The organism is Krasilnikoviella flava (assembly GCF_900167525.1).
GTDB lineage: Bacteria > Actinomycetota > Actinomycetes > Actinomycetales > Cellulomonadaceae > Isoptericola > Isoptericola flavus.
Genome location: NZ_FUZQ01000002.1, coordinates 393789 through 509131 on the forward strand (window position 1 = coordinate 393789; position 115343 = coordinate 509131).

General features: G+C 73.5%; 99 protein-coding genes and 2 riboswitches (2 of these 101 cut by a window edge). Of the genes, 62 read left to right on the plus strand and 37 right to left on the minus strand.

From position 1 onward, the window contains the following. Window positions 1-796: the 5' portion of a PspC domain-containing protein gene (locus tag B5Y66_RS06490; RefSeq protein WP_079572625.1), read on the minus strand. Its footprint begins 713 nt before the window's first position; only the first 796 of its 1509 coding nucleotides appear in the window; its start codon is at window positions 794-796; its stop codon lies off the left edge, out of view. 137 nt (window positions 797-933) lie between these two features. Here B5Y66_RS06490 and B5Y66_RS06495 point away from each other — a divergent pair, with 137 nt between their 5' ends. Then, the gene (locus tag B5Y66_RS06495; protein WP_079572627.1) at window positions 934-2268 is read left to right on the plus strand and encodes an ATP-binding protein; all 1335 of its coding nucleotides are present in this window, start codon (window positions 934-936) and stop codon (window positions 2266-2268) included. Window positions 2269-2336: 68 nt separating this feature from the next. After that, on the plus strand, window positions 2337-2951 hold the full coding sequence (locus B5Y66_RS06500; protein WP_245806986.1) for a LuxR C-terminal-related transcriptional regulator: 615 nt from the start codon (window positions 2337-2339) through the stop codon (window positions 2949-2951). Here B5Y66_RS06500 and B5Y66_RS06505 read toward each other — a convergent pair. From B5Y66_RS06505 to B5Y66_RS06520, 4 genes are read right to left on the minus strand one after another with little or no spacing between them, the layout of a single operon-like run. Next, window positions 2917-3687 carry a sirohydrochlorin chelatase gene (locus B5Y66_RS06505; RefSeq protein WP_079572631.1) on the minus strand — a complete coding sequence of 257 codons (771 nt, stop codon included), beginning with the start codon at window positions 3685-3687 and terminating at the stop codon, window positions 2917-2919. The genes B5Y66_RS06500 and B5Y66_RS06505 overlap by 35 nt on opposite strands. Window positions 3688-3743: 56 nt before the next feature. Next, window positions 3744-5114 carry a uroporphyrinogen-III C-methyltransferase gene (gene cobA / locus B5Y66_RS06510; protein WP_079572633.1) on the minus strand — a complete coding sequence of 457 codons (1371 nt, stop codon included), beginning with the start codon at window positions 5112-5114 and terminating at the stop codon, window positions 3744-3746. After that, complete coding sequence (locus B5Y66_RS06515; RefSeq protein ID WP_079572635.1) at window positions 5111-5959, minus strand: phosphoadenylyl-sulfate reductase; 849 nt, start codon at window positions 5957-5959, stop codon at window positions 5111-5113. The genes cobA and B5Y66_RS06515 overlap by 4 nt, the downstream gene beginning before the upstream one ends. Beyond that, the gene (locus B5Y66_RS06520) at window positions 5956-7695 is read right to left on the minus strand and encodes a nitrite/sulfite reductase (protein WP_079572637.1); all 1740 of its coding nucleotides are present in this window, start codon (window positions 7693-7695) and stop codon (window positions 5956-5958) included. Before B5Y66_RS06520 ends, B5Y66_RS06515 begins: the two co-directional genes overlap by 4 nt. A 406-nt stretch (window positions 7696-8101) precedes the next feature. Between B5Y66_RS06520 and B5Y66_RS06525 the strand changes: the two genes are divergently transcribed. Further along, a complete protein-coding gene (locus B5Y66_RS06525; protein ID WP_079572639.1) occupies window positions 8102-8476 on the plus strand; it encodes a hypothetical protein in 375 nt (124 codons plus the stop codon). A 28-nt stretch (window positions 8477-8504) separates the two neighbouring features. Continuing rightward, window positions 8505-8987, plus strand: coding sequence for a DUF456 domain-containing protein (locus tag B5Y66_RS06530; RefSeq protein ID WP_079572641.1), 483 nt, complete (start codon window positions 8505-8507; stop codon window positions 8985-8987). A gap of 9 nt (window positions 8988-8996) precedes the next feature. Here B5Y66_RS06530 and B5Y66_RS06535 read toward each other — a convergent pair whose 3' ends face one another. The 3 genes from B5Y66_RS06535 to B5Y66_RS06545 are packed head-to-tail and all read right to left on the minus strand — an operon-like array spanning window position 8997 to window position 10550. Next, window positions 8997-9722: an ASCH domain-containing protein gene (locus B5Y66_RS06535; RefSeq protein ID WP_079572643.1), complete on the minus strand. Its 726-nt coding sequence runs from the start codon at window positions 9720-9722 to the stop codon at window positions 8997-8999. 54 nt (window positions 9723-9776) lie between these two features. Then, window positions 9777-10118 carry a YnfA family protein gene (locus B5Y66_RS06540; protein ID WP_079572646.1) on the minus strand — a complete coding sequence of 114 codons (342 nt, stop codon included), beginning with the start codon at window positions 10116-10118 and terminating at the stop codon, window positions 9777-9779. A gap of 48 nt (window positions 10119-10166) precedes the next feature. Then, complete coding sequence (locus B5Y66_RS06545) at window positions 10167-10550, minus strand: VOC family protein (protein WP_079572648.1); 384 nt, start codon at window positions 10548-10550, stop codon at window positions 10167-10169. A gap of 134 nt (window positions 10551-10684) precedes the next feature. On the opposite strand from B5Y66_RS06545, the gene B5Y66_RS06550 reads away from it, so the two are divergent. Beyond that, the gene (locus B5Y66_RS06550; RefSeq protein ID WP_079572651.1) at window positions 10685-11176 is read left to right on the plus strand and encodes a GNAT family N-acetyltransferase; all 492 of its coding nucleotides are present in this window, start codon (window positions 10685-10687) and stop codon (window positions 11174-11176) included. Here the strand turns inward: B5Y66_RS06550 and B5Y66_RS06555 are convergent. Then, window positions 11173-11751 (minus strand): TetR/AcrR family transcriptional regulator, encoded by a 579-nt coding sequence (locus B5Y66_RS06555; RefSeq protein ID WP_079572653.1) that lies wholly within the window; start codon window positions 11749-11751, stop codon window positions 11173-11175. The two genes, B5Y66_RS06550 and B5Y66_RS06555, sit on opposite strands and share 4 nt — an antisense overlap. Before the next feature lie 131 nt (window positions 11752-11882). Between B5Y66_RS06555 and B5Y66_RS06560 the strand changes: the two genes are divergently transcribed. Next, window positions 11883-12509 carry an NAD(P)-dependent oxidoreductase gene (locus B5Y66_RS06560; RefSeq protein ID WP_079572655.1) on the plus strand — a complete coding sequence of 209 codons (627 nt, stop codon included), beginning with the start codon at window positions 11883-11885 and terminating at the stop codon, window positions 12507-12509. A gap of 104 nt (window positions 12510-12613) precedes the next feature. Here B5Y66_RS06560 and B5Y66_RS06565 read toward each other — a convergent pair whose 3' ends face one another. After that, window positions 12614-12931, minus strand: a complete 318-nt coding sequence (locus tag B5Y66_RS06565; RefSeq protein ID WP_079572657.1) for an FAD-dependent monooxygenase — start codon at window positions 12929-12931, stop codon at window positions 12614-12616. 79 nt (window positions 12932-13010) lie between these two features. On the opposite strand from B5Y66_RS06565, the gene B5Y66_RS06570 reads away from it, so the two are divergent. After that, window positions 13011-15737 (plus strand): UvrD-helicase domain-containing protein, encoded by a 2727-nt coding sequence (locus B5Y66_RS06570; protein WP_079572659.1) that lies wholly within the window; start codon window positions 13011-13013, stop codon window positions 15735-15737. A 58-nt stretch (window positions 15738-15795) separates the two neighbouring features. Then, the gene (locus tag B5Y66_RS06575) at window positions 15796-16386 is read left to right on the plus strand and encodes a hypothetical protein (protein WP_079572661.1); all 591 of its coding nucleotides are present in this window, start codon (window positions 15796-15798) and stop codon (window positions 16384-16386) included. Window positions 16387-16445: 59 nt separating this feature from the next. Here B5Y66_RS06575 and B5Y66_RS06580 read toward each other — a convergent pair whose 3' ends face one another. Next, on the minus strand, window positions 16446-17000 hold the full coding sequence (locus B5Y66_RS06580; RefSeq protein ID WP_079572663.1) for a Clp protease N-terminal domain-containing protein: 555 nt from the start codon (window positions 16998-17000) through the stop codon (window positions 16446-16448). Beyond that, window positions 17000-17209: an RNA polymerase subunit sigma-70 gene (locus tag B5Y66_RS06585; RefSeq protein WP_079572665.1), complete on the minus strand. Its 210-nt coding sequence runs from the start codon at window positions 17207-17209 to the stop codon at window positions 17000-17002. The genes B5Y66_RS06580 and B5Y66_RS06585 overlap by 1 nt, the downstream gene beginning before the upstream one ends. A 239-nt stretch (window positions 17210-17448) precedes the next feature. Here B5Y66_RS06585 and sucC point away from each other — a divergent pair, with 239 nt between their 5' ends. The 4 genes from sucC to purN all read left to right on the plus strand — a co-directional run bounded on the left by sucC (window position 17449) and on the right by purN (window position 21631). Further along, entirely contained in the window at window positions 17449-18618 is a 1170-nt protein-coding gene (gene sucC / locus B5Y66_RS06590) for an ADP-forming succinate--CoA ligase subunit beta (RefSeq protein ID WP_079572667.1), read from the plus strand. A 39-nt stretch (window positions 18619-18657) separates the two neighbouring features. Then, window positions 18658-19554: a succinate--CoA ligase subunit alpha gene (sucD, locus tag B5Y66_RS06595; RefSeq protein WP_079572669.1), complete on the plus strand. Its 897-nt coding sequence runs from the start codon at window positions 18658-18660 to the stop codon at window positions 19552-19554. A gap of 140 nt (window positions 19555-19694) precedes the next feature. Continuing rightward, on the plus strand, window positions 19695-20951 hold the full coding sequence (locus B5Y66_RS06600; RefSeq protein ID WP_079572671.1) for a cell division protein PerM: 1257 nt from the start codon (window positions 19695-19697) through the stop codon (window positions 20949-20951). Between the two features lie 23 nt (window positions 20952-20974). Continuing rightward, window positions 20975-21631 carry a phosphoribosylglycinamide formyltransferase gene (gene purN, locus B5Y66_RS06605; protein ID WP_079572673.1) on the plus strand — a complete coding sequence of 219 codons (657 nt, stop codon included), beginning with the start codon at window positions 20975-20977 and terminating at the stop codon, window positions 21629-21631. A 9-nt stretch (window positions 21632-21640) separates the two neighbouring features. On the opposite strand, the gene B5Y66_RS06610 is transcribed toward purN, so the two are convergent. Continuing rightward, window positions 21641-22219: a winged helix-turn-helix domain-containing protein gene (locus tag B5Y66_RS06610; protein ID WP_217700739.1), complete on the minus strand. Its 579-nt coding sequence runs from the start codon at window positions 22217-22219 to the stop codon at window positions 21641-21643. Between the two features lie 83 nt (window positions 22220-22302). Between B5Y66_RS06610 and B5Y66_RS06615 the strand changes: the two genes are divergently transcribed. Beyond that, window positions 22303-23628 carry an MFS transporter gene (locus tag B5Y66_RS06615; RefSeq protein ID WP_079572675.1) on the plus strand — a complete coding sequence of 442 codons (1326 nt, stop codon included), beginning with the start codon at window positions 22303-22305 and terminating at the stop codon, window positions 23626-23628. A 62-nt stretch (window positions 23629-23690) separates the two neighbouring features. Here B5Y66_RS06615 and B5Y66_RS06620 read toward each other — a convergent pair whose 3' ends face one another. Further along, the gene (locus tag B5Y66_RS06620) at window positions 23691-24710 is read right to left on the minus strand and encodes an SDR family NAD(P)-dependent oxidoreductase (protein WP_079572677.1); all 1020 of its coding nucleotides are present in this window, start codon (window positions 24708-24710) and stop codon (window positions 23691-23693) included. A 72-nt stretch (window positions 24711-24782) separates the two neighbouring features. On the opposite strand from B5Y66_RS06620, the gene B5Y66_RS06625 reads away from it, so the two are divergent. Together B5Y66_RS06625 and purH are read left to right on the plus strand one after the other, a co-directional pair. After that, a complete protein-coding gene (locus tag B5Y66_RS06625; RefSeq protein ID WP_079572679.1) occupies window positions 24783-25355 on the plus strand; it encodes a TetR/AcrR family transcriptional regulator in 573 nt (190 codons plus the stop codon). A gap of 26 nt (window positions 25356-25381) precedes the next feature. Continuing rightward, window positions 25382-25475: riboswitch (ZMP/ZTP riboswitch) on the plus strand. 31 nt (window positions 25476-25506) lie between these two features. Beyond that, the gene (gene purH / locus B5Y66_RS06630) at window positions 25507-27144 is read left to right on the plus strand and encodes a bifunctional phosphoribosylaminoimidazolecarboxamide formyltransferase/IMP cyclohydrolase (RefSeq protein ID WP_079572681.1); all 1638 of its coding nucleotides are present in this window, start codon (window positions 25507-25509) and stop codon (window positions 27142-27144) included. 79 nt (window positions 27145-27223) lie between these two features. On the opposite strand, the gene B5Y66_RS06635 is transcribed toward purH, so the two are convergent. Next, the gene (locus B5Y66_RS06635) at window positions 27224-28546 is read right to left on the minus strand and encodes an NAD(P)/FAD-dependent oxidoreductase (protein WP_245806963.1); all 1323 of its coding nucleotides are present in this window, start codon (window positions 28544-28546) and stop codon (window positions 27224-27226) included. A 72-nt stretch (window positions 28547-28618) separates the two neighbouring features. Here B5Y66_RS06635 and B5Y66_RS06640 point away from each other — a divergent pair, with 72 nt between their 5' ends. Next, window positions 28619-28981 carry a DUF3017 domain-containing protein gene (locus B5Y66_RS06640; RefSeq protein WP_245806964.1) on the plus strand — a complete coding sequence of 121 codons (363 nt, stop codon included), beginning with the start codon at window positions 28619-28621 and terminating at the stop codon, window positions 28979-28981. 81 nt (window positions 28982-29062) lie between these two features. On the opposite strand, the gene B5Y66_RS06645 is transcribed toward B5Y66_RS06640, so the two are convergent. Next, the gene (locus tag B5Y66_RS06645; protein ID WP_217700741.1) at window positions 29063-30052 is read right to left on the minus strand and encodes an aquaporin; all 990 of its coding nucleotides are present in this window, start codon (window positions 30050-30052) and stop codon (window positions 29063-29065) included. Between the two features lie 282 nt (window positions 30053-30334). On the opposite strand from B5Y66_RS06645, the gene B5Y66_RS06650 reads away from it, so the two are divergent. From B5Y66_RS06650 to B5Y66_RS06695, 10 genes are all read left to right on the plus strand, one after another. Continuing rightward, window positions 30335-31324 (plus strand): malate dehydrogenase, encoded by a 990-nt coding sequence (locus B5Y66_RS06650; protein ID WP_079572684.1) that lies wholly within the window; start codon window positions 30335-30337, stop codon window positions 31322-31324. 110 nt (window positions 31325-31434) lie between these two features. Next, window positions 31435-35034: an ATP-binding cassette domain-containing protein gene (locus B5Y66_RS06655; protein ID WP_079572686.1), complete on the plus strand. Its 3600-nt coding sequence runs from the start codon at window positions 31435-31437 to the stop codon at window positions 35032-35034. Window positions 35035-35199: 165 nt separating this feature from the next. Then, a complete protein-coding gene (gene pulA, locus B5Y66_RS06660; RefSeq protein ID WP_079572688.1) occupies window positions 35200-41076 on the plus strand; it encodes a pullulanase-type alpha-1,6-glucosidase in 5877 nt (1958 codons plus the stop codon). Window positions 41077-41116: 40 nt separating this feature from the next. After that, on the plus strand, window positions 41117-41452 hold the full coding sequence (locus B5Y66_RS06665) for an ArsR/SmtB family transcription factor (protein ID WP_079572690.1): 336 nt from the start codon (window positions 41117-41119) through the stop codon (window positions 41450-41452). Window positions 41453-41463: 11 nt separating this feature from the next. Then, the gene (locus B5Y66_RS06670) at window positions 41464-41904 is read left to right on the plus strand and encodes an SRPBCC domain-containing protein (protein WP_079572692.1); all 441 of its coding nucleotides are present in this window, start codon (window positions 41464-41466) and stop codon (window positions 41902-41904) included. A gap of 355 nt (window positions 41905-42259) precedes the next feature. Then, window positions 42260-43417, plus strand: a complete 1158-nt coding sequence (chvE, locus tag B5Y66_RS06675) for a multiple monosaccharide ABC transporter substrate-binding protein (RefSeq protein ID WP_079572694.1) — start codon at window positions 42260-42262, stop codon at window positions 43415-43417. Between the two features lie 141 nt (window positions 43418-43558). Next, window positions 43559-45118 carry a multiple monosaccharide ABC transporter ATP-binding protein gene (mmsA, locus tag B5Y66_RS06680; protein ID WP_079572696.1) on the plus strand — a complete coding sequence of 520 codons (1560 nt, stop codon included), beginning with the start codon at window positions 43559-43561 and terminating at the stop codon, window positions 45116-45118. After that, the gene (gene mmsB, locus B5Y66_RS06685; protein WP_079572698.1) at window positions 45115-46293 is read left to right on the plus strand and encodes a multiple monosaccharide ABC transporter permease; all 1179 of its coding nucleotides are present in this window, start codon (window positions 45115-45117) and stop codon (window positions 46291-46293) included. The genes mmsA and mmsB overlap by 4 nt, the downstream gene beginning before the upstream one ends. A 114-nt stretch (window positions 46294-46407) precedes the next feature. Beyond that, window positions 46408-47628 (plus strand): ROK family transcriptional regulator, encoded by a 1221-nt coding sequence (locus tag B5Y66_RS06690; protein ID WP_079572700.1) that lies wholly within the window; start codon window positions 46408-46410, stop codon window positions 47626-47628. Then, on the plus strand, window positions 47625-48359 hold the full coding sequence (locus B5Y66_RS06695) for an ATP-binding cassette domain-containing protein (protein WP_079572702.1): 735 nt from the start codon (window positions 47625-47627) through the stop codon (window positions 48357-48359). The genes B5Y66_RS06690 and B5Y66_RS06695 overlap by 4 nt, the downstream gene beginning before the upstream one ends. On the opposite strand, the gene B5Y66_RS06700 is transcribed toward B5Y66_RS06695, so the two are convergent. Next, a complete protein-coding gene (locus B5Y66_RS06700) occupies window positions 48343-48903 on the minus strand; it encodes a MarR family winged helix-turn-helix transcriptional regulator (protein WP_322788693.1) in 561 nt (186 codons plus the stop codon). The two genes, B5Y66_RS06695 and B5Y66_RS06700, sit on opposite strands and share 17 nt — an antisense overlap. Before the next feature lie 115 nt (window positions 48904-49018). On the opposite strand from B5Y66_RS06700, the gene B5Y66_RS06705 reads away from it, so the two are divergent. Both B5Y66_RS06705 and B5Y66_RS06710 read left to right on the plus strand, forming a co-directional pair. Continuing rightward, a complete protein-coding gene (locus B5Y66_RS06705; RefSeq protein ID WP_079572704.1) occupies window positions 49019-49633 on the plus strand; it encodes an NADPH-dependent F420 reductase in 615 nt (204 codons plus the stop codon). A 38-nt stretch (window positions 49634-49671) separates the two neighbouring features. After that, window positions 49672-50562 (plus strand): VOC family protein, encoded by an 891-nt coding sequence (locus tag B5Y66_RS06710; protein ID WP_079572706.1) that lies wholly within the window; start codon window positions 49672-49674, stop codon window positions 50560-50562. A 12-nt stretch (window positions 50563-50574) separates the two neighbouring features. On the opposite strand, the gene purU is transcribed toward B5Y66_RS06710, so the two are convergent. Further along, the gene (gene purU / locus B5Y66_RS06715; protein WP_079572708.1) at window positions 50575-51432 is read right to left on the minus strand and encodes a formyltetrahydrofolate deformylase; all 858 of its coding nucleotides are present in this window, start codon (window positions 51430-51432) and stop codon (window positions 50575-50577) included. 69 nt (window positions 51433-51501) lie between these two features. Between purU and B5Y66_RS06720 the strand changes: the two genes are divergently transcribed. The 19 genes from B5Y66_RS06720 to B5Y66_RS06810 all read left to right on the plus strand — a co-directional run bounded on the left by B5Y66_RS06720 (window position 51502) and on the right by B5Y66_RS06810 (window position 78626). Further along, window positions 51502-52056: a GNAT family N-acetyltransferase gene (locus tag B5Y66_RS06720; protein ID WP_079572711.1), complete on the plus strand. Its 555-nt coding sequence runs from the start codon at window positions 51502-51504 to the stop codon at window positions 52054-52056. Next, window positions 52053-53138 (plus strand): LacI family DNA-binding transcriptional regulator, encoded by a 1086-nt coding sequence (locus B5Y66_RS06725; protein WP_079572713.1) that lies wholly within the window; start codon window positions 52053-52055, stop codon window positions 53136-53138. The genes B5Y66_RS06720 and B5Y66_RS06725 overlap by 4 nt, the downstream gene beginning before the upstream one ends. Window positions 53139-53219: 81 nt before the next feature. Beyond that, window positions 53220-54647 carry a glycoside hydrolase family 43 protein gene (locus B5Y66_RS06730; RefSeq protein ID WP_079573270.1) on the plus strand — a complete coding sequence of 476 codons (1428 nt, stop codon included), beginning with the start codon at window positions 53220-53222 and terminating at the stop codon, window positions 54645-54647. Between the two features lie 281 nt (window positions 54648-54928). Then, window positions 54929-56560: a xylulokinase gene (locus tag B5Y66_RS06735; protein ID WP_079572715.1), complete on the plus strand. Its 1632-nt coding sequence runs from the start codon at window positions 54929-54931 to the stop codon at window positions 56558-56560. Between the two features lie 50 nt (window positions 56561-56610). Then, on the plus strand, window positions 56611-57306 hold the full coding sequence (locus tag B5Y66_RS06740) for an L-ribulose-5-phosphate 4-epimerase (RefSeq protein ID WP_079572717.1): 696 nt from the start codon (window positions 56611-56613) through the stop codon (window positions 57304-57306). Between the two features lie 85 nt (window positions 57307-57391). Then, window positions 57392-58903 carry an L-arabinose isomerase gene (gene araA, locus B5Y66_RS06745; protein ID WP_079572719.1) on the plus strand — a complete coding sequence of 504 codons (1512 nt, stop codon included), beginning with the start codon at window positions 57392-57394 and terminating at the stop codon, window positions 58901-58903. A gap of 96 nt (window positions 58904-58999) precedes the next feature. Beyond that, entirely contained in the window at window positions 59000-60019 is a 1020-nt protein-coding gene (locus tag B5Y66_RS06750) for a LacI family DNA-binding transcriptional regulator (RefSeq protein WP_079572721.1), read from the plus strand. After that, window positions 60016-61584 (plus strand): sugar ABC transporter ATP-binding protein, encoded by a 1569-nt coding sequence (locus tag B5Y66_RS06755; protein WP_322788694.1) that lies wholly within the window; start codon window positions 60016-60018, stop codon window positions 61582-61584. Before B5Y66_RS06750 ends, B5Y66_RS06755 begins: the two co-directional genes overlap by 4 nt. Window positions 61585-61769: 185 nt before the next feature. Continuing rightward, window positions 61770-62777, plus strand: coding sequence for an ABC transporter substrate-binding protein (locus B5Y66_RS06760; RefSeq protein WP_079572723.1), 1008 nt, complete (start codon window positions 61770-61772; stop codon window positions 62775-62777). Between the two features lie 98 nt (window positions 62778-62875). Further along, the gene (locus B5Y66_RS06765) at window positions 62876-64447 is read left to right on the plus strand and encodes a sugar ABC transporter ATP-binding protein (RefSeq protein ID WP_079572725.1); all 1572 of its coding nucleotides are present in this window, start codon (window positions 62876-62878) and stop codon (window positions 64445-64447) included. After that, window positions 64447-65571, plus strand: coding sequence for an ABC transporter permease (locus B5Y66_RS06770; RefSeq protein WP_079572727.1), 1125 nt, complete (start codon window positions 64447-64449; stop codon window positions 65569-65571). Before B5Y66_RS06765 ends, B5Y66_RS06770 begins: the two co-directional genes overlap by 1 nt. Then, window positions 65571-66593 (plus strand): galactofuranose ABC transporter, permease protein YjfF, encoded by a 1023-nt coding sequence (gene yjfF, locus B5Y66_RS06775; protein ID WP_079572729.1) that lies wholly within the window; start codon window positions 65571-65573, stop codon window positions 66591-66593. Before B5Y66_RS06770 ends, yjfF begins: the two co-directional genes overlap by 1 nt. Window positions 66594-66728: 135 nt before the next feature. Beyond that, window positions 66729-70625, plus strand: coding sequence for an alpha-L-arabinofuranosidase C-terminal domain-containing protein (locus B5Y66_RS06780; protein ID WP_079572731.1), 3897 nt, complete (start codon window positions 66729-66731; stop codon window positions 70623-70625). Between the two features lie 165 nt (window positions 70626-70790). Continuing rightward, window positions 70791-71807: a LacI family DNA-binding transcriptional regulator gene (locus B5Y66_RS06785; RefSeq protein ID WP_079572733.1), complete on the plus strand. Its 1017-nt coding sequence runs from the start codon at window positions 70791-70793 to the stop codon at window positions 71805-71807. Between the two features lie 183 nt (window positions 71808-71990). Beyond that, on the plus strand, window positions 71991-73658 hold the full coding sequence (locus B5Y66_RS06790) for a glycoside hydrolase family 13 protein (protein WP_176168798.1): 1668 nt from the start codon (window positions 71991-71993) through the stop codon (window positions 73656-73658). Between the two features lie 45 nt (window positions 73659-73703). Next, entirely contained in the window at window positions 73704-75098 is a 1395-nt protein-coding gene (locus tag B5Y66_RS06795; RefSeq protein ID WP_079572737.1) for an ABC transporter substrate-binding protein, read from the plus strand. Continuing rightward, entirely contained in the window at window positions 75098-76066 is a 969-nt protein-coding gene (locus tag B5Y66_RS06800; RefSeq protein WP_079572739.1) for a carbohydrate ABC transporter permease, read from the plus strand. Before B5Y66_RS06795 ends, B5Y66_RS06800 begins: the two co-directional genes overlap by 1 nt. Next, a complete protein-coding gene (locus tag B5Y66_RS06805; RefSeq protein WP_079572741.1) occupies window positions 76066-77013 on the plus strand; it encodes a carbohydrate ABC transporter permease in 948 nt (315 codons plus the stop codon). Before B5Y66_RS06800 ends, B5Y66_RS06805 begins: the two co-directional genes overlap by 1 nt. An 86-nt stretch (window positions 77014-77099) precedes the next feature. Continuing rightward, window positions 77100-78626 carry a helix-turn-helix domain-containing protein gene (locus B5Y66_RS06810; RefSeq protein ID WP_079572743.1) on the plus strand — a complete coding sequence of 509 codons (1527 nt, stop codon included), beginning with the start codon at window positions 77100-77102 and terminating at the stop codon, window positions 78624-78626. A gap of 113 nt (window positions 78627-78739) precedes the next feature. On the opposite strand, the gene arfA is transcribed toward B5Y66_RS06810, so the two are convergent. Then, the gene (gene arfA, locus B5Y66_RS06815) at window positions 78740-80329 is read right to left on the minus strand and encodes an arabinosylfuranosidase ArfA (RefSeq protein WP_079572745.1); all 1590 of its coding nucleotides are present in this window, start codon (window positions 80327-80329) and stop codon (window positions 78740-78742) included. A gap of 135 nt (window positions 80330-80464) precedes the next feature. Here arfA and B5Y66_RS06820 point away from each other — a divergent pair, with 135 nt between their 5' ends. The 4 genes from B5Y66_RS06820 (at window position 80465) to B5Y66_RS06835 (ending at window position 84905) form a co-directional block, all read left to right on the plus strand. After that, window positions 80465-81814, plus strand: coding sequence for an ABC transporter substrate-binding protein (locus B5Y66_RS06820; RefSeq protein ID WP_079572747.1), 1350 nt, complete (start codon window positions 80465-80467; stop codon window positions 81812-81814). Window positions 81815-81869: 55 nt separating this feature from the next. Next, window positions 81870-82823: a carbohydrate ABC transporter permease gene (locus B5Y66_RS06825; protein WP_079572749.1), complete on the plus strand. Its 954-nt coding sequence runs from the start codon at window positions 81870-81872 to the stop codon at window positions 82821-82823. Then, entirely contained in the window at window positions 82823-83737 is a 915-nt protein-coding gene (locus tag B5Y66_RS06830; protein ID WP_079572751.1) for a carbohydrate ABC transporter permease, read from the plus strand. Before B5Y66_RS06825 ends, B5Y66_RS06830 begins: the two co-directional genes overlap by 1 nt. A 79-nt stretch (window positions 83738-83816) precedes the next feature. Continuing rightward, window positions 83817-84905 (plus strand): LacI family DNA-binding transcriptional regulator, encoded by a 1089-nt coding sequence (locus B5Y66_RS06835; protein WP_079572753.1) that lies wholly within the window; start codon window positions 83817-83819, stop codon window positions 84903-84905. Here the strand turns inward: B5Y66_RS06835 and B5Y66_RS06840 are convergent. The 7 genes from B5Y66_RS06840 to B5Y66_RS06870 all read right to left on the minus strand — a co-directional run bounded on the left by B5Y66_RS06840 (window position 84889) and on the right by B5Y66_RS06870 (window position 92291). Continuing rightward, the gene (locus B5Y66_RS06840; RefSeq protein ID WP_079572755.1) at window positions 84889-86166 is read right to left on the minus strand and encodes an MFS transporter; all 1278 of its coding nucleotides are present in this window, start codon (window positions 86164-86166) and stop codon (window positions 84889-84891) included. The genes B5Y66_RS06835 and B5Y66_RS06840 overlap by 17 nt on opposite strands. Beyond that, entirely contained in the window at window positions 86163-86789 is a 627-nt protein-coding gene (locus tag B5Y66_RS06845) for an ArsR/SmtB family transcription factor (protein WP_079572757.1), read from the minus strand. The genes B5Y66_RS06840 and B5Y66_RS06845 overlap by 4 nt, the downstream gene beginning before the upstream one ends. A gap of 55 nt (window positions 86790-86844) precedes the next feature. Continuing rightward, a complete protein-coding gene (locus tag B5Y66_RS06850; RefSeq protein ID WP_079572759.1) occupies window positions 86845-87558 on the minus strand; it encodes a DUF624 domain-containing protein in 714 nt (237 codons plus the stop codon). Next, on the minus strand, window positions 87555-88943 hold the full coding sequence (locus tag B5Y66_RS06855) for an arabinan endo-1,5-alpha-L-arabinosidase (protein WP_079572761.1): 1389 nt from the start codon (window positions 88941-88943) through the stop codon (window positions 87555-87557). The genes B5Y66_RS06850 and B5Y66_RS06855 overlap by 4 nt, the downstream gene beginning before the upstream one ends. A gap of 1 nt (window position 88944) precedes the next feature. Continuing rightward, window positions 88945-89850, minus strand: a complete 906-nt coding sequence (locus tag B5Y66_RS06860) for a carbohydrate ABC transporter permease (protein WP_079572763.1) — start codon at window positions 89848-89850, stop codon at window positions 88945-88947. A 15-nt stretch (window positions 89851-89865) separates the two neighbouring features. Next, entirely contained in the window at window positions 89866-90834 is a 969-nt protein-coding gene (locus B5Y66_RS06865) for a carbohydrate ABC transporter permease (RefSeq protein WP_079572765.1), read from the minus strand. A gap of 92 nt (window positions 90835-90926) precedes the next feature. Further along, window positions 90927-92291 (minus strand): ABC transporter substrate-binding protein, encoded by a 1365-nt coding sequence (locus B5Y66_RS06870; protein ID WP_079572767.1) that lies wholly within the window; start codon window positions 92289-92291, stop codon window positions 90927-90929. 368 nt (window positions 92292-92659) lie between these two features. On the opposite strand from B5Y66_RS06870, the gene B5Y66_RS06875 reads away from it, so the two are divergent. From B5Y66_RS06875 to B5Y66_RS06890, 4 genes are all read left to right on the plus strand, one after another. Beyond that, window positions 92660-94003, plus strand: coding sequence for a glycoside hydrolase family 27 protein (locus B5Y66_RS06875; protein WP_079572769.1), 1344 nt, complete (start codon window positions 92660-92662; stop codon window positions 94001-94003). A gap of 3 nt (window positions 94004-94006) precedes the next feature. Continuing rightward, window positions 94007-94094: riboswitch (ZMP/ZTP riboswitch) on the plus strand. 80 nt (window positions 94095-94174) lie between these two features. Further along, complete coding sequence (gene glyA / locus B5Y66_RS06880) at window positions 94175-95458, plus strand: serine hydroxymethyltransferase (RefSeq protein ID WP_079572771.1); 1284 nt, start codon at window positions 94175-94177, stop codon at window positions 95456-95458. Beyond that, complete coding sequence (locus B5Y66_RS06885; protein WP_079572773.1) at window positions 95455-96336, plus strand: bifunctional methylenetetrahydrofolate dehydrogenase/methenyltetrahydrofolate cyclohydrolase; 882 nt, start codon at window positions 95455-95457, stop codon at window positions 96334-96336. The genes glyA and B5Y66_RS06885 overlap by 4 nt, the downstream gene beginning before the upstream one ends. Window positions 96337-96440: 104 nt before the next feature. Then, the gene (locus B5Y66_RS06890) at window positions 96441-97304 is read left to right on the plus strand and encodes a PPK2 family polyphosphate kinase (RefSeq protein WP_079572775.1); all 864 of its coding nucleotides are present in this window, start codon (window positions 96441-96443) and stop codon (window positions 97302-97304) included. A 3-nt stretch (window positions 97305-97307) separates the two neighbouring features. Here B5Y66_RS06890 and B5Y66_RS06895 read toward each other — a convergent pair whose 3' ends face one another. Both B5Y66_RS06895 and wecB read right to left on the minus strand, forming a co-directional pair. Beyond that, entirely contained in the window at window positions 97308-98753 is a 1446-nt protein-coding gene (locus tag B5Y66_RS06895; RefSeq protein ID WP_176168799.1) for a glycosyltransferase family 2 protein, read from the minus strand. Then, a complete protein-coding gene (wecB, locus tag B5Y66_RS06900; protein WP_079572779.1) occupies window positions 98750-100129 on the minus strand; it encodes a non-hydrolyzing UDP-N-acetylglucosamine 2-epimerase in 1380 nt (459 codons plus the stop codon). The genes B5Y66_RS06895 and wecB overlap by 4 nt, the downstream gene beginning before the upstream one ends. Before the next feature lie 126 nt (window positions 100130-100255). On the opposite strand from wecB, the gene B5Y66_RS06905 reads away from it, so the two are divergent. Then, complete coding sequence (locus B5Y66_RS06905) at window positions 100256-100738, plus strand: VOC family protein (protein ID WP_079572781.1); 483 nt, start codon at window positions 100256-100258, stop codon at window positions 100736-100738. Between the two features lie 57 nt (window positions 100739-100795). After that, window positions 100796-101617: an exodeoxyribonuclease III gene (locus tag B5Y66_RS06910; RefSeq protein WP_079573274.1), complete on the plus strand. Its 822-nt coding sequence runs from the start codon at window positions 100796-100798 to the stop codon at window positions 101615-101617. A gap of 73 nt (window positions 101618-101690) precedes the next feature. Here the strand turns inward: B5Y66_RS06910 and B5Y66_RS06915 are convergent, their stop codons facing one another. From B5Y66_RS06915 to B5Y66_RS06940, 6 genes are all read right to left on the minus strand, one after another. Further along, the gene (locus B5Y66_RS06915) at window positions 101691-103010 is read right to left on the minus strand and encodes an alkaline phosphatase (protein ID WP_079572783.1); all 1320 of its coding nucleotides are present in this window, start codon (window positions 103008-103010) and stop codon (window positions 101691-101693) included. Window positions 103011-103166: 156 nt separating this feature from the next. Continuing rightward, the gene (gene galK / locus B5Y66_RS06920) at window positions 103167-104417 is read right to left on the minus strand and encodes a galactokinase (protein WP_079572785.1); all 1251 of its coding nucleotides are present in this window, start codon (window positions 104415-104417) and stop codon (window positions 103167-103169) included. A gap of 127 nt (window positions 104418-104544) precedes the next feature. Continuing rightward, window positions 104545-105699 carry a P-loop NTPase gene (locus B5Y66_RS06925; protein WP_079572787.1) on the minus strand — a complete coding sequence of 385 codons (1155 nt, stop codon included), beginning with the start codon at window positions 105697-105699 and terminating at the stop codon, window positions 104545-104547. Window positions 105700-105708: 9 nt separating this feature from the next. After that, complete coding sequence (locus tag B5Y66_RS06930; RefSeq protein WP_217700742.1) at window positions 105709-106275, minus strand: AAA family ATPase; 567 nt, start codon at window positions 106273-106275, stop codon at window positions 105709-105711. 130 nt (window positions 106276-106405) lie between these two features. Beyond that, complete coding sequence (locus B5Y66_RS06935) at window positions 106406-106912, minus strand: DUF1003 domain-containing protein (RefSeq protein WP_079572789.1); 507 nt, start codon at window positions 106910-106912, stop codon at window positions 106406-106408. Further along, window positions 106905-108176 (minus strand): magnesium transporter MgtE N-terminal domain-containing protein, encoded by a 1272-nt coding sequence (locus tag B5Y66_RS06940; protein ID WP_245806965.1) that lies wholly within the window; start codon window positions 108174-108176, stop codon window positions 106905-106907. The genes B5Y66_RS06935 and B5Y66_RS06940 overlap by 8 nt, the downstream gene beginning before the upstream one ends. 102 nt (window positions 108177-108278) lie before the next feature. Between B5Y66_RS06940 and B5Y66_RS06945 the strand changes: the two genes are divergently transcribed. After that, window positions 108279-109091: a general stress protein gene (locus tag B5Y66_RS06945; RefSeq protein ID WP_079572793.1), complete on the plus strand. Its 813-nt coding sequence runs from the start codon at window positions 108279-108281 to the stop codon at window positions 109089-109091. Window positions 109092-109194: 103 nt separating this feature from the next. On the opposite strand, the gene B5Y66_RS06950 is transcribed toward B5Y66_RS06945, so the two are convergent. Both B5Y66_RS06950 and B5Y66_RS06955 read right to left on the minus strand, forming a co-directional pair. After that, window positions 109195-110754: an aminopeptidase P family protein gene (locus B5Y66_RS06950; protein ID WP_079572795.1), complete on the minus strand. Its 1560-nt coding sequence runs from the start codon at window positions 110752-110754 to the stop codon at window positions 109195-109197. Between the two features lie 55 nt (window positions 110755-110809). Continuing rightward, window positions 110810-111652, minus strand: a complete 843-nt coding sequence (locus B5Y66_RS06955; RefSeq protein WP_079572797.1) for an alpha/beta fold hydrolase — start codon at window positions 111650-111652, stop codon at window positions 110810-110812. 173 nt (window positions 111653-111825) lie between these two features. Here B5Y66_RS06955 and B5Y66_RS06960 point away from each other — a divergent pair, with 173 nt between their 5' ends. The 4 genes from B5Y66_RS06960 (at window position 111826) to B5Y66_RS06970 (ending at window position 115297) form a co-directional block, all read left to right on the plus strand. Further along, complete coding sequence (locus B5Y66_RS06960; RefSeq protein ID WP_079573278.1) at window positions 111826-112692, plus strand: PHP domain-containing protein; 867 nt, start codon at window positions 111826-111828, stop codon at window positions 112690-112692. Beyond that, window positions 112689-113327, plus strand: a complete 639-nt coding sequence (locus B5Y66_RS06965) for a MarC family protein (RefSeq protein WP_079572799.1) — start codon at window positions 112689-112691, stop codon at window positions 113325-113327. The genes B5Y66_RS06960 and B5Y66_RS06965 overlap by 4 nt, the downstream gene beginning before the upstream one ends. Window positions 113328-113390: 63 nt before the next feature. Next, window positions 113391-114110 carry a FadR/GntR family transcriptional regulator gene (locus B5Y66_RS22480; protein WP_217700743.1) on the plus strand — a complete coding sequence of 240 codons (720 nt, stop codon included), beginning with the start codon at window positions 113391-113393 and terminating at the stop codon, window positions 114108-114110. Continuing rightward, on the plus strand, window positions 114107-115297 hold the full coding sequence (locus B5Y66_RS06970; protein WP_176168800.1) for a CynX/NimT family MFS transporter: 1191 nt from the start codon (window positions 114107-114109) through the stop codon (window positions 115295-115297). Before B5Y66_RS22480 ends, B5Y66_RS06970 begins: the two co-directional genes overlap by 4 nt. Window positions 115298-115333: 36 nt before the next feature. Here the strand turns inward: B5Y66_RS06970 and B5Y66_RS06975 are convergent, their stop codons facing one another. Beyond that, window positions 115334-115343, minus strand: the final stretch of a protein-coding gene (locus tag B5Y66_RS06975) for a DUF1905 domain-containing protein (RefSeq protein ID WP_079572801.1). It continues 287 nt past the right edge of the window; the window shows 10 of its 297 coding nt (coding positions 288-297); the start codon falls outside the window, past its right edge; its stop codon occupies window positions 115334-115336.

Sequence of the window (115343 nt, forward strand, 5' to 3'; positions counted from 1 at the left end):
GCGGAGCCACAGGGGGTGCGGCCGGAGCGGGCGCCGCGGCCCAGGTGCCGGACGGGGCGGAGGGCGCGGCGGGAGCGGGTGCGGCGGCCCAAGAGCCCGTGGGCTCGGCGGGCGGCAGCGGCGTCGTGGGCGTGGTCAGGTAGGGCGCCGGCGGCGCGGGGGTGAAGGAGCCCGTGGGCCGAGGCCCTCCGCCGGCGGCGGGGTCGTCGGTCGTGCCCGGCGCCGGCGTGGCCGGGTACGGGGGAGCCGCGGGGTACGGCGGCGCGGGCGGCGTGCCGGGCCCGCCGGACCGTGGGCGGCGGTCGCGGATCAGCTTGACGACCAGCCAGATGATCCCGACCCAGACGGCGACCCACAGGAGGGCGCCGATCCACTCGATCCCGAAGCCCCACCAGCTCAGGCCGTCGCCCCACGCGAAGCCGACGATGAGCGCGACGACCGCCCCGAGGAGCGCGACGTCGAAGTCCCCGCGGAACGCCTGCTGCAGGTGGATGCGGCCGTCCCGCTCCGGGAGGAGCGCCCACGCGATCGCGTAGATGACGATGCCCGCGCCGGTGAGGAAGAAGCTGAGGATCAGCAGGCCGCGCACCAGCAGCGGGTCGAGGCCGAACCGCTCGGCGACGCCGCCCGCGACGCCGCCGACCCACCGGTTGTCGGACCGGGTGACGCCGAGGCGCCGGATGGAGTCGAAGAAGCCGTCACCGCTGCGGCGGGGCGGCACGGGGCCGCCCGCGGCGGGTGCGCCGCCGGCGCCGGGCTGCGGCCCGGGCGGCTGGGGGAGGTCGTCGGTGCTCATGGCTCCATCCTGGCGACCACGGGCCCGGTACGGCATCGGGTGCTGCCCTGACACGACCCTGATTCGGAGGGCCGGGCCACCCTGAAACCTTGGCATCCCGCGCCCGGGGGCGCCCCTGACGTGCCAGGATCGGGAGCATGACCACCGAGCGACCCCTGCGCCTCCCGCTGCGCCGTCCCCCCCAGGGGCGGATGCTCGGCGGTGTCGCCGCGGGTCTCGCCGCGCACCTGCGCCTCCCGGTCGTGGTGGTGCGCCTCGCGTTCCTGATCCTCACCCTCGCCGGGGGCGCGGGCGCGGTCGCCTACGTGTTCTGGTGGGTGACCGTGCCGTCGGGCGACCCGCGGCAGGCTGCCGACACCACGCCGACGTCGTTGCAGCGGCTCGCCCCGCGCCTGCGCCTGCGAGGTCCGGTCGCCGCGCTCCCCGTCCGGGACGTCCTCGTGGGGGCGGCCCTCATCGCGGGCGCGTTCGTCCTGGTCGCGATCCGCGCGGGCTGGGACGTGGGCGCGTCGTGGGTGCTCCCGACGCTCGTCGCCGTGGGCGGCCTGGCGCTCGCGTGGAGCCAGCTCGATGCCGCGCACCGCGGTCGCACCGCCGACGACGGCCCCGGCACCCGCCGCTCGACCCTCGTGCTGCGGCTCGTGGGCGGCGTCGTCCTCGTGATGGTGGGCGTGCTGCTGCTCATCGGCCAGGATGCCCCGGTGCCGGTGCTGCTGCAGGCCGCCGTGGCGTCGCTCGCGGTGCTCGCGGGCGCGGCGCTCATGCTGGCCCCCTGGTGGCTGCGCCTCGTGCGGGAGCTCGGCGACGAGCGCGCCGCCCGCGCCCGCGAGGCCGAGCGCGCGGACATCGCCGCCCACCTGCACGACTCCGTGCTGCAGACGCTCGCCCTCATCCGCTCCCGCGCCGACGACCCGGAGGCGGTGGCGCGCATGGCCCGCGCCCAGGAGCGCGAGCTGCGCGAGTGGCTGTACACCGACCGCACCGCCCCCGGCACGTCGCTCGCGGCCGAGCTGCGGGCCCTCGTGGCGGAGGTCGAGGACGGCCGCGCCGTGGAGGTCGAGTCGGTGATGGTGGGCGACTGCGTCCCCACGGAGGAGACGTCCGCCCTCCTGCAGGCGTCGCGCGAGGCTCTCGTGAACGCCGTCGTGCACGGCCGCCCGCCCGTCACCGTCTACCTCGAGGTGACCGACGTCGCGGTGGAGGTGTTCGTCCGCGACCGGGGCGACGGCTTCGAGATGGACGACATCGCGCCCGACCGGTTCGGCGTGCGCGAGTCCATCCTGGGGCGCGTGCACCGCCGCGGCGGTACCGCCGACGTCACCAGCCGCCCCGGCTGGGGCACCGAGGTGCGGCTGCGCATGCCGCGCGACGGGCGGGCCGATCCGGTCGAGCCCGACCCGCCGGTCGAGCCTGTCGAGACCCAGGTGCCGACCGGCCCGACCAGCGAATCCGACGAAGGAGCACGCACGTGACCGCCACCCCCGACGCCCCTCGGCCGCCCGCCGGGCCGGTCCCCGTCGTCCTCGTCGACGACCACCACATGTTCCGCACCGGCGTGCGCGCCAGCCTGGACGGCCGGGTGCAGGTGGTGGGCGAGGCGGCGGACGTCGACCAGGCCGTCGCCGTGGTGCACGAGCACCGGCCGCCCGTCGTGCTGCTCGACGTGCACCTGCCCGGCGGCAACGGGGGCGGCGGCGCGGAGGTCGTGCGCAGGTGCGCCGACCTGCTGGGCGAGACGAAGTTCCTGGCCCTCTCCGTGTCCGACGCCGCGGAGGACGTGGTGGCCGTCATCCGCGCCGGGGCGCGCGGGTACGTCACCAAGAACATCTCGGCGTCGGACCTGTCCGGCGCGGTCGTGCGCGTGGCCGGGGGAGACGCCGTCTTCTCGCCGCGCCTCGCGGGCTTCGTCCTGGACGCGTTCGGCACCGCGGCGGGCGACGTCGCCGTCGCGGACGACGAGCTGGACCGCCTGTCCAAGCGCGAGCAGGAGGTGATGCGCCTCATCGCGCGCGGGTACTCCTACCGCGAGGTGGCGAGCGAGCTCTTCATCTCCATCAAGACGGTCGAGACGCACGTGTCCGCGGTGCTGCGCAAGCTGCAGCTCTCCAGCCGCTACGAGCTCACGCGGTGGGCTGCGGCGCGGCGGCTGCTGTGAGCGCCGCGGCCCGGTACCGGTCGAGGACGACGTCTACCAGGGCGGCAGGCGCGTCCTCGTGGGCGACCAGCAGCGGCGCGGTCGTGACGTCGCCGCCGGCGCGCGCGGCGAGGTCGGCGAAGAACCCCGGAGCGAGCAGGTAGGACGCGACGACGACGCGGCGCCCGGGCTGGTCGGCACGGGCCGCGGTGACCACCTCGGCCACGCGAGGGGTGGCGTTGGCGATGTAGCCGACGATGACCCGGCGGCCCAGGCGCTCGCCGAGGCGGGCGGCGGTGGTCTCGCAGTCCGCGACGGCGCGGGCATCGCTGGACCCGGCAGCGGCCAGCACGACGGTGTCGTCCTCGCGCAGCCCCGCCTCGGCGAGGCGCTGCTCGAGCACGTCGACCAGGCGGTCGTCGGGCCCGAGGGCGCCGCCGAGCGTCACGTCGTCGCCGCCCGCGACGGCGGCGTCGACGTCCTCGCGCAGGTCGACGTGCACGTGATAGCCCGCCGACAGCAGCAGCGGCACGACGACGGTCGGCCGGGCGGCGGGGGTGTCGCGCAGGCCCGCCAGGCAGGTCGGCACGTCGGGCTGCTGCACGTCGACGAACCCCGCGTGCACGGTTGCGCCCGGGAGGCGGGCGGCCACCGCCTCGACGAGGGTCGCGACGGCGCCCGACCCGGTGGCGGAGGCGGTCCCGTGCGAGATCGCGAGCAGCGCGGGAGGCGGGGGCGGGGTCGGTGTCGCCGGCATGCCCGCGACGCTACGCGCGCCGTCGTGCGCCGCGGTTGCCGCCGCGTGAACTCCCGTCACGACGACCTCACCACGGGCGGCGCGGCGGTGTGCGCGGGGGCGGCGCCCGGCAGCCCGACCCAGGCCGGGCTGCGCCGCACGACGTCCCCCACCACGGTGACGGCGGGCGCCTGCACGCCGACGGCGCGCGCCCGGTCCGCGATGTCGGCGAGCGTGCCGACGGTGGTGCGCTGGTGGGCGCCGAACCCGTCCTCCACGACGGCGACGGGCGTGTCCGCCGGTCGCCCTGCGGTGACGAGGGCCCGCGCGGTGTCCGCCAGCCGGGTCACGCCCATGAGCAGCACGAGCGTGTGGTCGGTGCCGCCCGGCACCTGGCCGACGTCGTCGTGCCCCGTGAGCACGCTGAACCCGCGGGCCAGACCGCGGTGGGTGACCGGGATGCCGGCGGCGGCGGGCACGGAGACGGCGGACGTCACGCCGGGCACGACCTCCACCTCGATCCCCGCGGCGCGGCAGGCGTCGAGCTCCTCGCCGCCGCGGCCGAAGACGTACGGGTCGCCGCCCTTGAGGCGCACCACGTCGCGCCCGGCGAGCGCGTGCCGCACGAGCAGCGCGGAGATCTCCTCCTGCGGCACGGGGTGGTTCCCGGCCGTCTTGCCGACGTCGACCACCTCGACGTCGTCGCCCAGGCCGGCCACCAGCGAGCGCGGTGCCAGGCGGTCGACGACGACGACGTGCGCCGCGGCGAGCAGCCGCCGCCCGCGCACCGTGATCAGGCCGGCGGCGCCGGGACCGCCCCCCACGAGGGCCACCCGTCCGGGGCGCGGCGCACCGCCGTCGCCCGGCGCGTCGTCCGGGGACCCGGCGGGCCGCACCGGGCGCAGGGGCAGGCTGCCGTCGTCGAGCCCGGCCACCACGGCGTCGCGCACCCGCACCGCGCGGCGGGGGTCGCGACCGGCGGTGACGGCCACGGTGAGATCGCCCGCGGGGCGGCCGGCGGCGTCGGTCACGGGCGTGCGTGCCACGGCGGGCACCCACGCGGAGCCCAGCCCGGCGTCGCCGGCCGTGACGCAGAACGTCCGCAGCAGCTCGGCGTCGCCGGCCACGCGGGCGTCGACCGCCGGGTCGCCCGTGGCCGTGTGCACGAGCCACGCGCCGTCGAGGTCGCCGTCGCAGTAGCCGCGGGTGACCCGCTCGATCGCGCCCGAGGAGACGAGCGACGCGAGCTCCGGCACCACGTCCGGCGCGATCACCCGCACGCGGGCCCCCGCGGCGAGCAGGCCGCGCACGCGCCGCAGCGCCACCGGCCCGCCGCCCACCACGATCACCAGGCGCCCGGTGACCCGCAGGCCCAGGGGGTACGTGTCGTGCGGGGTCGCGGCGCGCGCGGCCCGCGACCCGGCCGGCGGCGTCCAGCGCTCGCTCATGCGTGCAGCCCGCACTCGGTCTTGTCGCGGCCCGCCCAGCGCCCGGCGCGGGCGTCCTGGCCCGACTCGACGCGCTGCGTGCAGGGCTCGCAGCCCACCGACGGGTATCCGTCGCTGAGCAGCGGGTTCACCACGACGCCGTGCCGGCGGGCGTACTCCTCGACCTCCTCGTCCGACCAGGCCGCGAGGGGGTTGATCTTCACGACGCCGTTGCGCTCGTCGAAGGAGACGAGGGGCGCGTTCGCCCGCGCCGCGGTCTCGCCGCGGCGGACGCCGGTCGCCCAGGCCTCGTAGCCCTGCAGGGCCTGCCGCATGGGAGCCACCTTACGCATGGCGCAGCAGGCCTCCGGGTCGCGGTCGTGCAGGCGCGGGCCGTGCGCGGCGTCCTGCTCGGCGACGGTGAGCTCGGGGCGGACGTCGACGACGTCCACGTCCATCTCGATCTCGACGGCGCCGCGCGTGCCGAGCGTCTCCGCGAAGTGGTAGCCGGTGTCCCCGAACAGGACGTCGACGAACGGGAGCTGCCGGGACACGAGGTGCGCCAGCACGAGGTCCTGCATCGACGACGCGACCGCGAGGTACGGACCGAACTCGCGCACCGCCCAGGCCACGACCTCCTCGGCCGTCGCCTCGGGCCGGTCTCCGTCGGCGTGCAGCTGGGCCCGTCCGCGCTCGACGACGTGGCGCAGGTCCTCGGTGGAGCGGCGGTGCCGGGCGGCGCGGGCGCGGTGCCGGGCGCCGCGCGACTCCTCGCGGGCGGCCGCCCGCGCCCGCACCTGGGCGAGCCGGTCGCCGCCGGCGGACGCGAGCAGGGTGACCGGGGAGGACAGCTCGACTGCCGTCACCGCAAGGCCTCCTCGTCGGCGCGGTGCGCCCACTGGGCGAAGGTCTCGCCGCCGGTGTGCTCGGCGTCGTACCGCCGCACGACGCGCTCCACGTAGTCGCCGACCTCGGCGGCCGGCACCTTCAGGCCCCGCACCGTGCGGCCGAGCTCGCCCGCGTCGCGCCCCTCGCCGACCAGGCCGCCGCCCAGGTGCACCTGGAACCCCGGCATCTGCTCGCCGTCGACGGTGATGATCTGGCCCTTGAGCCCGATGTCCGCCGTCTGGATCCGGGCGCAGGAGTTGGGGCAGCCGTTGACGTTGAGCTCGATAGGCCGGTCGACCCGCGCCGTGACGTCCCCGAGCCGTTCCTCGAGCTCGCCGATCACGCGCGCCGCGGTGTCCTTGGTGTCGACGATGGCGAGCTTGCAGAACTCGATGCCCGTGCAGGCGATGGTCGAGCGGCGGAACAGGCTCGGCCGGGCGGTGAGGCCCAGCGGCTCGAGTCCGGCGACCAGCTCGTCGACGCGGTCACCGGGCACGCCCAGGACCACGACCTTCTGGTGGGCGGTGAGCCGCGCGGAGTCGGCGCCCACCTTCTCGATGAGGTCGGCCAGCCCGGTCAGAGTGTTGCCGCCGACGCGGCCGACCACCGGCGCGGCGCCCACGTAGAAGCGACCGTCCTTCTGCTCGTGCACGCCCACGTGGTCGCCCGGCCGGGTGGCCGGTGCGGGGGCCGGGCCGTCGGGCAGGGCGTAACCCAGGTACTCGCCCTCCAGCACCTCGCGGAACTTCTCGGTGCCCCAGTCGGCCAGCAGGAACTTCAGGCGGGCCTTGTTGCGCAGCCGGCGATAGCCGTAGTCGCGGAAGATCCGGATGACGCCGTGCCAGACGTCCGGCGCCTGGTCCTCGGTGACGAAGACGCCGAGCCGCTCCCCGAGCCGCGGCGTCGTCGACAGCGCGCCGCCCACCCACAGGTCGTAGCCCGGGCCGAGCTCCGGGTGCACCACGCCGACCAGCGAGATGTCGTTGATCTCGTGCACGACGTCGAGGCTGGGGTGGCCGGTGATCGCGGTCTTGAACTTGCGGGGCAGGTTCGCCAGCTCCGGGTCGCCGATGTACCGGCGCTTGATCTCGTGGATCACCGGCGTCGGGTCGATGATCTCGTCCGCCGCGATGCCCGCGACCGGGCTGCCGAGGAACCCGCGGGGCGAGTCGCCGCACGCCGTGGTCGTCTCGAGGCCCACCGTGTCGAGGCGGCGCCAGATCTCCGGCATGCTCTCGATCTCGATCCAGTGGTACTGGATGTTCTGCCGGTCGGTGATGTCGGCCGAGCCGCGCCCGAAGTCGGCCGAGATGCCCCCGAGCACCCGCAGCGCGGCGGGGTCGAGCGCCTGCCCGTCGGACCGCACCCGCAGCATGAAGTACTCGTCCTCGAGCTCGTGCGGCTCGAGCGTCGCCGTGCGGCCGCCGTCGATCCCCGGCTTGCGCTGCGTGTACAGGCCCCACCAACGGAACCGGCCGTGCAGGTCGTCGTCGGCGATGGAGTCGAAGCCCTGGTGCGCGTAGACCGACTCGATCCGGTCGCGGACGCCGAGCGGCGCCGCCTCCTGCTTGAACTCCTCGTTGTGGTTGAGGGGGGTGGTGCCGTCCACCTTCCACTGGCCGTTCGGGCGCGTGGCGCGCGGCGGCCGGACACGGGCGGGGGCGGCGTTCTCGCTGGTGGTGGAGGGTGCGGTGGCGGTGGTCTGCGTCGTCATCTGGGGGGAGTTCCTCGGGTCCTCGGGGGCGGGACGCGCGACGACGAGCGACTCAGCGGGGGTGGGCCGAGGACCGACGGCGCGCGCCGGTGCTCAGGAGCCGCGCGAGGGCGGCAGGGCTGAGGTAGGGCGCGATCAGCGACAGCAGCACAGACAGCTGCGCATGCTGCGACGCACGCACGCCGGCATCCCGTGACGAGTCGTCACGAGGAGGCGGTGCGCGGCCGTGGTCATGGGGACGACCGTAACGGCACGGGGCGCGGTCGCGCGAGAGCGGGTCCACATGCTGGGACCACATGTTGGGACGACTGCCGTCCGGCTTGCGCGGGTGCCCCTGGGTGTGAGGTGTGACCGGTTGCGGACGGGGGCGTCAGATCCCCGTCGGCGCGCGGATAGGCTGGCCCGCATGGAGTTCCTCTACAACGTCTTCGTCGCGCTCCACTTCGTGGGCTGGGCGATCGTCCTCGGCGGCTACATCGCGTCGATCAAGGGCCCTGGCCTCTACCGTGGGGTCTTCCACGGCGCCGCGACGGCCGTCGTCGCGGGCGTCCTCATGGTCGGCACCGCCGAGATGGCCGACCTCTGGGCCGACGGCGGCCCCAGCATGGCGAAGATCGGCGTCAAGCTCGTCATCGCGCTGATCATCGCGATCCTCGCCTTCCTCGCCAAGCGCCAGGGCGCCAAGGGCGACAACGGCACGGGCGCGGTCGCCCCCGGCCTCAAGCACTCGATCGGCGCGCTGACGCTGGTCAACATCCTGGTCGCGGTCTTCTGGAACTGACCGCGCCGGGGCTCTCGGGGCGGCGACGATGAGCGTCCTCGGGGAGGTCTTGGTCGGGCTGGCGATCGCCGTCGGCCTGGTCGGCATCGTCGTGCAGGTGCTCCCCGGCAACGTGCTGGTGCTGGGGAGCATCCTCGTGTGGGCGTGGGTCACCGGCGGGACGGCGGCCTGGGTCTGCTTCGCCGTCGCCGCCGTGGCGGTGGCGCTCGCCGAGACCGGCCAGTGGTTGCTCGCTGGTCGTCACATGCGGCGCGCCGAGGTGCCCTGGAGCACGCTCGCGATCGCCGGCGTCGCGGGGATCGTCGGGTTCTTCGTGGTGCCCGTCGTGGGCCTCTTCCTGTTCTTCGCCGGCGCCGTGTACCTCGTCGAGCTGGCCCGTCGCCGCAACGCCGCCGTCGCGTGGACCGCCACGCGCGCGGCGCTCAAGGCCACGCTCATCACCATCGGCGTGCAGCTCGCCGGCGGCCTCGTCGCCACCGTCGCGTGGGTCGTGGGCCTCGTCGTGACCTGAGCTCGCCCCTCACCTCCCGGGCGTGTCCGCGACCCGGAACCGCACGACATCGATGACGTCACCGTCGCCGATGGCCGGGTAGTGGTGCGTGCGCAGCGCGTCGCGCAGCTGGTCCGCCGTGCAGGCCTCCAGGGCGGCCTGTTCGTCGGTGATCTCGGCGAACGGCGTCTGCTCCACGGGCTCGACCACGCCCGGCAGGGAGCGAAGGCGGTCGTCGAACTCGAACAGGAGGGTCACGGGGCCGGGTGCCGCCGGGTCTGCGAACCGGGTGGTGGCCGTCTTCGTCCCGGCGACGACGGCGTCCCAGTGCCGCGGGTTGAACCGCAGGAGGCGGGGCGGGGCCGCGCCCCGGCGTTCGTAGGCGTACGGCAGCAGCTCGCGGGCGGGCACCGCGACCAGGTCCGCGCCGTCGGGCACGACCACGTGCGCGTCGGGGTGCTGGTCGATCAGCACCTGACGGCACCGGCCGCACGGCGCCAGGACCCCTCGTCCGCCGTCGCCGACCGCGACGATCCCGGCGACCGGGATGCCTCCCGCGGCTGCCGCGACGCCGAGCGCGACCAGCTCCGCGCACGGACCTCCCGTGAAGTGGTGCACGTTGACGCCCGTGTGGACGCGGCCGTCCACGTCCATGACGGCAGCCGCGACCGTGTGCACCCCGGAGCCGTCGTCCGGCAGTCGGCTCGAGGCGGCCACGGCGGCGTCGAGGAGGAGCGCCTCGGGTGGGAAGAGCACGTGACGGAACGTACACCGCCCACCCGTCCAGGTCGCCGGGCCGCCGCTCCGACGTCAGGCGGGGAGGCTCCGCGGGGCATACATGATCACGGCGACTCCGACGAGGCAGAGCAGCGCGCCGGCGACGTCCCAGCGGTCGGGCCGGAAGCCGTCGACGACCATGCCCCACGCCAGCGACCCGGCGACGAACACCCCGCCGTACGCCGCCAGGATGCGGCCGAAGTTCGCGTCGGGCTGGAGGCTCGCGAAGAACCCGTACGCCCCGAGGGCGACGACGCCCGCCCCGATCCAGATCCAGCCGCGGTGCTCGCGCACCCCCTGCCACACCAGCCAGGCGCCGCCGATCTCGAAGACGGCGGCGGCGACGAAGAGCAGGATCGAGCGGAGCACGGTCATGCGCAGGAGTGTCGCGCGCCGGAGCTGTCCGCCGCGAGCCGGCGTCCGTCACCCGGCAGGGCTCTCCGTCACGTACACGGTGTTGCCGTCCGGGTCCCGGAACTCGAACATCGGCGGCGCCGACTCCCACAGCAGGAGCTCGCCGACGTCGGCGCCCGCCTGGGTCAGCGCGGCGTGGGCGGCGGCCGCGTCGGGCGTCGCCAGCCGGATCCCGGTGTCGACGCCGGCGGGCAGCTGCTCGCCGGCGCGCACGAGCGCGAGCGACGTCGTGGCGCCCGGCGCGGCGACGTCGATCCAGCGGAAGCCGGGCTGCAGCTCCGCGTCGAAGCGGACCTCGAGCCCGAGGGGCCCGGTGTAGAAGGCGAGCGCGGCGTCCTGGTCACGGACGGGGATCGCGACGGTCTGGACCTCGGTGAATCGGGCGGCGGACACGGTGACTCCTCCTCGGACGACCGCCCGGCGCCGGACGCGCCGGGTGCGGCACGGGTGAGACCGGGGGCGGGGCCGGATCTCATCGGCGACCGGCTTAGGGTGTCGGTCGACAGGCACGGCACGACGGAGGACCCATGACGACCCACGACGCGGCAGGGCGGCGGCACGACGAGCGGTGGCAGGTGCGCGTCGCGACGCTCGACGAGCTGGACGCGCGCACCGCCTACGAGGCGTGGCGCCTGCGGCAGGACGTGTTCGTGGTCGAGCAGGAGTGCGCCTACCCCGACCTGGACGGCCGTGACGGCGAGCCCACGGCGCGGCACGTCGTGCTGCTCGACGCGGATCAGGGCGGCCGTGTCGTCGCGACGGCCCGCGTGCTCGACGACGGCGACGTGCAGCGCATCGGTCGCGTCGTCTGCCACTCGGACGTGCGCGGCACCGGGGCGTCGGGCGTCCTCATGCGCGCCGCGCTCGAGGCCGCCACCGGGTCGGCGCCACGGGCCGACGTCGTGCTCGGGGCGCAGTCGCCGCTGACGGGCTGGTACGGGCGGTTCGGCTTCGTGCCGGACGGGCCGGAGTACCTCGAGGACGACATCCCGCACACCCCGATGCGGCTGCGCCGCTAGCTCTCGCCCGGCCCCAGGCGCACCGCGCCGACGATCCCGCGCGCCCGGGCGGCGGCGTCGGGCACCGCGTCGAGGCCGGCGTAGACGGCGAGGAACGCCTCGAAGAGCGCGGCCCCCGCCAGGGTCCGGGCCACCGCCTCCGTGTCGAGGTCGGCGGTGACCCGGCCGTCGCGTGCCTCGGCATCGAGGTAGGCCTGCACCTGGAGGGCCGGCCCCTGGGGCCCCGCACCGCGGCGGCCCAGGCCCTCGCGGTGCGCCGCGAGCAGCTCCGGTGCCCCGAGGATCGATGCGGCCATGGGGAACGACCGCGCGTAGAACGCGAACAGCTGCCCGACGAGGGCTGTGACGTTCCCCTGGACCGTCCCGCGGCCCACGAGGTCGGCGGGGGCGTCGAGCCGGGGGGCCCGCTCGGACAGCACACCGAGGAACAGTTCCTGCTTGTCGGAGAAGTGCTTGTAGAGCAACGCCTCGGAGCAGCCCGCCGCGCGCGCGATCTCCTTGGTCGTGGCCCGGGCGATCCCGCGTTCGCGCAGCACCGTCGCCGCCGCGTCGAGGATCCGGTCGCGTGTACCCATGCGTCCTCCTGGTCGTGGCCTGCCGTCGGTGCGGTCCGCGCCCTCCGCCCGCCCGTTGACAGGCCGGGGACCTGTCCCCATCCTAGAGGTGAGTGAACACTTACTCACCCGTCGGACACGAGGAGACGCTCATGAAGATCGCCGTGCTGGGAGCCACCGGACGGACCGGCCGCCTGGTGGTGGAGCAGGCGCGTCGCCGCGGGCACCATGTCGTCGCCGTCGTGCGCGACCGGTCCCGCCTGGGCGACCTCACGCCGGACGACGTCGCGACGGCCGACGGCCTGGACGCGGCCGCGGTCACCGCCGCGCTCGCGGGGGCCGACGCCGTGGTGTCGGCTCTGGGGCCGGTGCCGGGCAGCGGCCCCGGCGTGCAGGGCGAGCTCACCGAGGTGCTGGTGCGCGCCGCCCGCGACGCCGGGGTGGTCCGCGTCGTCGTCGTGACGGCGAGCGGCTGGGTGGTCGACGGCGACGACCCGCTGTCGCGCTATCTCGCCAAGCCGATCCTGGCCCGCGCGCTGCGCGACGCGAACGCGGGGTTCGCCCGCGCGGAGCCCGCGGTGCGTGGCTCCGGTCTCGACTGGACGATCGTGCGGCCGCCCATGCTGCGCGACGGCGCCGCCCGCGGCCGGTACCACGAGCGGCGTGACGGGAACGTGCGCTGGCGCTGGTCGATGCGCCGGGCCGACCTCGCCGCGGCGGTCTGCGACCTGCTGGAGGACCCGACGGCCGTCGGCGCGACGGTGTCGGTCGCGGGCTGAGCGACGGCCCACGGTCCGGGGTCGAGCGGCGGGCCGGCCGAGCTCGAGGAGCACCGGCCGGGCCGGGTGCAGCAGCTCGAACGCCCGGACAGGGCCGGCGGGCGTCACGAGATCGACGTCCGGCACGCGGCGGCCCCGCAGCGGATGGCCCGGGCCGAGGTCGTACGCGACGTCGAGCCCGGTGACCAGGGCGGCGACCGGGTGCCGGCGCCGTCGACGGCGAGCACGGCGTCGAGCAGGTCGGCGATCCCGCGCTGGTCGAGCAGCTCGATCGTGCGGGCGTCGATCCCGCCGCCGCGCGAGCCGACGAGGTCCTGCGACTCCCGCCGCTCGAGGACGACGACGTCCGCCCCCGCGAGCCGCAGCTCGCGCGCCAGCATCAGCCCGGTCGGGCCGCGCCCGACCGCCGCCACGTCGTGCACCTGGATCCCCCGATCGGTCGCCTGATCCCATCCTGTCCCGTTCTCCGGTGTCGGTCGCGGAGCCTAGGCTTGGTCCACGATGACCTCCCTGTTCGACAGCCTGTCCCTGCCCGGGTTCGACCACGCCGCGAAGGACGACACGGCACGCCTGCCGTCCACCGCCCCGCGCTGGGACGACGATGCCGCCGACCCGGCGTCCGGCGCGCCCGCGTGGGTGCGTGACGCGGCATCGGACGCCCACGACGGCGGCGAGCCCGGCCGGCCTCGGGTCGGCGGGGCGTTCTCCCACCTGGACCCCGACGCGCTGCTGGAGGGGCTCAACCCGCAGCAGCGGGCCGCCGTCGAGCACCACGGGTCGCCGCTGCTCATCGTCGCGGGCGCGGGGTCGGGCAAGACGCGCGTGCTCACGCACCGCATCGCGCACCTCCTGGCCACGGGCCGGGCGCGGGCGGGGGAGATCCTCGCGATCACCTTCACCAACAAGGCCGCCGCGGAGATGCGCGAGCGCGTGGAGCACCTCGTGGGCCCGGCCGGCGGCCGGATGTGGGTCTCGACGTTCCACTCCGCCTGCGTCCGGATCCTGCGCAAGGAAGCAAAGACCCTCGGCCTGCGCTCCAGCTTCTCCATCTACGACGCGGCGGACTCGCAGCGCCTCATCACGCTGGTGACGCGCGAGCTGGACCTCGACGCGAAGAAGTACCCGGCGCGCTCGCTGGCGCACAAGATCAGCGACCTCAAGAACGAGCTGATCGACCCGGAGACCTACGCGCGGTCGTCCGGCGCGGACACCGCCGAGCACGCCGACGCCGTGGAGCCGACCGGCTCGGGCTGGCGGGCCCGGGCGGCCGGCGGCGGGCTCGCCGACGGCGGGGCGCCGGAGTTCGACACGGTCCTCGCCGACGTCTACCGCCGTTACCAGCAGCGGCTCGCGCAGGCGAACGCGCTCGACTTCGACGACATCATCATGACCACCGTGAACCTGCTGCAGGCGTTCCCCAACGTGGCGGAGCACTACCGCCGCCGGTTCCGGCACATCCTCGTGGACGAGTACCAGGACACGAACCACGCCCAGTACATGCTGGTGCGCGAGCTCGCGGGCGCCACCGCCGACGGCCCCGGCGTCGACGGCCTCGTCCCCGCCGAGCTCACCGTCGTCGGCGACGCCGACCAGTCGATCTACGCGTTCCGCGGCGCCACGATCCGCAACATCGTGGAGTTCGAGGAGGACTACCCGGACGCCACGACCATCCTGCTGGAGCAGAACTACCGCTCCACGCAGACGATCCTGACGGCCGCCAACGCGGTGATCTCGCGCAACCCCGACCGCAAGCCGAAGCGGCTGTGGACCGACGCCGGCGCGGGGGAGAAGATCGTCGGCTACGTGGCCGACGACGAGCACGGCGAGGCGCGGTTCGTCGCGGAGGAGATCGACCGGCTCGGCGACGCCGACGGCGTGCGCCCGGGCGACGTCGCGGTGTTCTACCGCACCAACGCGCAGTCCCGCGCGCTGGAGGAGGTGCTGATCCGCGTCGGCCTGCCGTACAAGGTGGTGGGCGGCACCCGGTTCTACGAGCGCCGCGAGGTCAAGGACGCCGTCGCCTACCTGCGCGCCCTGGCGAACCCGGACGACGACGTCAACCTGCGTCGCGTGCTCAACGTGCCCAAGCGCGGGCTGGGGGACAAGGCCGAGTCCATGGTGGCCGGGTTCGCGGACCGCGAGCGCGTCTCGTTCGGCACCGCCCTGGAGCGCGCCGACGAGATCCCCGGCCTGACGACCCGCACGTCCAAGCCGCTGCTGGCGTTCCGCGACATGATGCGCGAGCTGCGTGCCCTCGTCGACGCCGGCGAGCCCCCCGCGACGATCCTCGGCGCGGTGCTGGACCGCACGGGCTACCTCGCCGAGCTGCGCGCGTCCGACGACCCGCAGGACGCGTCCCGGGTGGAGAACCTCGCCGAGCTGCACGCCGTCGCGGCCGAGTTCAGCGAGCTCGACCCCGAGGGCGACCTGGCGGACTTCCTCGAGCGCGTGTCGCTCGTGGCCGACGCCGACCAGATCCCCGACGAGGACGTGGCCGACGGCGAGGCGGAGCAGGAGCCCAAGGAGGACCAGGGCGTCGTCACCCTCATGACCCTGCACACCGCGAAGGGGCTGGAGTTTCCCGTCGTCTTCCTCACGGGCATGGAGGACGGCACGTTCCCGCACATGAGGTCGCTGCACGACGACACGGAGCTCGCCGAGGAGCGGCGGCTGGCCTACGTGGGGATCACGCGCGCCCGCCAGCGGCTGTACGTCAGCAGGTCGGCGGTGCGGTCCGCGTGGGGCACGCCCAACGAGTTCCCGCCCAGCCGATTCCTCGAGGAGGTCCCCGAGGAGCTGTGGGACTGGCGGCGGCGGGAGTCGTCCACCCAGTACCTGCGACGCGGCGGGTCCGCCTGGGGCGGGTCGGGTCGCGACCGCCGGGGCGGCACGGGCGGTACCTGGTCGCCGGAGCGCCGCTCGTCGGGCACGGCGGCGCCGACCGAGCGCCGCGCGCCGTCGTCGGGCGTGGGCGGCCGGCTCGGCACGCCGAAGGGCGGCGGCGCGACGTCGGGTGGCACGGGCGCGACGTTCGGATCGGCCACGCCGCGCAAGGACGCGGACGTCCCGTCGCTCGACGTCGGGGACAAGGTGACGCACGACGCCTACGGGCTCGGCACGGTCGTCTCGCTCGAGGGCAGCGGGCCCAACGCGGTCGCGCGGATCGACTTCGGCTCCGACGGCACGAAGCGGCTGCTCCTGCGGTACTCGCCGGTCACGAAGCTCTGACGCTCCGAGCCTCGGCGGCCGTCGCGCGAGGGCGGTGGCGGCCTGGCATGGTGACCGTGTGCTGCTCGACGCGAGGACGCTGCGGGGGCTGGCGGACGGGACGGTGACGCACACGTACCGGCGGTGGTCCGTGGTGCGGGTGCGCCCCGGGTCGACGATGCGCACGCGCGTCGGGGTGGTCGAGGTGACGGCGCTCGACCTGATCGCCCTGGAGGACGTCGACGACCCGGACGCCGGCGGGGCGGGGTTCCGCTCGGGTGCGGCCGCGAGGTCCTGGATCGAGAAGCGCGGCGAGGGCGAGCTGTACCGCGTGGGCCTGCGCCTGGCCGGCCCGGACCCGAGGGTCGCTCTGCGCGAGGACGGCGACCTCGACGCGGCGGCCGTGGACAAGATCCGGGCCCGGCTGGCGCGGATGGACCGCGCGGCGCCGGAGCCGTGGACCCGCGCCTACCTCGAGCTGGTCGCGGCGCGGCCCGCCGTCGTCGCGCGCACCCTGGCGGAGGGGCTCGGGATGGAGCGCGACCCGTTCAAGATCCGGGTGCGCCGGCTCAAGGAGCTCGGCCTCACCGAGAGCCTCGACGTCGGCTACCGCCTGTCCCCGCGCGGTCGGGCGTACCTGGCCGCGACCGAGGCCGACCGCGCGACGTGAGACCCGCGGCGCTCATGGGTGCGCAGCCGGCACGACACCTGCGTGTACACCCTGGGCGCTCAGGCCGCGCGGGGCTCCTGCTCGGTGGCGCTGCGGAGCGCCGCGACGTCGCTGCCCGCCTCGTGCAGCACGGTCTCGAGGAGACGCCCGCCGGGGCAGTCGGCACGGAGGACGCCCAGGAGCAGGTGGCGGTCGTCGATCCCCTTGTCGCCCAACCGGATCGCCTCGCGCAGCGAGAGCTCGAGCGCCTTGCGGGCATCCGCGGTGAACGGCCAGTGCTTGCGGCGTCGCGTGCCTCGGTGCGCGGCCCGCTCGAGCGCCCCCGTACCGAAGACCTCGTCGGCGCGCCGGCTGACCTCGTCGAGGTCGATCCCGACGGCGGCGAGCGCCTCGGCGTCGAGCACCTCGCCGTGCCGCACGGCGTCCCGGGCGAGCGTGGCGAGATGCTCGGGCCGGACCCCGCAGGCCGCCAGCGCGACGGGGGCGCGTCCCGTGCTCTCGGCGAGCGTGACGACCAGGTGCCGGGTGTCGATCGACTCCGACCGCTCACGCTCGGCGACCTCGACCGCGCCCTGCACCACCGCGCGTGCGTCCTTGGTGAACTTCTCGAACATCAGATCCTCCTGCCGTGCTTCTTGTGGACCGCCTGCTTGCTCACGCCGAGCGCGTCCGCGACGTCCTGCCACGACCAGCCGAGGCCCCGGGCGCGCTCCACCTGGAGCGTCTCGAGCCGGTCGGCCAGGTCGCGCAGCGCGCGCACGGCCCGCAGGCCCTCTGCTGGGTCGTCGCCGGCGGCCGCGCCGGCCAGCGTCTTCTCCGTCATGCCGTCAACGATGGTTGACGGCATGGAAACTGTCAACCCTGGTTGACGCACCGAGCCCGAGGCCGACGGCCGGGCGGGCGGATGTGGGATCGGTCACCTGCGGCGGGGGAATGCAGGGCCGATGTTCCCGGCGTCGTGCGGGTCGGACTACCCTGTTCGGGGATGTCTTGATGTCGAGACATCCGTTCGTGCCGGCCTCTGCCGACCCAGGGGCACCACCGATGGAAGGACGCAGCAGGGTGGACCTGTTCGAATACCAGGCTCGCGACATCTTCGAGAAGCACGGCGTGCCCGTGCTCGGCGGCGTCGTCGCGACGACGCCCGAAGAGGCTCGCGCAGGTGCAGAGAAGCTCGGCGGCGGGACCGTCGTCGTCAAGGCCCAGGTGAAGGTCGGTGGCCGCGGCAAGGCCGGCGGCGTCAAGCTGGCCCACTCCCCGGCTGAGGCCGAGGAGAAGGCCGGCGAGATCCTCGGGATGGACATCAAGGGCCACACGGTCCACCGTGTGATGGTCGCGCAGGGCGCCAAGATCGCCGAGGAGTTCTACTTCTCCGTGCTGCTGGACCGCGCGAACCGCAACTACCTCGCCATGTGCTCCGTCGAGGGCGGCATGGAGATCGAGCAGCTCGCCGTCGAGCGCCCCGAGGCGCTCGCCCGCGTCGCCGTCGACCCGATCGTCGGCATCGACGAGGCCAAGGCCCGCGAGATCGTCGACACGGCGAACTTCGCCGAGGACCTCAAGGCCCCCGTCGCCGACGTCATCCAGAAGCTCTGGACGGTCTTCACGGCCGAGGACGCCACCCTCGTCGAGGTGAACCCGCTGGTCCGCACCGAGGACGGCGCGATCGTCGCCCTCGACGGCAAGGTGACGCTGGACGACAACGCCTCCGAGGTGCGCCACCCCGACCACGAGGCGCTCGAGGACAAGGCCGCGGCTGACCCGCTGGAGGCCAAGGCCAAGGAGAACGGCCTCAACTACGTCAAGCTCGACGGCGAGGTCGGCATCATCGGCAACGGCGCGGGCCTCGTGATGAGCACCCTCGACGTCGTCGCCTACGCCGGCGAGGCGCACGGCGGCGTGAAGCCCGCCAACTTCCTCGACATCGGCGGCGGCGCGAACGCCACCGTCATGGCGAACGGCCTGGACGTCATCCTCAACGACCCGCAGGTCAAGAGTGTGTTCGTCAACGTCTTCGGCGGGATCACCGCCTGCGACGAGGTTGCCAAGGGCATCGTGGGCGCGCTGGAGATCCTCGGCGACGAGGCCAGCAAGCCGCTCGTGGTGCGCCTGGACGGCAACAACGTGGACCTCGGCCGCGCCATCCTGCGCGAGGCGAACCACCCGCTGGTCACCCTGGCCGAGACCATGGACGGCGGCGCCGACAAGGCTGCCGAGCTGGCCAACGCCTGATCGCCCCGAGACGACGCGGAAAGCAGAGACTTCACTGACATGTCCATCTACCTGAACAAGGACAGCAAGATCATCGTCCAGGGCATCACCGGCGGGATGGGTGCCAAGCACACCGCCCTGATGCTCGACTCCGGCGCACAGATCGTGGGCGGCGTGAACGCCCGCAAGGCCGGCACCACCGTGACCCACAAGGACCACGAGGACAACGACGTCACCCTGCCCGTCTTCGGCACCGTCAAGGAGGCCATGGCGGAGACCGGCGCGAACGTGTCGGTCCTGTTCGTGCCCCCGGCGTTCACCAAGGACGCGGCGATCGAGGCCGTCGACGCCGAGATGCCGCTGATCGTCGTCATCACCGAGGGTGTCCCGGTGCAGGACTCGGCCGAGGTCTTCGCCTACCTCCAGGGCAAGAAGACCCGCATGATCGGCCCGAACTGCCCGGGCGTCATCACGCCGGGCGAGTCGCTCGCCGGCATCACGCCGCACACCATCACCGGCAAGGGCCCGATCGGCCTCGTGTCGAAGTCGGGCACCCTGACCTACCAGATGATGTACGAGCTGAAGGACCTCGGGTTCTCCACCGCCATCGGCATCGGCGGCGACCCGGTCATCGGCACCACGCACATCGACGCGCTCGAGGCCTTCGAGAACGACCCGGAGACCAAGGCCATCGTCATGATCGGCGAGATCGGCGGCGACGCCGAAGAGCGCGCGGCGGCCTACATCGCCGAGCACGTCACGAAGCCGGTCGTCGGCTACGTGGCCGGCTTCACCGCCCCCGAGGGCAAGACGATGGGCCACGCCGGCGCCATCGTCTCCGGCTCGGCGGGCACCGCGCAGGCCAAGAAGGAGGCCCTCGAGGCCGTGGGCGTGAAGGTCGGCAAGACGCCGTCCGAGACCGCCGAGCTCATGCGGGAGATCCTGCAGGCGCTCTGACCCCTCCGTCGCTCGAGCGCGTCGAGACCAGGTCTCGACGCGCTCGACCAGCGGTTCGACGTCGGCGCCCGTCCCCCCGGGGGCGGGCGCCGTCGTCGTGTCTGCGCTCTTCCGCCGCCGCGCCGGGTGACGATGGGCCGGTGAGCGCACCGCCCGGCACCCGCCCCACCCGCACCGCCAGGACCGTCGACGGCGACGCGCCCGCCCGGCGCGTCGGTCGCGGGGGCGAGCGCTTCGCCACCGCGACGTCCGGCGCCTGGGCCACGGTGCAGGGGGTCGTGCTGTCCGGGGCGGTCGTGGTGCTGCTGGCGGTGGTCGGCGTGCTCGGCGGGTCGCCGGACTCCGCGTGGACCGGCGCCGTGGGCGTGGCGACCGGGCTGTGGCTGCTGGGTCACGGCGTGCCGATCGACGCGGGCGCCGGAGTGATCACCCTGGTCCCGCTCGGCATCGGCGCCCTCGCGGTCTTCACCACCTACGTCTCCGTCCGGCGCTCCGCCCTGCCGACCCTGGCCGCCTGGGTCGGGGCCACCACGACCTACGCGGTCGTGACGGTCGCGCTCGCGGCCGCGACGGCGGGCGTGGCGGGCGGCGACGGGCTCGCCTCTGCTGGCACCCGGCTGGCCCTCGCGGCGCTCGGCGGCGTCGTCGTGGGCGGCGCCGGCGCGGCGCTCGGGATCCTCGTCCCGCCGGACCGGCCCGAGGTCGTCGTCCCGGGTGGCCTGCTCGACCGCGCCGTGCCCGACGTCGTGCGGCTCGGCCTGCAGGCGGGGACGGTCGCACTCGTGGCGCTGTCCGGCCTGGGGGCCGCCCTCACGATCGTGTGGGTCGTGGCGGGACGTGCGACGTCGGAGGACGTGGTGACCGGCCTCGACCCGGGGTGGATCGGCGGGATCGTCTTCGCCGTGGCCCAGCTCGCGCTGCTGCCCAACCTCGTGCTGTGGGCGACGTCCTGGTTGGCCGGGCCCGGGTTCGCCGTGGGCCAGGGCACGTCGTTCGCCCCGGGCGGCACCGAGGCGGGCCCGCTGCCCGCCGTGCCGCTGCTGGGTGCGCTGCCGGGCCCCGACTGGGCCGGCCTGACGGCGGCCGTCGGCGGTCCGCTGGCCGTCGTGGCCTGCGGCGCGCTCGCGGGGTGGTTCGCGTGGCGCCGGCTCGACCCCGAGCGCGTGCAACGGGCCGACCTGGCCCAGGTGCTCGCGGGGGTCGTGCTCCTGGCCGGCGTCGCGACCGCGGTGCTGCAGAGGTGGGCCGGGGGAGCGGCAGGCGCCGGGCGCCTGGCGCAGGTGGGCGCGGACCCGCTGCTCACCGGTGCCGTCGTGGCGGTCGAGGTCGGTGTCGGGGCGGCGGTCGTGCTGGCGTGGGCGTACCTGGACGTCGGGGCGCGGCTGCGTCGCGAGTAGCCCGCCCGAGTAGGGTTTGCGTCGTGCAGACCCCGTCCGGCCACCCTGTCGCGTCCACCTCCGCCCAGGCCACGGCCCAGGCCCGGCTCGTCGTCCTGGCCTCCGGCGGCGGCTCCAACCTTGCCGCCCTCCTCGCGGCCCACGACGACATGGCCTACGGGGCCCGCGTCGTGGGGGTCGTCTCCGACAAGCCCGGCGCCGGAGCGCTCGACCTGGCGCGCGACGCCGGCGTTGCGTCCGTCGTCGTCGCCCCGAAGGACTTCGACGACCGGCCGGCGTGGAACGTCGGGATGGCGGAGGCGGTCGCCGTCTTCCGGCCCGATTACGTGGTGCTCGCCGGGTTCATGCGCATCCTCGCGTCCTCGTTCGTCGAGCGGTTCGCGGGCCGGATCGTCAACACGCACCCCGCGCTGCTGCCATCGTTCCCCGGCGCGCACGGCGTGCGCGACGCCCTCGCGTACGGGGTCAAGGTGACCGGCTGCACGGTGCACGTCGTGGACGCTGGCGTCGATACGGGGCCGATCCTCGCGCAGGCCGTCGTGCCCGTGCACGACGCCGACGACGAGGCGTCGCTGCACGAGCGGATCAAGGTCGCCGAGCGTGCGCTGCTCGTCGAGACCGTGGGCCGCGTCGCGCGCGAGGGACTGCGCGTCGACGGCCGGCGCGCGACCCTCGGCTGAGGTCGCGCCTCAGCCCTTCGCGGTCGTGCCCGCGTCCCCGCGCGGGTCGTCGCGCGGGGCGACCGCGGTGAGCAGCTGGTACACCTCGCGTGGGGTCTCGCCCGCGTCGCGGGCCGCCGAGAGGCTGCGTTCCGACCAGCGGTTGAGGAGCTCTGAGAGCTCGAGGATGAGCTCGTTCGCGTCGTCGCGGGTGAGCAACATCGTGGTGAGCATGAACGTGCGGCCGGCGTCCCGGGTCTCCTCGTGGCTCCCGTGCGAGAACACCTCGGAGAGCCACTCGACGGTCGGTCGCAGGATGAGGTCGGCGGCGTCGCCGGCGGCGGGCTTCACGTTGTAGCTCGTCGCGACGTTCTTCCATACGCGGTCCCGCTTGTCGCGGGCGTGCTCGGGGGCCTCGACGATCATCCCGGCCTTGGCGAGCACCCGGAGGTGGAAGCTCACGGAGTTCGCGGGCTGCCCGATCGCCTCGGCCAGGTCGGCGGCACGGGCGTGCCCGACCACCGCGAGCTGCATGAGGATCCGTTGCCGCACCGGGCTGGCGATGGCGCGCAACGACTCCGGGTCGCTGATGTCCATGGTCTCCAGCACGTCCCGAAGCCTAGCAACGTCTCGCAACATCAAGTGCGCAACTACTATTGCGCAACTGTAGTTGCGGGACTAGCGTCCTTCCCATGAGCCAGACCACGGCGGCCGCAGCGCCGTCCACCGCGAGCGAGACCGCCACCCCGGCCGAGGGGACCGCGACGACCGAGGTCCTCGAGCCCCTGCGGCGCAACCGCCCGTTCATGCTGCTGATGACCGGGCTCACCGCCCAGTCGCTGGGTGGCAGCGTCACCAGGTTCGCCGTGCCGCTGCTGGCGCTGCAGCTCACCGGCTCGCCGACCGCCGCAGGGCTCGTGGCGGCGATCGGGCAGACCGGTGCGCTGCTGGCGGCGCTGCCGGCGGGCGTCGTCGCCGACCGCACGGACCGGCGCCGTCTGGTCGTCGTCGCGGCGGCCACCGCGGCCCTGCTGTGGGCCACGGTGGTGGTCGCCGGCGTCCTGGGCGGGCTCGCCGCCTGGCACCTCGCCGCCGTGCTCTTCGGGGCGGCGGTGGCGACCGCGTTCCTCGATCCCGCCATCAGCGGCGCCTTCCGGTCCGTCGTCCCCCAGGCGCAGCTGCCCACGGCGTACGCGACCGCGCAAGGGCGCGACGCCGTCGCCGGGATGCTCGGCGGCCCGCTGGGCGGCGCGCTCTACGGCATCGCGCACGTGGTCCCGATGGTCGGGGCGGTCGTGGGTGGCGCGGCCACCGCCGTCTGCGCGTTCTTCGTCCGGGAACCGCTGAACGGGGACGTCGACGCCGCGCGCGCCACGCGCCCCCTCGTGGCGCTGCGGCAAGGGCTGCGCTTCGTATGGTCGGTGCCCCTGTTCCGGGCCTGCCTGGGGATGTTCGTCGTGGTCAACATCGCGCTGAGCGGGATGATGATCGGCATCAACCTCGAGCTCGCGCGGACCGGGACGGCGCCGGTGCTCATCGGCGTCTTCGACATGGTGGCGGCCGGGTCGATGCTGCTGGGCTCCGTGCTCGCGCCGCCGCTCGTAGCACGGGCGCGGCTAGGTGCGGTGACCGTGGTCTCGCTCGGGCTGCTCGTCGTCGCCTTCGCCGGCATGGCCCTGGTGCAGACCTACGTCGGGTACGTGGTCCTCATCGGGGTGGGGGTGCTGCTGGTCCCGGCGGTGAACTCCGCGATGGCGGGCTACACCGCGGCGATCACCCCGGACCGGATGCAGGGCCGGCTCGCGTCTGTGCTGGGGCTCAGCGGCGTGGCGGCGATGCCGGTGGCACCGCTGGTGGGCGGCGCCCTGCTCGGCGCCGGCGGCATCGGCGTCGTCCTGTGGAGCCTGGTGGCGCTGCTCGCCGCGACGGTCGTCGGCCTCGCCCTGGTGCCGTCGCTGTGGCGGGTCGGCGCCCCGGACGCCTGGGCGGACGACGCGCTCCCGATGCCCGCGGAGTGATCCCGCGGGCCGTCAGGTCCAGGGCGGCGTCTACCCCGCCGGGCCCTGACGGCTCCCGAGGGTCAGACGGCCGACCAGCCGGCGTCCGACGCGAGGATCGCGCCGTTGAGGTTCACGGCGTCCGTCGACAGCAGGAACGTGATCGACGCGGCGAGGTGCTCCGCCGTCGCGATGCCGGGGATGTTCCCCATGTACCGGCCGATGCGCGCGCCGCCGAACTCGGCCTGCGCGGGCACCTGGATGCCGGTCGCGACGCCGCCCGGGGCGACGGCGTTGACCTGCACGCCCGTGCCCGCGTACATCACGGCGGACGACTTGGTGAGGCCGACGACGGCGTGCTTCGACGCCGTGTACGCGGCGCCGGCGGCGGACCCGCGCAGGCCCGCCTCCGAGGCGACGTTGACGATCCGGCCGCGGCCGGCCGCGAGCATCCCGGGCAGGACGGCCCGCATGAGGCGCATCGTGCCGTCGACGTTCACGCGCATGACGCGCTCCCACATGGCGTCGGTGAGCTCGTGCACCGCCCCCATGTCGTCCATGATCCCGGCGACGTTGGCGAGGGCGTCGACCCGGTCGCCGGCGGCACGCACGATCTCCTCGACCGACTCCGGCGACGTGATGTCGCCCGCGACGGCGACGACCTCGCCGGGCAGGGAGGCGGCGAGCTCGTCCAGCTTCTCCTTCGTCAGGTCGACGGCGACGACGCGGCCGCCCTCGCGGGCCACGCGGGAGGCGACGGCCCGGCCGATGCCGGACGCGGCGCCGGTCACGACGACGGTCTGCCCGGCGAAGCGGCCGGGGGTGACCTGCTCGGTCCAGGGCGCGGGGGCGGCAGCGGGGGAGGCCTCGTCCTCGGTCGCCTCGTCCGGCGCCTGCTCGCGGTACGCGGCGACGAGGCCGTCGACCATCTCGGCGGGGAACTGGCCGTTCGACATGGCGACGAGCTGCTCGAGCGGCAGGTTGCGTGCCGGGGCGAGGGCCTCGGCCGACGCGCCGGCCTGCTCGAGGACGGCGCCGAGGATGCGGCCTCCGACGGGGTGGTCGAGCCACGCGCCGACGGTCGAGGATGCGGACAGGGCCATGGTGCTCTCCTTGCTGGACGTTCCCCGCGAGGGGCTAACCGGACAACACTGTCCGGTTGTTAGTGTATTCCGGTGCCCACCGACCGGAGCAACTCGCGCCCGACCGCCCGGAGCAACCCGGGCCCGGCGGCCGCCGCCCGCAACCGCGCGGCGCTCCTGGATGCCGCGCACGCCGTCTTCGCCGAGTCCGGCACCGCCGCCCCGCTGAGCTCCGTCGCGCGTCGCGCCGGCGTCGGCCAGGGCAGCCTCTACCGGCACTTCCCGGACCGCGTCTCGCTCGTCGCCGCCGTCGTCGAGGAGAACGTGGCCGAGCTGGAGGCGGTCTCCGTCGCCGGGGCCGCGCTCCCCGAGCTCCTCGGGCTCGTGACGCGGCACGCCATCGAGTCCGTGGGCGTCGTCGACCTGCTGGCCGAGGACCGGCCGGGGCGCATGCTCGAGCTGCGCGAGCGTGTCGCGGCCGTGCTCGCCGCGCACCTCGCGGCGGCGCTCGCGGCCGGGCAGGTGCCCGCCGGCACCACCGTGGAGGACCTCATGCTCGGCGTCGAGCTCGTCGCGGGGGCGCTCACGCGGCGTCCTGCGGCCGAGCGTGCGGCGATGGCCGCGCGGGCCTGGCGGCTCCTCGGGATCAGCGTGTCGCTGCCGTGACTCGGCCCCGCGGGGTTCGGTAGACTCGCCGCGGTCGTGACTGGCGAAGGTGGACAACCACCGGGGAGCGGCCACCCCCAGATCGACCCGCTGTGCGCGCCGCCCGCCTGGGTGCCAGGGTCTTCGAGAGACGACTTTCGAGGAGACCTTCATGACCGGCGCCCACTCCACCGCCCACGTCACGGCCCCTGACGTCCAGCTCGCCGACGACGCCCAGCGCCCCGTGCGCCGCGCGCTGCTGAGCGTCTACGACAAGACCGGCCTGATCGAGCTCGCGACCGCCCTGCACGCCGCGGGAGTCGAGCTCGTGTCCACCGGGTCCACGGCGTCGAGGATCGCCGACGCCGGCGTGCCCGTCACGCGTGTCGAGGAGCTCACCGGCTTCCCCGAGTGCCTCGAGGGCCGCGTCAAGACGCTCCACCCCCGCGTGCACGCCGGCATCCTGGCCGACACCCGCAAGGCCGACCACCTGGCCCAGCTCGCCGACCTCGGCATCGAGACGTTCGAGCTCGTGGTCGTGAACCTCTACCCGTTCGCCGCGACCGTCGCGTCGGGCGCCGGACCGGACGAGGTCGTCGAGCAGATCGACATCGGCGGGCCGTCCATGGTCCGCGCCGCGGCGAAGAACCACCCGAGCGTCGCGATCGTCGTCGACCCGGCGCGGTACGACGACGTGGTCGCAGCCGTGGCCGGGGGCGGGTTCACCTTCGCGCAGCGCAAGCGCCTCGCCGCCGCCGCGTTCGCGCACACCGCGCAGTACGACGTCGCGGTCTCCTCCTGGTTCGCGAGCGCGTACGCGCCCGACGAGGTGGCGCTCGAGTCGCACATGCCCGACGTCGCGGGCGCCACGTTCGAGCGGTCCGCCGTGCTGCGCTACGGCGAGAACCCGCACCAGCGGGCCGCGCTGTTCACGCGGACCGACGGCGGCACCGGTCTCGCCCAGGCCACGCAGCTGCACGGCAAGGCGATGAGCTACAACAACTACGTCGACGCCGACGCCGCCTGGCGCGCCGCGCACGACCACGAGGGCCCCGCCGTCGCCGTCATCAAGCACGCCAACCCCTGCGGCATCGCGGTCGGCCACGACATCGCGCAGGCGCACGCCCGGGCGCACGCCACCGACCCCGTCTCGGCCTACGGCGGCGTCATCGCGGCCAACCGGGTGATCACGAAGGCCGCGGCCGAGCAGATCGCGCCCGTGTTCACCGAGGTCGTCGTCGCTCCGGGCTTCGAGCCCGAGGCGCTCGCGATCCTGCAGGCCAAGAAGAACGTGCGCCTGCTCGTGGTCGACACCCCGCCGCACGCCATCGCCGAGAACCGCCCGATCTCCGGCGGCATGCTCGTCCAGGAGGTCGACCGGTTCCAGGCCGAGGGCGACGACCCCGCGTCGTGGACCCTGGCCGCCGGCGATGCCGCAGACGAGGCGACGCTCGCCGACCTCGCCTTCGCGTGGAAGGCCGTGCGCGCCGCCAAGTCCAACGCGATCCTGCTCGCCGCCGACGGCGCAGCGGTCGGCATCGGCATGGGCCAGGTCAACCGCGTCGACTCCTGCCGCCTGTCCGTCGAGCGCGCCAACACGCTCGCCGAGGGGCAGGAGCGGGCGCGCGGTGCCGTCGCGGCCTCCGACGCGTTCTTCCCCTTCGCCGACGGTCTGCAGGTGCTGCTCGATGCCGGCGTCCGCGCCGTCGTGCAGCCCGGCGGCTCCATCCGTGACCCCGAGGTGATCGAGGCGGCGCAGGCCGCCGGCGTCACGATGTACCTCACCGGGACACGCCACTTCGCGCACTGACCCATCCAGCGGTCGAGCCTGTCGAACCCGGTGGTCGGGTCTCGACGGGCTCGACCGGCGCCGTCAGACGACGGCGGCCTCAGACGACGGCGGTCTTCAGCCGGACGGCCGGGTCGGTGGCGCGCGCGAGGTCCAGCCGCAGCGGCTCCCCGCGGCTCATGAGCCGGCGCACGCCACCGACGTCGCGCGGGGAGTCGACCAGGAGGACGGCGCGCACGGTCGCGACGCCGTCCGCCCCACCGTCGACCCCCCCGTGCGCGTGGCCGGCCGCCTCGACCGGGTCCAGGTAGAGCGCCGCCCACGGCCCCTCGCCCGGGACGCCCCGGAGCAGCACGGGGGAGCCGGGGGCGGGCAGCCCCAGCAGGGCCAGGTCGTGGCCCAGCTGCTGGGAGAACACGTAGGGCGCGTGGCCCGTGCCGGCGGGCTCCACGCCGAGCATCGCGCGGACGGTCGCGTCCGGGTCGTGCAGCGCCGCCGACCAGTGCCCGCCGGGCACCGTGCCGAAGACGGGGTGCGCGCGCGAGGCGACGTCCCCCACCGCCCAGACGCCCGGGTGGCCGGGGACGCGCCCGTCGCCGTCCACGTGCAGCGCGCCGCGCGCGTCCAGCGGGAGCACGCCGGCCAGCCAGCCCGACGCCGGCCGGGCGCCCACCGCGGTGAGCACGAAGTCGGCGGGCACGTGCTCGCCACCGGCTAGGACCACGCCCGAGCCGTCGACCGCCGCCACCGCGGCACCCGTGCGCAGCCCGACGCCCGCGTCCGCGTACCAGCCGGCGAGGTGGGCCCCGACCTCGCCACCGAGCTGGCGGGACAGGGGCGCGTCGGCCGCCTCCAGGACGGTGACGTCGGCCCCGGCGCCGGCGGCGACGCCCGCCACCTCGGCGCCGATCCAGCCGGCGCCCACGATCACCAGGCGCAGCCCGCGCCCGCCGGTCGAGCGCAGCGCCGACCGGAGCCGGTCGGCGTCGGCGGCCGTGTGCAGGACGGACGACGCGGCGAAGCCCGGGGGCACGATCGGGACGGAGCCCACCGCGAGGACGACGGCGTCCGCCGCGACGTCCCCCCGCGCGGTCGTGACGACCACGCCGTCCTGCCCTGTCGTCAGCGCCTGCGCCCGCTCGGAGAGCCGCACGTCGTCGGCCAGCGCCTCGACGTCGACGCCGAGGTCCGCGCTCAGCCACACGGGCTCCGGGCGCGTCAGCAGCTCCTTGGACAGCGGCGGGCGGTCGTACGGCGGCACGCCCTCCGCGCCGAGCAGCGTGACCCGCCCGCCGAAGCCGTGCGCCCGCAGGGCCGCGACGGTCTGCGCGCCCGCGAGCCCGGCCCCGACGACGACCACGGACCGGGGCGGTGCGGAAGGGCGGGGTCGCGGAGGTCGGGGCGGGGTGGTGGGCTCGGGCACGGTCCTCACCGTAACCCCGCGGCGGAGAGACCCGGCGCCCGCCCGCACGCCGCGACGGTAGGCTCGGCTGCCGTGGATCCCCGTGCGCTGCCCGACCCTCGACGAGAGCCCGGTGGGAGCAAGCCCGCGCCGTCGTGGCACTCCGTCGAAGCCGGGCCCGTCGAACCGGCGCGGGCCCTGCCCGGCCCGGAGCGCGCCATCGTCACCGTGCTCGGCGGCGTCGTGCTCGCCGTCCTGCTCGGCGTGCTGGTCGGCGCCCGCCTGGGGACCGGCACCATCGCGCTCACGCTGGCCGTGGCCGGCACCTGGCGCGCCACGTCGAGCACGGGGCCCGTCGGGCTGGTCGTACGGAGCCGCGGCTTCGACGTCTTCCTGTGCTGGACCGGCGCCGTCGTCATCGGCCTGCTGGCGCTCACGGCCCCCGGCCTGAGCTGACCTGAGCTGAGCCGCACGGCGGCGGGAACGACGAGGGCCGGCACCCCCGCGGGGATGCCGGCCCTCGTGCTCGACAGGACGTCAGACGCGCGGTGCGTCGCCCTTCGGCTCGTCGTCCGTGCCCGACGTCGTCGTGGTGGAGGCGTCGTCGACCGCGTCGGCCTCGGCCAGGGCGCCGTCGTCGACGACGTCGTGCTGGCGGGGCTCGTCGACGAGGCCGTCGCCGAGGTCGTCACCGGCCGCGGTGCCGACCTCGACCCGGACGGCTGCCGGCACCGGCGCGAACGCCCGGTAGAACAGGGCGGCGAGCGCCGCGCCGACCAGCGGCCCGACGATGAAGAGCCAGAGCTGGCCCCACGTCCAGCCGCCCGCGAAGACTGCGGAGGCGAACGACCGCGCCGGGTTGAGCGACGCGTTGGTGACGGGCCAGGCCACGATGATCAGGGCGCCGAGCGCCAGGCCGATGACGGCCGGGGCGAACGTGACCTTCGAGCGCTTGCTCGTCACCGCGAGGATGACGCCGACGAAGACCGCGGTCACGACGACCTCGACGAGGAGCGCCGACCACTGGCTGAACTCGGCCTGGCCGCCGGTCACGGCCGAGAGCGGCGAGTGGCTGCCGAACCCGTTCGCGGTGCCGGCGAAGACGCCGGCCTTGTCCTCGGCGCTGACCAGCGCGGCGTAGCCGGCCGGGATCAGGGAGAACAGGACGGCGGCGGCCGCGACACCGCCGACGAGCTGCGCCACCCAGTACCACCCGAGGTCGCGCCACGAGGCGCGCCCCGCGAGGGTGATCCCGAGCGTGACCGCCGGGTTGAAGTGGCCGCCCGACACGCCGCCGACGGCGGCGATGGCGCCCATCACGAGGATGCCGCCGGCGAGCGCCACCGGGAGGATCTGGCCGCCGTTGGCGGCGTTGAACGTCGCGGTGCCCACGATCCCGAGCACCAGCACGAACGTGCCGAAGGCCTCGGCGGCGAGCCGCGGGAACAGGCCGTACTGAGGGTTGTCGGGGGCCGTCTCGACGTCGACCGAAGCCGTACCGCTCTCGGCGGCGATGTCCTGGGACATTGAGGGTCCTTCTCTGCTCGGGAGACGGGCGTCTCGGTGTGCCCCTCAGTTCGGAGGGGCCCGGTCGTGCGTGACCGGCCTCACGGCCGGCTGCGCGGGCATGCTGCCACCGTGGTCTGAACGGTTGCTGAGCGCGGGCCGACGGTGGCGCTTCTGGCACGTTACCGCGCGTCGTCCCAGGTCGCGCTCTGCCACGGCGGGCGGCGTGGCGGTCGGTGCCCCCGCCGGTGCCCGGTCGTGGTGGCGGTCGACCCTGGCGCCCGGCTGCGTCAGAGTAGGGGCATGACCACACCAGTGAACGTCACCGTCACCGGGGCGGCGGGCCAGATCGGGTACGCGCTGCTCTTCCGGATCGCGTCGGGTGCGATGCTCGGCCCCGACACCCCCGTGCGGCTGCGGCTGCTGGAGATCCCGCAGGCGGTCAAGGCCGCCGAGGGCACCGCGATGGAGCTCGACGACTGCGCGTTCCCGCTCCTGGACGGCATCGACATCCACGACGACCCGGCGGCTGGCTTCGCGGGGACCAACGTGGCGCTGCTCGTCGGGGCGCGGCCGCGCGGCCCGGGGATGGAGCGGGCCGACCTGCTCGAGGCCAACGGCGGCATCTTCGGGCCGCAGGGCCGGGCCATCAACGCCGGCGCCGCCGACGACGTGCGCGTGCTGGTCGTGGGCAACCCGGCCAACACGAACGCGCTCATCGCGGCGTCGAACGCTCCCGACGTGCCGAAGGACCGGTTCACGGCCATGACCCGGCTCGACCACAACCGGGCCCTGTCGCAGCTGGCGAGGCGGGCGGACGTGCCCGTCTCTCAGGTCCGCCGTGTCACGATCTGGGGCAACCACTCGGCGAGCCAGTACCCGGACGTGTTCCGGGCGGACGTCGCGGGCACCCCGGGGGCCCGGTACGCGGACGAGGACAAGCTCTGGCTCGCCGACGACTTCGTCCCGACGGTCGCCAAGCGCGGCGCCGCGATCATCGAGGCGCGCGGGGCGTCGTCGGCGGCGTCGGCGGCGAACGCCGCCATCGACCACGTCCACGACTGGGTGCTCGGCACGCCCGAGGGCGACTGGACCAGCGCGGGCCTCTGGTCGACCGGCGAGTACGGCGTGCCGGAGGGCCTCGTGTCGTCGTTCCCGGTGACGTCGTCGGGCGGCGCGTGGCAGGTCGTCGAGGGCCTCGACCTCGACGCCTTCTCCCGCGAGCGGATCGCGGCGAGCGTCCAGGAGCTCTCCGAGGAGCGGGAGGCCGTGCGCGCGCTCGGCCTGGTCTGAGGCGTGACGCCGTCGGTCGAGCCTGACCGCACCCGAGGCCGACAGGCTCGACCGGCAGACCGGAAATAGAGCGGCGAGCCGTCGGTGGGCCCACATAGGCTGCTCGGGCCATGATCGATGCCTCCACCGCACGCGCGGACCACTCCCTGACCACCGCGGACGCCCCGCCGACGGACCCGGCCCGACGCCTCGACTGGCGCCGCCTGCGCGGGCCGGTCGGCGCCGTCGCGCTGGTCGCGCTCACCCTCGGGGCGACGGGTGCGGCGCTCGGCACCGTCGTCGCCGGCCGCCTCGCGGCGGACCCGACGACCGGGCTGCTGATGCTGCTCGCGCTGTGCGTGGTCGGCGCCGCCCTGTTCGACGCGGCCGGACAGGTCGTCTGGGCAGGCGTCGTCGACCGGGCGGAGGGGCGCCTGCGCGGCGACCTGCTGACCGCGGCGCTGCACCAGCCGTTGGAGACGCTCACCGAGCAGGCGGTCGGCGAGGTGCTCGACCGCGTGGACGACGACACCCACGCCGTGGGCACGCTCGTGCGTCGCCAGCTCTGGGGCGCCGGCCGCACGGTGGTCGGCGTCGTGCCCATGTACGTGGTCGCGGGCATCACCTGGTGGCCGGCGTGGCTCCTGTTCCCCGTGCTCGGCGCGCTGGCCGGTGTCCTCGTGCGGCCCATGCTGGGCGAGATCGCCCGCCGCAAGGTGATCGAGGAGGCGGCCTGGACCGACCACGCGGCGGCGTTCGAGGAGTCGGTCGCCGCCCGCGACGACCTGCGCACCAGCCTCGGCCAGCCGTTCGCGATCCGCCGCCTGGCGCAGCGCTCGGCGGACGTGCACCGCAAGTTCGCCGCGGTCGTGACGGTCGAGTCGAAGATGCTGCGCCGTGCCGGCCTCGTGCTCGCCGCGCTGCTCGCCGGCGTGGCCGTCACGGGCGCCGCGCTCGCGTCGGGCGGCCGCCTCCCCGTCCAGGACCTCGTCACGCTGTTCCTGGTCACGGCCATGTTCGTGGGCCAGGTGGACAACCTCATCCACCACCTGCCCGACATCCAGGAAGGCCTCGGCGCGATCACGCGCATCAAGCAGATGCTCGGCGTCGTCCCGGAGCCCGAGGGCGGCCGCGACCTGCCCGAGGGGCCGGTGGGCATCGAGCTGCGCGACCTGCACTTCTCCTACGCGGAGGGCACCTTCGCGCTGCAGGGCGTGGACCTGCGCGTGCCGGCGGGCCAGACCGTGGCGCTCGTGGGCCGCACCGGGTCGGGCAAGTCGACGCTCGCGTCCCTGCTGTCGCGCGCCGTCGAGCCGGAGCCCGGCACGGTGTTCCTGGGCGGCGTCGACGTGCGCGACCTGGACCTGCAGAAGCTGCGCGCCGCGGTGGGCGTCGTGACGCAGCGCACCGAGATCCTCGCCGGCACCCTGGCGGAGAACATCGCGCTGTTCTCGGACGTGCCCCGCGAGGACGTCGAGGCGGCCGTGCGCGAGCTGCGTCTCGACGCGTGGGTGTCCGGCCTGCCCGACGGCCTGGACACGCTGCTCGGTCCCGGCGGCACGTCGCTGTCCGCGGGAGAGGAGCAGCTCGTCGCGTTCGCGCGCCTGCTGGTGCGCGACGTCCAGGTCGTGGTGCTCGACGAGGCCACCGCGCGCATGGACCCGCTCACCGAGGCGCGGGTCGTCGCGGCGTCCGAGCGCCTGCTCGCCGGCCGCACGGGCGTGCTCGTCGCGCACCGGCTCACGACGATCGAGCGGGCCGACCTCCTGGCGGCCCTCGACCACGGCCGCATCGTCCAGCAGGGCCCGCGCGCTCGGCTCGCGCGCGAGGACGGCCCGTACCGCGACCTGCTCCTGGCGAGCGACTCCCCGGGCAGCGCCGCCGTCGCGCCCGTGGACGGCGCACCGGTCGCGAGCGCGGCGTCCGCCGAAGCGGTGGCGACGGCGCTGACCCCCCACGAGCCGACGCCCCGGCGGTCGCCCCAGGAGACGACGCAGGACGTGGGCGGTCGACGCCGGCGCGGCCCCTCGCCCGAGCTGCCGGACCCGGGCGAGGGGCCGAGCCTGGCGCGCGGCGTGCTGCACGCGCTGTTCGTGCGGCCCGCGTGGGGCGTGGTCGGTGCGGCGCTGTTCCTCGTGGCGAGCCTGGTCTCGGCGCAGGGTGCGCTCACCGGGTTCCTGTGGGGGCAGGCCGTCGAGGGCCTCGACGACGGCTTCCCGACCGCCCTCCTGGTGTCGTTCGCCGTGCTGCTCGTCCTCGCGCCGCTCGCCCTGGCGTGGGCGCTGTACGTCTACCCGCGATGGTGGGTGGAGGTGCTGCTGCGCGTGCGGATGGCGGTGATGGTCGGGCAGACCCGGCAGGAGCGGCTGCGGGCCACCCCGCCCGGCGAGGTCGTGGCGCGGGCCATGGACTCCGACCGGTTCGTGCGCTATTCGGACCGCTGGGTCGACTTCGTCAACGGCCTGGTGATCGCCGGCGTGACGGCGCTGCTCAGCGGGTCGTGGCTGGCCGGCGGGGTGCTCCTGGCCGTCATGGTGGTCTCGGCTGCCGCCTCCGCGATCGGCCGCCCGATCGCGGGCCGCTCGGCCACCCGCTCGTCCGCCGCGCGGGCACGGTTCGGCCGCGCCCTGGTCTCGGCGCTCGACTCGGCGCGCACCGTGAAGCTCGCGGCGCGCACGCCGCAGGTGCACGCGCACCTGCGCGAGGTGGACGGCGGACGCGTGCGGGCCGCGATCTTCGAGCACCGCGTCCAGGCGGCGCTCGACGGCGTCCCGATGATCATGGTGCAGCTCGGCGTCGTCGCCGCCTGGGCGGGCCTGCTCACCGGCACCTGGGGGCTGGCCACCGCGCTGCTCGTCGCGAACGCCGTGAACGGGTTCGGCTGGTTCGGCGTCGTCGCGGGCGCCGTCGTGACGGAGGCGCCGGGCACCCGGTCGTGGCAGCGTGCCACGGGCCGGTTCGCCGCCGGTGCGGACCTGATGGACCTCCCCGCCGGGGTCGACCTCCTCACCGGGGATGCGCCGCGGCCGGCCGCCGGCCCGCGCGAGGCGCTGGAGCGGCTGCGCCTCGAGAGGGTCACGGCGGTGCACGACGACGGCACGATCGGCGTGTCCGGCGTGGACCTGGAGGTGCGCCGCGGGGAGCTGGTGCTGCTGCTCGGCCAGGTGGGCTCGGGCAAGTCGAGCCTGCTCTCCGCGCTGAGCGGCCTCATGGAGCACACCGGGCGGATCCGGTGGAACGAGCAGGACGTCGTGGACGCCCAGTCGTTCCTGCGTCCGGGGCAGGTGGCGCACGTCGCGCAGGTGCCGCGCGTGCTGTCCGGCACGTTCACCGAGAACGTTCGCCTGGACCACGAGCGCGACGTCGACGGCCCGGTCGCGGCCGCGCGGCTCGGGCAGGACGTGGCGGAGGCGGGCGGTCCGGACTCGTTGGTCGGGCACCGCGGGGTGCGGCTGTCCGGCGGCCAGGTGCAGCGGCTCGCGCTCGCCCGGGCGCTCGCCACGGACGCCGAGCTGCTGCTCGCCGACGACGTCTCCAGCGCGCTCGACGCCACCACGGAGATCGAGCTGTGGGCGTCGCTGCGCGAGCGCGGCACCACCGTGGTCGGCGCGACGTCGAAGCGTGCGGCCCTGTCGCGCGCGGACCGCGTCGTGGTGCTCGCCGACGGCGAGGTCGCGGAGGTCGGTCCGTGGCACGAGCTCGCGCCGCGCTGGGGGCACCTGGCGGGCTGATCCGCCGCACGACCGGGACGAGGACGGCCGGGGCTCCGCACGGAGCGCCGGCCGTCCTTCGTCGTGCCCGGGGCGGACCGTTGGACCTCTTGCTGCAAGATTGCAGCAACGGTACAGTCGCGGCGGGTCGCGACCCGCGCGCCCGGACGACGAAGGAGTCCTCCTATGCCTCGTGCTGCCCAGGCCCGCGCCCGTCGAAGGCGACCGACCCGTCGCGCGGCGGCATCGCTGACCGCCGTCGCGCTGACCGTCCCCGCACTGTCCGCCGGGCTCACGGGACTCGGGGTGTCCGCGGCACCGGCCGCCGGCGCCGCAGACCGTACCGCGACGCTGGTCGGGAGCCTGCAGAGCGAGCTGGGCTGCGCGGACGACTGGGACCCGACCTGCGCCGCCACTGCGCTCGCGCCGGCCGGCGACGGCACGTTCAGCGCCGAGGTGGACCTGCCCGCCGGCTCGTACGAGTACAAGGTGGCGCTCGACGGCGCCTGGGACGAGTCGTACGGCCGCGAGGGCACGGACGAGAACGCGCCGCTGGTGCTGGGCGGCGACGCGCGCGTCCGCGTCACCTACGACGACGCGACGCACCGCGTCGCGCTCACGCCGCTGACGCTGGCGGGGGCGTACGACGACGCGACGGACGCCGACCTGGTGGTGCCGCCGGTGCGGCAGCCGGGCTCGGACGAGCGGTTCTACTTCGTCATGACCGACCGGTTCGCCGACGGCGACCCCTCGAACGACACGGGCGGGATCGAGGGCGACCGGCTCGACCACGGGTTCGACCCGGCGGACAAGGGGTTCTACCAGGGCGGGGACATCGCCGGCCTGCGGCAGAACCTGGACTACATCGAAGGGCTGGGCACCACAGCCATCTGGCTCACGCCGTCGTTCCTCAACCGCCCGGTGCAGGGCACGGGCGCTGACGCGAGCGCCGGGTACCACGGCTACTGGATCACCGACTTCACGCGGATCGACCCGCACCTGGGCACCAACGACGAGCTGCGCGCGCTGATCGACGAGGCCCACGCGAAGGGCATCAAGGTCTACTTCGACATCATCACCAACCACACGGCCGACATGATCGACTACGCCGAGGGGGAGTACGGGTACGTCGACCAGGCCACGTCGCCGTACACGGACGCCGCCGGGAACGCCTTCGACCCGGCGGACGTCGCGGGCGCCGCCGACTTCCCGGAGCTCGACGCCGCGACGTCGTTCCCGTACACGCCGGTGATCGCGCCGGAGGACGCCGAGGCCAAGGTCCCGGCGTGGCTCAACGACCCGACGCTCTACCACAACCGTGGCAACTCGACGTGGACGGGGGAGTCCGTCACGTACGGCGACTTCGACGGCCTGGACGACCTCATGACGGAGGACCCGCGCGTCGTCGAGGGCTTCGTCGACGTGTACTCCGACTGGATCGACCTCGGCATCGACGGCTTCCGCATCGACACGGTCAAGCACGTGAACCCGGAGTTCTGGGAGACGTGGTCGGCCGAGGTCATGGACCACGCCCACGCGCAGGGCAAGGACGACTTCTTCATGTTCGGCGAGGTGTACGACGCGGACGCGGCCAAGACGTCGCCGTACGTGCGCGACACGGACATGAGCTCCGTGCTCGACTTCTCCTTCCAGGCCGCCGCGACCAGCTACGCCAGCGGCAACAGCGCCCGTGGCCTCGCGAGCCTGTTCGCGAGCGACGACCGGTACACGACCCCGACGAAGTCGGCGTCCGCGTTGCCGACGTTCCTCGGCAACCACGACATGGGCCGCGTGGGCTACATGCTCGCCGGGACGGACGAGCCGCTGGCGCGCGACGAGCTGGCGCACGAGCTCATGTACCTCACCCGTGGGCAGCCGGTGGTCTACTACGGCGACGAGCAGGGCTTCGCGGGCACCGGCGGGGACAAGGACGCCCGGCAGACGCTCTTCGCCACCCAGGTCGACGAGTACGCCGATCAGCCGCTCGTCACGGGGGAGCAGGCAGGCAGCGTGGACCGATACGCCACGGACGCCCCGCTGTACGGCCACATCGCCGCGCTGGCCGCGTTGCGCGAGGCGCACCCCGCGCTCGCGACGGGCGCGCAGGTCGAGCGGTACGCGGAGAACGGCGCCGGGGTCTACGCGTTCAGCCGTGTGGACCGGGAGGAGAAGGTCGAGCACCTGGTCGCGGTGAACAACGCGGCGCAGTCCGAGAGCGCCACGTTCACCACGCTCACGCCGGGGGCCACCTACGAGGTGCTGTACGGGGACGGCGAGCCCGTCGTCACCGCCGACGACGCCGGCGAGGTCACCCTGCAGGTGCCCGCGACGTCGGCGGTCGTGCTGCGCGCGGACCGCACGGTGGGCGCGGGTTCTGACGGCACGCTCGAGGTCGCCGTCCCGGCGGCGGGTGCGGCCGTGACGGGCACCGCCGCGGTGGCGGCGGACGTCGACGACGACGCATGGGCGGAGACGTCGTTCGCGTGGCGCGAGGTCGGCACCGACGCGTGGCACGCCCTCGGCACGGCCGAGGACACGGCGCCGCGGGTCTTCCACGACCTTGCTGACGGCAAGGTGGGCCTCGCCGAGGGCACCCTCGTCGAGTACCGGGCGGTGACCCAGGACGCGGACGGCGACCGTGCCGCCGCGTCGACCTTCGCGTCCGTGGGCGTGGACGTCTCCGGCGTGGTCGGGGACGAGGAGCCGGAGCCGGAGATCGACATGGTCACGGTGGCCGGCAGCCACAACAGCGAGATGGGCTGCGCGGGCGACTGGACGCCGGACTGCGAGGGCGCGCGCCTGGCCGAGCGCCCGGACGGCGTGTGGGCCGGGACGTTCGACCTGCCTGCCGGCGACTACGAGTACAAGGTGGCCGTCAACGGCTCGTGGGACGTCAACTACGGCGTCGGGGGCGTGCGCGACGGCGGCAACGCCACGTACTCCCACGACGGCGGCAAGGTCACCTTCTACTGGGACCCGGTGAGCCACGACTTCTCGTCGACCGCGCAGGGCCCGGTCGTCACGCTGGCCGGGTCGTTCCAGGACCAGGTGGGATGCCCCGGTTCGTGGACGCCCGACTGCCTCGCGTCGTGGCTCAAGGACCCGGAGGGTGACGGCACCTATACCTGGTCCACCGACGCGCTGGCCGCGGGCACCTACGAGGGCAAGGTGGCGCACGGCCTGAGCTGGGCGGAGAACTACGGTGTGGGCGGCAAGCCCGACGGTGCCAACTACTCCTTCAGCGTGGGCGACGGCGAGACGGTGGCCTTCTCCTACGACCTCGCCACCCACGTGCTGGAGATCGGCGTCGAGAACCCGCCGCTGCCGGGTGCCGGTCAGCAGGCCGCGCACTGGGTCCGTCAGGGCCTCGTGCTCGTGCCGGGCGACCTCGGCGCGGGTGACCGCTGGACCCTCCGGACCGCACCGGAGGGCGGCCTGGCCGTCGCGGACGGCGAGGTGCGGGGGCCCGACGGCGGCGACCTGCCCGAGGGGGCGGCATCGTACGACCTGGTCCCCGCCGGGGACGTGCCCGACGATGTCGCCCGCGACTTCCCGGCGCTCGCGGGGCACAGCGCGCTGGCGCCCGTCGGCGAGGACGGGGAGCCGCTCGGCCGGGCCGCCGTCGAGCAGCTCCTCACCGGGCAGCTGCTCGTGACCCGAGCGTCCGGTGACGGCCTCACGGCGGCGACCGGGGTGCAGGTGCCGGGCGTGCTCGACAACCTGTACAGCGAGCGTGCGTCGAAGCGTACGTTCGGCGCGCAGCGGCATCCGAGCGGGAAGTGGGCGTCGTTCGCGCTGTGGGCGCCCACGGCGAAGGACGTCGACCTGCTGGTCTGGCCCGCGGGCCGCGACCTGGGCGACGAGCCCGAGCGCTTCGACGCCGTGCGCGAGCGCGACGGGTCGTGGACGCTCGACGGCAAGACGGCCGCGAAGCGTCTCGCGTGGGACGGCGCGCGCTACCGGTACGCCGTCGAGGTGTACGTGCCGAACACCGGGGCGGTCGACACGAACGTCGTCACCGACCCGTACTCGGCGGGCCTGACGCTCGACTCGACGCACTCCGTCGTCGTCGCCCTCGACGACAGGAGGTGGCAGCCGAAGGTCTGGCGCACCACTCCGCAGCCCGTCGTCGAGCGGGCCGTGGACCAGACGATCTACGAGCTGCACGTGCGTGACTTCTCGATCTCCGACGAGACGGTGCCGGCGAAGGAGCGCGGCACGTACCTCGCGTTCGCGCAGCAGCGGTCGGACGGCATGACGCACCTGCGAGGGCTGGCCGACGCCGGCATGACCACGGTGCACCTGCTGCCCACGTTCGACATCGCGACGATCCCCGAGGACCGCGCGGACCAGGCGACCACGGGCGACCTGTCCGGGTTCGCGCCCGACTCGACGGAGCAGCAGGCGGCCGTGTCGGAGGTCGCAGCGGCCGACGGCTTCAACTGGGGCTACGACCCGTACCACTTCGGCGTGCCCGAGGGGTCGTACGCCGCCGACGCCGACGGCGGCGCCCGGGTGGCCGAGTTCCGCACGATGGTGGGCTCGCTGCACGGCGCGGGCCTGCAGGTGGTGCTCGACCAGGTGTTCAACCACACCGCGGCGAGCGGGCAGGACGCGAAGAGCGTGCTCGACCGCGTCGTGCCGGGCTACTACCAGCGGCTGAACCCGACGACGGGCGCGGTCGAGACCAGCACCTGCTGCCAGAACGTCGCCACCGAGCACGCGATGGCCGGCAAGCTCATGGTCGACTCGGTCGTGACGTGGGCCCGCGACTACAAGGTGGACGGCTTCCGCTTCGACCTCATGGGCCACCACTCGAGGGAGAACATGCTGGCCGTGCGGGAGGCCCTCGACGACCTGACGCCGCGCAAGGACGGCGTCGACGGGTCCGCCGTCTACCTGTACGGCGAGGGCTGGAACTTCGGCGAGGTGGCGGACAACGCCCTGTTCACCCAGGCCACGCAGGGGCAGCTCGGCGGCACCGGGATCGGGACGTTCAGCGACCGGTTGCGCGACGCCGTGCACGGCGGGTCTCCGGTGGACGCGGCGTCGCGGTTCACGCAGGGCTTCGGCACCGGGCTGTTCACCGACCCGAACGGGCGGGAGGCCACCGAGGGCGACGCCGACAGCGTCAACGACGGCTCGGACGACGAGCGTGCCGACCTCGGCCACCAGACCGACCTGGTGCGCCTCGGGCTGGCAGGCAACCTGCGGGACTTCGCGTTCCGGGCGTCGGACGACGGTGCCGGCGACGTGACGGCGGGGGAGGACCTCGACTACCGCGGCGCGCCCGCCGGGTACGCCGACTCGCCGGAGGAGGTCGTCACCTACGTGGACGCGCACGACAACGAGACGCTCTTCGACCTGCTCGCGCTGAAGCTGCCGCGGGAGACGTCGATGGGCGACCGGGTGCGGATGAACACCGTCTCGCTGGCCACGACGGCGCTGGCCCAGACCCCGACGTTCTGGCACGCGGGCACGGACCTGCTGCGCTCGAAGTCGCTGGACCGCAACTCCTACGACTCAGGCGACTGGTTCAACGCGATCGACTGGTCCGGGCAGGACAACGGCTTCGGCCGGGGGCTGCCCCCGGCGGCGGACAACGAGGACGCGTGGCCGGTCATGGCCCCGCTGCTGGCGGAGCCTGCGCTCAAGCCCGCGCCGTCCGACATCGCGACCGCGGCGGACGCGGCGCGCGACCTGCTGGAGCTGCGGTCGTCGACCGACCTGTTCCGGCTCGGCAGCGCGCGGCTGATCGAGCAGAAGGTGTCGTTCCCGGGGGCAGGCCCGGACGCGGTGCCGGGCGTGGTCGCCATGACCGTGGACGACACGGTGGGCCGCGACGTCGACCGTCGCCTCGACGGGCTGCTCACGGTGTTCAACGCGTCGCCCGAGCCCGTGACCCTCGAGCTGTCGGACCTCGCGCGCCGCGACTACCGGCTCTCGGGGGTGCAGCGCACGGGCGCCGACCCCGTGGTGCGCCAGACACGGTGGGACGCGCGGACGGGCACGGTGACGGTGCCGGCGCGGACCGTCGCGGTGCTGGAGGACCCGCAGCGCTGAGGGGTGGCGAGCTCGAACGGTCAGGAGTAACTTACCGTTCGTGGCCACTTACCATGATGTCCTCGACGCGCTCGGCGACCCCACCCGCCGTGCCGTCGTGGAGCGCCTGGCCGCCGGTCCCGCCTCCGTCGCGGAGGTGGCGGCTGCGCTGCCCGTGAGCCGCCCGGCGGTGTCGCAGCACCTCAAGGTGCTGCACGCCGCCGGGCTCGTCGCGTTCGAGCCTGCCGGGACGCGCCACCTGTACCGCCTCGAGGCGACCGGGTTCGAGGCGTTGCGCGGGTGGCTCGACGGCTACTGGTCCGGCGTGCTCGGCGCCTTCGCCGCGCATGCGGACCGCACGGTGCGGAGCATGGACGAGAACAAGGCCGACAGCTGAGGAGTGCCGCGATGTCCACCGACGACGTGCTGCGCAGGTCCGTCACCGTCCGGCTCGCGCCGGACGACGCCTTTCGGCTCTTCACCGCCGGCCTCGCCGAGTGGTGGCCGCTCGACACCCACTCCGTGGGCCGCGTCGACGCCCTCGACGTGGTGCTCGAGCCAGGCATCGGCGGCCGCCTCGTCGAGACCCTGGCCGACGGCTCCGCCGCGGTCTGGGGCGTGGTCACCCAGTGGGACGCGCCGCGCCGGGTCGCGTTCACCTGGCACCCCGGGACGCCGGAGACGGAGGGCACGCTCGTCGAGGTGACCTTCCGTGCTGCGGGCGACGGCACCGAGGTCGAGCTGGCGCACTCCGGCTGGGCCCGGCGGGCCGACGGCGAGCGGGCCCGGGGCTCCTACGGTTCCGGGTGGGAGCTCGTGCTGGGCCGGTTCGCGGCGACGGCGGGCTGACGGCCCTGCACTGGCTTTGGCCCCCGAAGGAAAGCGACGCGACGTCGCCGGCGTCGTCGTGGTGATGACGCGGCGTCGGCTCGCGAGGCACGCGCGGCGGCGAGGGGGCGGCAAGGCCGCGGCAAGCCAGGGCATAGCGGGCATTCGACCGCCAAGTACGCCTTCATGCGGGCCGGGGTGACGTCCTGTGACCGGATCGTTATGGCTTCGTCTCGACAGCCCTTTGACTTCGGAACTCGAACGCAGCAAGGTGTACCGCGGACCGGCTCGGCCGTCCGGGGTGGTTCCCGGCGTCCGGGCGCCGGCGGCGATGGTCGCCGCCGGGGGACACTCGACGACGAGAAGGAGCGCGAGGATGCGACTCGCCAAGACGATGAGCGCGGTGGCCGCCGGTGCGGTGCTCACGCTGACCCTGGCCGCGTGCGGCGGGGAGGGTGCCGGAGGCGGCTCCGGCGACAGCGGCGCCGGCGACGGTGACGAGGACGTGAAGGTCGGCGTCGCGATGCCGACCCAGACGTACGAGCGCTGGATCCAGGACGGCAACAACGTCAAGAAGGGCCTGGAGGACCTCGGCTACAGCGTGGACCTCCAGTTCGCCAACGACGACATCCCCACCCAGACGCAGCAGATCGACTCGATGATCACCGAGGGCGTCGACGTCCTCGTCATCGCGTCGATCGACGGCACCGCGCTGACCAGCCAGCTCGACGCGGCCGCCGCGGCGAACATCCCGGTCATCGCGTACGACCGCCTGATCCGCGACAGCGAGAACGTCGACTTCTACACGACGTTCGACAACGAGGCGGTCGGCGTGGCGCAGGCGAACGCCCTGCTGCGCGGCCTCGGCTACCTCGACAAGGACGACAAGCCCACCGGCGAGAAGGGCCCGTACAACATCGAGCTCTTCGCCGGGTCGCCCGACGACAACAACGCGGGCTTCTTCTTCGACGGCGCGATGTCGGTGCTCCAGCCGCTCATCGACGACGGCACGATCGTCGTCCCGTCCGGCCAGACCGACTTCGGCCAGGTCACCACGCAGCGCTGGGAGCTGGAGACCGCCCAGAAGCGCATGGAGGACCTGCTGACCTCCACCTACCAGGGCGGCGAGAAGCTGGACGGCGTGCTCGCCCCGGCCGACGTGCTCTCCCGCGGCATCATCAACGCGCTCCAGAGCGCGGGCATGGGGCCGACCCTCGACAAGGGCCTGCCGGTCGTCACCGGCCAGGACGCCGAGATCGCCAACATCAAGCTCATCGACGACGGCGTGGAGTCCTCGACGATCTTCAAGGACACGCGTCTCCTCGCGGAGCAGGCCGTCAAGGCGACCCAGTCCTTCGTCGAGGGCGAGGAGCCCGAGGCGAACGACACCGAGACGTACGACAACGGCGTGAAGGTCGTGCCGTCGTACCTGCTCGAGGTCCAGACGGTGTTCAAGGACGACATCAAGCCCGTGCTGATCGACGCCGGCTACTACACCGCCGACGAGGTCAAGGCCGGTCAGGCGGACGACTGATCCGCAGGTCATGACCCGCACGGGCAGGCCCGCCCGTCGCCGTTCCCGCTCGGGAGCGGTGGACGGGCGGGCCCGCCCCCGGGGCCGCCGCGGACGCGTCCGACGGCGGCGCACCCCATCGAAGGAGGGACGAGAGCGCAGATGAGCACGATCCTGGAGATGCGCTCCATCACCAAGGAGTTCCCGGGCGTCAAGGCGCTGTCGGACGTCACCCTCACCGTGGAGCAGGGCGAGATCCACGCCATCTGCGGCGAGAACGGCGCGGGGAAGTCCACGCTCATGAAGGTGCTGTCGGGCGTCTACCCGCACGGCACGTACGACGGCGAGATCGTCTTCGACGGCGCCCCGGCCGAGTTCGGGTCGATCAACGACTCCGAGCAGCGCGGCATCGTCATCATCCACCAGGAGCTCGCCCTGGTGCCGTACCTGTCGGTCGCCGAGAACATCTTCCTCGGCAACGAGACCCGCAACCGGCTCGGCATGATCGACTGGAACGCGGCGAACCGGAAGGCCGCGGCGCTGCTCGAGCGTGTGGGCCTCGCCGAGAACCCGACGGTGCCCGTCGGCCAGCTCGGCGTCGGCAAGCAGCAGCTCATCGAGATCGCCAAGGCGCTCTCGAAGGAGGTCAAGCTGCTGATCCTCGACGAGCCGACCGCCGCGTTGAACGACGACGACTCCGAGCACCTGCTCGAGCTGTTGCGCCAGCTCAAGGCGCACGGCATCACGTCGATCATCATCTCCCACAAGCTCAACGAGATCGAGGAGATCGCGGACCGCACGACGATCATCCGCGACGGGCGGACGATCGAGACCATCGACATGTCCGAGCCGGGTTCCACCCAGGACCGCATCATCCGCGGCATGGTGGGCCGGGACCTCGAGCACCGCTACCCCGAGCGGGCGTCCGTCGTGGGCGACGAGGTGCTGCGCGTGGAGCACTGGAACGTCGACCACCCGACGCAGATCGGCCGGCAGATCATCACCGACGCCTCGTTCAACGTGCGGGCCGGTGAGGTCGTCGGGATCGCAGGCCTCATGGGCGCCGGGCGCACCGAGCTCGCGATGAGCATCTTCGGGCGGACCTACGGGCGCAACATCCGCGGCGAGATCTACAAGGACGGCAAGCCGATCCAGATCCGCAACGTGTCCGAGGCGATCGGCCACAACATCGCCTACGCGACCGAGGACCGCAAGCACTACGGCCTCAACCTCATCGACGACATCCGCCACAACATCTCGGCGGCCGGCCTGCCCAAGCTCGCCCCGCGCGGCTGGGTCAACGGCAACGAGGAGCTCCGGGTCGCCGAGGACTACCGCGGCTCCCTCAACATCAAGACGCCCAACGTCCTGGTCGACGTCGGCAAGCTCTCCGGTGGCAACCAGCAGAAGGTCGTGCTGTCCAAGTGGCTGTACACCGACCCCGACGTGCTCATCCTCGACGAGCCCACCCGTGGGATCGACGTCGGCGCCAAGTTCGAGATCTACACGATCATCAACAAGATGGTCGCCGCGGGGAAGGCGGTCGTCGTCATCTCCTCGGAGCTTCCCGAGCTGCTCGGCATCTGCGACCGCGTGTACACCCTCGCCTTCGGTCGGATCACCGGTGAGCTCCCCGTCGCCGAGGCGACGCAGGAACGCCTCATGGAGTTCATGACGATCGAGCGCGACCAGCCCCTGCCCACGAAGGAATCCGCCTCATGAACGCCATCGACTCGGTCCGGGACATCCTGACCCGGAACATGCGCCAGAGCGGCATCGTCATCGCCTTCGTGGCGATCGTCGTGCTCTTCGCCGCCCTGAACCCGAACTTCCTCTCGCCGACCAACCTGACGAACATCGTCCTGCAGTACTCGTACATCCTGATCCTCGCGATCGGGATGGTGATGATCATCGTGGCGGGCCAGATCGACCTGTCCGTCGGCTCGGTCGTCGCCCTCACCGGGGCCGTGAGCGCCGTGGTCGTCGTCCGGCAGGGCCTGCCCTGGTACGTCGGCGTGCTGGCCGCGCTCTTCGTCGGCCTCCTCGTCGGCATCTGGCAGGGCTTCTGGGTCGCGTACGTCGGGATCCCCGGCTTCATCGTGACCCTCGCCGGCATGCTCCTGTTCCGCGGGCTGACGTTCCTCGTCCTCGACAACAAGTCGCTGTCGCCCTTCGGCGGCACCTACTACGACATCGCCAACGGGTTCCTCAACGGCCTCCTCGGCGGCAACGGGTTCGACGTCTTCACGCTCGTCATCTTCGGCATCGCCGTGGCCGGGTACGCCGTCAGCCAGTGGCGCACGCGCCAGGGCAAGATCGCCTACCAGCAGACCGTCGAGTCGATGCCCCTGTTCGTGGCCAAGCTCGTGGCGGTCGCCGTCGTGGTGATGTGGTTCGGGTACCAGCTGTCGATCTCGCGCGGCCTGCCGATCGTGCTCATCATCCTCGCGGTGCTGATCATCGCCTACACGCTCGTCACCCAGAAGTCGGTGTTCGGCCGGCACGTCTACGCCGTCGGCGGCAACCGGCACGCGGCAGAGCTGTCCGGCGTCAAGGTCCGGAAGGTCAACTTCTGGATCTTCGTGAACATGGGCGTCCTGGCGTCGGTGGCCGGCGTGGTCTACTCCTCGCGCATGAACGGTGCCCAGCCGGGCGCCGGCAACATGTTCGAGCTCGACGCGATCGCGGCCTGCTTCATCGGCGGCGCGTCGACCACCGGCGGCGTCGGCCGCGTGGGCGGCGCCATGATCGGTGGTCTGATCATGGCCGTCATGTCCAACGGCATGCAGCTGATGGGCGTGCCCCAGTCGATGCAGCAGGTCGTCAAGGGACTCGTGCTGCTGCTCGCGGTCGCGTTCGACATCTACAACAAGCGTCGCGCCTCGGTGCTGCGCTGACCGGGGGGTCCGGCCGGGGCCGGACCACCCGCGCGCCACGCGCGGGGCGGCGGACGACCGCCGCCCCGCGCGTCGTCGCACCATAGACTCCCCGGCGTGAGAGGACGGCTGCCGATGGTGGGATCGCAGTCGTCGCTGCGCGAGGCGAACCGCGCCCGCGTCGTCGACGCGGTGAAGCGGCACGGGGGGCTCACGCAGGTCGAGCTCACCGGGGCCACGGGGCTCTCGCCCGCCACGGTCTCGACCATCGTCAAGGAGCTCGTCGCCGCCGAGCTGGTCGAGGTGCGCAACACGATCCGGTCGGGACGGCGCGCGCAGCTCGTCACGCTCGCCCACCGCGTGGGGCTCGTCGCCGGCGTCCTGGTGGGCGCCCGGCAGCTCACCGTGGCCGTCGCCGACGTGTCGCACGAGGTGCTCGCCGAGCAGGTGCTGCCGCTGCCCGCGGAGCACCGCGCCGACACGAGCCTCGACCGCGCGGCACTTCTCGTCGTCGACCTGCTGGAGCGCGTCGGCTCGGAGCTCGACGAGGTGCTCGGCATCGGCCTCGGGCTGCCGGCGCCGGTCGACGCCGCGAGCGGCCAGGTGACCGTGCGCGGCATCCTCCGGGGCTGGGACGGCGTGCCGGTGGCCCAGGTGCTGTCCAAGCGGTTGGCCCGGCCCGTGTTCGTGGACAACGACGCGAATCTCGGGGCGCTCGCCGAGAGCACGGTCGGCGCCGCCCGCGAGGTGCACGACGCCCTGTACGTGCGCGCCGGGCACGGTGTCGGCGCGGGCATCGTGCTGGCCGGCCGGGTGCACCGCGGGGTCGCGGGCACGGCCGGCGAGATCGGGCACGTCCAGGTGGACCCGGCGGGCAACATCTGCTCGTGCGGCAGCCGCGGCTGCCTGGACACCGTCGTGGGGGACCGGGCGCTGCTCGAGCCGCTGCGCAGCAGCCACGGGAACCTCACGCTCTCAGACGTCGTGCGGCTGACGAACGAGGACGACCCGGGCTGTCGGGAGATCGTCGCGGACGCCGGTACGGTGGTGGGCGGCGTCGTGGCCGGGCTGGCGACGTCGCTCAACCCGGAGCTCGTCGTCGTCGGAGGTGTGCTGGCCGCCACGGGCGAGGTGTTCCTCGGGCCGATGCGCGAGGCGCTGCGCCGCCGGACGCTGCTGCAGCAGGTCACCCCCCTCGAGGTCGTGCCTGCCGCGCTGGGCACGCGCGCCGAGCTGGAGGGCGCGCTCGCGCTCGCGCTGCAGCACACCGACCTGCTGGAGCAGCCCGACACCGGCCCGAACGGTCCCGGCGACGTCGCCGTGGGCCAGGTCCGCACAGGAAAGGGGAACCGGTGAGGGGACGGACGCCGCTGCTCGCGCTGCGGCAGGTCAGCAGGTACTTCGGTGCCGTCGAGGCCCTCGTCGACGTGGACCTCGAGGTGCACGCGCACGAGGTGGTCGCCCTGGTCGGGGACAACGGCGCGGGGAAGTCGACGCTCGCCAAGGTCGTGGCGGGCGTGCTGAGCCCCAGCTCGGGGCAGGTGGAGGTCGACGGCGAGCCCGTGACGATCTCGTCACCGTCCGTGGCGAACCAGCTCGGCGTGGCCAGCGTGTTCCAGGACCTCGCCGTGTGCGAGAACCTCGACGTCACGGCCAACGTCTTCCTGGGGCAGGAGCTGCGCGGACGGGCCGGGCTGCTGCGCGACGGGGAGATGGAGACCGAGACCCGGGCCCTGCTGGAGCACCTCACGATCCGGATCCCGTCGGTGCGCACGCCGCTGCGGCACCTGTCCGCCGGGCAGCGTCAGGCCGTCGTCATCGCGCGGACCCTCATCGGCCAGCCGCGCATCGTGGTGCTCGACGAGCCGACGGCGGCGCTCTCGGTGGCGCAGACCGCCGAGGTGCTGACCCATATCCAGCGCCTGCGCGAGCTGGGGCTCGGTGTCATCCTCATCAGCCACAACCTCAACGACGTGCGCGCGGTCTCCGACCGCATCGAGGTGCTGCGGCACGGCCGGAACAACGGGTCGTTCCCGGCGTCGGCCACCCATGAGGAGATCCTCGCGGCGATCACCGGCGCCGCCTGACCGGCTCGGACCCCGGGGCAGCCTGCGGCCGGCGGCTGCCGTCCTCCAGGCCGAAGCGGTCGTGCGGGTCGAGGTGTGCGAGGACCTTGCCGAGCGCGCCCGCGAGGGCGGCGACCTCGTCGGCGTCGAGGTCGTCGAAGACGTCCTCCAGCACCGTGCGCGCGTGGCCGGGGGCGCTCGCGACGACCTTGCGCCAGCCGTCCTCGGTGAGGTGGGAGATCGTCGCGCGCCGGTCGTCGGGTGCCGTGCAGCGCTCGACGTACCCGCGGGCCTCGAGACGCCGGGCGACGTGCGAGAGCCGGGGGAGCGTGGCGCTGGTGAGCCGCGCGAGCTCGGTCATGCGCAGCGCGCGCTCGGGCGCCTCGGAGAGCATCGCGAGCACCATGTACTCGAAGTGCGTCAGGTCGGAGTCGCGGCGCAGCTGCTGGTCGAGCGCCGCGGGCAGCAGCTCGATGACCGCCTGCAGCCGCAGCCACGTGCGCATCTGCTCGGCGTCGAGCCAGCGCGGCTCGTCGGTCGCCGTGGTGCCCCGGGTCGTCGTCACGTGATCGCCCTCCTGGTCCGTCACCCCCGAACGAAGGTTGACGCTACAACTATAACGGGTCTATGTTGGTTGTAGCGTCAACCAACCGGGTGGGCGCGGCATCCCAGGAGGAACGATGGCCACCATCAGCATCATCGGCACGGGCAACATGGGCTCCGCGATCGCGGGCCTGGCGCTCGCCGGCGGGAACGACGTGCAGGTCGTCGCCCGCGACGCGGCCAAGGCCGCGGCCGTGGACGCCGCCGTCACCGCGACCGCGTTCGGCGAGCCGATCACGGGCGACGTCGTCGTGCTCGCCCTGCCGTACCCGGCCCTCGAGGACGTCGTCGCGACCTACGGCGACCAGCTCGCCGGGCGCACCGTCGTCGACCTCACCAACCCGCTGGACTTCTCCACCTTCGACTCGCTCGTCGTGCCTGCCGACTCCTCGGCCGCCGCCGAGCTGGCCGCGAAGCTCCCCGGCGCGTCGGTGCTCAAGGCGTTCAACACGAACTTCGCCGCGACCCTCGCCAGCGGCACCGTGGGCGGCGTGCCGACGACCGTCCAGGTGGCGGGCGACGACGCGGACGCCAAGGCCGCGTTCGCTGCCGCGTTCGACGGCTCCGCGGTCCGCGTCGTCGACGCGGGCTCGCTCAGGCGCGCGCGTGAGCTCGAGGCCCTCGGGTTCCTGCAGCTCACCCTCGCCGCCGGTGACAAGACGCAGTGGACCACCGGGTTCGCGCTGCTCTGATCCGACCCGCCCGCCCGCCCCAGCACCAGGAGCCGACCATGCCCACGCCGTCCTCGACCCATCGCACCCCCGACCTCCTCGCGGCCGAGACCGCGATGGGCGCCGTCACCCTGCACGTGGGCGACCTCGGCGCGATGAGCGCCTACTACCGGGAGGCGATCGCCCTCGAGGAGATCCCGGCGCTCGGGGCTCCCGACCGGGTGGTGCTGGGGCGCGGCAGCACCCCGGTCGTCGCGCTGCAGCACACGCCGGGACTGCCCCCGACGTCCCGCCACCAGGCCGGCCTGTTCCACACGGCGGTCCTGTTCGACACCGAGGAGGCGCTCGCCGCCGCCGTCGCGCACGCCGCGCAGCACCCGCTGTCGCGGTTCGCCGGGAACGCGGACCACTGGGTGTCGCGCGCGTTCTACTTCACCGACCCGGAGGACAACGGCATCGAGCTGTACTGGGACCGGCCGCGGGACACCTGGCAGCACGACGGCGGGGGCCGCGTGTCGATGGGCTCCGACTGGTTCGACCCGCAGGAGTTCCTGCGGCGGAACCTCACGGAGGGCGCGATGTCCGGCGCGGCCGGGCAGGCCGCCCAGGTCGGGCACGTCCACCTCCAGGTGGGCGACATCCCGACGGCGCAGAAGTTCTACGTCGACACCCTCGGCTTCGAGGTCATGGCCACGTTCCACGGCGCCCTGTTCGTCGCGGCCGGCGGCTACCACCACCACATGGCGATGAACACCTGGAACAGCGCGGGCGCCGGCCCGCGGGCCGCCACGCTCGGCCTCGGGCAGGTGGCGCTCACGGTGCCCACGCGCGACGAGGTCGGCGCCCTCGCGGACCGCCTGCGGCACGCGGGCGTCGAGGTGCGCGACGACGGGCGGACCCTGCGGTTCGACGACCCGTGGAGCACCCTCGTCGAGGTGTCCGTGGCCTGACTGGCCCCGTCGTCAGCGGAAGACGACCGTGCGGTGGCCGTCGAGCAGCACGCGGTGCTCGGCGTGCCACCGCACGGCGCGCGCGAGGGTGCGGCGCTCGACGTCCTCGCCGATCGCGACGAGGTCGGCGACCGCCCGCGAGTGGTCGACGCGCTCGACGTCCTGCTCGATGATCGGGCCCTCGTCGAGGTCGCCCGTCACGTAGTGGGACGTCGCGCCGATGAGCTTGACGCCGCGGTCGTGCGCCTGCGCGTACGGGCGGGCGCCCTTGAAGCTGGGCAGGAACGAGTGGTGGATGTTGATGACCTGGCCCTCGAGGTCGCGGCACAGCTCGTCCGACAGGATCTGCATGTACCGGGCGAGGACGACCAGCTCCACGTCGAGCTCCGCGACCAGCTCCCGCAGCCGGTCCTCCGCCCGCGCCTTCGTGTCCTTCGTGACGGGCACGTGGTGGAACGGCTTGCCGTAGAACGCGGCCATGTCCGCCAGGTCCGGGTGGTTGCCGACGACGCCGACGGCGTCGACCGGCATGCCCTGGTACCGCTCGCGGTACAGGAGGTCCACCAGGCAGTGCGGCGCCTTGCTGACCAGCACCAGCGTGCGCAGGCGGCGGCCGACGACGTCCAGCTGCCAGGTCATGCCGAACCGCTCCGTGACGGGTGCGAGCGCGGCGGTCAGCGCCTCGCGGCCCGCCTCCGCCTCGACCTGCAGCTCCACCTGCACGCGCATGAAGAACAGGCCCGACGCCGGGTCGCCGAACTGCTGGGACTCCGTGATGTTGCCGTCGTGCGCGGCCAGCACGCCCGCCACGGCGTGCACGATCCCGGGGCGGTCGGGGCAGGAGAGCGTCAGCACCCATTCGGTCGTCACCCGCCCATTGTCACCGACGGCGCCGGGCGCGCGACGACACGTCCGCCGTCCGTCTGCCACGATGTCCCCATGAGCAAGGCACCCGGCACCGACGCCCAGGAAGACCAGCGCGAGAGCGGAGGCGACACGCTGCGCATCGCGCTCGTCGACGACGCCCAGGCGGGCGAGCTGCTGACGCTGCGTCGGGCGGCGTTCGTCAGCGAGGCGCAGCTGTACGACGACCCGCACATCCCGCCGCTGACGCAGACGCTGCACGAGCTGCGCGACGACATGGCGCGCGACGACGTCGTGACCGTGGGCGCGTGGGAGGGGCACCGCCTCGTCGGGTCGCTGCGCCTCGAGATCGAGGGCGCCCGCGCCACGCTCGGCCGGCTCGCCGTGGCCCCGGACCAGCAGGCCAGGGGCATCGGCACGTCCCTGATGTTCGCGATCCTCAAGTTCCTGCCGTCCGAGGTGACGGAGGTGTGGGCGTTCACGGGCAAGGACTCCAAGCGCAACCTCGCCATGTACACCAAGCACGGTTACGAGGAGCAGTACGACCGGGCGGCGGGCAAGCTCACGCTCACCTACCTGCGCCGGGTCCTCGACGAGGTCGACGCGAGGAACGCGGCGCAGGAGCGATGACCGACGCCGGCGGACGGGCTGCCGCGCGTCCTCGGTCGCGCCGCCCGTCCATGGCCGACGTCGCCGCCGTCGCGGGGGTCTCCCACCAGACGGTCTCCCGGGTGCTGAACGAGCACCCGAGCGTGCGCAGCGAGACCCGCGAGCGGGTGCTGGACGCCATCGCGAGCCTGGGCTACCGGCGCAACAGCGCCGCACGGGCGCTCGCCACCGCGCGCTCCGCGACCCTCGGGGTCGTGACGACGGGCTCGGCGCTGTTCGGGCCCACCAGCACGCTCATCGCGATCGAGGGTGCGGCGCGCGACCAGGGCTACTACGTGTCGGTCGCGACGCTGCGGACGTACGACGCCGAGGCGATGCACGAGGCCCTGGAGCACTTCATGGACCAAGGCGTGGAGGCGATCGTCGTCATCGCGCCGCAGGACGACGTGGCGGCGGCGGTGGAGTCGTTCCGTGCGCCCGTGCCGGTGCTGGTGGTCGCCGCGCTGGAGAGGCTGCCGAGGGACGTGGGCACCACCGCGGCCGCCGGCCCGACGACGCTGTCGCTCGCCGTCGACCAGCGCGCCGGGGCGCGCGCGGCGACGGAGCACCTGCTCGACCTCGGCCACGGCGACGTGCTGCACGTGGCCGGGCCGCAGGACTGGTTCGACGCCCGCGAGCGCGCCGCCGGCTGGCGTGAGGCGCTCGAGGCGCGCGGGCTCGCGCCGACCCGCCCGCGGTACTGCTCCTGGTCGGCGGAGGACGGGTACACCGCGGGCCGCGACCTCGCCGAGGCCGTCGTCGCCCACGAGGGGCCGACGGCGGTGTTCGCGGGGAACGACCAGCTCGCGCTCGGGATGCTGCGGGCCTTCTGGGAGCGCGGGCTCTCGGTGCCGGACGACGTGTCCGTGGTGGGGTTCGACGACGTGGCGGGCGCGGCGTACTTCGTGCCCCCGCTGACCACGGTGCGTCAGCCCTTCGGGGTGCTGGGGGAGCGCAGCGTGGCGATGGTGGTGGCGGCCCTCGCCGGCGCGCGCGTGCCGACGGAGCGCATCGCGCCCCGGCTCGTGGTGCGGTCGAGCACGGCGGCGCCGCCGGTCCGCTGACGGACGACTCGTTGACCGCCGTCGTGGCGGCTGGGTAGATTCGGCGCGTCCGCAGTTCTACATCGTTGTAGAGGAGCCATGATGCACAGATCTCTCAGGCGGGTCCGGACCGCGGCCGCCGGGGCGCTGACGGCGGCGCTGCTGGCGACGTCGCTGGTCGCGGCCACGACCGTCGGCCCGGCCTTCGGCGCGGCCGAACGCGCCCGGCCGGTCACTGCTCCGGTCGGCGGCCTCTCGGTGACCGGCGAGACCTCGCCGGTGCACGACCCGGCGCTCGTCGTCGGCGACGACGGCACCTGGCGTGTGTACACCACGGGCCTGGTGAACCGGGAGAACGGTGGCACGATCCAGATGTGGTCGAGCCACGACGAGGGCGTGACCTGGGCCTACGACGGCACCGTCTGGGACGAGATCCCGGCGTGGATCGACGAGCGCTTCGCCGGGCCGGACGGCGCGGGCGTGCTGCCCGACAACCTGTGGGCGCCCGAGGTCTACGAGCACGACGGCACGTACTACCTCTACTACTCGGCGTCGCGCTTCGGCACGAACACGTCGGTCACCGCCCTGGCCACCAACACGACGCTCGACCCGGACGACCCCGACTACGCGTGGGTCGACCAGGGTCCCGTGATCAGCTCGCCGCACGACATCGCCGGCGGGAAGACGTTCAACGCCATCGACGCGGGCATCGTCGAGGGGGCGGACGGAACCCCGTACATGGCGATCGGCTCCTACTGGTACGGCATCTTCCTGGTCGAGCTCGAGTGGCCGGGCGGCAAGCTCGCCGACGGCGCGCTGGAGAACGCCACGCACCTCGTGGACCGCAAGATGCCGGGCAACCCGGTCGAGGCGCCGTACATCACCGAGCGCGACGGCTGGTACTACCTGTTCGTGTCGTTCGACGCCTGCTGCCGGGGCCTGGACAGCACCTATCAGGTGGCGGTCGGTCGGTCGCGGGACGTCGCGGGGCCCTATCTCGACCAGGACGGGAAGGATCTGGCCGACGGTGGCGGCACGGTGCTGCTCTCCTCGCACGGGGCGGTCGTGGGGCCGGGCGGCCAGTCGGTGTCCGACGGCGTCCTCGCGTTCCACTTCTACGACGGCGCGAATGCCGAGATCCCGGGCTTCCCGACGCTCGGCCTGCAGCGCCTGGACTGGGAGGACGGCTGGCCCGTGGTGGACCAGACCGTCGAGGAGCCGGTCGTGACACAGGGGCCGCGCGACGCGACGGTCCGGGGGAACCGCCCGGCGACGTTCGAGGTCCGGGTGTCCGGCACGCCGGCGCCGGTCGTGACGTGGGAGGTCTCCGACGACGACGGCGCGACCTGGACGGCGGCCCCCGTCGCCGCCGCGCGCGCCGTCGACGGCACCGCGAGCTGGACCGTCAAGCACGCCGGCCGCGACCGGGACGGGCTGCTCGTGCGCGCCGTCGTCGCGAACGCCCACGGCGCCGTGCGCAGCGAGCCCGCCCGGCTCGACGTCCTCCGCCCGGGCGGCCCCGCGAGGTAGTCGAGATCCCCGCGAGGTAGTTCGAGACGTCACGAGGTAGTTCAGAATGCGGTGAGGTAGTTCTGAGTTCCGCGAGGTAGTCGGAAAGCTCGCGAGGTAGTCCGGGCCCGAACTACCTCGCGGGGGTCTCGACTACCTCGCGGGGATCTGAACTACCTCGCAGGTTGGGTCCTCCCGCATGTGAGCGCTAACATCGATCAGACACCCGGGTCGTGCGCCGGCTGGAAGCTGCGCGACGACGGAACTCGACGACGCCCCGTGCGGGCGGGGACGGAGCAACGATGGCGGAGCAGGGCGCGCGGCCGGACGGCGGGGCCGGCATCCGGGCGGCGATCACCGCCGGGGAGGCGACGCTGGGCATCGAGCTCGGATCCACCAACATCAAGGCGTGCCTGATCGGCCCCGACCACACGCCGATCGCGAGCGGCTCGCACGGGTGGGAGAACGAGCTGGTCGACGGCGTGTGGACCTACTCGCTCGACACGGTGCACGCGGGGCTGCAGGGTGCCTATGCCGCGCTCGTGGCCGACGTCGAGGAGCGCCACGGCGTGCGTCCCACGACCTACGCGGCCCTCGGCGTCTCCGCCATGATGCACGGCTACCTGCCGTTCGACGCCGACGGCGGGCTGCTGGTGCCGTTCCGGACCTGGCGCAACACCAGCACCGGGCCGGCGGCCACGGAGCTGTCCGCGCTGTTCGGGCACAACATCCCGCTGCGCTGGTCCATCGCGCACCTCTACCAGGCGATCCTCGACGACGAGCCGCACGTGCCACAGGTGGCGTCGTTCACCACGCTCGCCGGCTACGTGCACCGCGCCCTGACCGGGCGGCACGTGCTCGGCGTCGGCGACGCGTCGGGCATGTTCCCGATCGACCCCGCCACGGGCGACTACGACGCCCGGATGCTCGAGCAGTTCCGGCACCTGGCCGCCGCCAAGCGGCCGGGCCTGCACGTGGAGGGCCTGCTGCCGCAGGTGCTCACCGCGGGCGAGGACGCCGGCCGGCTCACCCCCGAGGGCGCCGCGCTGCTCGACCCCACGGGCACCCTGCTGCCGGGAGTGCTGCTCTGCCCGCCCGAGGGCGACGCCGGGACCGGCATGGTCGCCACCGGCTCGGTGGCGCCGCGCACCGGCAACATCAGCGCGGGCACGTCGATCTTCGCCATGGTCGTGCTCGAGCAGCCGCTGACCAGCGTGCACCACGAGCTCGACCTGGTCACCACCCCTGCCGGCGACCTCGTGGCGATGGTGCACTGCAACAACGGCGCCAGCGAGCTCGATGCGTGGGCCGGCGTCTTCGGCCAGTTCGCGGCCGCGCTCGGGGCGCCGGCCGAGCCGGACGCCGTCTTCGGCGCGTTGTTCCGGGCGGCGCTCGACGGCGCGTCCGACGGCGGCGGGCTGCTCGCCTACAACTACCTCGCCGGCGAGCCGATCACCGGTCTCGACGAGGGCCGCCCGCTCGTGGTGCGCACCCCCGACAGCCGCCTCACGCTGGCGAACTTCGCGCGCACGCAGCTCTACGGCGTGTTCGGCACCCTCGCCCTCGGCATGCGCGTGCTGCACGGCGAGGGCGTCGCGATCGACACGATGTTCGCGCACGGCGGCCTGTTCAAGACGGCGGGCGTGGCGCAGCGCCTGCTCGCCGGCGCGATCGACGCCCCGGTGGCCGTCGGTCAGACCGCGGGGGAGGGCGGGGCCTGGGGAATCGCCGTCCTCGCGGCCTACGCCGCTGCCCGCGCCGAGTCGGGCGACGCCGCGCCCGCCCTCGACACCTACCTGACCGAGCGCGTCTTCGCCGGCGTCGAGCTCGACGTCGCCGAGCCGGACGCCGCCGACGTGGCGGGCTTCGCCGCCTACCTGGAGCGGTACTCCGCCGGCCTCGCGGTCGAGCGGGCCGCCACCCAGGCGCTGTGACGACCGCGACGATCCCGCCCCACCACCCCCGAGAGACGAAAGAGAACCCGATGCCGATCACCGAGGTCCCCGCGCACCTGCGGGCCGCCGTCGACGCCGCCAAGGAGAAGGTCGCGGCCCTGCACGCCGAGCTGCCCCGCTGGGAGCTCGTCGTGTGGACGGCCGGCAACGTGTCCGAGCGGGTGAGCAACCCCGACGGCGACGACCTGCTCGTCATCAAGCCGTCCGGCGTCGCGTACGACGACATCACGCCCGGGTCGATGGTGGTCTGCGACCTGGAGGGGAACCTTGTCGAGGGCGACCGCTCGCCGTCGTCCGACACCGCGGCGCACGCCTACGTGTACACCCACATGCCCGAGGTGGGCGGCGTCGTGCACACGCACTCCACCTACGCGACGGCCTGGGCCGCGCGTGCCGAGGAGATCCCCTGCGTGCTCACGATGATGGCCGACGAGTTCGGCGGCCCCGTCCCCGTGGGCCCGTTCGCGATCATCGGCGACGACTCCATCGGCCGCGGCATCGTCGAGACCCTCAGCGGTCACCGCAGCCCGGCCGTCCTGATGCGCAACCACGGCCCGTTCACCATCGGCAAGGACGCCCGCGCCGCGGTGAAGGCCGCCGTGATGGTCGAGGAGGTGGCCCGCACGGTGCACGTGTCGCGCCAGCTCGGCGAGCCGCTGCCCATCGCCCAGGAGCACGTCGACTCCCTGTACGCCCGCTACCAGAACGTGTACGGCCAGCACTGATCCCCGTCACCGGTCGAGCCTGACGAGCCCTGGTCTCGACGGGCTCGACCACCGGCCACGAAGACCTCCGAAGGAGAAACACCCCATGAGCAAGCCGTACGCCGACCGCGAGGTCTGGTTCTTCACCGGCAGCCAGGACCTGTACGGGCCCGAGACGCTGGAGCAGGTCGCCCAGCAGTCGCAGGAGGTCGCCCGCGCGCTCGACGCGTCGTCCGACGTGCCCGCGACCGTCGTCTGGAAGCCCGTGCTCAAGGACGCGGACTCGATCCGCCGCGCGATGCTGGACGCGAACGCGGACGACAAGGTGCTCGGCGTCATCACGTGGATGCACACCTTCAGCCCGGCGAAGATGTGGATCGGGGGCCTCGACGCGCTGCGCAAGCCGCTGCTGCACCTGCACACGCAGGCGAACGTCGAGCTGCCGTGGGCGGACATCGACTTCGACTTCATGAACCTCAACCAGGCCGCGCACGGCGACCGGGAGTACGCCTACCTGGCCACGCGCCTGGGCGTCGCGCGCACCACGGTCGTGGGCCACGCGTCGAACCCGGCCGTGACCCGCCGCGTCGGCACCTGGGTGCGCGGCGCCGCGGGCTGGGCCGCCACGCACGAGCTGAAGCTGGTGCGCTTCGGCGACAACATGCGCAACGTCGCGGTCACCGAGGGCGACAAGACCGAGGCCGAGCTGCGCTTCGGCGTCTCGGTGAACACCTGGGGCGTCAACGACCTCGTCGCAGCCGTCGACGCCGTGGACGACGCCGCGATCGACGCGCTCGTCGCGGAGTACGAGGAGCTCTACGACGTCGTCCCCGAGCTCCGCGAGGGCGGCGAGCGGCACGAGTCGCTGCGCTACGCGGCCCGCCAGGAGATCGCGATGGAGGCGTTCCTGACGGAGCGCGGCGCCAAGGCGTTCACCACGAACTTCGAGGACCTCGGCGCCCTGCGCCAGCTGCCCGGCATCGCCGTGCAGCGCCTCATGGGCAAGGGGTACGGCTTCGGCGCCGAGGGCGACTGGAAGACCGCCGTCCTGGTGCGGGCCGCCAAGGTCATGGGCGAGGGGCTGCCCGGCGGCGCCTCCCTGATGGAGGACTACACCTACGACCTCACCCCGGGTGCGGAGCTCATCCTCGGCGCGCACATGCTCGAGGTGTGCCCGTCCCTCACGACGTCGAAGCCCCGCGTGGAGATCCACCCGCTCGGCATCGGCGGCAAGGAGGACCCGGTCCGCATGGTCTTCGACGCCGACGCGACCGCGGGTGCCGTCGTCGTCTCGCTGGCCGACATGCGCGACCGCTTCCGCCTCACCGCGAACGTCGTCGACGTCGTCCCGCCCACGCAGGACCTGCCGAACCTGCCCGTGGCCCGCGCCGTCTGGACCCCGCGCCCCGACTTCACCACCTCCGCCGAGGCCTGGCTGACCGCCGGGGGCGCGCACCACACGGTGATGTCGACCGCCGCGGGCATCGAGGCGTTCGAGGTGTTCGCGAACATCGCGCGCACCGAGCTCCTCGTGATCGACGAGGACACCACGCGTCGCGGCTTCGCCGACCAGGTGCGCTGGAACCAGGTGTACTACCGCCTCGCTCAGGGGCTCTGAGCGCGACCGCCGGTCCGATACCGGCGGTTCGGTAGGCTGACGCCGCCGAGCCGCCGGTCGGCCGTCCGGCGGACGAACTCGAGGGAGAGGCCCCGCATGGCGAGTCCCGCCGAGAAGCCGAACATCCGGCAGGTCGCGCAGCTCGCCGGTGTCTCGCACATGACGGTGTCGCGGGTGCTCAACGACCACCCGAACATCCGCGAGGCGACCCGGCGTCGGGTCGAGGAGGCCATCGACCAGCTCGGCTACCGGCCGAACATGACGGCCCGGGCCCTGGCCACCCAGCGCAGCCGCCGCATCGGCGTCCTCGTGGAGAGCGCGGCGACGTTCGGGCCGACCAGCACGCTGTACGCCGTCGAGTCCGCCGCCCGCGCGTCCGGGTACGTGGTGAGCTCTGTGCTCCTGCGGGCCGGGGAGGAGATCACCCCCCAGGAGGCCGTCGACCACCTCATCGCGCAGGGCGTCGACGCGCTCTGCGTCGTGGCGCCCCGGTCGTCGTCGATCGCCGCGCTGCGCCGCATCGCCGTCGGCGTCCCGGTGCTCGTCGTCAAGCCCGACAAGGACCCGACGTTCCTCACCGTCACCGTCGACCAGCAGGCCGGGACGACGCTCGCCGTCGACCACCTCGTCTCCCTCGGGCACCGGGACATCCTGCACCTGGCCGGCCCGCTCGACTGGCTCGACGCCCGCACGCGCGAGCGGTCGTTCCACGCCCGGGCGAAGTCGTGGGGGCTCCGGGAGCGACCCATCGTGGTGGGGGACTGGACGGCGGACTTCGCGTACGACTTCGCACGCGGGATCCGCGAGCTGCCGGAGTACACCGCGATCTTCGCCGCGAACGACGACATGGCCGTCGGCCTCGTGCACGGGCTGCACGACCGGGGCTTCTCGGTGCCGGACGACGTCAGCGTCGTCGGCTTCGACGACATCCCCCTGGCGCGGCACGTCATCCCCCCGCTGACGACCGTGCGGCAGAACTTCCACGCGCTGGGCGTCTCGGTGGTCGACGTCCTGCGTTCCGCGATCGAGGAGCAGGAGATCCCGACGGTCACGAAGATCCCCCCGGAGCTCGTCGCGCGGGCGTCGAGCGCCGCACCACGGAAGGCCGCCCGTTGACCTCGCGGCCCGGGGCACCGGTGGTCGAGATGCACGGGATCACCGTGGCGCTCGGCGGGGTGCGGGTCCTCGACGACGTGAACCTGGTGCTCCGGCCTGGCGAGGTGCACGCGCTCATGGGGGAGAACGGCGCGGGCAAGTCGACGCTCATCGGCGCGCTGACCGGGACGGTGCCGCTCCTGGCGGGCGACGTCGTGGTCGACGGCGCCCCCACCACGCCGACGAGCGTCGCCCGCAGCCGCGCGGACGGCATCGCGACCGTCTTCCAGGAGACGCACCTGAGCCCCCACCTGACCGTCGCCGAGAACGTCATGATCGGGCACGAGGTGCGCGGCTGGTTCGGCATCGACTGGGGCCGGACCAGGGAGCGCGCGTCGGCCGCCCTCGCCGCGCTGGGGCTCGAGGACATCGACCCGCGCGCGCCGCTCTCGGCGCTGTCGCCCGCGACCAAGCAGCTCGTGGCGGTCGCCCGGGCGATCGTCCTCGAGCCCCGGGTGCTCGTGCTCGACGAGCCGACGTCGAGCCTGGACGCCGACGAGGCCGCCCGACTGCTCGGCGTCGTGCGCCGCCTGTGCGACCAGGGCGTGGCGGTGCTCTTCGTCTCGCACTTCCTGGAGCAGGTCTTCGAGGTGAGCGACCGGATGACGGTGCTGCGGGGCGGCCGCGTCGTGGCGGAGTACCGGACGGCGGAGGTCGAGCGGGCCGAGCTGATCTCCAAGATGCTCGGCGAGGACATCGACGCGCTCCAGGCGCTGCGCTCGCAGCGGCTGGCGCACCACTACGCGGGGTCGGGCGAGGCGACCCTCCGGGCGGCGTCCCTCGGCCGTCAGGGCGTCCTCGAGCCGACCGACCTCGAGCTGTCCCGGGGCGAGGTCGTCGGGTTCGCGGGGCTGCGCGGCTCCGGGCGCACCGAGCTCGCCCGGCTGATGAGCGGGGCGGAGCGCGCCGACCGCGGGGAGCTGTGGCTGGACGGGGCCCGGGTGCAGCTCCGCAGCCCGGGGGTGGCCCTGCGGCACCGGATCGCGATGTCGAGCGAGAACGTGCGGGACGACGGCATCGTCGCGGGGCTCACGGTGCGGGAGAACATCGTGCTGGCGCTGCAGGCGCTCCGCGGCTGGTCGCGGCCGCTGTCGCGCGGCGAGCAGGACGCCGTCGTCGACACGTATCTCGACGCGCTGCACCTGTCGGCCGACGACCTGGACCGGCCCGCCGGTGAGCTGTCAGGGGGCACGCAGCAGAAGGTGCTGCTCGCCCGGCTGCTGGCCACGCGGCCGCACGTCCTGATCCTCGACGAGCCGACGCGCGGCATCGACATCGCGGCCAAGCTGGAGATCCAGCGCCGGGTGGCGCGGCTGGCCGGCGAGGGCGTCGCCGTCGTGTTCATCTCCTCCCAGCTCGAGGAGGTGGTGCGCCTCGCCGACCGCATCGTGGTGCTCAAGGACCGCGAGAAGATCGGCGAGCTGAGCAACGGGCCGGGCGTCACGGTCGACACCATCGTCGAGATGATCGCCGCGGACGTCGACGAGCTCGACGAGCTCGACGAGCTCGACCCCGGCGACTCCTGACGGTATCCACACCACTCGCGGGGTGCCGGTGGCGGCGTTACGGAACCGTGACGTCCAATCCTGGACCCGCTCTATGTGACCGGTCACAACTCCGCTATGTTAACGGTCACAACAAGCGTTGCCGGAGGGTCAGAGCAGACCCACGGACCGGGCTACCGGTCGGCCGGCGTCTCGAGGAGGAGATCATGAGCACAAACTTCCGGCGCGCCGGAGCGGCGCTCTTCGCCGCCACCCTCACGGCCGCCACGCTGGTCGCGTGCAGCAGCGAGCAGGCGCCCCAGGGCGGCGGGGACGGCGGCGGCGAGTCCGCCGCGGCCTCGGACACGATCGTCCTCGGCTTCTCGCAGGTCGGGGCGGAGTCCGGCTGGCGCGCGGCCAACACCAAGTCCATCCAGGACACGCTGACGACGGAGAACGGCTTCGACCTCAAGTTCTCCGACGCGCAGCAGAAGCAGGAGAACCAGATCCAGGCGATCCGGTCGTACATCCAGCAGCAGGTCGACGTCATCGCCTTCTCGCCGGTCGTCGAGACCGGCTGGGACGCGGTGCTCGAGGAGGCCAAGGCCGCGGAGATCCCGGTGATCCTCACCGACCGCGCCGTCGACAGCGAGGACGACACCCTCTACGAGTCCTTCATCGGCTCCGACTTCGTCGAGGAGGGCAAGCGCGCCGGCGACTGGGCCGTGGAGCAGTACGACGGCGAGGGCTACAAGGCCGTCGAGCTGCAGGGCACCACCGGCGCCGCGCCCATGATCGACCGGCAGCAGGGCTTCGCCGACGCGATCGCGGGCAGCGACATCGAGATGATCGACTCACAGACCGGCAACTTCACCCGCACCGAGGGCAAGCAGGTGATGGAGGGCTTCCTGCAGAAGTACGACGACATCGACCTCGTCTTCGCGCACAACGACGACATGGGCCTGGGCGCGATCGAGGCGATCGAGGCCGCCGGGAAGGTGCCCGGCAAGGACATCAAGATCATCACCGTCGACGGCGTCAAGGACGGGATGCAGGCCCTCGCCGACGGCAAGATCAACTACATCGTCGAGTGCAACCCGCTGCTCGGCCCGGACCTCGCGGAGATCGCGAAGAAGGTCGTCGCGGGTGAAGAGGTCGAGAAGCGCATCGTCACCCAGGACGAGGCGTTCGACCAGGAGGCGGCGAAGGCGGCCCTGCCGGACCGCCAGTACTGACCGTCGGTACTGACCGTCGGTACGCTCCACCGAGACCCGCGGTGGGTGCGGTGCGGGACGCCCGCGCCACACCCACCGCGCTCCACGGAAGGTCAAGGATGACGCCATCGGACGCCGGCGCGGCCGGCAGCACCCCCGACGCCCGGCCCCAGGACGTGCGCCCCGTCGTCGAGATGACCGGGATCTCCATCGAGTTCCCCGGCGTCAAGGCGCTCGACGGCGTGGACCTCCGGCTCCTGCCCGGCGAGGTGCACGCCCTCATGGGCGAGAACGGCGCGGGGAAGTCCACGCTGATCAAGGCGCTCACGGGCGTCTACGGCATCGACTCCGGCGAGATCCTCGTCGACGGCGAGCCGCACCGGTTCTCCGGCCCGGGCGAGGCGCAGGCCGCGGGGATCGCCACCGTGTACCAGGAGGTCAACCTCTGCGAGAACCTCACAGTCGCGGAGAACATCATGCTCGGCAACGAGCCCCGGCGGTTCGGTGCCATCGACTGGCCCCGCACGCGCCGCCGGGCGGCAGAGCACCTCGCGACCATGGGGCTCGACGTCGACCCCGCTTCGTCGCTCGGCTCGCACTCGATCGCCGTGCAGCAGCTCGTCGCGATCAGCCGCGCCATGGTGGTGGACGCCAAGGTGCTCATCCTCGACGAGCCGACGTCGAGCCTCGACGCCGACGAGGTCGCGCGGCTCTTCGACGTCGTGCGGCGGCTGCGCGACCAGGGCGTGGCGATCCTGTTCGTCTCGCACTTCATCGAGCAGGTCTTCGACCTGTCGGACCGCATGACGGTGCTGCGCAACGGCGCCCGGGTGGGGGAGTACCGCACCGCCGAGCTCAGCCGCACGGAGCTCGTCTCGCGGATGATCGGCCGGTCCATGGAGGTGCTCGAGGACCTGGAGGTCCGCACCGAGCACACCGTCGACACGGCCCAGGGCGCGCCCTTCGTCCAGGCCGTCGGGCTCGGGCGTCGCGGCTCCGTGCAGGCCTTCGACCTGGACGTCCACGAGGGCGAGGTCGTGGGTCTGGCCGGCCTGCTCGGCTCCGGCCGCACGGAGGTGGCCAGGCTGCTCGCCGGGGCGGACCGCGCCGACACCGGCACGCTCTCCGTCAAGGGCACCCTCACGCGACTGCGCACCCCGCGCGCGGCGATCGAGCGCAAGATCGCGTTCTCCTCCGAGGACCGCAAGGGCGAGGGCGTGGTCGGCGACCTGACGGTGCGCGAGAACATCGTGCTCGGCCTCCAGGCGGAGCGCGGCTGGCTGCGTCCGCTGCCCGGCAGGCAGGTCGACGAGATCGTGCACCGGTACATCGAGGCGCTGAACATCCGGCCCGCCAACCCCGACGCGCTGCTCCGCAACCTCTCGGGCGGCAACCAGCAGAAGGTGCTCCTGGCCCGCTGGCTCGCGACCGCGCCCGAGCTGTTCATCCTCGACGAGCCGACGCGCGGCATCGACGTCGGGGCCAAGGCGGAGATCCAGCGCCTGGTGTCCGACCTCGCCGGGCGCGGCATGGCGGTGCTCTTCATCTCCGCCGAGCTCGAGGAGGTGGTGCGGCTCAGCCACCGCATCGCCGTCATGCGCGACCGGCGGAAGGTCGCCGAGCTGACCAACACCGACACCGTCGGCGTCGACGACGTCGTCGAGCTCATCGCGAGCGGAGGGGACCGCTGATGCCCACCTCGCCCACGCCGTCGACGGCCTCGGCGGCCGCCGACGCCTCCGGAGGGTTCGGCGCCGTCGTGCGCCACCCGCTGTTCTGGCCGGTGGTCGCGCTCGTCGCGCTGCTCGCGGTCAACACGGCCGTCCGCCCGGGCTTCCTGTCCGTCTCGATCCTGGACGACCACCTCTTCGGGTCCCCGATCGACATCCTGCGCAACTGCGCCCCGCTCATGCTGGTCGCGCTCGGCATGTCGCTGGTGATCGCCACCCGCGGCATCGACCTGTCCGTGGGCGCGGTGGTCGCGATCTCGGGCGCGGTGGCGCTCACGTTCATCGCGGGCGCGCCGGACCCGGCGTCGACGACGACCGTCTTCCTGGCGATCGGCATGGCCCTCGTGCTCGGCCTGGTCCTCGGGGTGTGGAACGGGTTCCTCGTGTCCGTGCTCGGGATCCAGCCGATCATCGCCACGCTGATCCTCATGACCGCGGGGCGCGGCGTCGCGATGCTCATCACCGAGGGCCAGATCACCACGGTCACGAGCGCCCCGTTCAAGACGCTCGGCGCCGGGTACTGGCTCGGGCTGCCCGTCGCGACCCTGGTCGCGTTCGGCGTGTTCGGGCTGGTCGCGCTGCTGGTGCGGCGCACGGCGCTGGGGATGCTCGTCGAGTCGGTGGGCATCAACCCGGCCGCGAGCCGGCTCGCCGGCGTGCGGGCGCGGACCATCGTGTGGACGGTCTTCGCGCTGTCGGGCCTCTTCTCCGGCCTCGCCGGCCTGATCCTCTCGTCGAACGTCATGGCGGCCGACGCGAACAACGCCGGCCTGTTCATCGAGCTCGACGCGATCCTCGCCGTCGTGATCGGCGGCACGTCGCTGGCCGGGGGCAAGTTCTCGCTCTCCGGCACGTTCGTCGGCGTGCTCATCATCGCGACGCTGTCGCTCACGGTGACGAACGTCGGGATCTCGCCGCTCGTGACGCCGCTGTTCAAGGCGCTCGTGGTCGCCGCGGTGACGCTGCTCCAGTCGCCCGCGATGCGGCGCAAGCTCGCCGAGCGCACCCGACGACGCGGCAGGACGGCGCCGGTCCCGCCGTCGGACAAGCCCGCGGACGTCTCCACGGACAAGGTGGTGGCCTGATGACGACCCTCGCATCCTCGCGCCCCGGGGCGCCGTCCCCGGACCGCGTGCCCTCCGTCGGCCGGCGCCTGCGCGTCGACCGCCGGTACCTGCCGGTTGTCGGCACCCTCGTGGTGTTCGTGCTGCTGCTCGTGGTGGGCGGCGCCCGCTACGACAACTTCCTGTCCGTGGGCGTGCTCGCGAACCTGTTCATCAACAACGCGTTCCTCATCGTGCTGGCGGTCGGGATGACCTTCGTCATCCTCACGGGCGGTATCGACCTCTCGGTCGGCTCGGTGCTGGCGCTGTCCGGCGTGACCGCCGCCTACCTGCTGCAGGCGGGCGTCCCGGCCGGGGTCGTGATCCCGCTGGTCGTGCTGGTCGGCTCGCTGATCGGTCTCCTCGTGGGCGCGATGGTGCACGTCTTCGAGGTGCAGCCGTTCATCGCGACGCTCGCGGCGATGTTCTTCGCCCGCGGGCTGTGCTTCCTCATCGCCCCGGAGTCGATCCCGATCGACGACGAGACCTTCGTCGCCCTGGCCTCCTGGGACACCTGGGCGGGCGGGCAGTGGCGGATCACGTCGAGCGTCGTGATCGCTCTGGTCGTGGTGGCGGTGGCGTTCTACCTGCTGCACTACACGCAGTTCGGGCGCACGGTGTACGCCATCGGCGGCGGGGAGCAGTCGGCCAAGCTCATGGGCCTGCCCGTCGCGCGCACCAAGGTGCTGGTGTACGTCATCAGCGGCACGTGCGCCGGCCTCGGCGGCCTGCTGTTCGCGATGTTCTCGCGGTCGGGCTACTCCCTGACCGGCGTGGGCATGGAGCTCGATGCGATCGCGGCCGTCGTCATCGGCGGCACGCTGCTCACCGGCGGCACCGGGTTCGTGCTCGGGTCGGTGCTCGGCGTCCTCGTGCTCGGCCTCATCCAGACGATCATCACCTTCGAGGGCACCCTCAGCTCGTGGTGGACCAAGATCGTCATCGGCGCGCTGCTGCTGGTCTTCGTGGTCCTGCAGCGGCTGCTCGCGCTACGGCGCTCCTAGCCGTCCCTCGGCCGAGCGCCCGTCCGGGCGGCCGGGCCCGTGGCAGGTCGCCGTCGGCCCGGCCGTCCCACGCAACCTCGCACCCGCACCCCCGCACCTGTACGACGACGTACTCGACACGGAGGATCTACAACGATGCACATCCCATCCCGATGGTCCACGCCCCTGGCGGTGGGCCTCGCCCTCGTGCTGCCCGCCACGGCGGCCGCGGCCGTCCCGCCGCGAGCGGCCCCCGCGCCGTCCGCCGTTGCCGACGATGCGTACGGCGCCTATGTCTTCCCGTACTTCGCCGGCGAGCAGGACGGCGGGGAGAAGATCTACCTGGCCGTCAGCGAGGCCGACGACCCGACTGCGTGGCAGACGCTCAACGACGGCGAGCCCGTCCTCGAGTCCACCCTCGGTACCGAGGGCCTGCGCGACCCGTTCCTCACCCGCAACCCGGAGACCGGCACGTACTACCTGCTCGCCACCGACCTGAAGATCGCGGGCGGCGGGAGCTTCGGCGACGCCCAGGAGACCGGCAGCCGGTCGATGATGGTGTGGTCCTCGGACGACCTGATCCACTGGTCCGACCAGCAGGAGGTCGAGGTCGCGCCGCCGAACGCCGGCAACCTCTGGGCGCCAGAGGCGACCTGGGACGCCGAGGCCGGGCAGTTCGTCGTCTACTGGGCGTCCGCCCTGTACCCGGCCGACGTCGCGCCCGAGGACCGCGACATCGCGACGTCGTACCAGCGGATGCTGTCCGCCACCACGCCTGACTTCTCCGCGGGCAGCTTCTCCGAGCCGCAGGTCTGGATCGACGAGAAGCGCGGTGCCGGGCGCGGGATGATCGACTCGACGATCGCCGAGGACGACGGCACCTATTACCGGTTCACCAAGGACGAGGCGGACATGACGGTCCGCGAGGAGTCGTCCGACGACCTGTCCCGCACGCAGGGCGTGACCGACGGCGACGGCTGGGACCTGATCGCCGAGCACGTGGGCGTCGGCGAGCCCAACCCGTGGGGCGGCGAGTTCACCGCGGGGGAGGGCCCCACGGTCTTCCCGTCTTTGACCGACGACTCCTGGTACATGATGATCGACCAGCCGTCCTACCACGGCGGCCAGGGGTACATGCTGTTCCGCAGCGACGACCTGGCGAGCGGCGACTGGACGTCGGTGCCCGACGCCGCGCTGCCGAGCCACCCGCGGCACGGCACGGTGCTGCCGATCACGACGGCCGAGCAGCAGGGGCTGATCGAGGCCCTTCCGCCCGGAGAGCCGGAGGTCGTCGAGCAGCGGCTCACCATCGACACGGCGTCCGAGCGCACGGAGATGAGCGACGACCTCTACGGCGTGTTCTACGAGGACATCAACTACGCCGCCGACGGCGGCCTGTACGCCGAGCTGGTCCGCAACCGGTCGTTCGAGTTCGCACGCGAGGACAACGCGGCGTTCACCGGCATGACCGGCTGGGAGCAGACCGGCGGCGGCGCGGTCGCCGTCGAGTCCGAGCGCGGCGAGTGGCTGAACGACAGCAACCGGCACTACCTCACGGTGACGTCGGACGGCACCACCGGCGTCTCGAACGCCTCGTACAACGAGGGGGTCGCGCTCGAGGATGGCGCGTCGTACGACTTCTCCGTCTGGGCGCGCAGCGACGTCGCGCAGGACCTCACGGCGACCCTCGTCTCCCCCGACGGTGCGACGGCGTACGGCACCGCGACCGTCGCCGTGGACGCCTCCGACGAGTGGGCGCAGTACACGGCGACCGTGACAGCGTCCGCGACGACGGACGCCGCGCGCCTGCGCGTGACCTCGGGCGCCGCGAGCACCCTGCGCCTGGACATGGTGTCGCTGTTCCCGCAGGACACGTGGGTGGGCCCGGTCAACGGCAAGAGCACGCTGCGCAAGGACCTCGCCGAGAAGGTCGCGGAGCTCGACCCGAGCTTCCTGCGGTTCCCGGGCGGGTGCGTCACCAACGTCGGCACCTTCGACTCCTACCTCGACTCCGACGGCCAGGACCGGCAGCGGACGTACCAGTGGAAGGAGACCGTCGGCCCGGTCGAGGAGCGCCCGACCAACTGGAACTTCTGGGGCTACAACCAGTCCTACGGCATCGGCTACCTCGAGTACCTGGAGTTCGCCGAGGACCTCGGCGCCTTCGCGCTGCCCGTGGTGTCCGTGGGTGCCAACGGCTGCGGGTCGCGCATCCCGGAGATGACCGACGACCAGCGCCCGCGCTGGATCCAGGACACCCTCGACCTCATCGAGTTCGCCACCGGCGGCACGGACACCGAGTGGGGCGCGAAGCGTGCCGAGCTCGGGCACCCCGAGCCGTTCGACCTGCCGTACATCGGCCTGGGCAACGAGGAGAACACGCCGAAGTTCCAGGAGAACTTCCCGGCCTTCCGCGACGCCATCGAGGCGGAGTTCCCCGACGTCACGGTGATCTCCAACTCCGGGCCCGACGACGCCGGCACCCGCTTCGACGAGCTGTGGGACTTCAACCGCGAGCAGGGCGTCGCGATGGTCGACGAGCACTACTACAACGACCCGTCGTGGTTCCTGCAGAACTCCGAGCGGTACGACTCGTACGACCGGTCGGGCCCGCACGTCTTCCTCGGCGAGTACGCGTCGAAGGGCAACACCTTCGGCAACGCGCTCGCGGAGGCGGCGTACATGACGGGCCTGGAGCGCAACTCCGACGTCGTGGAGCTGGCCTCGTACGCGCCGATGTTCGCCAACGAGGACTACGTGCAGTGGTCGCCGGACATGATGTGGTTCGACAACGACGAGTCGTGGGGCTCGGTGAACTACTACACCCAGCAGCTGTTCATGACGAACACCGGCGACGAGGTCGTGCCGTCCGAGCTCGGCGACGGGCCCGACGTCGTCCCGCCGGACGTCGACGGCGGCGTGTTCCTGTCGACGTGGCTGACGCAGGCCGCGTACGACGACGTGCGGGTCACCGACGACGCGACCGGCGACGTCCTGTTCTCGGACACGTTCGACGACGCGTCACGGTGGGAGGCCCAGCGGGGTGACTGGTCCGTGGCCGACGGCGCGTACGTGCAGTCGGACGCGGGCGTCGAGGACGCGCGCAGCGTCGTCACCGGCGCCTACGACGAGGACTGGCACGACTACACGATGGAGGTCACGGCCCGGAAGACCGGCGGCGCCGAGGGGTTCCTCATCGGGTTCGGCGCGAGCGCGAGCGACGACTTCTACTGGTGGAACCTGGGCGGCTGGGGCAACACCCGGTCGGTGCTGGAGCGCGCGGACGGCGCGCGCCAGGGCGAGGTCGCCGCGGCGGAGTCCTTCACGCCGCTGGAGAACGGTCGTGACTACCGGATCAAGATCGTCGTGGAGGGCCGCACGATCCAGCTCTACCTCGACGGCGAGCTGCAGCTGACGCACACCGAGCCGGTGACCAAGTCGCTGTTCCAGGTCGTGACCCACGACGAGGAGACCGGCGAGCTGGTCGCCAAGGTGGTCAACGTCGGCGACGCCGTGGCGCGCACCGACGTCGAGGTGGCGGGCGGGTTCGAGCCGGCCGCGACAGCGCGGGTCACGGAGATGACGGCCGACCCGTCGGCGACCAACACGAAGACGCGGCCCGAGCGCGTCGTGCCGGTCGACCGGACGTTCGAGGGTGCGGGGAGCTCGTTCACCTACGACTTCCCGGCGCACTCGATCACGTTCCTGCGGCTCGCCCCGGACGGTTCGGGGGAGACCGGGGGCACGGCCAGCGCGGTGCGGGCGCAGGTGAGGCCCGCGTCGGTCGCGGCCGGGACCGACGCGCGCGTCGACGTGACGGTCGCTGCGGCCCAGGGCCGCGGGTCCGCGCGGCGGGCTACCGGCGAGGTGACGGTCGCCCTCGGCGGGCGGACCGTCACGGCCGAACTGGAGCGGGGTCGCGCCACCGTGACCGTGCCGACGCGTGGCGTCGACCGGGGTCGGCACGACGTCGTCGTCCGCTACGGCGGAGACGCGCGCTACGCGCCGAGCGAAGTGACGACGGGGCTCACGGTCCGGGCAGCGAGGCGATAGCGCGCGAGAGGCGAACCGGCGAGCGTCTCTGATGGCCAGGAATCGACCCATGACTCCTGACCACCGGAGACGCTCGCCGCTGTCCGCCCGTCGCGCGACGAGGACGACACGCAAGCGCTGCAAGAAGCGCAAGCCGCTTGCATGATCGCGTGTACAGTCGACGGCATGTCGAGACGACTGGCCGACGTGGCCGCGAAGGTGGGGGTCAGCGAGGCGACCGTCAGCCGTGTGCTCAACGGGAAGCCCGGGGTGTCGCAGTCGACCCGGGACGCCGTGCTCACGGCGCTGGATGTGCTCGGGTACGAGCGCCCCACCAAGCTGCGCGGCGACCGGCCGCGGCTGGTCGGGCTCGTGCTGCCGGAGCTGGCGAACCCGATCTTCCCCGCGTTCGCGGAGGTGGTCGGGGGCGCGCTCGCGCAGCAGGGCTTCACGCCCGTGCTGTGCACGCGCACGGCGGGCGGCATCTCGGAGGCCGAGTACATCGACCTGCTGCTGGGCCAGCAGGTCTCGGGCGTCATCTTCGCGGGCGGCTTCTACGCCGAGCGCGAGGCCGACCATGCGCACTACGAGCGGCTGCAGGCGCTGAGCCTGCCCGTGGTGCTCATCAACGCGTCGATCGAGAGCCTCGACTTCCCGCACGTCTCCTGCGACGACCTGATCGCGACCCACCAGGCCCTGGAGCACCTCGTGTCCATGGGGCACACGCGGATCGGCCTGTTGCTGGGCCCGCGCGACCACGTGCCGTCCGAGCGCAAGCTCGCGGCCGCGCGCCGGTTCGCGCAGCGGCACGGCGTCGACCTGCCCGACGAGCTGGTGGTGCACAGCCAGTACTCGCTGGAGAGCGGCCAGGCCGCGACGGGCCGTCTCCTCGACGCCGGCGCGACGGCGATCCTGTGCGCCTCCGACCCCCTTGCCCTCGGCGCGGTGCGTGCGGTGCGGCGCGCCGGGCTGGAGGTGCCGCGCGACGTGTCGGTGGTCGGCTATGACGACTCCGCGCTGATGAACTCCACCGACCCGGCGCTCACCACGGTCCGGCAGCCGATCGACGCGATGGGCCGGGCCGCGGTCGACATCCTCGCGAGCATGATCGCCGGCGCCACCGTCTCGCACGACGAGCTGCTCTTCGAGCCGGAGCTCGTCGTGCGGCGCTCGACGGCTGCGGCCCCGCGCCCCGCGGGCTGACGCACCGCGCCCCGACCGGACAGCCGGGCGGACGACCCTGTGTCGCCCGCCCGGCCCTTCACGCGTGCGCCTTTGTTCGCACTCTATGTCGCGGTTTGGTAACGCTGGTGTCAATTTCTTGCGTTGTCTACGTCGCATCATTACTGTCCTGCCCATCGACGACGACGTGGAAGGGGCTCATCGGTGAGCAACGAGCAGGACGCCGAGTGGTGGCGCAGCGCAGTGATCTATCAGGTCTACCCGCGCTCCTTCGCCGACGGGAACGGTGACGGCACGGGCGACCTGGCCGGCGTGCGCCGTCGCCTCGGGTACCTGCGCGACCTCGGGGTGGACGCGCTCTGGTTCACCCCCTGGTACGTGTCGCCGCTCGCGGACGGCGGGTACGACGTCGCCGACTACCGCGCGATCGACCCGCAGTTCGGCACGCTCGCCGAGGCGGAGGCCCTCATCACCGAAGCCCGCGAGCTGGGGATCCGCACGATCGTCGACGTCGTGCCCAACCACGTCTCTGCCGAGCACCCGTGGTTCCGCGCGGCGCTCGCCGCCGGCCCGGGCTCGCCCGAGCGCGAGCGGTTCTGGTTCGCCGACGGCAAGGGTCCGGGCGGCGACGAGATGCCGACCCGGTGGGTGTCGAGCTTTCAGGGCGACACCTGGACCCGGACGACGAACCCGGACGGCACGCCCGGCGAGTGGTACCTGCACCTGTTCACCCCGGAGCAGCCGGACCTCAACTGGAACCACCCCGACGTCCGGCGCGAGCACGAGGACGTGCTGCGCTTCTGGTTCGACCGCGGCGCCGCGGGCATCCGCATCGACTCTGCGGCCCTGCCCGTGAAGGACCCCGCGCTGCCGGAGGTGCCGGACACCTGGGGTGCGGGGGAGCACCCGCACCTCGACCGCGACGAGCTCCACGACGTGTACCGGTCGTGGCGGGCCGTGGCCGACGGGTACGCCGACGCCCGCGTGCTGGTCGGGGAGATCTGGCTGCCCGACCCGGCGCGGTTCGCGCGCTACCTGCGTCCCGACGAGATGCACACGGCGTTCAACTTCGACTTCATGACGCGGTCGTGGGACGCCAAGGAGCTGCGGGAGGCGATCCGCACCACCCTCGAGGCGCACGCGCCGGTCGGCGCGCCCGCGACGTGGGTGCTCTCCAACCACGACATCACCCGGCCCACCACCCGGTACGGACGGGAGGACAGCGCGTTCGACTTCGCCCGCAAGCAGTTCGGCACCCCCACCGACGTCGAGCTCGGCACCCGCCGAGCGCGGGCCGCCGCCCTGCTCACCGGCGCGCTGCCCGGCTCGCTCTACGTCTACCAGGGCGACGAGCTCGGGCTGCCCGAGGTCGAGCTGCCGGTGGCCGCGATCGAGGACCCGATGCACTTCCGCTCCGGCGGCGTCGACCCCGGCCGGGACGGCTGCCGCGTGCCGCTGCCGTGGACGCGCGAGGGAGTCTCGTGCGGCTTCGGTCCCGACGACGGCGCCGCGCCGTGGCTGCCGCAGCCGGCCGGCTGGGGCGCTCTCTCGGTCGAGGCGCAGGCCGCCGACCCGGGCTCGATGCTCTCCCTGTACCGCCGGATGCTCGCGCTACGGCGCGCGGAGCCGGCCCTGCACTCCAGCCGGTTCGCGTGGGTGGACCTGCCCGACGCCTCGGGCGACGTCCTGGCGTTCGAGCGCGCCGCCGGCGGCGACGTCGTCGGGTGCGTCGTCAATCTCGGCGACTCCCCGGTCGTGCTTCCCGAGGACGCCGCGACCCTGCTGACCAGCGCGCCGCCCACGGCGTCGACCGACGGCGTCGTTCCTCCCGACGTCGCCGTCTGGTACCGCGTCGCCCGACGCCGTCCCTGACCGACAAGCACCGACCGCACCGACCGCACCGACCAAGGAGTGACGATGAAGTCATCACGCCGCAAGACCGCCCTCGTGCTCGTGGGCGCGATGACCGTGAGCGCGCTCACGGCCTGCAGCTCTTCCGACGACGACGGCGGCCTGACCCCCGCCGAGGCCTCGGCCGCCGCCGACGAACCCGTGACCATCCAGGTCGCGATCGACGAAGGTCTCGAGCAGGGCGCGATCGACGCGTTCGACACGCGGATCGCGGAGTTCGAGGAGGAGAACCCGAACATCACGGTCGAGCGCCAGGAGTACACCTGGGTGGGCACGACGTTCGCCGCCGACCTGGCGGGCGGCACCCTGCCCGACGTGTTCACCGTGCCGTTCACGGACGGCCGCGGGCTGATCGAGCGGCAGCAGGTCGCCGACATCTCCGCGCTGGTCGACGAGCTGCCCTACGCGGAGGCCTTCAACCCGAACATCGCGGCCGCCGGGCAGGGCCCCGACGGCGGGCAGCAGGCGATCCCGATCGCGGCCTACGGCCAGGCCGTCCACTACAACCGCGGCATCTTCACCGAGGCGGGGCTCGACCCGGACGACCCGCCGACCACCTGGGACGAGGTCCGGGCGGCGGCGAGGACGATCAGCGAGAAGACCGACGCCACAGGGTTCGCGGAGATGACGAAGTCCAACACCGGCGGCTGGATCCTCACCACCCTCGTCTACGCGATGGGCGGGCGCGCCCAGACCGTCGACGGCGACACGACCACCGCCACGATCGACACCCCGGAGTACCGCGAGGCGCTGCAGTACCTGCACGACCTGCGCTGGGAGGACGACTCCATGGGCGACGAGTTCCTCTACGACTGGGCCACCAGCCACGCCGACTTCGGTGCCGGCAAGATCGGCATGTTCGTCTCTGGCGGCGGCGACTACGGCAACCTCGCCACCCAGAACGCGATGAACCCCGACGACTACGGCGTCACCGCGCTCCCGCTCGAGGGCGAGGACGGCGCGGTGCTCGGCGGTGGCACCCTCGCCGCGGTGAACGCCAAGGCCACGGACGCCGAGCAGGCGGCAGCGGTGAGGTGGATCGACTTCTACTACATGTCGAAGCTGACCGACGAGGACGCCGCCGTCGCGGACGCGCAGGCCACCGCCGACCAGGGGCAGCCTGTCGGCGTCCCGATCCTGCCGGTCTTCGACCAGGGGACCGAGGACGCGCGCCGGGAGTGGATCGCGGACCTCACCAACGTGCCGTTGGACCAGTTCGCGCCCTACAGCGACCGCGTGGTCGACCAGCCGCTCGAGGCCGAGCCCCCGGTCGCCACGCAGGACCTGTACGCCGCGCTCGACCCGGTGGTGCAGGCCGTCCTGACCGACGAGGGGGCCGACGTCGACGCCCTGCTGGCCGACGCCCAGGCGGGCGTGCAGACGCTGATCGACCGCGGCTGATGGCGTTGACCACCGTCCGGACGCCGGAGGCCGTGCTGCGGGCCGAGACCCCGCAGCGCGGCCCCGGCCGTGCGCCCCGCCGTCGCACCCCGCTCACGTGGGTGCGCGGCGGCGGGCTGAGCACGCTCGTCCTCGCCCTGCCGCTGCTCGTCGTCTTCGGGCTGTTCTCGTGGTTCCCGATCGTCCGCGCGGTCGTGATGAGCTTCCAGTCCACCAATCTCGTCACGCCGGCCGAGTGGGTCGGCCTGGAGAACTTCCAGTACGTGCTGGCCGACCCGCTGCTGCCCCAGGCGGCGACGAACACGCTGTACTTCGCGCTGCTGGCGCTCGTCTTCGGCTACCCCGTGCCGTTGGTCGCCGCCGTGCTGATGAGCGAGGTGAAGCGGATGCGCGGGCTGTACGCCGCGCTGGCGTACCTGCCCGTCGTCGTGCCGCCGGTGGTCGCGGTGCTGCTGTGGAAGACCTTCTACGACGCGTCCGACACCGGCGTGTTCAACACGATCGCCGGCTGGTTCGGCCTCGGCCCGTTCCCGTGGCTGCAGGACCAGGCGTGGGCCATGCCGTCGCTGGTCCTCGAGGCCACGTGGGCGGCCGCCGGCGGCACGGTGATCATCTACCTCGCGGCGCTCACCGGAGTCCCGCCCGAGCTGTACGACGCCGCCGAGGTGGACGGCGCCGGGGTCTGGCGCAAGGTCTGGCACGTCACCCTGCCGCAGCTGCGCGGCGTGCTGTTCGTGACGTTCATCCTGCAGATCATCGGCACCGCCCAGGTCTTCACCGAGCCGTACCTGTTCACCGGGGGCGGGCCCGCGAACTCGACCACGACGATCCTGCTGATGATCTACCACTATGCCTTCGGGGGGCGCGGCGACTACGGCGCCGCGACGGCGCTGAGCCTGATGCTCGCCGTCGTGCTCGCCGTCCTGTCCGCCGTGTACTTCAAGCTGACCTCGAGGTGGAGCAGCTGATGACCGCCGTCACCACTCCCGCACCCCGCCCGCCGGCCGCCCGACGGGGCCGGACGCCCGTACCGGCCGACCCGGACCGCGGCATCGTCTCCGTCGCGGACCGCCGCCGGCGCGGCGTGCGCTGGCCGCTGCGCGCGTCGCACGTGCTGCTCCTGGTCTCGCTCGTCGTCGTCGGCCTCGGGCCGATCCTGTGGCTCGCGAAGGCCGCGGTGACGCCCACCCAGGACACGCTGCGCACCCCGCTGGCGCTCTTCCCGCACGGCGTCGACTGGGCGAACCTGTCGGAGGCCTGGACCCGGTTCGAGATCGACCACTACTTCGGCAACACCATGTGGCTGGCCCTCGGGTCGTGGGCGGTGCAGCTGGTGGTCGCCGTGAGCGGCGGCTACGTGCTGTCCGTGCTGCGGCCCGCCTACGGCAAGGTGCTCACCGCCCTGGTGCTGAGCACGCTCTTCGTGCCCGCCGTGGTGCTGCTCGTCCCGCTCTACCTGACCGTGCTCGACGTGCCGTTCGCACACGTGTCGCTCATCAACAGCTTCTGGGCGGTGTGGCTGCCCGCCGGCGCGAGCGCGTTCAACGTGCTGCTCGTCAAGCGGTTCTTCGACAACCTGCCCCGGGAGATCTTCGAGGCGGCCCGGGTCGACGGTGCGGGTCCGTTCCGGGTCGGGTGGTCGATCGTCGTCCCGATGTCCAAGCCGATCCTGGGCGTGGTGTCGGTGTTCGCCTTCATCTCCGCCTGGAAGGACTTCCTCTGGCCGCTGCTGGTGCTGCGCGACGTCGACAAGCAGCCCCTGTCGGTGCGGCTGCCCGCGTTGGAGTCGTACGTGGAGCTCGATGTGTTCCTCGCGGCGCTCGCGATCTCCACCGCCATCCCGATCGTCATCTTCCTGATCTTCCAGCGCACGTTCCTGCAGGGCGCGGGGCTCGGGGGAGCGGTCAAGGGCTGAATTCGCCGGTCGTACCAGGTCGGCGATTGACTCCCGCTTCGTCCTGATGCTGCGATATGGGCTGATCACCACACTCCGGAGGAAATGTGACCCAGTCCGACACGACCGCCGCCTCGCGCGGCGGCCGGCCCGCCGTGCGCTACCGCGGTCGGCACCTGCCGATGGTCGCGGTCGTCGTCGCCGCCACCATCGCGACCGCCCTGGCGTACAGCGGCATGGTGCTGTTCGGCCTGGAGGTCGCGGGCATGTCGCCCGCGGAGGCATACGCCCTCGCGGGCTTCCTCGAGGTCAGCCTCGTCGCCGTCGCGCTCATGGCGCGCAACGCCGCCCTCGAGGGCCGACCGTACGGCGTGCTCCTGACGCTGACCTGGATCCTGTCGGGCACGTCCGGCATGTTCGCGGCGCTGCACGAGATCGCGGTGCCGGACGCGAGCACGCCGTACATGGTGGCGTTCCGGTTCGTGCCGCCGCTGGTCGCCGCCCTGATGTGGCACCTCGCTCTCGTGGGCGAGCGGCACCTCGTCACGGGGCACACGCTCGACGAGCGACGGCGTGAGCATCGCGTGCACCAGTACGTCACGGCTCTCGAGCTGTGGCGCGACGCGCGCCTGGACGGCGCCGGTACGCACCGCGGCATGCGCAAGGTGCGCGCGGCGCACAGCCGCCAGCGGGCCGCACGGGACGCCGCCCTGAAGCTGCTGACCGTCGAGGACTTCGAGCGGCGGATGCAGGTCTGGGTGGAGCGCCTCGAGGCCGCCGAGCGGCACGGCAACCGCCTCGACCTCATCGGTGCCACCTCGGTCGAGCGGGGCGTCGTCCGCGGTACGGCGATCGCGCCGGCGCGCGCCGTCCCGGCGCTCGCGGCGGCGTTCTCGAGCGAGCGCGCCTCCGACGGCGCGCCCTCGGCGGCGGCCGCGGTGGCGACCGCCGAGGACCGTGTGCCGGTGGTCACGACGACGGCCCCGGACGACGTCGACGTCGCGGGGGAGAGCGTCACGCTCACGGACGCGGCGGCTCTGACGGACCCGGAGCCGTCCGCGACGGCGTCGCCGGCCGACGCGCCGTCGATCCCGGAGGGCGGCTGGGCCGACGACGACGCGGACGACGGGTTCGCCGACGAGTTCCGGTCGGCGCTGACCGGCGGGACTCCCGTGGTGCGTCCCGACGAGCGCCCCGCCACGGAGGAGGTCGTCGAGCAGGACCACGACGAGGCCGTCGCGGTGGACCGTGACGCGGCGGCCGGGCTGCCCGGCACGCGCGAGCCGCTCCCGGAGACGGGCCACACCCGGCGGGTCGAGGTGTTCGACCTGCTCCGGGAGTCCGACCCGGCGCTGGGCGGCGCCATCGCCCAGCGGTCCGCGTTCCTCACCGCTCACGGTGACTCGTCTCCCGACGCCACGACGACGCTTGCCGAGACCGACGTCGTGGTCGCGGAGGACGCAACCCCGGAGTGGCTCCCCGACACGTCGACCGAGGACCGGCCGGAGTCCGACCGGGACCAGCGCATCATCGACCTCGCCGCCGACGGGCTGAGCCAGCGTGAGATCGCCGACCGTGTCGACGTGTCACGGGCAACGGTGGGCCGCGTCATGCGCAGGTACGCCCCGGCCTGAGACGACGCGGACCGAGCACGCGTCGGCCACCGGACGCGGCGTCGAACATGCAGCTGCGCTCGTTCTCAGCACTGAGAACGAGCGCAGCTGCATGTTCGACGCCGGGAGGAGCCTCAGGCGCGCGCGAACGTCCCGGCGAAGGCGGTCCACGATTCCGGCGCGAGGCGCACGCGGGTGGTGCCGCCCTCGACCGGCGACGCGGCGGCCGCGACGTCGACGACGGACCAGCAGGCCTCGGCGACCTTGGCGGCGTGCTCGGGGCCCTCGACGGCGGGCTCGTGGTCCGCGACCATCTGCCATCCCTCGGTGAGGCCGAGCGCGGCGCCGACGTGCGCCAGCTCCACCTCGACCACCCGGTCGGACCGGTTGGTGAGGAACAGGCCGAGCGAGCCGTCGTCGTCCACCGTCGCGGCGGCCGTCACGACCGGGGCCGCACCGTGCTGCGCGGTGTCGTAGGTCGGCGCGTCCACGCGCACGTCGAGCGCAGTGCCGCGGGCCAGGCGCGACGTCGTCGCGAACGGGTGGAAGGTGGGCTGGCGCCACGCCTCGCCGCCCGGGGAGGTCATGATCGGCGCGATGACGTTGACGAGCTGCGCGAGGCACGCCACGGGCACGCGGTCGGCGTGGTTGAGCAGGGTGACCATGAGGTCGCCCACCACGACGGCGTCGAGGCCGGAGTAGACGTCCTCGATGATGCGCGGGGCGTCGCGCTGGATCGGCAGGTTCTCCTCCCCGCCGAAGCGGGTCGTGTTGTACCAGACGTTCCACTCGTCGAAGCTGATGGTGATCGCCTTGTCGCTGCGCCGCTCGGCGCCCACGGCGTCGGCGGAGGCCACGACCCGGTCGATGAACCGGTCCATGGCGGTGCCCGACGCGAGGAAGGACGCGCGGTCGCCGCCGACCTCCTCGTAGTAGGCGTGCATCGAGATGTGGTCGACCAGGTCGTACGTGTACGACAGGACGGTGCGCTCCCACTCGCCGAACGTGGGCATCTGCATGGACGACGAGCCGCAGACGATCAGCGAGATCGACGGGTCGACGAGCTTCATGGCCTTGCCGGCCTCGGCGGCGAGCTTGCCGTACTCGTGGGCGTCCTTCTGCCCGATCTGCCACGGGCCGTCCATCTCGTTGCCGAGGCACCAGAGCGTGACGCCGTAGGGCTTCTCGCGCCCGTTGGCGATGCGCAGGTCGGCCCAGCGGGTGCCCGCCTCGCCGTTGCAGTACTCGACCAGGGCGGCGGCGGCCGCGACGCCGCGCGTGCCGAGGTTCACCGCCATCATCGGCTCGACGCCCTCGCGCTCGGCCCACTGCAGGAACTCGTCGGTGCCGACGAGGTTCGGCTCGACGGTGCGCCACGCGAGGTCGAGGAACGGCTTGCGCTGCTCGACCGGGCCGACGGCGTCCTCCCACACGTAGTTGGAGACGAAGTTGCCGCCGGGGTAGCGCACCATCCCCGCGCCGAGCTCTTGGACCAGGTCGGCGACGTCCCGGCGGAAGCCGTGCTCGTCGGCGGCGGGGTGGCCCGGCTCGAAGATGCCGGTGTAGACGGCGCGGCCGAGGTGCTCGACGAACGAGCCGAACAGGCGCCGGTCGACGGCGCCGCGCCGGAAGTCGGGGTGCAGGGTGACGCGGGCTCCGGTGGCGCCGTCGGTGGCGTCGGGAGCGGTGGAGTCGGGGCGGACATCGGTCTGGGGAGCCGTCATGGGTCTCACGTTCCTCGTTGAAGTGGGCGATGGTGAAGCCACCGTGTACAACGATGTAGAGTCAATCACGGTCGCCGCACGCGGCACCAATCGGCGCAGGAAGGTCTGGGCCGGACGACTCGAGGAGGAATCGGCATGCGCAGAGGCTTGCGACGAGCCGTGGCGGCATCGGCCGCCGGGCTGGCGGGCCTGTCGCTCGCGGCGTGCGCGCCGGGCGGCGACGGGGCCCCGGCGGACAACACCAGCTGCACCAACGAGATCAAGGTGCCGGACGCCACCCGCGTCACGCTGTGGGCCTGGTACCCCGCCGTCGAGCAGATCGTGGACACGTTCAACGCCCAGCACGACGACGTCCAGATCTGCTGGACCAACGCGGGTCAGGGCGCCGACGAGTACGGCAAGTTCTCCACCGCCCTCGAGGCGGGCACCGGGGCGCCCGACGTCATCCAGCTCGAGTCCGAGATCCTGCCGACGTACACGATCCTGGACGGGCTGACCGACCTCGCGCCGTACGGCGCCGACGAGCTCGAGGACCAGTTCCCCGCCGGCGCCTGGTCGGACGTGTCGAGCGGCGACGCGGTGCACGCGATCCCCGTGGACGGCGGCCCCGTGGGCATGCTGTACCGGGCCGACATCTTCGAGAAGTACGGCGTCGAGCCGCCGACCACCTGGGACGAGTTCGCCCGGGCCGCGCAGGACCTGCGCGACGCCGGCTACGACGGCTACATCACCAACTACGCGACCAACGGCGGCGCGTTCAACTACGCGCTGTTCGCGCAGGCCGGCTGGGCGCCGTTCGACTACGACCCCGCCGAGCGCGACCAGATCGGCATCGACGTCGACACCCCCGAGGCGCGCCAGGTGCTCTCCTACTGGGAGGACCTCATCGACCGCGGCCTCGTGTCCAGCGACGACGCGTTCACCAGCGACTACAACACGTCCCTGGTGGACGGCACCTACGCCGTCTACATCGCTGCTGCCTGGGGCCCCGGTTACCTCGAGGGCCTGTCCGACGCCGACTCCGGCGCCGCGTGGAAGGCTGCGCCGCTGCCCCAGTGGGACCCGGCGGAACCGGTGCAGGTGAACCAGGGCGGCTCGGCCCTCGCCGTCACGTCGCAGGCGAAGGACCCGGAGGCGGCCGCGACCGTCGCCATGGAGCTGTTCGACGACGAGGAGACGTGGAAGATCGGCGTCGAGGACGCCGGCCTGTTCCCGCTGTGGAACCTCGCGCTCGACGCGGACTGGTTCACCGACCGCCGCTACCCGTTCTTCGGCGGGCAGCAGGTGAACCGCGACGTGTTCCTCGACGCCGCCGCGCAGTACCCGGGCTTCACCTTCAGCCCGTTCCAGGTGTACGCGTACGACCGCCAGACCATGGCCCTCTACGACATGGTCGAGGGGCCCGCGACCGCCGCCGACGCTCTGGCGACCGTCCAGGACAGCCTGGTGCGGTACGCCGAGCAGCAGGGCTTCACGGTCCGGTGACGAGCATCCGACGACAAGCAGAGTCCCGATCCGATTCACGACACGGGAGCACCCGATGACCTCGACGACGACGGAGCGGGCCGCGGCGCCCGCCCGGCCCGGGCGCCGGCGCGGCGGGCCGAGCCTGCTGGACACGAAGCGGCAGTGGTGGGGGTGGCTCTTCCTCGCCCCCTTCACCGTGGTGTTCGTGCTGTTCCTGCTGGTGCCGCTGGCATACGCCTTCTGGCTCAGCCTGCACACCAAGGGCATCGCCACCGGCGGCGAGAGCGTCTTCACCGGCGTCGCGAACTACGTGCGCGTGTTCACCGACGCGGACTTCCTGTCCGGCATGGCGCGCGTGGGCAAGTTCGTGCTGGTGATGGTGCCGGTGCAGATCGGCCTCGCCGTCGCGATCGCGCTGGTGCTCGACACGCTGGCCACCCGGCTGTCGAAGGCCTCGCGGCTGCTGGTCTTCGTGCCCTACGCGATCCCGGCCGTCATCGGCGCGCTCATGTGGGGCTTCCTGTACAGCCCGCGGTTCGGCCCCGCGAACGACATCTTCGGGTTCTTCGGGCTGGACGCCCCGGACTTCCTCAGCCGGGACCTGATCTTCGGCTCCCTGGTCAACATCGTGACCTGGCAGTGGGTGGGCTATTACATGATCATCGTCTACGCGGCGCTGCGGGCCATCGACCCGTCGGTGTACGAGGCCGCGCGCCTCGACGGCGCCGGCGACCGGCAGATCGCGTTCCGGATCAAGATCCCGATGATCGCGTCGTCGATGGTGATGATCGTGGTGTTCGCCCTCATCGGCACCCTGCAGTTCTTCACCGAGCCGACGGTGCTGCGGTCGGTCGCGCAGGGCGCGATCCCCACGACCTACACCCCGAACATGTACGCGTACTCGATGGCGTTCTCCTACAGCCAGTTCAACTACGCCTCCACGATCGCGTTCGCGCTGGGGATCCTCGTGTTCATCGGGTCGTACATCTTCCTGTACGCCACTCGCAAGCAGAGCGGACTGAAGTGATGACGACGGCGACGACGCAGCAGACCTCTCCGCACGCGGCGGGGCGCCGGGCGGGCAGGCGTGCCGGCGGGCCGCGGCGGATCGGGTCCCACCTGTTCCTGCTCCTCGCGGTGCTGTACTTCATCGTGCCGCTGTGGTGGCTGGTGGTCGGGTCGACGAAGACGAACAGCGGCCTGTTCGTCGGCTCCGGCGGCGCCCTGTGGTTCAACGACGAGTTCGCGCTGTGGGACAACGTGCAGCAGCTCTTCACGTACCAGGGCGGGATCTACTGGACCTGGATGCGCAACTCCTTCGTGTACGCGATCGTCGGGGGCGTCGGGTCCACGGTGCTCGCCGTCCTGGCGGGGTACGCCCTGGCCAAGTACCGGTTCCGCGGGCGCAACCTCTACTTCTCCATGCTGCTCGGCTCCGTGATGGTGCCCCTGACGGCGCTGACCATCCCCACGTTCGTCCTGCTCAGCCAGCTCGGCATGATCAACACGATGTGGGCCGTGATCCTGCCGTCCCTGCTCAGCCCGATCGGCGTCTACCTCGTGCGCGTGTACGCGGTCGACGCCATCCCGGACGAGATGCTCGACGCCGGGCGGGTCGACGGCGCGGGGGAGCTGCGCCTGTTCTTCCGCGTCGCGCTGCCGCTGCTGCGGCCGGCCTTCGTCACCGTGCTGCTGCTCACGACCGTCGCGACGTGGAACAACTTCTTCCTGCCGCTGGCGGTGCTGCGCGACCCGCAGCTGCTGCCCGTCACCGTGGGCATCAACCAGTGGCAGGCGCTGTCGAACGCGGGCGCGGGCGGCGAGCAGGTGTGGAACCTCATCACCACCGGGGCGCTGGTGTCGATCCTGCCGCTGATCGTGGCGTTCCTCGGCCTGCAGAAGTACTGGCAGGGCGGCCTGTCCCTCGGGTCGATCAAGTGACCGCCGCCGCCGGGCGCCGAGGGCCGTCCCGTACGGCCGGTGCCCTACGCTGTGGGGGGCGAACGGGGAGGTGAGCGGCATGCGCGTGACCATGCACGACGTGGCTCAGCGGGCGGGCGTGTCGATCAAGACCGTCTCGAACGTCGTCAACGGGTACCCGCACATCCGGCCCGAGACGCGCGAGCGCGTCGAGGACGCGATCGAGCACCTCGGCTACCGCCTCAACACGACGGCCCGGAACCTGCGCACGCAGCGCACGGACATGATCACGCTCGCCGTGCCGGAGCTGCGCCTGCCGTACTTCGCCGAGCTCGCGGACTCCGTGATCCGCTCGGCCGAGGAGCAGGGCCTCACCGTGCTCATCGAGCAGACCGGTTCGGTGCGCGAGCGCGAGATCGAGCTGCTGGACGGCCGCCGACGGCACCTCACGGACGGCGTGATCTTCTCGCCCCTGGCGCTCGGTCAGGACGACGTCGGGCTGTTCGCGGTGGACTTCCCGCTCGTGGTGCTGGGCGAACGCGTCTTCGACGCCCCCGCCGACCACGTGACGATGAACAACGTCGCCGCCGCCCGCGCGGCCACCCTGCACCTCGCGTCCCTGGGCCGGCGGCGCATCGCCGTCGTCGGCGCGCACGAGGGCGAGCTGGTCGGCTCGGCGGCGCTGCGCACCGAGGGCTACCGCCAGGGCCTCCGGGCCGCCGGGCTGCCGTACGACCCGACGCTCGTCGGCGAGGCCGGGCTGTGGCACCGCTCCACCGGTTCCGAGGCCATGGGCCGCCTGCTCGACTCGGGCGTCGAGATCGACGCCGTCTTCGCCCTCAACGACGCCATGGCGCTCGGCGCGCTGCACGCGCTGCACGCGCGCCGGATCGACGTGCCGGGCGACGTCGCGCTGATCGGCTTCGACGACGTGGACGACGTGCGCTACTCCGTGCCGACCATCAGCTCCGTGGACCCGGGGCGCGAGCAGATCGCCCGCACGGCGGTGGACCTGCTCGTCGAGCGCATCGCCGACGGCGACGAGCGGCCGTTCCGCCGGGTGATCCCGGACTCGCGCGTGGTGGGCCGCGAGTCCACGGGGGACGCGACGGAGGGCAGCGAGACGGTGGTCGCCATGCAGCCCGGGGGCAACGAGGAGATCGAGGCGCCGGTCAGCGCGACGGCGTGAGGACCCGCGGCCCGGGCATGTCGCGCATCCCGCGCAACGGGCTCCGCAGGGCGCTCAGGCAGGCGAGGCAGTGCACCGCCGCCATGAGCAGCATGGTCTCGCGCACGCCCACCAGCTCGCCGAGCGCCCCGGCGGCCAGGGCCGCCAGCGGCATGGTGCCGAAGTTGACGAACTGGCTCGTCGTGACGACGCGACCCATGAGCGGCTGCGGCACGTAGCGCTGCCGCCACGCCCCGCGCAGCACGTTCCCGGCCACCACCGCGAGCCCGACGAGGAAGAGCCCGGCGACGGTCCACGCGACCCGGCCGCCGTCGCCCCCGAGGCCCACGAGGAGCGCGGGCGGGCCGCCCGCGGCGATGAGCAGCATGGTCGCGCGAGCACTGCCGAGGCGTCCGCTGAGCCACGTCGCCACGGTGGCGCCGAGCAGGCCGCCGCACGCTCCGACGGTCATCACCACGCCGAGGGCGGACGGGCCGAGGCCGACGGTGTCCACGAGGAAGAGCACCAGCAGGGCGCCGTAGCCCGTGAGCCCGAAGTTGGAGATGCCGCCCACGACGACGAACCAGCGCAGGTACCGGTCCGAGGCGACGAACGCGACGCCCTCGCGGATGCGCACCCGCAGCGGGGCGGCGGGCGGGCGCTCCGGCGCGCTCGTGGTCCGCACCCGCCAGAGGCAGACGGCCGAGACGACGAAGCTCACGGCGTCGAGGACCAGGCCGAGGGCCGCACCGAGCGCCTGTGCCATCACGCCTCCGAGGCCCGGTCCGGCGACCTGCATGGCGGACTCGGTGCCGAGCAGGCGGGCGTTGGCGGCCTCGAGCTGCGGCCCCGGCACGACCTGGGGCAGCAGCACCGCGTACGCGGTGCGGAAGAAGACCGAGGTGACGCCCGCGGCCAGTGCCGCGCCGACCAGGTGCGGCAGCGTCAGCGCGTCGAGGGCCGTGGCGACGGGCACGCTCCCGATGGCCGCCGCGGCGACGAGGTCCGCCACGATCATGACCCGGCGGGCGGGGAGCCGGTCGACCCACGCACCCGCCGGCAGGCCGACGACGAGCCACGGCAGCCACGCCGCCGCGGTGAGGACGCCCACGACGATGGCGCCGGCGTCGAGCTCGAGCACCGCGACGAGCGGGAGCAGCACCGAGGTGGTCGCGTTGCCCAGCACGCTGACGCCCTCGCCGAGCCAGAGCCGCCGGAAGCTCGCGTTGCGGGCGAGCGCGACGCCGTCGACGTCGGTGCCCGCTCCCGTGGCGGCGGTCATGGCTGCGCGGGGAACCCGCGGCCGAAGACGAGCACGGGCTCGCGCTCGCCGCCGTCGTCCGGGCGCGGGCGTTGCGCCCATCGCACCAGGACGGCGGTGATCTCCTCGCCGAGCTCGGCGAGCTCGGCGGGAGTCAGGTGCAGCCACGTCTCGGTGGCGAACGCGGAGCGGTCCCACTCGGGCGCGGACTCGGCGTTCGCCTGCCACGCGCGGACGCGGTCGAACTGGCGCTGCAGGTGCAGCGCCTCGGCCGCCTGGGCCGCCGCGACGGCCGCGGTGTCCTCAGCGAACTCGTGGCGCGACCAGCGCAGCCGCGGCGCGACGAGGCGCCACCAGCGCTCGCGGCGGTCGCGGGCGAGCTCGGGCGCCTCTGCCACCAGGCCGGCGTCGTGCAGCACCTTGAGGTGGTGGCTGGCGCTGCCGACGGCCTGACCGGTGCGGCGGGCGAGCTCGGAGGCGGTGGACGGCCCGTCGACCTTGAGGGCGTCCATGAGGCGCGCGCGGTACGGGTGAGCCAGCGCGGCGAGTGCCTTGGCCTCGGTGACGGTGCGGGCGGGGGCCGGCGAGGGGTCGCCGCCCGCGGGGGCGGGTTCGGGCGCGGGTCCGGTCGGCAACGGTGTCATGCCGCCACCGTAGACCCACAAGGAGTGTTGTACAAGAGATCTTGTGGATTGGCCCTCAGTGGACCGGGCTGTCCTCCGCGACCTGCGCGTCGATGCGGCCGAGCCGGTCGGCGGCCAGCAGGCCGGTGGCCCACAGCCAGAAGCCAGGGCCGACGAGGACGGCGAGCAGGGGCAGCGCCCAGGCGGCGGCGAGCGTGGCGGCGGCCACGACGAGCACGGCGACCGACGTCGCCGGGCCCAGCAGCGGGAGCAGCAGCAGGAACCGCCACGTCTCCGCCGGCCCGCGCGAGTAGCGCGTCGCGACTGCCGGCCAGAAGGCGAGGACGACGAGGCCCCACGCGCCGACGACGAGCAGGCCGCCCTGCAGGAACGCGCGCGCCGGGCCGTCGAGCAGGCCCAGTGCGACACCGTCGAACCACAGCAGGGCGGCGACGAGCCAGACGGGCGCGAAGAGCGCGGTGGTGCGTCCGAAACCGTCGCGCCAGCTGCGCCAGAACGTGCGCCAGGGCGTGGGCTCCGCGGTCATCCTCGCGGTCACGACGCCGCCGGCCCGCAGGGCCGGGCCCAGGCCGAGCAGCACGCCCCCGGCCAGGGTGCCCAGCGCCACCATGACGGACACCTCGACGAGGAGGGTCGCCCAGCGCAGCGCGAGCATGACGCCGCCCGCCCAGCCGGGCACCTCCGCCTCGGCGACGGCGGTGCGCACGTTGCCTTCGGCGGTGGCGGTGGCGGTGGCGGCGGCGGGGTCGGGTCGGACGGGCGCCGTCACGGGAGCCTCGTCGCGAGGGTGACGCGGCCCGTGTCGTCGAGCGTCTCGAGGCACACGGTGGCGCGGTCGCGCACGGCGTCCCAGGCCGGATGCACGACGGCGGCCACGGCCGCGCCGTCGGAGGCCGTCCAGGCGAACCGCCCGCCGCCCAGAGGGCGCACCAGCGCGCGAGCCTCCAGGGGCCCGACCGCGCCGTCCTGCACGTGCGTCGGGTCGGCGCCGGGCGTGAGGCGCTCCCACGCGCCGTCGAGGACGGCGGGGTCGTCGGGCCACCGGGACTCGTCGTCCACCTCCCGGCCCGGGCCGGCCCACGGCTGCGGGGAGACCAGGGGCCAGCCGTCGTGCGTCCACACGAGGCGCCGCAGCTGGAGGCGGTGCTCGGTGGGGGCGTCGGCGTCGCGCACGTGGTGCACCAGGAGCTGGCGCACGTGCGCGCCCGCGTCCGGTGCCGCGGCGGGCACCCGCTCGGTGAGCACCGACGCGTGGCCGGGCGCGAGGATCCCGGGCCCGCCGGCGAGGCGGTGCCCGGACAGCACGGGCACCCCGACAGCCCAGGGGTCGGCATCGACGTCGGTCATGAGGCGCCCGGCGCGGTCGCGGTAGGGCCCGGTGACGGCGTCGCCGACGGCCGACCGGAGGTGATAGCTGCCCCCGAGCGAGTCGTACGAGACGAGCAGCGCCCAGCCGCCGCCGGGCCGCGGGAGGACGAACGCCCCCTCGACCGCGCCGTCGGCCGTCCGCGCCCGGCGTGCCAGGAGGCGACCGGGAGCGGCGTGCAGCCGGCCCGGGGCGGGCGTGAGGCCCTCCGCCACGAGCCCCGTGCCGGCGTCGAGCGGGAGCGCGTGGATGCCACCGAAGAACGACCCGTACACGAGCCACTGCGTGCCGTCTGGCTCGGTCACCACGTTGGCGTCGATCGCGTTCGGGTGGCCGAGCCCCGCGGGCGGGTCGACGTGCTCGCTCGCGACGACGATGCCGCGGTCGGTCCACGGCCCGCCCGGGTGCGGAGCGTCGGCCAGCCCGATCGCGGAGCGGCGGGAGCCGAACGTCGAAGCGGAGTAGTACATCCGCCACGTGCCGCCCGTGCCGCCCGTCGGCCCGACGTGCACGACCTCGGGCGCCCACAGCCCTTCGGCGCCGGACCACGCGGCCGCGGGCGCCGGCACGCCGGGCAGCGCCCACCCGTGGTAGTCCCAGGTCACGAGGTCGCTCGAGCGGCGTACCTGCACGCCCCCGCGCACCGGCCCGTCGGAGCGCGCGTCGGTCGAGAAGAGCCAGTAGACGCCGTCGTCGTCCCGCACCGCGGTCGGGTCGTGCACGTGGCGCCCTCCCCAGGCCGAGGTGTCGGGCGCGGGCGCGGAGGGTTCGGTCGTCGTGCCGGTCATGTCAGCCCTTCGTGCCGGTGAGGGCGACGGACTCGATGATCTGCCGCTGGAAGACGAGGAAGACCACGAGGATGGGCAGCACGGCGACGACCGACGCGGCCATGATCAGCGGGTAGTCGCGCTGGGTCGCGTACTGCACGTTCATGTTGGCGATGACCACCTGCAGCGTCTGCCGCTCCGGCGTGTTCAGGTAGAGGATCGGCGCCAGGTAGTCGTTCCAGACCGCCATGAACCACAGGATGAACTGGGCGGCGACGGCCGGGCGGATGATCGGCATGATCATGCGCCAGAAGATCTGCCAGTAGGAGGCGCCGTCGATCTTCGCGGCCTCGACGAGGGAGTCGGGCACGCTCGACAGGTACTGCCGCAGGAAGAAGATCATCACGATGTTGCCGAAGATGGCCGGGACGATGAGCGGCCACAGCGTGTCCACCCAGCCGATCTTCGAGAACATCACGAACTGCGGGATCATGATCGTCGGGAACGGGATCATGATGCCGGTGAGCAGGCCGATGAAGATGGCGTTCTTGAACGGCATCCGCATCTTGGCGAGGGCGAACGCCGCGAGCGAGCACGTGAACGTCCCGATCACCGTGACGCTGAGCGACACGATCAGGCTGTTCGTGATGCCGTCGAGGACGTAGGAGTCCGTCCACATGCGGACGTACGTGTCCCACTGGGGCACCTCCGGGATCCACACCGGGGGCAGGGCGAAGACCTCGAGCTTCGTCTTCAGGGACGTGGAGAGCATCCACACCAGCGGGGCGATCATGAAGACCGCGCCCGCCGCGAGGACGATCCACACGATCGTGTCGGTGAGGCGCGAGCGTGCCGTGCGGCCGAGGCGCGCGCCCGTCGGTGCGGAGGACGGGGTGCCGGTCGTGCTGCCGAGCGTCGTGGTGGTCATGGTGTCTCCCTGGCCTCAGTCGACGACGAAGCCGGCGTTGCGCCGGTTCAGCCGGAACTGGATGAGCGTGATGACGAGGATGAGGAGCCCCAGCACCACCGACATCGCGGTGGCGTAGCCCATCTGCTGGTACCGGAACGCCTGGAGCCAGATGTGGTAGACGACGGACGCCGTGGAGTACTCCGGCCCGCCGGTGGGCGTCATGATCTGGATCTCGATGAAGATCATGGCGCCGCCGATGACCTGCGTGACGATGAGGAAGAACGTCACCGGCTGCACCATCGGCAGCGTGATCGAGCGGAACTTCTGCCAGCCGCCGGCGCCGTCGAGCTCGGCCGCCTCGTAGAGGGAGCGCGGCACGGACTGGATCGCGGCCAGGTACAGCAGCATCGAGTACCCGAGCCCCTTCCAGACCGCCATCATGATGATCGCGGGCTTGGCCCAGGCGGGGTCGGCCAGCCAGTTCGGGCCCTCGATCCCGAAGATCGCGAGGAACTGGTTCACCAGGCCGAAGTCGCCGTTGTACGCCCACTGCCACAGGATCGCGATCGCGGCGATGGACGAGATGACGGGGACGTAGTAGATGGCGCGGAACGCGGCGCGTCCGAAGATCTTGCGGTTCATCATGACGGCGAGCGCGAGCGAGATCGCGAGCCCGATCGGGATGCCGATCATGTAGAAGAACGTGTTGAACAGCGTCTGGCGGAAGCGCTCGTCACCCAGCAGGGCGACGTAGTTGTCGAGCCCGATGAACTGCATCGGGCCGAGGCCGTTCCACCGGGTCAGCGACGCGTACAGGGCGAACCCGGTGGGGTAGAGGATGAAGAGCAGGTAGCCGAGCACGGGCGCCGCGACGAAGAGCAGCGCCCACCTCTTCTCGGTGCGGTGGAGCCGCGAGGTCCCGCCGCGTCGGGGCGGTGCGGGGGCGGGGTCCGGCGCCGGGGGGCGGGTGTCGGCCGTGGCCGGCGTGGCGGTGGACGTCATCGCAGACTCCTTCGTCCAGGAACGTGCGGGGAGCGCGGCGCGGCGGCCCGGGGCGGGCCGGCCGCGCCGCGAGGGGGCGTCGTGGTCGGGCGTCAGGGGGCGGAGCCGGCCGCGGCGGCCTGCTCGGCCTGCGCGATCGACTGGTCGAGCAGCTCCTGCATCCGCGGCTGCACCTCGGCCAGGTAGTCGGCGGCCTTCTGCTTGCCGTCGATCACCGGCTGGATGCCGACCCAGAGCTCGTCGTACCACTCGGCGCCGTAGGTGAACGACGCCGGCATCTCGCGCCCGTAGTCCTCGGCGATGTCGAGGAACTCCTGGCGGTTCTTCGGCTCGAGCGAGTCGTCCTTCTCGACCTCGCCGGCCCATTCCTTGGCGGTGTCGATCCGGTTGGGGATCTGGACGTTGGCGTCGACGAGGGTCTGCTGCGCCGCCTCGTCCGTGGAGAGGTACGTCGCCAGCTTCACGGCGTCCTCGGGCGCGTCCGTGGTGTTCGAGACGCCGATGCCGAGCGATCCGACCCAGGTGGCGGGCTCGCCGGTCTTGCCGACGGGCCAGGGCATGAGGTCGTACTCGAAGTCGAGGTCGTTGTAGGCGCTCATGTCCCAGGGGCCGACGGGGAAGAAGCCGATCTCCCCGGCCATGAAGCGCTGGTAGGTGTCGAGCGTCTGTGCCTGCTCGGGGTTCGGGGTGACGCCCTCCGCGGTGAGGTCGGCGATGAACTGGATCGCCTCGGCGAACTCGGGGGTGTCGACGGTGACCTGCGTGTGGTCCTCGTTGGTCCAGTCGCCGCCGTTGCTCCACACGAAGGCCTGCGAGTTCCACTGGACGTTGAGGCCGGTGCCCCACCGGTCCGTCTCGCCGTCGCCGTCGGTGTCCTGGGTGAGCTTCTTGCAGATGTCGAGCCACTCGTCCCAGGTGAGGGGCTCGTCCGGGTCGGGCCGGTCGACGCCGGCCTCCTTCAGCATGTCCGCGTTGTAGCCGAAGGCGAAGGGCCCGATGTCCTTGGGCAGGCCGTAGAGCTTGCCGTCGGGGGTGCCCTGGGTCGTGCCGTCGAAACGGTAGGAGTCGACGCCGTAGGGCCAGATGTTGTCGAGGTCGACGCCCTGCTCGGCGACCTGGTCCGTGATGTCCATGAGGACGCCGGAGCCGACGTACGACTGCAGGCTGGCCTGCTCGATGTAGAAGACGTCGGGGACCTTGTTGCCGGCGACGGCGGCCTGGAGCTTCTGGGCGTACTGGTCCGCGGAGGTGACGATCATCTTGACCTTCACGCCCGTGTCCTCGGTGAAGCGGTCGATGGCCTCCTGGTACGCCTTCTTCTCGTCGTCTCCGCCGCGGAACATGAACGTGAGCGTGTCGTCGTCGGCGCCGCTCCCGCCGCCGGAGCCGCAGGCGGCGAGCGTGCTGGCGGCCACCAGGGCGGTGGCGATGCCGGCGATCAGGCGTGACTTCCTCATCACGGGGTCCTCTCGGAGATCCGGGCCGTGGCCGGGGCGGCGTCGCCCCGGAACGGTTTACATCGATGAAGAGCCATCGACGGCGCCCAATGTGACACGCGTCGCAGGTCGCGGTCAAGTGGCCCAGGTCACGGAGTTGCATCGATGAAGAGTCGGGTGCGGCAGCGGGCTCGGGGAGGTGTCGTCGGTCGGGCCGCTGCTCGAGCGGCCCGGACGGCGTGCGCGGTTGACCCGGGGTCGCGCCGCCCGGCAGGATGGCGGCCCTACAACGATGTATCCGCACGCTCCGACGCGTGCGACGAGGGGGAGCGATGCCGCGCCAGGAAAGCCGCCGAGTGGACCCGCGGGCCGCGGCGTCCCGCCCTCCGATGGGTTGGAACTCGTGGGACAGCTACGGCACCACGGTCACCGAGGACGAGGTGCTGGCCAACGCGCGCTTCCTGGCCGACCACGACGGTGGCGCGCTGGCCGCCGCCGGCTGGGACACCGTCGTCGTCGACATCCAGTGGTACGAGCCGACCGCCCGCCCCGGCGGCTACAACGACGCCGCCCCCGTGCTGTTCGACGACCAGGGCTTCCTGCAGCCGGTGCCCGCGCGCTTCCCGTCCTCCGTGGGCGGTCACGGGTTCGCCCCGCTCGCCGCCGCCGTGCACGACCTCGGCCTACGGTTCGGCATCCACCTCATGCGCGGCATCGCGCGTCGCGCGGTGGAGGCCGACCTGCCCGTGCCCGGCACGCCGTACCGCACGGGCGAGATCGCCGACACCACCAGCACCTGCGCCTGGAACTCCGACTGCTACGGCCTGCGGCACGACCACCCCGGCGCGCAGCCGTGGCTCGATGCGATGGTCGACCACGTCGTCGGCTGGGGCGTCGACTTCCTCAAGGTCGACGACATGCTCGCGCCCTATCATCGGGACGCGGTCGAGGCGCTGTCGCTCGCCGTCCGGCGTGCCGAGCTGCGGCACGGGCGGCGCGTCGTCGTCTCCCTGTCGCCCGGCACCGAGCTGTCGCTCGCCCACCTCGAGCACCTGCGCGAGCACGCCGACATGTGGCGCGTCTCCGACGACCTGTGGGACCGCTGGCCCGACGTCGAGGCGCAGCTCGGGCGCATGGCCCGCTGGGCCCCGCACTCCGGGCCCGCGGGCTGGGCCGACGCCGACATGCTGCCCCTCGGGCGCATCGGGGTGCGCGCCGAGCGCGGTGAGCCGCGGCACTCGCTGCTCACCACCGACGAGCGCCGCGCCATGCTCAGCCTGTGGTGCCTCGCCCGCTCGCCGCTGTTCGTCGGCGGCGACCTGCCCACCTCCGACGCCGCCACCGTCGCGGACCTGGCCCACCCCGGCGTGCTCGAGGTCGCGCACCGGTCGGCCGGCGGCCGTGAGCTGCTGCGCGAGGGGGAGCCGGGCGCCGAGACCGTCGTCTGGGGCGCCGCCACCGACGACGCCTCCGCACGCTGGGTCGGTGTCTTCAGCACCGCGGCCGAGGCCCGCCGGGTCCGCGTGCGGGCCGCCTCCGCGGGGCTGCCCGGGTGCCCGGCCGCCGTCGTCGACGTGTGGACCGGCGAGCACGTGCGCCTGCTGCCCGCGGACGCCGCGACCGGCGGCGACACCGTGCTCGACGTCGAGGTCCCGGCGCACGGCGTGCGCCTCCTGCGCCTCGACGGACCGACGTCGTGGTCGGCAGGGGACCGGGGCGGACGGATCGGCTAGGATCGCGAGGGTCGCGACTGGCGTACAGGTGGATCACCACCGGGGAGCGACGCGCTGTGCTGACGACGGGTCGTTCGCCTGGGCCCGGTCGTCGTCCGACACCTCGCCGGGCTGAGGCCTCTCGACGCCCGGCACGTCCGACCGCCGTCCGACACAGCAGGAGAACGCCGCATGAGCACTCCCGATCCCACGTTCAACGCGCCCCTGGCCGAGCTCGACCCCGAGATCGCGGCCGTCCTCGACGGGGAGCTGGCCCGCCAGCGCGACACCCTCGAGATGATCGCGAGCGAGAACTTCGTCCCGCGCGCCGTGCTGCAGGCCCAGGGCTCCGTCCTGACCAACAAGTACGCCGAGGGCTACCCCGGCCGCCGGTACTACGGCGGCTGCGAGCAGGTCGACATCGCGGAGAACCTCGCGATCGCCCGCGCCAAGGACCTGTTCGGCGCCGAGGCAGCCAACGTGCAGCCCCACTCCGGCGCCCAGGCCAACGCCGCCGTGCTGCACGCCCTCATCAACGCCGGCGACAAGATCCTCGGCCTCGAGCTGGCCCACGGCGGCCACCTCACGCACGGCATGAAGATCAACTTCTCCGGAAAGCTCTACGACGTCGGCGCCTACGGCGTCGACCCGCAGTCGTACCGCATCGAGATGGACGAGGTGCGCAAGCGCGCCCTCGAGCACCGCCCGGACGTCATCATCGCCGGCTGGTCCGCCTACCCGCGCCACCTCGACTTCGCCGCGTTCCGCGAGATCGCGGACGAGGTCGGCGCCAAGCTCTGGGTCGACATGGCGCACTTCGCCGGCCTCGTGGCCGCGGGCCTGCACCCGAGCCCTGTGCCGCACGCCGACGTCGTGTCCTCCACGGTGCACAAGACCATCGGCGGCCCGCGCTCCGGCTTCATCCTGAGCAAGGAGGAGCACGCCAAGAAGATCAACTCGGCCGTGTTCCCGGGGCAGCAGGGCGGCCCGCTCATGCACGTCATCGCCGCCAAGGCCGTGGCGTTCAAGATCGCGGGCACGGACACGTTCACGGAGCGCCAGGAGCGCACGCTGCGCGGCGCGCAGATCATCGCCGAGCGCCTGTCCCAGGCCGACGTCGCCGAGCAGGGCGTGTCAGTCCTCACCGGCGGCACCGACGTGCACCTGGTGCTCGTGGACCTGCGGAACTCGGCGCTCGACGGCCAGCAGGCGGAGGACCTCCTGCACGACGCCGGCATCACCGTGAACCGCAACGCCGTGCCGTTCGACCCGCGTCCGCCCCGCGTCACCTCCGGCCTGCGCATCGGCACGCCGGCGCTCGCCACCCGCGGATTCGGCGACGCCGAGTTCACGGAGGTCGCCGACATCATCGCCGTCGCCCTGCGCGACGGTGCCGCGGCCGACGTCGACGGCCTCGCGGCCCGCGTCGCGAAGCTCACCGCCGACTTCCCGCTCTACCCCGGGCTGCAGCAGTGACGGCGCAGGTCCTGGACGGCAAGGCCACCGCGGCGACGATCAAGGCGGAGCTGCGCGAGCGCGTCGACGCGCTGCGCGAGCGCGGCGTCGTGCCGGGCCTCGGCACGCTCCTCGTCGGCGAGGACCCGGGATCGCAGTGGTACGTGGCCGGCAAGCACCGCGACTGCGCGGAGGTGGGCATCGAGTCCATCCGCGAGGACCTGCCCGCCACCGCCACGCAGGAGGAGATCGAGGCGGCGGTCCGGCGCCTCAACGAGGACCCGGCGTGCACGGGCTTCATCGTCCAGCTCCCGCTGCCCCAGGGCATCGACACCAACCGGGTGCTCGAGCTCGTCGACCCGGACAAGGACGCCGACGGCCTGCACCCGACCAATCTCGGCCGGCTCGTGCTGCGCGTCAACGAGGAGGTCACGTCCCCGCTGCCGTGCACGCCGCGGGGCATCATCGACCTGCTGCTGCGCCACGACGTCGACCTGAAGGGCAAGGAGGTCGTGGTCGTGGGCCGCGGCGTGACCGTGGGCCGCTCGATCGGCCTGCTGCTCACGCGCCGCGCCGTCAACGCCACGGTGACGCTCACGCACACGGGCACCACCGACCTGCCGGCCCTCGTGAAGCGGGCCGACGTCGTGGTGGCGGCCGCAGGTGTCAAGGGCATCGTCACGGCCGACATGGTCAAGCCGGGCGCCGTCCTCGTCGACGTCGGCGTCTCGCGGGAGACCGACCCGGAGACGGGGAAGTCGCGTGTGGTGGGCGACATCGACCCCGCCGCCCGGGAGGTCGCGTCCTGGTACTCGCCCAACCCCGGCGGCGTCGGGCCGATGACGCGCGCCATGCTGCTGGCCAACGTCGTGGACACCGCGGAGCGCCAAGCAGGCTGACCGACCCCGCCGCACGCCGAGTGAGACCGCGTGTCGTGCCGAGATAGAGCGACACGCGCTCTATCTCGGCACGACACGCGCTCTATCTCGGCAATGATCGGCCCATGATCGCGAAGAGCCAGCGTGGGTGGTCGGGCGAGCCGGGCGAGCTGCTGAGGGTGGGAGCGGGGTTCCGCCTCGCGGACGTCGACCCGGACGCCAAGCCGGGGTACGGCAGGAAGAAGAAGGACGGCGCGGCCGATCTGCTCGCCGGCGAGCAGGAGCTCGACGAGCTGCAGGAACGGCTGTACGCCCAGAGCCGTGAGGACCCGTCCGCGCCCGCCGTGCTGCTGGTGCTGCAGGCCATGGACTCCGCGGGCAAGGGCGGCATCGTGCGGCACGTCATCGGGGCCACGGACCCGCAGGGCATCCACCTGGTGGCGTTCAAGAAGCCGACGCCCGAGGAGCTCGAGCACGACTTCCTGTGGCGGGTCGAGAAGGAGGTGCCCGGCGCGGGCTACATCGGCGTCTTCGACCGCTCCCACTACGAGGACGTGCTCATCGGGAAGGTGCGCGAGCTCGCGCCGCCCGAGGAGATCGAGCGGCGCTACGGCGCGATCAACGACTTCGAGGAGCGCCTCGTGGCGCGCGGCGTGCGGATCGTCAAGGTGATGCTGCACATCTCGCCCGAGGAGCAGAAGGCGCGGCTCGGCGAGCGCCTCGAGCGTCCCGACAAGCACTGGAAGTACAACCCGGGCGACGTCGACGAGCGGCTGCTGTGGCCGCGGTACATGGAGGCGTTCCAGACCGTCTTCGAGCGCACGTCCACCGACCGTGCGCCCTGGCACGTGATCCCGGCGAACGCCAAGTGGTACGCGCGCCTGGCGGTCCAGGCGCTGCTGCTGGACGCCCTGGAGGGCATCGACCCGCAGTGGCCGGCCGCGACGTTCGACGTCGAGCACGAGAAGGCGCGCCTCGCGGCGTCGTGACGGTCAGCCCGTCGAGGCCTGCCCGGCCACCGGCTCGACATCGTCGGGCAGGTTCGCGTCCAGCGGCTCGCGGTCGGTCTTGGTCCAGCTGCGCCGGCCCGCCAGCTCCCGGACCAGCGCCACCGTGACGACGGGCCAGAGCAGCCACGTGTAGAGCATGTACGGGATCAGCCCGAACACGGCGCGCAGGAGCGGGTGCCGGCCGGGCTCCGACGTCATGAGGAGCGTGAGGAAGCCCGGCACCAGCGTGAGCGTCGCGAAGAACACCAGCGACGGCCACCAGCCGGAGTAGAACGGCACATCGCCGAACAGCCAGAACGCCAGCGACAGCACCAGGCCGAGACCCATGAGCAGCTGCAGCAGGGGCATGAGCAGGTAGGCGACGTGGTCGAGCCGTGCCCCCACCGACACCGGCGTGCGCAGCGCGCCCCGCAGCAGCGAGAACGACTGCCAGTTGCCCTGCGCCCAGCGCACCCGCTGCTTGAACAGTCGCCGCAGCCGGGTCACCCCCTGCTGGTCCACGCTGGTCAGCACCGTCTGCCGGCCGCGCCAGCCGGCGCGGATCAGCCGCACGCCGATGTCCTGGTCCTCGGTGAGGCGGTCGCGCCACGGGCCGCGCGCGACACCCGGCGGCAGCTTCTCGGTGACGACGACGTCGTCCAGCGCCGCGAGCCGCACGTACTGGCCGTTGCCGCCCATGTTCGCCGTGCCCCAGGCGGAGCGGCCCAGCTGGTAGACGTACGCCATCACCCCGAACTCGACGTCCTGGCCCCAGGTGAGGTAGTGCCGGCGGTTGTAGATGCGCACCAGCGCCTGCACACCGCCCACCCGCTCGTCGGAGAAGGTGCCGGCAAGCGCCCGCGGCGCGTCCGGCGGGATCCGTCCGTCGGCGTCCACGACGCCCACGACGACGCGCGTCGTCGGCCAGTCGGCGTACGGGCCGGCGAGGACCTCGTCGTGGATGAACTCCCAGGCGTCGTCGAGGCCGGCGGACTTGCCCACCCGGGCGTTCGGGAGCTCACGACGCAGCACCTTGAGCTCGGGCACCTGGGCGCGCAGGCGGGCGAGCACCTCGGGCGTGCCGTCGTCCGACCCGTCGTCGATGACGACGATCGCCTTGTGCGTCGCCTCGACAGCGACGAGGCGGCTCACGCTGTCGGCGATCGTCACCTCCTCGTTCAGCGCGGGGACGACGAAGACCCACAGGTAGTCGCCCTCGTGCGCCGCCTCGACGTCCCGGCGCTGGCGGCGGCGCTCGAACCACGCGCGCACCACCAGCAGCAGGATCACCAGCACCGTGATCAGCGTCAGGACGAGCAGGAACCACATGAGCACCTGCACTGCCGGCGGCATGCCGCGGTAGGGGTCCCACCAGGGCGCGGTGGCGGCGGCCGAGCTCGCGGTGCTGGCGACGGCCGTCGTGCCCGCGAGGGTCGCGACGCCGGTCACACGGTCCCCTGCGCGTACGGGTCGGCGGCCGACTTCGACTTGATGACGACGTCCTCGACGTCCTGCGCCACGTGGTCCACGGGCACGGGCTCGCGGATGAACACCGGGCCCTCGATGCTGTCGGTGCGCTCGAAACCCGCCCATTCCAGCACCTGGGAGCGCACGAAGCTCAGGCCCGACATGTGCGGCACCGGGGTGTTGAACACCAGGTGCTCCGCGGCGGCGACGATGCGCTCCGCGGCGTGGCCGTCGCCGTAGGGGTTGGCCTGCCGGGAGAACGCCGCGTGCGCCGCGGGGTCGTCGAGGACGCGGCTCGCCGCGGCGACGATCCGGTCCGGGTCGGTCCCCACCAGCTCGAGCGTGCCGGCCTCGACGCCCTCCGTGCGCTCCGTCGTCGTCCGTGCCACGAGCACGGGCACGCCGAAGGTGGGGGCCTCCTCCTGGATGCCACCGGAGTCGGTCACGACGAGGTACGAGCGGGCCAGCAGCCGCGCGAACGTCTGGTACTCCATCGGGTCGGTGAGCACCACACCGGGCACGTCCTTCAGGCCTTCCCGCACCGCGTCCGCCACCCGGGGGTTGGCGTGCACCGGGACCACGAACCGCACGTCCGGGTACGCGTCCGCGAGGCGGTGCACGGCCGACATGATGTTGCTGATGCCGCCGCCCCAGTTCTCCCGGCGGTGCGCGGTGACGGTCACGACCCGCGACGTCGTGTCCTCCTCGAGCCACGCGAGCTCCGGCCGCCCGTACGGCACCTGCCGGGCCGCTGCCCACTGCAGCGCGTCGATGCCGGTGTTCCCGGTGACGAAGGTGCGGCCGATCTCGACGCCCTCGCGCACGAGGTTCTGCACGTTGCTGCGCGTCGGGGCCGCGTGGAAGGAGGCGATGCGGCCGATGAGCTGGCGGTTGAGCTCCTCCGGGAACGGGGACAGCGTCGTGCCGGTCCGCAGGCCCGCCTCCACGTGCACGACGGGGATGCGCAGGTGGAAGGCGGCGACGGCGGCCGCCGCGGCGCTCGAGGTGTCGCCGTGCACGACGCAGGCGGCCGGGTAGTGGTCCTCGCGGACCCGGCCGCTGATGTGCTCCGGCGGCGGCCCGTACCGCCCGGTGACGAACTCGTCGAGGCGGGCGATCACCGACGACGAGAGCTGGTTCAGCGTGAGCCCTGGCCGGCCGACGCCGAGGTCGCCGGCGACCTCGCACCCGGTCTCCTGCAGCACGTAGTCGACGAGCTCTTTGTGCTGCCCGGTCGTGACGACGACGGGCCGTAGCCGGGGATGCTCCTGCAGGCGCTGGATCAGGGGGAACAGCTTGATCGCCTCCGGGCGGGTGCCCAGCACGACCAGGATCTCGGGGCTGACAGGAAGCGGCATGTCTCTACCTTCGTCGAGCGAGCGGCGGGTGCGGCGCACCCGCACCGATGACTTACGGTTCGTCGCCCGGTCGGAAGGAGGGCGCACCGGCCGCGAGGGACGGTGCCCGTCGGAGGGAGGGCGGCCATGGTGACCGCACGCACGCACCTGTGGTTCGGCAACAACCGCGCGCACGAGGCGGCGGCCTTCTACGCGGAACACATCCCGGGGTCGTCGGTGGAGTCGGTGCTCACGTCGCCCGAGGGGGTGCCGGGGGCCGAGGCCGGCGAACCGTTCGTCGTCGAGTTCACGGTAGCGGGGCTTCCTGTGACCGGGCTGAACGCCGGCCCGGAGTTCCAGCTGAACGAGGCCTTCAGCTTCTACCTCCGCGTCGACTCGCAGGAGGAGGTGGACCGCTACTGGGAGGTGCTCACCTCCGACGGCGGGGAGCCCGGGCCCTGCGGGTGGTGCAAGGACCGGTTCGGCATCTCGTGGCAGGTGATCCCGAAGCAGCTGGAGGAGCTGTCGGGCGACTACACCACCGAGGCGAACCTGCGCACCATGAACGCGATGCTGCAGATGGGCAAGATCGACGTCGCCGCTCTGGAGGCCGCCTACCGCGGGGAGTGACGCACCCGACGCCGGCGCCCGCGGGAGGTGTCGGCGTCCTGTGATGGGATGTCGGGCGTGCTGACCGTCGCCACCGCCAACGTCAACGGCATCCGTGCCGCCTTCCGCCGCAACATGCCCGCCTGGATCGCCGCCCGCGCGCCCGACGTGCTGCTGCTGCAGGAGGTGCGGGCTCCCGACGAGCTGGTGCACGAGTACCTCGAGGGCTGGCACGTGGCGCATCTGCCCAGCGAGATCAAGGGGCGCGCCGGCGTCGCCGTCGCGTCGCGGCTGCCCCTGCACGCCGTGCGCGCGGGCCTGGCACCCCACGGCCCGGACGGCGGGTCCGAGCCGCCCGTGGACACCGGCCGTTGGGTGGAGGCAGACGTCGAGCTGCCCGGCGGCGGGCTGCTCACCGCCGTCTCGGCGTACCTGCACTCGGGCTCCAACGCCCCGGGGCAGGAGCACACGATGGCCGCCAAGTACGCGCACCTCGACAAGGTCACCGCCCGGCTCGCCGAGCTCGCCGCCGCCGAGCACCCCGCGGTGGTGGCCGGCGACCTCAACATCGCCCACCGCAACGCCGACATCGCGAACTGGAAGGGCAACCTCAAGAACGCAGGCTTCCTGCCGCAGGAGAGGGCGTACGTCGACCGCTGGCTCGGCGAGCTCGGCTGGGCCGACCTCGGCCGCGCGCACGGCGGGGACGGGCCGGGGCCGTACACGTGGTGGTCGTGGCGCGGGCAGTCGTACGTCAACGACCGCGGCTGGCGCATCGACTACCAGCTCGCCAACCCGGCCCTCGCCGCCCGGGCCGTCAAGGTGGAGGTCGACCGCGCCCCCACCTACGAGGAGCGCTGGTCCGACCACGCCGCCGTGGTCGCCACCTACGACCTCTGACCTCCGAGGCCCGGCGCCGACGGTCGAGCCCGTCGAGACCACGGTCGGGGTCTCGACAGGCTCGACCGACGGACTACCTCCGGGGGAACATCGCGCGCTGCACGGCGTCGTGGACGTCGGTGTTGAGCTGCGGCCCGGACAGCCGCTCGGCTCCCGGCCCCTGCGCCGTGATCGGTGTCGCCTCGCCGGTGTGTCCGCCCGTGGTCCAGTCGACGGTGAACTCGAGGTCGGTGCCCGGGACGGGGAACGGGCCGTCCTCGGCCGTGGCGCCCTCGCCCGACTCGTCCTCGGGGTCGACGTTCTCGATCGCGAGCCCGCCCGTGGCGTGGTCGCCGACGACGAGCACCAGCGTGTCGCGGTGCTTCTTCTGGAAGTCGAGCGCGAGCGCGACGGTCTCGTCGAGCGACCGGCCCGCCTCGATCGTGCGCGTGGCGTTGCTCCGATGGGCGAACTCGTCGATCGCCTCCTCCTCGAGGAAGAGGAAGAACCCGTCGCGGTCGCGCTGGAGCACCTCCAGCGCCTTGGCCGCCATGTCGACCAGCGGCACCTCGGGGGAGTAGACGTCCCCCTCGCCCTCGTTCGCCTGCTGGAACATCTCCTCGTTCGCGAACAGGCCGAGCAGCCGCCGGCCGTCCGCGTCGGCGAGGCCCTCGGCGTCGCTCACGTAGGTGTACCCGAGCTCCTGGGCGCGCTCGACGAGGTTGCCCTCCGTGCCCTTGCTCTGCTCCTCGGGGTCCTCCGCGGGGTTGTCGGGCCAGGCGCCCGGCTCGCCCTCCGGGTACCAGAAGTCCTCGCCACCGCCCAGCAGCACGTCGGGCCGGGACTCCTCCAGGTACTGCCGCGCGATCTCGCTCTGGTCGTACCGGTCGGTGACGTGCGCGCCGAACGCGGCCGGGCTGGCGTCGGTGACCTGCGCCGTCGAGACGAGGCCGGTGGCCTTGCCCGCGCGCCGCGCGTCCTCGAGCAGCGTCGGCACGGGGTTGCCGTCCGCGTCGACGCCGACGGCGCCGTTGAACGTGCGGACCCCGGTGGCGAAGGCGGTCGCCCCGGCGGCCGAGTCCGTCACCGCGTCCTCGGGGTCGGCGGAGTCGGTCGCGGTCCAGCCGGCCTCGTCCAGGGAGTCCATGACCAGGTGGCCGTCCTTGCCCACGGTCGCGAGCCGGATCAGCTCGCGTGCGGCCAGCCCCATGCCGTCGCCCTGGAGCACGATGACGTTGCGGGCCCGGTCCTTGCCGTGCCGCCCGTCGCGGTCGCCGCCGTGCCCCCGGGCGTCGGCCGTGCTCGCGGGCCGGTCGTCTCCGCCGGTGGCCGTCGCGCCGACCGCCGCACCCGCGGCGACCAGTGCGGTGAGTGCCGCCGTGCCGGCGCGGCGGATCGTGGTGCGTGCTGCCATCGCTCCTCCTCGAACGATCGGGACGGCGACGCTCGTGCCGCCGTTCCCCCGCACCGTAGGCAGGTGCCCGCGTCACCGGCATCCGGGGGCGGCAGCGCAGGTCGGAGCCGGTGGAGACCAGGCCGGGCCCGCCAGGCCCGGCGGGGAGGGGAGCGGTCAGGCGGTGCGGCCCGCCGCGGCCGACGGCGGGGCGACGAGGAAGCCGGGCGAGCGCAGCCCGGCGGCGTCGAACGCGGCCTGCACGGCTGCCACGACGGCGTCGACCTCGTCGGCGCGGACCAGCGCGATCGTCGAGCCACCGAAACCGCCGCCCGTCATGCGCGCGCCGACCGCGCCCGCCGCGAGGCAGGAGTCGACCGACAGGTCGGTCTCGGTCACGGTGACCTCGTAGTCGTCGCGCAGCGACGCGTGGGAGGCGTTCATGAGCGGCCCGACCTCGGCGACGCGGCCCGCGCGCACCAGGTCGGCGAACTCGGCCGTGCGCGCCGTCTCGGTGACGACGTGGCGCACCCGCCGGCGCAGCACGCCGTCGGCGTCGTGCGGCTCCAGCGCGGCGAGCGCCTCGTCGAGACCCTCGGGCGTGACGGCGCGCAGGTTCGCCAGGCCGAGCAGGCGAGCGGCGTCCTCGCAGGACGCGCGGCGCGCGGCGTACTGCCCGTCGACCAGCTGGTGCGGCGCGCGCGTGTCGATCACGAGCAGCTCGAGCCCGGCGGCGGCGACGTCGAAGGGGATGGGGGCGGCGTTCTCGAGCGGGCCGAGCTCCGGGCGACAGTCCAGCAGCAGGGCGTGGCCCGGCCGTGACCGCAGCGACGCGGCCTGGTCGAGGCCACCCGTGGCGGCCCCGGCGATCTCGTTCTCGGCGCGGATGCATGCCGCGGCGAGCTGGACGCGCCCCGCGTCGTCGCCGCCGAGCCCCAGCCCGAGCAGGTCGTCGAGCGCGACGGCGAACGCGCACTCCAGCGCCGCCGAGCTCGACAGCGAGGCGCCGAACGGGACGCACGAGTCGACGACGGCGTCGAAGCCGCGCACCGGGTGCCCGGCCTGCGCCAGGGCCCAGGCGACGCCCGCCACGTAGGCGCCCCAGCCCTCGACCTGCCCGGGCACGACGTCGGCCAGCCGCATCTCCCACGGGGCGTCGGTCTGCGCCGACGCCACCCGCACCGCGTCGTCGTCCCGCAGCCGCAGCGCGACGAACGTGCGGTGCGGCAGCGCGATCGGCAGGCAGAGACCCGCGTTGTAGTCCGTGTGCTCGCCGATGAGGTTGACCCGGCCGGGGGCCGACCAGACGCCGTCCGGCCCGGCGGCGGGCTCGGTCGCGGTGGGCCCGAAGGCCCGGGCGAACAGCTCGCGCACGCGGCGCGCACCGTCGTCGTCGGACCAGGACTCGAGCCACTCGGGCGTGCTCATCGGGACAGCTCCTTTGCGGGCGGGACAGCAGACGGGCGCCGGTGCGGCGCCCGGGCGAGGGTATCGCGCGGGTCGAGAGCGGCGCGGCGCCGTCCGGGCCGGCGTCCGGCGGGAGGAGGGGAGCCTGTCAGCCCGTGACGGGGCTGAGGTTCAACCGCATCCCCGCGAGGCCGCGCGTACGGCCGGTGAGCGCGCGGGCGACGTCGCGCAGGACGCGCGCCCCGGCGGAGTCGGGGTCGGAGAGCACCACCGGCGTCCCCTCGTCCCCCGCGGCGCGGACGGCGAGGTCGAGCGGCACCTGGCCGAGCAGCGGCACCTGCGTGCCGAGCGTCGCGCCCAGGCGGTCCGCGACGCGCTGCCCGCCGCCGGAGCCGAACACCTCGAGCCGCGACCCGTCCGGCTGCTCCAGCCATGACATGTTCTCCACCACGCCCACCACGCCCTGCGACGTCTGCGTGGCGATCGACCCGGCGCGCTCCGCGACCTCCGCCGCGGCGGCCTGTGGGGTCGTGACGACGACGATCTCGCTGCCGGGCAGCAGCTGCGCCACCGAGATGGCGATGTCGCCGGTGCCGGGTGGCAGGTCGAGCAGCAGCACGTCGAGGTCGCCCCAGAACACGTCCGCGAGGAACTGCTCCAGCGCACGGTGCAGCATCGGCCCCCGCCAGACCACCGGCTGCCCCGCGGGCACGAACATGCCGATCGACACGACCTTCACGCCGTGCTCGATCGGCGGCAGCAGCATCGAGTCCACGCGGGTGGGCTGCCGGTCCACGCCGAGCATCCGGGGGATCGAGAAGCCGTAGATGTCCGCGTCGACGACGCCCACGCTGAGCCCGTCGGCCGCCATCGCGGCCGCGAGGTTCGCCGTCACGCTCGACTTGCCCACGCCGCCCTTGCCCGACGCGACCGCGTAGACCTTGGTGAGCGATCCCGGCTGGGCGAACGGGATCACCGGGTCGCCCGCGCCGCCGCGCAGCTGCGAGCGCAGGGCCTGCCGCTGCTCCGGCGTCATGACACCGAGCTGCACGTCGACGCCCGTCACGTCCTCCAGCGCCTCGACCGCCGCGGTGACGTCGCGCACCAGCGTGCCCTTCATGGGGCAGCCGGCGACCGTCAGGTCCACGCCCACCGTGACCCGGCCGCCGTCGTGCACGTCCACCGAGCGCACCATGCCGAGGTCCGTGATGGGCCGCCGGATCTCCGGGTCGATCACCGACGCGAGGGCGGTGCGGACGCGGTCGGTCAGCGGTGCGGGGCCGTCGGGGGAGCCGGTGGTCATGTCCCGATCCTAGGTGCGCAGCGCCGTGGCACCGGTGCGTCGTGGGTCACGACCGGGCAGGGCGACCATGACCCGCCGGGCCAGCGCGCCGACGTCCACCGGCCCGGCAGTGTCCTGCCGCACCACGGGGCCCAGGGCCAGCGGTGCGCCCGCAGCGGACCAGGCCGCCCACTCGGCCGCCATGTCCCGGTCGTCGGAGTGCACCGGGTGCCGGGTCGTCGCCCTGGCCTCGAAGCGCTCCCGCGCGACCTCCGGCGGCACGTCGCACCACACCTCCACCACGGCGTCTGCCCCCGCGGTCGCGAGCCCGCGCAGCGCGTGGTCGAGGTCGCGCGGCCGGAACCACCACGACTCGACGACGACCCGCGCCATCGGCGCCGCGGCCAGCCGCCACACCGCCTCCATCGCCGCAGCGCCCACCAGGGCGCGGGCCTCCGGGGCGACGGCGTCGGCCAAGGCCTCCTTCACGGCGTCTTTGCCCAGGCACGGCGCGCCCAGGAGCGCCGCGAGCGGGCCCGCCAGCGTCGTCTTGCCCGACCCGGGCAGCCCGTTCACCAGCACCACCTGCCGCGCCATGCCCACCTGCCCGTCGTCGGATCCGCCGTCGGGAGACTAACGCGCAGGGCCGTGCCGTGGCACGGGACCCGGCCGCCCGGGGCGACGTCCGACCTGCACGGACGCCCCGCCTCGCCGGCCCACGACCTCGTCAGGACGAGGAGGCGTCGCGGCTGCGCTCCGACTCCTTCTCGTCCAGCTCCTCGAGGAGGTTGCGGATCTCCGACCGGACGAAGTCGCGCGTCGCGACCTCGCCCAGCGCGATCCGCAGCGCCGCCATCTCGCGGGCCAGGTACTCCGTGTCGGCGAGGTTGCGCTCCGAGCGCTGCCGGTCCTGCTCCGCGGTGACGCGGTCGCGGTCGTCCTGCCGGTTCTGCGCGAGCAGGATGAGCGGCGCCGCGTAGCTCGCCTGCAGCGACAGCACCAGGGTGAGGGCCGTGAAGCCGTTCGACGCCGAGTCGAACCGCAGGGACTCCGGGCCCCAGGAGTTCCACGCCAGCCACACCGCGCAGAACACCGTGACGTAGATGAGGAAGCGCGGGGTGCCGAGGAAGCGGGCGATGCCCTCCGTGGCCTTGCCCACCGCGTCCTGGTCCATCCGCGGCCGCGGGATGAAGGTGCGCCGGAACTCCTTCGGCTGGTCGAGACGATCAGCCACGCGGCACCTCCTGGAGGTTCTCGTCGACGTGCTCGCGCCAGTCGTCCGGAAGGATGTGGTCGAGCACGTCATCCACCGAGACCGCGCCCAGCAGCCGCTTCTCGGAGTCGAGCACCGGCAGCGCGAGCAGGTCGTACGCCGCCAGCAGGCGCGTCACCCGGCCCACCGGGGCTTCCGGCGTCAGCCACTCGGTGTCCGTGTCCAGCACCGACCCCACCGACGCGTGCGGCGGCTCGCGCAGGAGGCGCTGGAAGTGCGCGACGCCGAGGAACCGGCCCGTGGGCGTCTCCAGCGGCGGTCGTGCCACGAACACCATCGACGCCAGCGCGGGCGGCAGGTCCTGCTTGCGGATCTGCGCCAGCGCGGTCGCGATCGACGTCTCCGGCCCGAGGATGACCGGTTCGGTGGTCATGAGGCCGCCCGCCGTGTCCTCGTCGTAGGACAGGAGACGGCGCACGTCTTTCGCCTCCTCCGGCTCCATCAGCTCCAGGAGGCGGGCCGCCTGCTCGTCGGGCAGCTCGTTCAGCAGGTCGGCGGCGTCGTCGGGCTGCATGGCCTCCAGGACGTCGGCGGCGCGCCCCGAGTCCAGGCGGGACACGATCGCGACCTGGTCGTCCTCCGGAAGCTCCTCGAGCACGTCGGCCAGGCGTTCGTCGTCGAGAGCGCTCGCCACCTCCAGCCGGCGGGTGTCGCCGAGCTCGTGCAGCACGTCCGCGAGGTCGGCCGGGCGCAGGTCCTCGTACGCCTCGAGCAGCTTGGCGGCGCCCTGCTCCTGCGTGGACCCCGCCAGCCCGGTGACGGCGTCCACCGGCACGACGAGCGTCTCGCCCCGCCGGCGCAGCGACAGGCCGCGCGCGGCCTGCTTGCGCCGCACGAAGAGCTGGTCCACCAGCCAGTCGCCCGTGCGCTGGCGCGTGATCGACAGGTCCTCGACGATCGCCTCGCCCGTGCCGTCCGTGAACCGCACGGTGCGGTCCAGCAGCTCGCCCAGCACCAGCGACTCCATCGCCCGCTGCTCGAACCGGCGCATGTTGAGCAGCCCCGTCGAGATCACCTGGCCCGCGTCGATCGCCGTCACCCGCGTCAGCGGCAGGAAGACCCGCCGCCGACCGGGCACCTCGACGACCAGCCCGACGGCGCGGGGCGCGCCCTTGGCGCGGATCAGCACGACGGCGTCGCGCACGCGCCCCACCTCGTCACCGATCGGGTCGAAGACCTGGGTGCCGGCGAGCCGTGCCATGAAGACTCTGGTTGCCGCGCTCACGTCGGCCAGCCTACGCGGGGCTGCCCCGTCGGTCCTGGTCGGAGGCGCGGGCGGGCCGGTCGTGTGGTGGTGCCAGGGCCGGGACTGGGCCAGACTGGGCGAATGAGCTTCAGCCGCCCGAACGCCGTGCCCCGCGTCCCCACCCTGCCCGCGGGGGACGAGGTCGCCGCGTACGACACGTACCTCGAGGCCCAGCAGGCCGTCGACTACCTGTCGGACCACAAGTTCGCCGTCGAGCACGTGACCATCGTCGGCACGGACCTGCGGATGGTCGAGCGGGTCACCGGGCGGCTCTCCTACGGCCGGGTGGCGCTCGCGGGTGCGCTCTCCGGCGCGTGGTTCGGCTTCTTCGTCGGCCTGCTGCTGAGCCTGTTCGGCGGCACCGGCATGGGCGGCGTGCTGCTCGTCGGCATCGGCCTCGGCGCGGGCTTCGGGCTGCTCTTCTCCGTGCTGTCGTACGCGCTGACCGGCGGGCGTCGTGACTTCACGTCGTCGTCGCAGATCGTCGCCTCGACGTACGCCATCCTCTGCGCCGCCGAGCAGGCGAGCGAGGCCCGGTCCATGCTGCGGGAGTCCCCGGGCGGGACCGGCAAGCCGCGGCGCGGCTCCACGGTCGCCGCACCGACCACCCCGGTGGCAGGCGCCCCCACGGTCGGCGCCCCCACGGTCGGCGCCCCGACCGTCGGTGCCCCTGCAGCGCCCGTCGCCCCGCGCACCCCCGACCCGCGCTGGACCACCCCCAGCGGCGCGCCGCGGTACGGCGCGATGCGCCCCGCCGACGAGCAGGCCCCCGCCCCGCAGGCTCCGCCGCAGCCCGAGACCCCGGCGGAGCCCGACGAACCCCAGGCGCCGCCGGAGGGCTCCGAGCCGAAGGCGCCGGAGCACGACGACCCGTACCGCCCGCCCCGGCCCTGATCAGGTCGGCACGTGGTGGAACGGTTCGGCACACCTGGTGGTTGTCTTCGGCAGCAGTCCGTGCCGCAGAGACCCACCAGGTGTGCCGAAGCGATGTCGTCGGTCAGCCGCGCAGGCGCGCCATCCACGCCTCGACGTCCTCGGGGCGGCGGGGGAGGGCTGCGGACAGGTTCTCGTTGCCGTCACGGGTGACCAGCACGTCGTCCTCGATGCGCACGCCGATGCCGCGGTACTCCTCGGGCACGGCGAGGTCGTCGGCCTTGAAGTACAGCCCCGGCTCGATGGTGAACACCATGCCGGGCTCGAGCACACCGTCCAGGTAGAGCTCGCGGCGCGCCTGGGCGCAGTCGTGCACGTCGAGGCCGAGGTGGTGGCTGGTGCCGTGCACCATCCAGCGGCGGTGCTGCTGGCCCTCGGGGGACAGGGAGACCTCCGCGGTGACGCCCTCGGGCAGCAGGCCCCACTCCTCGAGGCGTGCCGCGATGACCTCCATCGCGGCGGCGTGGATGTCGCGGAACTTGGTCCCCGGCTTCGCGACGGCGAACGCGGCGTCGGCGGCGTCGAGCACCGCGGTGTAGATGCGGCGCTGCACGTCGGTGAACTCTCCGTCCACCGGCAGGGTGCGGGTGACGTCCGCGGTGTACAGGGAGTCGACCTCGACGCCGGCGTCCAGCAGCACCAGCTCGCCGGAGCGGACCACGCCGTCGTTGGTGATCCAGTGCAGGGTGGTGGCGTGCTCGCCTGCGGCGGCGATGGTCTCGTAGCCCACGGTGTTGCCCTCGAGGCGGGCGTGGCCGTCGAACGTCGTCTCGATGACGCGCTCGCCGCGCCGGTGCGCTACGGCCTTCGGCAGCACCGGCACGACCTGCTCGAAGCCCTCGATGGTGCGGGCCACGGCCTCGCGCAGGTGCTCCAGCTCGAGGGCGTCCTTCACGAGACGGATCTCGGAGGTCGCCTCGACGAGCTGCTCGTCCTCGGCCCCGGCCTCGATGCCGGCCTCCTCGCGGATGGCCTCGACGAGCGTCTCGACGGTCTCGTCGGCGCCCGTCACGATCAGCACGCGGACGCCGTCGGCGCCGACGTCCTTCGTGAGCGCGTCGCGCAGCTCGTCCACGTGGCGGGCCTCGACCCCGGTGAGGGTCGTGACGTCGTCGAGCGACGGCCGTGCGCCCACCCAGAACTCGCCGTAGCGGGAGTCGGCGTAGAACTCCTCGGTGTCGCGCGCCGCCAGCGGGCGCACGTAGAGCACGGCGTGGTGGTGGGTGCCGTTGCCGCTGCCATCGGGGTCGCCCTCGCCGTCGGCGACCGGGTGCAGCACGAGCACGGCGTCGGGCTCCTGGTCGGTGCCGAGCCCGGTGAGGTGTGCGAAAGCGGAGTGCGGACGGAACCGGTAGTCGGTGTCGTTCGACCGCGTCTTGAGCGGGCCGGCGGGGACCACGAGGCGCGCGCCCGGGAAGCGGGCGGACAGCTTGGCGCGGCGCTCGGCCGTGTACGGCACCGCCTCGCCGGGCTCGACGCCGAGGTCGGCGCGCTCGCCCCACTGCGAGGTGATGAACGACTTGAACGCCTCCGAGACGGGGCGCTGGGAACGGTTGCTGCCGCGGTCCTCGGTGCTAGCCGGAGCTGCGGGCGCGGTCTCGTCGACGGGGGTGGTGTCGGTCATGCTCCCAGTGTCCCACCCGTCCGGACGGCTCGGGCGCGGGCCCGGGTGGCTCCCGTCAGTCGCGCGCGAAGTCGCGCAGGGCCCGCGTGAGCACGTGGTTGAAGGCGGCGGGGGCGTCGGAGTTGACGTCGTGGCCGGCGTCCGGCACGACGACGAGCGCGCCCCGGTCGGCGGCCGCGACGTGCCGCGACTCCTCGAGGCGCAGGCGGTCGCGGGCCCCGTTGACGAACCACACGGGCACCTGCAGCGCGCGCGTGCTGGCCACCGACGAGCGGCCCGCGAGATGGGTGAGCGCGTCGGTGACGATGTCCCAGCCGGGCCGGGGGGCGTCGCCGAGCAGGGCCGCGACCTCGAGGCCGCCGGCGCGCGACCGTCCGCCGGTGAGGGCGGAGCGCCAGGCGAGCGAGGCGTCGCGCAGGCCGCGCCGGACCGCCGTCGTGCCGGTGACGGCGAGGTGCGCGACGTCGCGGAAGAGCGCCACGGGCTTGCCCTTCGGGTCGGAGGTGCACCCGGCGGCGACCACCCCGGCCAGGCGGGCCGCCCCGGCGGACGGGGAGGCGTGCCGCGCCGCCCAGGCGAGGGACGTGTACCCGCCCAAGGACAGCCCCACGACGACGACCGGGGTGTCCGCCCCGAACGACCCCGCCGCCTCGTCGAGCACCTCGAAGGCGCGCGGCATGGAGAACCGCTCGCGGTGGAGCGCGCCGTGGGCGGGCAGGTCGACGGCGACCGCGTCGTGCCCGGCGTCGCGCACGTGGTCGACCTGCCGCTCCCAGATGGCCGACGACGTGCGCATGCCGTGCACGAAGACGATCCCGGCCCGCTCCGGCGCGGGGCCGCGCTCGAGGGCGGCGGGCAGGGCGGGGGGAGCGGTGACGTCGGCGCTGGGGAAGTTCATCGCCTCGATCGTCCCCCGCCGGTCGGGGCGTGCCGGGTGCGCCAGCGGCGGGCGCGGTGGAGAGGTTGTGTCGCCGCCTTCACGGGCGCGGGCGGCGGACGTGTCGGACGTCGCACCGCGCCAGGGCCGGGATCGCGCGTGCCGGTACGCGCCGCTCCCTAGAATCGGTGTCCGTGACCCACCGGCCCCGGATCGACCTCCACACGCACTCGCGGGCGTCCGACGGCACGGACTCCCCGCACGGCGTGCTGGCGGCGGCGGCCGGCGCCGGGCTGGACGTCGTCGCGCTCACCGACCACGACACCACCGCCGGTTGGGCCGAGGCCGCCGGCGCCGTCGGACCCACCGGCGTGGCCCTCGTGCGGGGCACAGAGATCTCGACCCGCGTCACGACCGAGGGGGGCAGCATCAGCGTGCACCTGCTGTCCTACCTGCACGACCCGGACGACGCCGTGCTGCGCGCCGAGTGCGAGCGCACCCGCGACGACCGGCTCACCCGGGCCCGGCGGATGACGGACCGGCTGGCCGAGGACTTCCCGGTGACCTGGGACGACGTCGTCGCGCAGACGGGCGACGGCGCCACGGTGGGGCGCCCGCACCTCGCGGACGCGCTGGTCGCGGCGGGCGTCGTCGCCTCGCGCGACGAGGCGTTCGCCACGGTGCTGCACCCGGGCGCCCCGTACTACGTGCCCCACTACGCCCCGGACACCGACGTCGCCGTGCGCGCTGTGCTCGGCGCCGGTGGCGTCCCTGTGATGGCGCACCCGGGTGCGGGGGCCCGCGGCCGCACCGTCAGCGAGGGGACGATCGCGGCGCTCGCCGGCGCCGGCCTCGCCGGGCTGGAGGTGGACCACCGGGACCACGACGCCGACACCCGCGACCGGCTGCGGGGCCTGGCGGACGAGCTGGGACTGCTCGTCACGGGCTCCAGCGACTACCACGGCACCGGGAAGCTCAACCGCATCGGGGAGCACACCACCGCTCCCGAGGTGCTCGCACGGATCGAGGAAAGGGGTCGGCTGGACGTGATCCGCCCGTGAGCGCGGTGCTGGACACCGCGCTGTTCACCGAGGTGTTCGTCACCCTGTTCGTCATCATGGACCCGCCCGGCACGGTGCCGGTCTTCCTGGGCCTGACGTCGGCCATGGGGGCCAAGCAGCGCAACCGCGCCGCGCGCCAGGCGATCCTCGTGGCGTTCGGCGTCATCGTCGTCTTCGCGCTGTTCGGGCAGCAGGTGCTGCACTACATGGGCATCTCGTTGCCGGCGCTGCAGGCGTCCGGCGGCCTGCTCCTCCTGCTGGTCGCGATGGAGCTGCTGACCGGCAAGATGGAGGAGCCCTCGCCGTCGGGGAACAAGGGCGTCAACGTGGCGCTCGTGCCCCTGGGGACGCCGCTGCTGGCCGGGCCGGGCGCGATCGTCGCGACGATGGTCTTCGTCCAGCAGACCCGGGTGTCGGACGCGGGCGGGGTGCCGCAGCTGGTCGCCATCGCGATCGCGATCGTGCTGGTCCACGTGTGCCTGTACCTGTCGATGCGGTTCGCGAACGTCATCCACCGGGTGCTGAAGGACTCGGGGGTCACGCTCGTGACGCGGATCGCGGGCCTGCTGCTGGCCGCGATCGCGGTGCAGCAGATCGCCACGGCGGTCACCGAGTTCGTCGAGATGGCGCAGTAGCCCCGGTCGGCGGCCCGCCGACCGGGCCTCCGGGGCGCAAACATGGGATGTTAGGGTCTTTCGGTGCCCGAGCCCGTCACGTCCTCCCGTCCTTCCCCGATCTCCCGGCCGCGCAAGGTGTCCGAGCTCGTCGTGGAGCACCTGACCGACCTCGTCGAGCGGGGGGAGTGGCCCGTCGGGTCGCGCATCCCCACGGAGCCGGAGCTCGTGGACCGGCTCGGCGTCGGGCGCAACACGGTCCGCGAGGCCGTGCGCGCCCTGGAGCACGCGGGCATCCTCGAGCCGCGTCGCGGCGACGGCACCTACGTGCGGGCCGCGAGCGGGCTCGACGCCGCGATCGGGCGCCGGGCCCGCACCGCCGACGCGCTGCAGGTGCTCGAGGTGCGCTCCGTCCTCGAGCGGGGTGCCGCGCGCGCGGCCGCGGGACGGCGCGACGTCGCCGCGCTCGCCGCGCTGCGGGCGGCGCTGGAGGCCCAGGAGGCCGCGGCGCGGGACGGCGACGAGGACTCCTTCCGCGCCGCCGACATCGCCTTCCACGCGGAGCTCGTCCGTGCCGCGGGCAACCCCCTGCTCGCGGAGCTCTACGACGGCATCGACCACGTCCTCGTGCGCACCCTCGCCACCGACGCCCACGGGCGCCACCACCGCGACGTGCCCGGCCACCGCGAGGTGGTCGACGCCGTCGCCGCCGGGGACGCGGAGGGCGCGGAGCGTGCCGTCGAAGCCACCATGGCTGCCGTGCGCGCATACCTGCTCGCTCGTGCGGCGGAGGTGGACGCGTGAGCCTGCGCCGCGCGCTCGGTGCGGGGGCCGTCCTCGCCATCGTCCTCGCCGCCCTCAACCTGCGCCCCGGCGTCGTCGCCGTCTCGCCCCTGCTGGGCGAGATCCTCGCGACCGAGGGGCTCAGCTCCACCGCCGGCGGCGTCCTCACGACGCTCCCGGTGCTGTGCTTCGGCCTGCTCGCCCCCGCGGCGCCCGGGCTGGCCCGCCGCCTGGGCCTGGAACGGGCGCTGTTCGGCAGCCTCGTGGTGCTGTGCCTCGGCTTCGCCCTGCGCCTCGTCCCCGGGATCGCGACCCTGCTGCTGGGCACGCTCGCCGTCGGCTGCGCGATCGGGCTCGGCAACGTGCTGCTGCCAGCGCTGATCAAGCGCGACTTCGCCGACCGGGTCGGGCTCATGACCGGGCTGTACTCCATGGCGCTGTCCGGCGGGGCCGCGCTGGCCGCCGGTCTCACGGTGCCGATCGCGACGGCGACCGGGATGGACTGGCGCGCCGCGCTGGCGTCGTGGGGGCTGCTCGCCGTGGTCGGGGCGGCGGTGTGGGCGCCGCGCGCGCTGCGGTCGCCGGCCCTCGGCGGCGTCGGTGTGCGCCCGCCGGGCGCGACGGCCGCCGACGCCGTGCGGTCGGTGTGGCGCAGCCCGCTGGCCTGGGCGGTCACCGTGCTCATGGGCACGCAGTCGCTGTCGTTCTACGCGGTGAACGCCTGGCTGCCCGAGATCTTCGTCGCCGAGGGCCGGAGCGTCGCGACGGGCGGCTGGCTGCTGGCGCTGACCAACCTGCTCGGGATCGTCGGCTCGTTCGTCGCACCGGTGCTCGCGGGGCGCATGCGGCGGCAGCGGGGGATCGGCGTCGTCATCGTCGCGCTCATCACCACGGGCCTGGTCGGCCTGATCCTCGCCCCCGACGCTGCCGTGGTGTGGGTGGTGCTGCTCGGCCTCGGCCAGGGCGGCGGCATCAGCCTCGCCCTCACCCTCATGGCCCTGCGGACCGAGAGCGCGGCCCGCACGTCCGAGCTGTCGGGCATGGCGCAGAGCGCGGGCTACCTGCTGGCCGCCTGCGGGCCGCTCGGGCTCGGCGTCGCGCACGACGCCACCAGCTCGTGGACCGTGCCGCTGGTGCTGCTCGTCGGGGCGTCGCTGGTGCAGGGCGTGGCCGCCTGGTTCGCCGGGCGGGACGAGATCGTCCGCTGACCCGCACCGTCGACGTCGGGCCTGATCGGCGGGGGCTCAGAGGCCG

Coding starts and splice junctions, on each gene's coding strand:
- B5Y66_RS06495 (WP_079572627.1), top strand. CDS start 934: ATGACCACCGAGCGACCCCTGCGCCTCCCGCTGCGCCGTCCCCCCCAG.
- B5Y66_RS06500 (WP_245806986.1), top strand. CDS start 2,337: ATGTTCCGCACCGGCGTGCGCGCCAGCCTGGACGGCCGGGTGCAGGTG.
- B5Y66_RS06505 (WP_079572631.1), bottom strand. CDS start 3,687: ATGCCGGCGACACCGACCCCGCCCCCGCCTCCCGCGCTGCTCGCGATC.
- cobA (WP_079572633.1), bottom strand. CDS start 5,114: ATGAGCGAGCGCTGGACGCCGCCGGCCGGGTCGCGGGCCGCGCGCGCC.
- B5Y66_RS06520 (WP_079572637.1), bottom strand. CDS start 7,695: ATGACGACGCAGACCACCGCCACCGCACCCTCCACCACCAGCGAGAAC.
- B5Y66_RS06525 (WP_079572639.1), top strand. CDS start 8,102: ATGGAGTTCCTCTACAACGTCTTCGTCGCGCTCCACTTCGTGGGCTGG.
- B5Y66_RS06530 (WP_079572641.1), top strand. CDS start 8,505: ATGAGCGTCCTCGGGGAGGTCTTGGTCGGGCTGGCGATCGCCGTCGGC.
- B5Y66_RS06540 (WP_079572646.1), bottom strand. CDS start 10,118: ATGACCGTGCTCCGCTCGATCCTGCTCTTCGTCGCCGCCGCCGTCTTC.
- B5Y66_RS06550 (WP_079572651.1), top strand. CDS start 10,685: ATGACGACCCACGACGCGGCAGGGCGGCGGCACGACGAGCGGTGGCAG.
- B5Y66_RS06555 (WP_079572653.1), bottom strand. CDS start 11,751: ATGGGTACACGCGACCGGATCCTCGACGCGGCGGCGACGGTGCTGCGC.
- B5Y66_RS06560 (WP_079572655.1), top strand. CDS start 11,883: ATGAAGATCGCCGTGCTGGGAGCCACCGGACGGACCGGCCGCCTGGTG.
- B5Y66_RS06570 (WP_079572659.1), top strand. CDS start 13,011: ATGACCTCCCTGTTCGACAGCCTGTCCCTGCCCGGGTTCGACCACGCC.
- B5Y66_RS06580 (WP_079572663.1), bottom strand. CDS start 17,000: ATGTTCGAGAAGTTCACCAAGGACGCACGCGCGGTGGTGCAGGGCGCG.
- B5Y66_RS06585 (WP_079572665.1), bottom strand. CDS start 17,209: ATGACGGAGAAGACGCTGGCCGGCGCGGCCGCCGGCGACGACCCAGCA.
- sucD (WP_079572669.1), top strand. CDS start 18,658: ATGTCCATCTACCTGAACAAGGACAGCAAGATCATCGTCCAGGGCATC.
- B5Y66_RS06615 (WP_079572675.1), top strand. CDS start 22,303: ATGAGCCAGACCACGGCGGCCGCAGCGCCGTCCACCGCGAGCGAGACC.
- B5Y66_RS06620 (WP_079572677.1), bottom strand. CDS start 24,710: ATGGCCCTGTCCGCATCCTCGACCGTCGGCGCGTGGCTCGACCACCCC.
- purH (WP_079572681.1), top strand. CDS start 25,507: ATGACCGGCGCCCACTCCACCGCCCACGTCACGGCCCCTGACGTCCAG.
- B5Y66_RS06645 (WP_217700741.1), bottom strand. CDS start 30,052: ATGTCCCAGGACATCGCCGCCGAGAGCGGTACGGCTTCGGTCGACGTC.
- B5Y66_RS06650 (WP_079572684.1), top strand. CDS start 30,335: ATGACCACACCAGTGAACGTCACCGTCACCGGGGCGGCGGGCCAGATC.
- B5Y66_RS06655 (WP_079572686.1), top strand. CDS start 31,435: ATGATCGATGCCTCCACCGCACGCGCGGACCACTCCCTGACCACCGCG.
- pulA (WP_079572688.1), top strand. CDS start 35,200: ATGCCTCGTGCTGCCCAGGCCCGCGCCCGTCGAAGGCGACCGACCCGT.
- B5Y66_RS06670 (WP_079572692.1), top strand. CDS start 41,464: ATGTCCACCGACGACGTGCTGCGCAGGTCCGTCACCGTCCGGCTCGCG.
- chvE (WP_079572694.1), top strand. CDS start 42,260: ATGCGACTCGCCAAGACGATGAGCGCGGTGGCCGCCGGTGCGGTGCTC.
- mmsA (WP_079572696.1), top strand. CDS start 43,559: ATGAGCACGATCCTGGAGATGCGCTCCATCACCAAGGAGTTCCCGGGC.
- mmsB (WP_079572698.1), top strand. CDS start 45,115: ATGAACGCCATCGACTCGGTCCGGGACATCCTGACCCGGAACATGCGC.
- B5Y66_RS06690 (WP_079572700.1), top strand. CDS start 46,408: ATGGTGGGATCGCAGTCGTCGCTGCGCGAGGCGAACCGCGCCCGCGTC.
- B5Y66_RS06705 (WP_079572704.1), top strand. CDS start 49,019: ATGGCCACCATCAGCATCATCGGCACGGGCAACATGGGCTCCGCGATC.
- B5Y66_RS06710 (WP_079572706.1), top strand. CDS start 49,672: ATGCCCACGCCGTCCTCGACCCATCGCACCCCCGACCTCCTCGCGGCC.
- B5Y66_RS06720 (WP_079572711.1), top strand. CDS start 51,502: ATGAGCAAGGCACCCGGCACCGACGCCCAGGAAGACCAGCGCGAGAGC.
- B5Y66_RS06725 (WP_079572713.1), top strand. CDS start 52,053: ATGACCGACGCCGGCGGACGGGCTGCCGCGCGTCCTCGGTCGCGCCGC.
- B5Y66_RS06730 (WP_079573270.1), top strand. CDS start 53,220: ATGCACAGATCTCTCAGGCGGGTCCGGACCGCGGCCGCCGGGGCGCTG.
- B5Y66_RS06735 (WP_079572715.1), top strand. CDS start 54,929: ATGGCGGAGCAGGGCGCGCGGCCGGACGGCGGGGCCGGCATCCGGGCG.
- B5Y66_RS06740 (WP_079572717.1), top strand. CDS start 56,611: ATGCCGATCACCGAGGTCCCCGCGCACCTGCGGGCCGCCGTCGACGCC.
- araA (WP_079572719.1), top strand. CDS start 57,392: ATGAGCAAGCCGTACGCCGACCGCGAGGTCTGGTTCTTCACCGGCAGC.
- B5Y66_RS06750 (WP_079572721.1), top strand. CDS start 59,000: ATGGCGAGTCCCGCCGAGAAGCCGAACATCCGGCAGGTCGCGCAGCTC.
- B5Y66_RS06760 (WP_079572723.1), top strand. CDS start 61,770: ATGAGCACAAACTTCCGGCGCGCCGGAGCGGCGCTCTTCGCCGCCACC.
- B5Y66_RS06765 (WP_079572725.1), top strand. CDS start 62,876: ATGACGCCATCGGACGCCGGCGCGGCCGGCAGCACCCCCGACGCCCGG.
- B5Y66_RS06770 (WP_079572727.1), top strand. CDS start 64,447: ATGCCCACCTCGCCCACGCCGTCGACGGCCTCGGCGGCCGCCGACGCC.
- yjfF (WP_079572729.1), top strand. CDS start 65,571: ATGACGACCCTCGCATCCTCGCGCCCCGGGGCGCCGTCCCCGGACCGC.
- B5Y66_RS06780 (WP_079572731.1), top strand. CDS start 66,729: ATGCACATCCCATCCCGATGGTCCACGCCCCTGGCGGTGGGCCTCGCC.
- B5Y66_RS06785 (WP_079572733.1), top strand. CDS start 70,791: ATGTCGAGACGACTGGCCGACGTGGCCGCGAAGGTGGGGGTCAGCGAG.
- B5Y66_RS06795 (WP_079572737.1), top strand. CDS start 73,704: ATGAAGTCATCACGCCGCAAGACCGCCCTCGTGCTCGTGGGCGCGATG.
- B5Y66_RS06800 (WP_079572739.1), top strand. CDS start 75,098: ATGGCGTTGACCACCGTCCGGACGCCGGAGGCCGTGCTGCGGGCCGAG.
- B5Y66_RS06805 (WP_079572741.1), top strand. CDS start 76,066: ATGACCGCCGTCACCACTCCCGCACCCCGCCCGCCGGCCGCCCGACGG.
- arfA (WP_079572745.1), bottom strand. CDS start 80,329: ATGACGGCTCCCCAGACCGATGTCCGCCCCGACTCCACCGCTCCCGAC.
- B5Y66_RS06820 (WP_079572747.1), top strand. CDS start 80,465: ATGCGCAGAGGCTTGCGACGAGCCGTGGCGGCATCGGCCGCCGGGCTG.
- B5Y66_RS06825 (WP_079572749.1), top strand. CDS start 81,870: ATGACCTCGACGACGACGGAGCGGGCCGCGGCGCCCGCCCGGCCCGGG.
- B5Y66_RS06830 (WP_079572751.1), top strand. CDS start 82,823: ATGACGACGGCGACGACGCAGCAGACCTCTCCGCACGCGGCGGGGCGC.
- B5Y66_RS06835 (WP_079572753.1), top strand. CDS start 83,817: ATGCGCGTGACCATGCACGACGTGGCTCAGCGGGCGGGCGTGTCGATC.
- B5Y66_RS06840 (WP_079572755.1), bottom strand. CDS start 86,166: ATGACCGCCGCCACGGGAGCGGGCACCGACGTCGACGGCGTCGCGCTC.
- B5Y66_RS06845 (WP_079572757.1), bottom strand. CDS start 86,789: ATGACACCGTTGCCGACCGGACCCGCGCCCGAACCCGCCCCCGCGGGC.
- B5Y66_RS06855 (WP_079572761.1), bottom strand. CDS start 88,943: ATGACCGGCACGACGACCGAACCCTCCGCGCCCGCGCCCGACACCTCG.
- B5Y66_RS06860 (WP_079572763.1), bottom strand. CDS start 89,850: ATGACCACCACGACGCTCGGCAGCACGACCGGCACCCCGTCCTCCGCA.
- B5Y66_RS06865 (WP_079572765.1), bottom strand. CDS start 90,834: ATGACGTCCACCGCCACGCCGGCCACGGCCGACACCCGCCCCCCGGCG.
- B5Y66_RS06870 (WP_079572767.1), bottom strand. CDS start 92,291: ATGAGGAAGTCACGCCTGATCGCCGGCATCGCCACCGCCCTGGTGGCC.
- B5Y66_RS06875 (WP_079572769.1), top strand. CDS start 92,660: ATGGGTTGGAACTCGTGGGACAGCTACGGCACCACGGTCACCGAGGAC.
- glyA (WP_079572771.1), top strand. CDS start 94,175: ATGAGCACTCCCGATCCCACGTTCAACGCGCCCCTGGCCGAGCTCGAC.
- B5Y66_RS06890 (WP_079572775.1), top strand. CDS start 96,441: ATGATCGCGAAGAGCCAGCGTGGGTGGTCGGGCGAGCCGGGCGAGCTG.
- wecB (WP_079572779.1), bottom strand. CDS start 100,129: ATGCCGCTTCCTGTCAGCCCCGAGATCCTGGTCGTGCTGGGCACCCGC.
- B5Y66_RS06905 (WP_079572781.1), top strand. CDS start 100,256: ATGGTGACCGCACGCACGCACCTGTGGTTCGGCAACAACCGCGCGCAC.
- B5Y66_RS06915 (WP_079572783.1), bottom strand. CDS start 103,010: ATGGCAGCACGCACCACGATCCGCCGCGCCGGCACGGCGGCACTCACC.
- galK (WP_079572785.1), bottom strand. CDS start 104,417: ATGAGCACGCCCGAGTGGCTCGAGTCCTGGTCCGACGACGACGGTGCG.
- B5Y66_RS06925 (WP_079572787.1), bottom strand. CDS start 105,699: ATGACCACCGGCTCCCCCGACGGCCCCGCACCGCTGACCGACCGCGTC.
- B5Y66_RS06930 (WP_217700742.1), bottom strand. CDS start 106,275: ATGGCGCGGCAGGTGGTGCTGGTGAACGGGCTGCCCGGGTCGGGCAAG.
- B5Y66_RS06945 (WP_079572793.1), top strand. CDS start 108,279: ATGAGCTTCAGCCGCCCGAACGCCGTGCCCCGCGTCCCCACCCTGCCC.
- B5Y66_RS06950 (WP_079572795.1), bottom strand. CDS start 110,754: ATGACCGACACCACCCCCGTCGACGAGACCGCGCCCGCAGCTCCGGCT.
- B5Y66_RS06955 (WP_079572797.1), bottom strand. CDS start 111,652: ATGAACTTCCCCAGCGCCGACGTCACCGCTCCCCCCGCCCTGCCCGCC.